Below are 114,435 nucleotides of genomic sequence, written 5' to 3'. Positions count from 1 at the left end.
GCGGCTGCACCAACGTCGCGCTGACCGAGGGCATGATCGACCTCGTCGTCAACCGCGGTGTGGACATCGTCAACATGTCCATCGGCGGTCTGCCGGCGCTGAACGACGGCAACAACGCCCGCGCCGAGCTCTACAAGAACCTCATCGACACCTACGGTGTCCAGCTCGTCATCTCGGCGGGCAACGAGGGCCCCGGTGTCAACACCATCGGCGACCCCGGTCTCGCGGACAAGGTCATCTCCGTGGGTGCCGCGGTCTCCAAGGAGACCTGGGCCGCCAACTACGGCTCCGGCGTGACCAAGGCGTACAACATGTTCCCGTTCTCCTCGCGCGGTCCGCGTGAGGACGGCGGCTTCACGCCGACCATCACCGCCCCCGGCGCGTCCATCAACACCACGCAGACCTGGCTGCCCGGCGGACCGGTGAAGGAGGCCGGCTACAACCTGCCGGCCGGCTACTCGATGCTGCAGGGCACCTCGATGTCCTCGCCGCAGGCGGCGGGCGCCGGCGCCCTGCTGATCTCGGCCGCGAAGCAGCACGGCATCAAGCTGACCCCGGCCGCTCTGCGCGTCGCGGTCACCAGCACCGCGAAGAAGATCGACGACGTCCCGGCGCACGCCCAGGGCGCGGGCCTGATCGACGTCAACGCCGCGTGGGAGTCCATCCAGCGCGACGCCAAGGCGAACGAGTTCACCGTCAAGGCGCCGGTCGACACCGCGATCGACCAGTTCCTGAAGACCCCGGGCTTCGGCACCGGCCTCTACGACCGCGAGGGCGGCCTCAAGGTCGGCCAGAAGAAGGTCTACGACGTCGTCGTCACCCGCACCACGGGCGTCAAGTACGGCACCCGGCACAACCTGAGCTGGCGCAACAACGACGGCACGTTCAAGGTCGTCGGTGGCTACGACTACGTCACGCTGCCGCTGAACAAGCCGGTCACCATCAAGGTCGAGGCCAAGCCCAAGACGGCCGGCGTCCACAGCGGCATCCTGCAGCTGGACGACGAGACCACCGAGGGCATCGACAAGCAGATCCTGACCACGGTCGTCGCCTCCACCCCGCTGGCGAAGCCGTCGTTCACGCTGTCGGACACCTCCTCCGTCCAGCGCAACAGCCACAAGTCGTACTTCGTGACCGTCCCGCAGGGCGCGAAGTCCCTCGAGGTCGCCCTCGGCGGTCTCGCGGAGGGCAGCCAGACGCGCTTCATCTCGATCCACCCGTACGGCGTGGGCGTCGAGGACAGCGCGACCACCCAGTGCTACCCGAACTACGACAACCCGGCCAACAAGTGCCGCCCCGACCTGCGCTCGTACGAGAACCCGCAGCCGGGCGTCTGGGAGATCGAGGTCGAGTCGCGCCGTACGTCGCCGCTGCTCGACAACCCGTTCAAGCTGGACGTCAGCGTCCTCGGCGCGGCCTTCGACCCGGCGGTCAAGGTCCTGCCCGAGGTGAAGCAGGGCACCCCCGCCCCGGTCCAGTGGACGATCAAGAACGACGCCGCCGCGATCTCCGGCGGCAAGCTCCAGGGCGGTCCGCTCGGCTCCGCGAAGGTCGCCAAGCCGACCATCGCGAACGGCGAGACCCAGACGAGCACCGTCACCATCGGTGAGGGCGTCTCCCGTCTGGACGTGGCCATCGGCGGTGTCTCCGACACCGGTGCCGACCTCGACCTCACCGTCCTCAAGGACGGCGTGAAGGTGGGCTCCTCCGCCGACGGCGACTCCGAGGAGGCCGTGACCCTGCTCAACCCGGCCGCCGGCACCTACACCATCCAGGTGGACGGCTACGCCGTTCCGTCCGGCTCCACCACGTACAACTACCGCGACGTGTACTTCTCGTCCGCCCTGGGCTCCGTCCAGGTCGACGAGGGTGCCGCGGTGAACCTGGCCAACGGCGCCTCTGCGACGGTCACGGCGAACGTCCTCGCCGCTGCTCCGGCCCCCGAGGGCCGTCAGTTCTTCGGCGAGGTCAAGCTGCTCAACGCCCGCGGCACCGCCGCCGGCACCGGCAGCGTCCAGATCGAGAAGGTCACCCCGTAGCACCACCGGATCCACGGATCCACACCGAAGGGGCGGCGCCGACCGGGCGCCGCCCCTTCGGGCTTTCCGTACGCCGCAGGCCTGACTACCGGACGGTAACCGGGTTCACACCCCGGACACTGTCCGTTCCTCGGACAATGGATTGGACAAGCCTCGTGGGGTCGAACGCATGATGGCTTCACGCGCCCGCGTCGTACGTACCAAAAGGAGTCACCGTGAGGGTCGGAATCGTCGGAGCCACCGGACAGGTCGGCGGAGTCATGCGCGGCATCCTCGCCGAGCGCAAGTTCCCGGTGGACGAGCTGCGGCTGTTCGCCTCGGCCCGTTCCGCGGGCTCGACCCTCGAGTGGGAGGGCCAGGAGATCACCATCGAGGACGCCTCCACGGCCGACTACTCCGGCCTGGACATCGTGCTCTTCTCCGCGGGCGGCGCGACCTCCAAGGCCCTCGCCGAGAAGGTCGCCTCCCAGGGCGCGGTCGTGATCGACAACTCCTCCGCGTGGCGCCGCGACCCCGACGTTCCGCTCGTCGTCTCCGAGGTGAACCCGCACGCGATCAAGAACCGCCCCAAGGGCATCATCGCGAACCCGAACTGCACCACCATGGCCGCGATGCCGGTGCTGCGCCCGCTGCACGAGGAGGCCGGGCTGACCGCGATGGTCGCCACCACCTACCAGGCCGTCTCCGGCTCGGGCCTGGCCGGTGTCGCCGAGCTCAAGGGCCAGGCCTGCGCGGTCTCCGAGGCCGCCGACCAGCTGACCTTCGACGGCGGCGCCGTGGACTTCCCGGAGCCGGCCGTCTACAAGCGCCCGATCGCGTACAACGTGGTCCCGCTCGCCGGCAACCTGGTCGACGACGGCTCCTTCGAGACCGACGAGGAGCAGAAGCTCCGCAACGAGTCCCGCAAGATCCTGGAGATCCCGGAGCTCAAGGTCTCCGGCACCTGCGTGCGCGTGCCGGTCTTCTCCGGCCACTCCCTCCAGGTCAATGCCCGCTTCGCGAACCCGATCAGCGTGGAGCGCGCGTACGAGCTGCTCAAGGACGCCCCGGGCGTCGAGCTCTCGGAGATCCCGACCCCCCTGCAGGCCGCGGGCAAGGACGCCTCGTACGTGGGCCGCATCCGCGCCGACGAGACGGTCGAGAACGGCCTCGCGCTGTTCCTCTCGAACGACAACCTGCGCAAGGGCGCGGCCCTGAACGCGGTCCAGATCGCCGAGCTCGTCGCCGAGGAACTGCGCGGCTGAGCCTCCGGCCGGGCGGAAAAGGGGCGGCACCGGCCGGTGCCGCCCCTTTTTGCGTTCCCGCCGGCCGTCAGCCGTAAGCCGTCAGGGCCGGCGGGCCTCGAAGAGGAAGCAGCCGAATTCGGTGGCGCGGACGTGCACGAGGGCGACCTCCGGGTCGGCGAAGGCCTCCGACAGCGCCTCCTCCAGCTCCGCGTCCGGCTCCTCGCCGAGGGACAGGGCGCGCCCGCCGAGGATGCGGCCCCCGGCGTCGTAGCGGCGCGCCGTGCGCAGGGCCCCGGCCTGGGCGAACGGGTATCCGGATCCCCCGGCCGGCCCGCCGCAGTCGGCGGCGTGGATGAACACCGGGCCCTGCTCGTCGTACGCGCCCGGGTCGGCGCCGGTCTCGGCGGCCCAGCGGCGCAGCGGTGCGTACGAGACGAGGGCGATCCGCTCCCCGGGGCGGCTGCGGCGCAGGCAGCAGCGCAGCGGGGCGCCGCCCTCGGGGTCCTCGTAGGGCAGGCAGGGCCGGCCGGCGTCGTCACGGACGCGCAGGCCGGCGAGGGCGGCGGGGGCGAGGGGGCGTACGGCGTGGAGCGCCGGTCGGGGCGCGGAATGCGTGGTCATGCCGTCCAGGGTGCGCGCCAGGACGCGGAGAAGCTGGCGGAAATCGGACGCCGCGTTTCGCCCGTGGATTACTCCAGGGCGTCTGGTCTGCGCCACGTGGAAGGATGGCGGGGCAACGTCACCATCGAAGGAGATGAACGCGTGCCTGGCACGAATCTGACCCGTGAAGAGGCTCAGCAGCGGGCGAAGCTGCTCAGCGTCGACTCGTACGAGATCGACCTCGACCTGAGCGGGGCGCAGGAGGGCGGCACGTACCCCTCCGTGACCACCGTGCGCTTCCAGTCCGCCGAGGCGGGCGCGGAGACCTTCATCGACCTGGTCGCTCCGGCCGTGCACGAGGTCGTCCTCAACGGCAAGTCCCTGGACGTGGCCGAGGTCTTCCGGGACTCGCGCATCGCGCTGAAGCACCTCGCGGCAGGGGCCAACGAGCTGAAGGTCGTCGCGGACTGCGCGTACACCAACACGGGCGAGGGCCTGCACCGCTTCGTCGACCCGGTCGACCAGCAGGCGTACCTGTACACCCAGTTCGAGGTGCCGGACGCGCGGCGGGTGTTCGCCAGCTTCGAGCAGCCCGACCTGAAGGCGACGTTCCGGTTCACGGTGACGGCCCCCGAGGGCTGGAAGGTCATCTCGAACTCCCCGACGCCGGACGCCGCGGACGTCAAGGACAACGTCTGGCGCTTCGAGCCGACGCCGCGCATCTCCACGTACATCACGGCGCTGATCGCCGGCCCGTACCACGCGGTGCACAGCTCGTACGAGGGCCCGAACGGCCAGTCGGTGCCGCTCGGCATCTACTGCCGGCCGTCGCTCGCCGAGTTCCTGGACGCCGACGCGATCTTCGCCGTCACGCGCCAGGGCTTCGACTGGTTCCAGGAGAAGTTCGCGTACGACTACCCGTTCGCCAAGTACGACCAGCTCTTCGTCCCCGAGTTCAACGCGGGCGCGATGGAGAACGCGGGCGCGGTCACCATCCGCGACCAGTACGTCTTCCGCTCGAAGGTGACGGACGCGGCGTACGAGGGCCGGGCCGAGACGATCCTCCACGAGCTCGCGCACATGTGGTTCGGCGACCTGGTCACCATGGAGTGGTGGAACGACCTGTGGCTGAACGAGTCGTTCGCGACGTACACCTCGATCGCCTGCCAGGCGTACGCCGAGGGCACGAAGTGGCCGCAGGCGTGGACGACCTTCGCCAACTCGATGAAGACCTGGGCGTACCGGCAGGACCAGCTGCCGTCCACGCACCCGATCATGGCCGACATCCGTGACCTGGACGACGTCCTGGTCAACTTCGACGGCATCACGTACGCCAAGGGCGCCTCGGTGCTCAAGCAGCTCGTCGCCTACGTGGGCACGGACGCCTTCTTCAAGGGCGTGCAGGCGTACTTCAAGGCGCACGCGTTCGGGAACACGCGCCTGTCGGACCTGCTGGGCGCCCTCGAGGAGACCTCGGGCCGTGACCTGACCACCTGGTCGAAGGCATGGCTGGAGACGGCCGGCATCAACATCCTGCGCCCCGGCATCGAGACGGACGCGGCCGGGAACATCACCGCGTTCGCCGTGCGCCAGGAGGCCCCGGCGCTGCCCGCGGGCGCCAAGGGCGAGCCGACGCTGCGGCCGCACCGGATCGCGATCGGCCTGTACGACCTGGACGGCGGCAAGCTCGTCCGTACGGACCGGATCGAGCTGGACATCGACGGCGAGCTGACGGAGGTGCCGGAGCTGGTCGGCCGGGCCCGTCCGGCGGTCGTCCTGCTGAACGACGACGACCTGTCGTACGCCAAGGTCCGCCTGGACGAGGTCTCCCTCGCCAACGTCACCGCGCACCTGGGCGACTTCACCGAGTCGCTGCCGCGGGCGCTGTGCTGGGCCTCGGCGTGGGACATGACCCGCGACGGCGAACTGGCCACGCGCGACTACCTCGCCCTCGTCCTGTCGGGCATCGGCAAGGAGTCGGACATCGGCGTCGTCCAGTCGCTGCACCGTCAGGTGAAGCTGGCCGTCGACCTGTACGCCGACCCGGCGTGGCGGGAGCAGGGCCTGGCGACCTGGACCGACGCGACGCTGGAGCACCTGCGCGGCGCCGAGCCGGGCAGCGACCACCAGCTGGCGTGGGCCCGCGCGTTCGCGGCCACGGCCCGCACCGAGGGGCAGCTGACCTACCTGTCCGCGCTGCTGGACGGTTCGGCGGAGATCGAGGGCCTGGTCGTCGACACCGAGCTGCGGTGGGCGTTCCTGGAGCGCCTGGTCGCCACGGGCGTGCTGGACGAGCCCGCCATCGCGGCGGAGCTGGAGCGCGACCGCACGGCGGCGGGCGAGCGCCACGCGGCCACCGCGCGGGCCGCACGGCCGACGGCGGAGGCCAAGGCCGAGGCGTGGGCCTCGGTGGTGGACTCGGCGGACCTGCCGAACGCGGTGCAGGAGGCCGTGATCGGCGGCTTCGTCCAGACCGACCAGCGCGAGCTGCTGGCCCCGTACACCGAGAAGTACTTCGCGGTGATCAAGGGGATCTGGGAGAACCGCAGCCACGAGATCGCCCAGCAGATCGCGGTGGGCCTGTACCCGTCCCTGCAGGTCTCCCCGCAGACCCTGGCGGCGACGGACGCGTGGCTGGCCTCGGCGCAGCCGAACGCGGCCCTGCGCCGCCTGGTCTCGGAGTCCCGCTCGGGCGTGGAACGCGCCCTGAAGGCCCAGTCCGCAGACGCGGCGGCCTCGGCCTGACCCCACCCCGGTGGGCCCGCCGAGCGCGTTCGGCGGGCCCACCGGGCACGGGCCCGGAGGGCTAGCGGGCCGCAGCGGCTTCGCGGAGGGCGGCCAGTGCGCGGGCCACCGCCGGCGCGGATTCCGAGCCCCGGCGCGTGGCCGCGATGACGTGCCGGGTCGGGCGGTCGTGGGTCAGGACCCGCACCGTCACCCCCGAGGCGCGGCTCGACACCATGCGGGGGACCAGCGCCACCCCCATTCCGGCCTCCACCATCGCCAGGATCGCGGTCCAGCCGGATGCCGAGTGCGCCTGTTCCGGAACGAAGCCTGCCGCCTCGCACGCGTTGCGGGCGATCTCCTGCCACGGCCCGCTGCCCCCGTAGATCCACGGATCGCCGGACAGGTCCGCCAGCCGCAGGGCCGGGGCCTTCGCCAGCAGGTGGTCCGGCGGGAGGGCCACGTCCAGCGGGTCCTCCATCAGCGTCAGCCGGGTGAACCGCGGGTCCCGGGCCGTCGGGGCGTGGGCCGCCAGCGAGAGGGCCAGATCGACCGCCCCGGCCGACAGCAGCTCGTACGACTCCGCCGCCTCGGTCTCCCGTACCCGTACCTCCACCCCCGGGTGGCTCCGCCGCAGCGCCGCCACCGCCGGGACCACCAGCACCGGCACGGCCGTGGAGAACGCCCCGATCCGGACCTCCCCCGCCTCCCCGGCCAGGTACCCGGCCAGCTCGGCGTCCGCGCGCTCCAGCTGCGCGAACACCGCCTCCGCATGCCGCAGTACGAGGTGTGCCGCATCCGTGAGCCGGACCCTGCGCCCCTGCGCCTCCAGCAGGGGCACCCCCAACTGCCGCGCGAGATTGGTCAGCTGCTGCGAAACGGCCGAGGGCGTCATGTGCAGCGCCCCGGCCGTCGCGGTCACGGTCCCCCGGTCGGCCAGGGTCCGCAGGATCCGCAGCTTCTTGATGTCCCACTCGGTCATGGACCGAACCTACCGGCGGGCCCCCAGGCTCACGCCGCCCAGGATGAGCGCCATGCAGAGGAGCTCGGCCGGGCCCGTCCGCTCACCGAGCAGCAGCAGGCCGAGGCCCGCGACGCACACCGGCTGGAGGTAGTAGACGACTCCCGCCCGGGCCGCCCCGATGAGCGAGACGGCCTTGTTCCAGGCGAAGAAGGCGACCGCGGAGGACATGACGCCGACGTACAGCAGCATGCCGCCGGTTTTGGAGGTGACCTCGAAGCCGCCCTGGACGGTGACGGACACGGCGTACGCGGGGGCCAGCATCAGCGCGCCGAGCACGAAGGTGGTGATCAGGAAGGCCGGTCCGCCGAGCTCGGCCGGCTTGCGCCTGAGCAGCGCGCTGTACGTGGCGAACGACAGGGCGGCGGCGAACATCCACAGGTCGCCGGCCCCGAAGTCGAAGCCGAGCGAGCCGTCCCCGACGAGCAGCAGCACACCGAACGCGGCGAGCAGCAGTCCGAAGGTGCGCCGGGCGCCGAGCCGTTCGCCGCCGAGGCGGGCGTACAGCGCCATGACGACCGGCGAGGCGGCCATGATCATGCCCATGTTGGAGGCGGAGGTGGTCAGTCCGGCCTGGTGCACGAGCGTGTTGTACAGGGCGACGCCGAACAGCGAGGCGAGGGCGATGAAGCCGAGGTGCCGGCGGATCAGCTCCCGCTGCTGCCAGGCCTGCCGGGCCGCGAAGGGGGCGACGGCGAGGGTGGCGATGATCCAGCGCCAGAACACGGCCTGGACGGGCGGGACGGAGTCGGCCATCCCCCGGGTGGCGACGAAGCTGCCGGACCAGACGACCGTGGCGACCAGGGCGAGGAGTACGCCGAGTCCGGCGGTCCCCTTCTTCACCTGGATGCCCGGCGTGTGCTGCGCAACGGTACGGACCCGGTCCATGACGGCCACGGTGTGTCTCCCCCTCGGGTGCTGGTCCGACGGTCTGTCCGTCCGACGTGGGTCTACCGTCGCACCGGGCCATCCGTCAGGTCCATCGAAATGTTTCGATCATTCTTTTCAGTAGAACTGAACGATTCCACGGGGGCCGGGGCGGCGGCGAACAGCTGGCCCGCGACGGTGGCGCCGAAGGCGATTCCCATGCCCACCAGTTGCACGGGCGACAGCGTCTGCCCGAGGGCCGCCCAGCCGATCACGGCCGCGCTGAGCGGGGAGAGCGGGCCGAGCAGGGTGACCGAGGTGGCGGTGAGCCTGCCGATGCCGCGGAACCAGAGCCAGTACGCGATACCGGTGTTGATCAGCATCATGTAGCCGTAGCCGAGGAGGGCGTTGCCGTCGAGCGCGGGCGGCGCCCCCTCGACCAGGGCCGCGACGGGGATGATGACCAGCCCGCCCGCGGTGAGCTGCCAGCCGGCCACGGCCAGCGGGCCGGCCCCGTCCGGACGCCCCCAGCGCTTGGTCATGACCGTGCCCGCGGCCATGGAGGCGGAGGAGACGACACCGGCGACGATGCCGACGAGGTCCAGCCGGGCCTCGGCGGTCAGGACGACCATGCTCACGCCGAACGCCCCCGCGACGGCGGCGAGGACGGTCCGCAGCCGCGCCCGCTCCCCCAGGACGAGGGCGGCGAGTCCTACGACGAACAGCGGGCCGGCGGAGCCGAGTACGGCCGCCACTCCGCCGGGCAGCCGGTACGCGGAGAGGAACAGCAGCGGGAAGAAGGCGCCGATGTTGAGCGTGCCGAGGACGGCGGACTTCCACCACCACTGCCCGCTCGGGAGTCTGCGGGACAGGGCCGTGAGCAGCAGCCCGGCGGGCAGGGCCCGCATCACCGCGGTGAACAGGGGCCGGTCGGGCGGGAGCAGTTCGGTGGTCACGGCGTAGGTCGAGCCCCAGGAGACCGGGGCGAGTGCGGTCACGGCGACGGTGGCGAAACGGTTCATGGCGGGTGACTCCTCGGGCGGGTGAGGAACTCGGGACGGAGGGGGCCGGACCACCGGCGGGCGGCTCAGGCAGCCGGGGCCTGCGCCGGGGCGGCCGGGGTCCGCGCGGCCACCACGGCCGGCGGCTCGGCGTACACGGCCTCGATCGGCAGCCGCCTCTCCAGCCGGACCAGCGCCAGGGCGGCGCCGGCCGCGGCGGCGGCGAGGACGGCCCAGGGCAGGCGGCCGTCGACGGAGAGCAGGGCGGTGAAGAGGGAGGGGGCCAGCGCGGTGGCCAGCGAGTAGGACAGCTGGTAGGTGGCGAGGTAGCGACCGCGTACGGCCGCCGGGGCGGCGGAGACGGACAGGGCCCCGCCGGACGGGCTGTGCACGAGCTCGCCCAGGGTGTAGACGACGACGATGGCCAGCAGGGCGACCAGGGTCGCGGTCTGCCCGGGGCGCAGCGTGCCGAGCACGATCTGCCCGACGAAGGCGGCGGCGAAGAGCAGTGCGCCCAGCGCGGCCGAGCGGGTGCGGCGGGCGCCCGAGCGGCGGACCCGGCTCGCGACGAGCACGCCGATCCCGGCGCACAGGGCGGTGTTGACGGTGAACGCGGCCCCGGTGAGGGAGTCGGGCCCGTGCAGCCAGGTGGCGATGTACAGCGGGAAGAGCACGGACAGGGCCGCGTAGCCCAGCGCGGTCAGGAAGTTGGCGGCGGTCAGCGCGAGGAAGGGCCGGTCGCGCAGGACCGTCCCGTATCCGGCGGCGGGCCGGCCGGCGGTGGCGTCCTGCCCGCCCTGCACCGGGCGGACCCGGCTCACGAGCAGTCCGGCGAGCGCGAACGCGAGCGCGTTGCCCCAGGCGGTGTACGTGAAGGCGGCCGTCCCCCACAGCGCCAGCACTCCGGAGACGACCAGGGCCCCGGCTCCCATCCCGGCGTTCTGCAGGGCCCGCAGGGAGGCCTGGAGCCGGTCCCGGGCGGCGCCACGGGCCACCTCCCCGATCAGGGACTGCTGGACGGCGGGGAAGGACCGGTCGGCCAGGGCGGTGACGAGCGCGACGGCGGCGAAGGCGGGCAGCGAGCCGGCGAACGGGTAGAGCGCGAAGCCGAGCGCCCGCAGTGCGTAGAGGACCAGGACGGTCCGCCGGGCGCCGAACCGGTCGACGGCCGAGCCGGCCAGCGGCATGAACGCCAGTCCGGCCAGGCCGGTGACGGTCATGACCACGCCGACGAGGGCGAAGGAGAGGCCGGTGACGTGGTGGAAGAAGACGAGCGAGAACGGGACGTACATGCCGATCCCGACCGCACTGACACCGACGCCGACGAGCAGGGACCGCTCCCCCGCCACCCTTGCTTCCTTGGCCATGGTCACGGCCCCTCCCCCAAGTAGGTTGCTAGGAAGTAGCTTACCTCTAAGCTACTTTCCGTCAAGCAACTTTCTTGCGAACGATCGGAGGAAGGCTGGATACTTCGCGCATGACCGAGGCCAACAAGGACGCCGTCGACGCGATCATCGACCAGTGGGCTGCCGTGCGCCCGGACCTGGAAACCGCACCCATGGCCCTCTTCGGCCGCATCTACCGGATCTCCCGGGCCATGGGTGACGCGATCGAGAAGGCCTACGCCCGCTACGGGATCTCGCGCGGCGAGTTCGACGTCATCGGCACGCTGCGCCGCTCCGGCGCCCCGTACACCCTCTCGCCGCGCCAGCTGTCGGCCACGCTCATGCTCACGACGGGGGGCATGACCGGGCGCCTGGACAAGCTGGAGAAGGCCGGCCTGCTCTGCCGCAAGCCCGATCCGCACGACCGGCGGGGGCTACAGGTGACGATCACCGACCGCGGGCTCGCCCTCGTCGACGAGGCCGTCGCCGCCGGGCTGGAGGTACAGCGCGCCGCGCTCACCGGGCTGGACGACGAGGAGGTCGCCGTCCTGACGGACCTGCTCCGCAAGCTGATGGCCGGCGTCTAGCGGTCATCGACAAGCGGCCGGCGGCGCCCGGAACGCACAACGGGGCGCCGGGGGTCCGCACCGACGCCGATACGGCATCGTCCTGCGGACCCCCGGCGCCCCGGAAGTCTCTGACGGGTACTGCCCCCGCGGGGTCAGCCCTGCGCCTGCGGCCTGTCCGACTTGTCGAGGACCATCACGAGGCCCGCGATGACCAGGAACAGCAGGATCGGCAGGCCGACGTACAGACCCAGGGTCTGGGCAACGCTCAGGCCCGTGCCCGGGTCGTCGCCGTCGTCATGGGTCACCGCGAGCGCGGGAGACGTCATCAGCAGCATCATCAGCGTCGATCCGGCCGTGACGGCGCCGGCGCGCAGAGCGTTCTTCTTGTCCACGGTGCAAACGTAGCGAACACCTAAACGAGGCGCGCGCCCGGGGGTGCCGTACGGGCACGCGCCCCCTCCCGCACCGCGCCCAGCAGGGCGTTCGCCCGGGGCGAGGCGGCCAGCGCCTCCAGGGTCAGCGGCCGTCCCGCGGCGTCCGCGACCGGCAGCCGCCAATTGGGGTACTGGTCCCAGGTTCCCGGCAGGTTCTGCGGCCGCCGGTCCCCGACCGCGTCCGGCAGCCATACGCCGACCAGCCGGGCGGGGGTGCGCAGCAGGAAGCCGTACAGGGCCCGTACGGCGGCCTCCTCCCCCTTGGTGTCCAGGCCGAGCCCCTCCAGCACGTCCAGCCACCGGGCGGTGTCCTCGGCGTCCTGGGCCCGCTCCTCCTCCACCGGCCGGGTCAGCAGGCCGAGCCGGTCGCGCAGTTCCACGTGACCGCCGGCCAGCTTGGCGGCGGTGGGCGGCAGGTCATGGGTGGTGGCGGTGGCCAGGCAGTCGGCCCGCCAGGCCTCGGGGGCGAGCGGCTGCCCGTCGCCCGCCCAGTCCCGTTCGAACCAGAGCACGGAGGTGCCGAGCACCCCGCGCCGGGCCAGCGCCCGGCGGACCCGCGGCTCCACCGTCCCGAGGTCCTCGCCGATGACCAGGGCCCCGGCCCGGTGGGCCTCGAGCACCAGGACCGCGAGCATGGCCTCGCCGTCGTACGAGACGTACGCGCCGTCGGCGGGCGGGGCGCCCTCCGGGATCCACCAGAGCCGGAACAGGCCCATGACGTGGTCGATGCGCAGGGCGCCGGCGTAGCGGAACACCCCGCGCAGCAGGGCCCGGAAGGGCGCGTACCCGGTGGCCTCCAGCCGGTCGGGCCGCCACGGCGGCAGCCCCCAGTCCTGGCCGCGGGCGTTGAAGGCGTCCGGCGGGGCGCCGACGCACACGCCGTTCGCGTACAGGGGCGGGCCGGCGGTGTCCGAGCCCTTCGGGTGCACCCCGACGGCCAGGTCGTGCACGATGCCGACCGCCATCCCGGCCTCGCGGGCCGCGCTCTGGGCCGCGGCGAGCTGGGTGACCGTCAGCCACACCAGCCAGCGGTGGAAGTCGGTCCCGCTTCTCGGATCGTCGCCGGCATGGTCGGCGCACCAGGCCGCGTGCCGGTCCAGCGCCTCGCCCTGCTCGGCACGGAACTCCCGGTAGGCGGCCTCCCGTTCGGGCGTGCGGGGGACCGCGTACAGCAGTTCCAGGGCGGCGCGCTTGAGGGCCCAGACGGCGTCCCGGTCGATCAGCGCCCCCTTCTCCAGTACCGCGCGGCGCAGCTCCCCGCCCCGGGCGGCGAGTTCGGCGAGGGCATCGGCGTCGGGGCAGTCGCCGTACTCGGGGACGTCCTCGATCCGCAGGTGCACCGGGTCGGGGAAGCGGCGTGTGGAGGGCCGGTACGGGGAGGGGTCGGTCGGGATCCCGGGCACGGCCGCGTGCAGCGGGTTGACCTGGATGAACCCGACTCCGTGGGTGCGGCCCGCCCAGCGGGCGAGCGCGGCCAGGTCGCCGAGGTCGCCCATGCCCCAGGAGCGCTCGGAGAGCAGCGAGTACAGCTGGACGAGCAGCCCGTGGGCCCGCTCGGGCGCGGCCGGGGCCCGCTCCGGGGCCACGATCAGGGTGGCGGCGCCGGTGCGGCCGTCGGGGGTCTCGGCGGCGAGCCGGTGGACGCCGAGCGGCAGTCCGGGGCCCCACGCGAGCTCCTCCCCCGTCTCCTCGGCGGCCACCCGTACCCGGGTGCCCGGCGGCAGCCCGGCGGGCTCCGGCGGCACGGGTTCCCCCCGCCAGAGCACCACCGTCCGCGGCAGCAGCCGCCCGGCCGCCTCCCGTACGGCGTCCTCGGCGCTCACCCGGACGTCCTCGGCGTCGTCGGCAACGACCCCCAGCAGCCCGAGGAGCGCCTTGACGGTGGCCTCCGGGACCGGGACGGTGACGTCCTCGGCGGGCTGGTAGGTGGTGGCGATGCCGTGCAGGGAGGCGAGCCGGGCGAGGTCGTCCATGTGAATACCTGTGTCCCTGTGTCTAGTCGCCTGCGGCAGCGGCCGCGGCGGATGGGGTCGGCTCGCTCGTCAGCGGGGCCTCGTCGGTGAGCGGGGGCTCGCTGGTCAGCGGCGCGTGGGCGGCACCGGCGAGCGGGGGCTCGCTGGTGAGGGGTCCTTCGGCGGGCCCGGCCTGCGCGGGCAGGTGGGCGAGCAGCGGGGCGTGCCGCGGTGCGGCGGCGGTGTGCGGGGTGCCGGTTGCGGTGTCCACGGGCGGTGGCTCCTTTGTCCGTACGAGGTGTGAGGGTGGGTCAGGGGCCATGGAACACCGCCGGGAACATCGCAGCCATACCCCGCGGGCACCGCCGCAATTCCTGCGTATCCAGGTCAGAACGCCCGCCCGCATTGACACTCCGGCCGCACGGGTGGTGGGCTCGGGGTCATTCGTACGGGCGGGTGACGACTCGGGACGGGGAGGCTCCGTGCAGCTCAGGGGCAGGAAGCGGGCGACGGCGGCGGCGGTGGCGGTCATCGGGACGCTGCTGGGCGGCGGGGTGTTCGCCGGTCCGCCCGCCGCGTTCGCGGCGCCGAGCGCACCGGCCCTCCCGGGACCGGATCCCGCTGCCGGACCTGCCGCCGGGACTGCGCCCGGACATGCGAACGGACCTGCTGCCGGGCCTGCCGCCGGGCCGGGCGCCGATCCCGCGACGGGGCTCGCACCTGGGCCGGCGTTCGACCCGGGCTCCGACGCTCCGCGAGCGGCCGCCGAGGGGCCGGCCGTGTGGCCGCGGCCGCAGTCGATGACCGCCGACGCGGCGCGCGAGGTCCCGCTGGGCACCGAGGCCGTGCTGGTGGCGGCGCCGGACGCCGATCCGTACGCGGTCGGGCTGGTCCGCACCGCCCTGCGCGCGGCGGGCGTACGGACCCTGCACGAACCGGCCCCCGGGGCCCCGCTGCCCGAACGGGGCACCGTCGTACGGCTGCAGGGCCCCGACGCGCAGGAGGCCCTGCGGGTGCTGGGCGCGGCCGGGGCTGCGGAACTGCCGAACGGGGGCTACCGGCTGGCCGTCGGCAAGGCCGCGGGCCGGGACACGGTCGCGCTGGCCGGCGTGGGTGAGGACGGGCTGTTCCACGCGGCGCAGACGCTGCGCCAGCTGCTGGCCCCGGCCGGAGCGGGCGGCGGGAAGGTGCCCGGGGTGGTGGTGCGGGACTGGCCGACCGCGCCCGTACGCGGTATCACCGAGGGGTTCTACGGGCAGCCGTGGACGCAGGACCAGCGGCTCGCACAGCTGGACTTCATGGGCCGGACCAAGCAGAACCGGCTGCTGCTCGCGCCCGGCGACGACCCGTACCGTACGACCGGCTGGCGCGAGGACTACCCGGCGGCGCAGCAGGCCGAGTTCCGGGCGCTGGCCGATCGGGCCCGCGCCAACCGGGTGGTGCTGGCCTGGGCGGTGGCCCCCGGGCAGTCGATGTGCCTGGCCTCGGCGGCCGACCGGGCGGCGCTGGTGCGCAAGCTGGACGCGATGTGGGACCTGGGCTTCCGGGCGTTCCAGGTGCAGTTCCAGGACGTGAGCTACACCGAGTGGGGCTGCCGGGCGGACCGCGTGCGGTACGGGACGGGCCCGGCGGCGGCCGCGAAGGCGCACGCGGAGGTCGCGGGCGAGCTGGCGGCGCACCTGGCCGCGCGGCATCCGGGCGCTGCGCCGCTGTCGCTGATGCCGACGGAGTACCACCAGAAGGGCGCGACCGCGTACCGGACCGCCCTGGCGAGCCGGCTCGACGGGCGGGTGGAGGTCGCCTGGACGGGCGTGGGCGTGGTGCCGCGCGCGATCACCGGGAAGGAACTCGAGGGGGCGCGCAGCGCCTTCGGGCAGCACCCGCTCGTCACCATGGACAACTACCCGGTCAACGACTGGGACCCGGGCCGGGTCTTCCTCGGCCCGTACACGGGCCGGGAGCCGGCGGTGGCGGGCGGCTCGGCGGCCCTCCTGGCCAATGCGATGCAGCAGGGCACCCTGGCGCGGATCCCGCTGTTCACGGCTGCCGACTTCGCGTGGAACGCGAACGGCTACCGGCCGGGCGAGTCCTGGGCGGCGGCGGTCTCCGACCTGGCCGGGCCGGACCAGGCGGCCCGCCGGTCCCTGGCCGCGCTGGCCGGGAACACGGCCTCCTCGGGCCTCGGCCACCAGGAGTCGGCGTACCTGCGCCCGCTGGTGGACGAGTTCTGGCGCAGCCGCGGCTCGGGCGACCCTGCTGCGGGCGACCGGCTGCGGGCGGCGTTCACGGCCCTGCGGGAGGCGCCTGCGCGGCTGCCGGGGCTGTCGGCCGAGGCCGGGCCGTGGCTGGCGCGGCTGTCGGCGTACGGAACGGCGGGCGAGCTGGCGGTGGATCTCCTGCGGGCCCAGTCCCGCGGGGACGGCGCGGCGGCGTGGAAGGCCTCGCAGGAGCTGTCGGCGGCCCGCAAGGCGCTGGCCGAGCCGGGCACCGCCCGGCTGGACCAGACCGTACTGGACCCCTTCCTCGCACAGGCGGTGGCCGAGGCGGACGCGTGGACGGGAGCGGCCCGCACGCCGGGCACGGTGTCCCGGGAGCCGGACTCGTACACGGTCCGGCTGGACACGGTGCGGCCGGTGTCGGTGGTGACCGTGATGACGGACCCGCTGCCGCCGGGGGTCCGGGGCGCGGCGGTGGAGGCGCACGTGCCGGGCGAGGGCTGGCGCAAGGTCGCGGAGGCCTCGGCGTCGGGCTGGACACAGGCGGACGTCGGCGGCCTGGGCGCGGACGCGGTGCGGCTGTCGTGGGCGGGGCCGGCTCCGGCGGTGCACCAGGTGGTGCCGTGGCTGGCGGACGGGCCGTCGGCCTCGTTCGAGCTGCCGGAGGCCGTGGACGTGGAGATCGGCGGGGCCGCGCAGGTGGTGCCGGCGCAGCTGTCGGCACTGAGCGCCGGCGGGGCCCGGGGCCCGCTCTCGGCGGCGGCGCCGCAGGGCGTCGAGGTGAAACTCCCCGCGGAGGCCGCTGCTCCGCGCGGTACGCGGGTCACGGTCCCGGTGTCGGTGACGGTCCCGGCGGGCACCGCTGCGGGCAGCTACCTCGTGCCGGTCACGTTCGCGGGGCAGACCCGGACGCTGACGGTGCGGGCCGTCCCGCGTACGGGCGGGCCGGACCTGTTCCGTTCGGCGCGGGCCTCGTCGTCGGGGGACGAGACCCCGGCGTTCCCGGCCTCGGCGGCGGTGGACGGCTCCCCGACCACGCGCTGGTCGTCCAAGCCGGTCGACGGCGCGTGGTGGCAGGGGGAGCTCCCGGCGGCGGCCCGGGTCGGCAGGCTGGTCCTGCACTGGCAGGAGGCGTACCCGTCGGCGTACCGGGTGGAGACCTCCCCGGACGGCGTCACGTGGCACCCGGCGGCGACGGTCCCGGCGTCCCGCGGCGGCCTGGAGACGGTCCGCCTGGACGCGCCGGCCCCGGCCCGCTTCGTCCGCGTCACCTGCGAGAAGCGCGCAACCCGCTTCGGCTGCAGCCTCTTCGCGGCGGAGGCCTACGCGGTCACGCCGTAAAGAGGCCCGGCCCGGGGGCCGGGCCCCCGGGCCGGGGCGGTCAGGAGGCTGCGGCGCCGATGCGGTCCAGGGCGTCCTCCGCGCCGTACGGCTGGAGGTACGGCATCCAGCGCGGATCCCGGTGGCCCGTGCCGATGATCCGCCAGGCCAGCCCCGACGGCGGAGCCGGCTGGTGCCGCAGCCGCCAGCCCAGCTCCAGCAGGTGCCGGTCCGCCTTGACGTGGTTGCACCGCCGGCATGCGGCGACCACGTTGTCCCACACGTGCTGCCCACCCCGGCTGCGCGGGATCACGTGATCGACACTGGTGGCGACCCCGCCGCAGTACATGCAGCGGCCGCCGTCGCGGGCGAACAGCGCGCGGCGGGTGAGAGGAACGGGCCCCCGGTAGGGGACCCGCACGAAACGCTTGAGCCGGACCACGCTGGGCGCGGGGACGACTCTGGTCGCGCTGTGCAGAAAGGCGCCGGATTCCTCCAGGGAGACAGCTTTGTTCTCCAGGACGAGGACGAGCGCGCGGCGGAGCGGTACGACGCCGAGCGGCTCGTACGACGCATTGAGGACCAGGACGTGCGGCACGGACTGCCTCCTTGTACGCCGGCGGCGCGTGGCTCGCGCCGGGACGATCTGCTCTCCAGTCTCTCCTTACGGCTGGTCGAAGCGCCACCACGCGCCCGTAACGGGTCCGAGGTGTTTTCAACCACACCCGCTTCATCCCCAGGTGAGTCCGGTCTCTCCCTCGAACACTGCAACGGGGTCACCCGAATGCCCCGTTAGTGTGGATGGCCTGCCCCCTACACCCCTTCCGCGGGCAGACCGCTACACCTGGAGGTTCCCGTCGTGCCCTGGCCTGCCGCCCTGCTGCCCCTGGCAGCCGACACCCCGGATCCGGCCGCTTCGGTCAAGGAAGCCCATGAAAGCGTCACGAACGCCGCCAGCTTCATAGAGGCGAACTGGGCCGGATGGCTGTACCTCGGCCTGAAGATCCTGCTGATCCTGGTGATCGCCGCAGCCCTGCGCTCGCTGGTCCGCAAGTCGCTGACCAAGCTGATAACGCGGATGAACCGGGGAGCCGAGGCCGTTGAGGGCATGGCACTCGGCGGGCTCCTCGTCAACGCGGAGCGCCGGCGCCAGCGCTCCGAGGCGATCGGTTCCGTCCTGCGTTCGGTGGCCTCGTTCCTGATCCTGGGCACGGCCGGGCTGATGGTGCTCGGCGCCCTGGGCATCAACCTCGGCCCGCTGCTCGCGAGTGCCGGTGTGGCCGGTGTGGCGATCGGCTTCGGTGCGCGCAACCTGGTGACGGACTTCCTGTCCGGCGTGTTCATGATCCTGGAGGACCAGTACGGCGTCGGCGACAAGATCGACGCGGGGGTGGCCTCCGGCGAGGTCGTCGAGGTCGGTCTGCGCGTCACCAAGCTGCGCGGGGACAACGGCGAGATCTGGTACGTCCGCAACGGCGAGATCAAGCGGATCGGCAACCTCAGCCAGGGCTGGGCGACCGCGGGCGTGGCCGTCCAGGTCAAGCCGTCGGAGAGCCTGACCCGCGTCCGCGAGGTGGTCAAGCACGTCGCGGACGGCATGGCCAAGGAGTCCCCGTGGGACGAGCGCCTGTGGGGCCCGGTGGAGGTGCTGGGCCTGGACGAGGTGCTGCTGGCGTCGATGACGGTGAAGATCTCCGCGAAGACGATGCCGGGCCAGCAGTTCGCCGTGGAGCGCGAGCTGCGCTGGCGGATCAAGGAGGCCTTCGACGACGCCGGCATCCGGATCATCGGCGGTCTGCCGGCCGGCGACGGCGAGGAGGACGAGGCCCCGGCCGACCCGTCGGCCGCCGTGGCGCCCCCGTCGGCGCTCGCGAACCCGACCTCCCCGCAGTCCCTGGCCACCGCCCCGATCCCGGCACCTGCCTCCGGCACGCCCCGGATCAGCAAGTAGCCCTTCGCCCCTCCTCCCTTCCACCTCCCGCACCACACCGCTGCCCCCGCAGGTTCATTTCTGCGGGGGCAGCGGCATTGACACAGCTCAAACACCGATAGGAAACTTACCTAACAGTTCCTGACCACGGCGTGAGCCGACGACGGAGAGAGTGCTCATGACCGGCACCACCCCCGGAACGCCCAGCCTGCTGCGCGCCATGAACGACCGCGCGGCGCTGGACCTGCTGCTGGAGCACGGGCCCCTGTCCCGGACCCGGATCGGCCGGCTCACCGGCCTCTCCAAGCCCACCGCCTCCCAGCTGCTGGCCCGCCTCGAAGCCGCCGGGCTGGTCGTGGCCACCGGCACCGCCGGCGGCCGCCCCGGACCCAACGCCCAGCTGTACGGGGTCAACCCGCGCGCCGCCCACGTCGCCGGACTGGACGTCACCCCGGGCGGCATCGTCGCGGCCGTCGTCGATCTCACCGGCGAGGTGGTCGGCAGCCACGAGCTCCCGTACGCCGAGGGCACCGGGGCCGTCGACCGGGTCACCCGCGCCCTCGGCGGGGCCGTCAAGGACGCCGGGCTCGTGCGCTCCGACATCCACCGCGTCGTCATCGCCACCCCGGGGTCCTTCGACCCGCGCACCGGGGCGCTGCGCTACGCCGAGCACCTCCCCGGCTGGCACTCCCCCACCCTCCTCGAGGAGCTGGCGGCGGCCCTGCCGATGCCGGTCGGGTACGAGAACGACGTGAACCTCGCCGCGGTCGCCGAGCAGCGCCTCGGCGCGGCCCGCGGCCACGGGGACTTCGTCCTGCTGTGGAACGAGGAGGGTCTCGGCGCCGCCCTGGTGCTCGGCGGCCGACTGCACCGCGGCTGGACCGGCGGCGCGGGCGAGGTCGGGTTCCTGCCCGTCCCGGGCCACCCCCTGGTCCGCCAGGTCACCCGGGTCAACTCCGGCGGCTACCAGGCGCTGGCCGGCGTGGAGGTGCTGCCCGGGATGGCGGCTGCACTGGGCATCGGGATGCCGCCCGGGGCCGAGGCGCAGACGCCGGTCGGCGCGGCGGCCGCGCTGCTGGCGCGGGCCGCCGCGGATCCCGAGGGGGCGAACCTGGGGCTCCTGCAGCAGTACGCCACCGCGCTGGCCACCGGTCTCGCCGCGCTGGTCGCCGTACTGGACCCCGAGATCGTGGTCCTCTCCGGCGCGGTGACCGCCGCCGGCGGGGACGTGCTGCGCGAGCTCGTCGAGGCCGAGCTCGCCGATCTCGCCCCCTCCCGGCCCCGCCTGGTGTCGGGCACGGTGCGCGAGCGGCCCGTACTGCGCGGCGCACTGGAGAGCGCCCTCGCCGCCACCCGCGACGAGGTCTTCGACACCTCGCGCCGCTGACCGGCCCTGCCCGGCGCGCTCCCCCGTACGTACGACCAGCACCTCCGGCCCCATCGGCTCCCCCGGCACCACCCGCGTCACCGAAGCCCGTCGTCGCGTCCCCTGGCACGTCCCCGGAAGTTCCTCCTGCAGAGAGCGAGCACCGCCATGCCCAGAAACAGCCGTCTGACCGCCGTGGCCACCGCCGTCGCCGCGATATCCGTCCTGGCCTCCGCGTGTACGGGCCAGAGCGGCAACGCGGCCGCCGACGACCCGGACAAGGAGGTCACGCTCAACTTCTGGCACGGCTGGTCCGCGCCGAGCGAGGCCAAGGCGATCGAGGAGAACATCGCCCGGTTCGAGAAGGCGCACCCGAACATCAAGGTCAAGGTCACGGGCAACATGACCGACGACAAGATCAACCAGGCGCTCCGGGCCGGCGGGGACAAGGCCCCCGACGTGGTCTCCTCCTTCACCACCGACAGCGTCGGCAAGTTCTGCAACTCCGGCGCCTTCGCCGACCTGAACCCCTTCCTCCGCAAGTCGGGCGTCGACAAGGCGAAGGTCTTCCCCAAGACCCTGCTGGAGTACACCCAGTTCAACGGCAACCAGTGCACGCTGCCGCTGCTGAACGACGCGTACGGCCTCGTCTACAACAAGGACGCCTTCAAGGCCGCGGGCATCACCGAACCCCCGAAGACCTGGAGCCAGTTCACCGAGGTCGCACAGAAGCTCACCAAGTCCAGCGGGGACTCGTACGACCAGCTCGGCATCATGCCGACCTACCACGGTTACGAGACCACCCCCATGCGCCTGGCCGCGCAGTGGAGCCCGCAGTACTTCGGCGCCGACGGGAAGTCCGGCCTGGCCAAGGACCCCGGCTTCGCGAGCATGCTGAACGCGCAGAAGGACCTGGTGGCCAAGCTCGGCGGCTACGAGAAGCTCGAGAAGTTCCGCAGCACCTTCGGCGACGAGTGGAGCGCAGAGCACCCCTTCCACAAGGGCCAGGTCGCCATGCAGATAGACGGCGAGTGGCGGGCCGCGATGGCCAAGGAGGCCGGGGTCACGTTCGAGATCGGGACCGCGCCGCTGCCGGTTCCGGACGACCAGGCCGCCGACTACGGCAAGGGATACCTCTCCGGCACGATCATGGGCATCGCCTCGGGCAGCAGGAAGCAGAACGCCTCCTGGGAGCTGGTGAAGTACATGACCACCGACACCGAGGCGGTCGTGGCGTTCGCCAACGCCATCCACAACGTCCCCTCCACCCTGGCCGCCCTGGAGTCGCCGAACCTCCAGGTCACCCCGGAGTTCAAGACCTTCCTCGACATCGCCCGGCACCCGAGGTCGAACACCACCCCGGCCCAGGCCGACGGCGGCACCTACCAGCTGACCTTCCAGGACCTCGCGTACGCGGTCGAGAAGGGCGACGTCGCCGACATCCCGGCCGGCCTCGCCAAGACCGACCAGCAGATCGACACGGACATCGCGAAGGCGAAGTAGCCCCCGATGACCGCCGCGCTGCCGACCACAGGCACCCTCCCCACCGCACCCGCCCTGCGGGCGAAGCGCCGGCGCTCCGCCCTGCGGACCGCGGCCTTCATGTCGCCCTGGCTGATCGGGTTCGCCGTCTTCTTCGCGTACCCGCTCGTCTCCACCGTGTACTTCTCCTTCACGAAGTACGACGGCTTCCGCCCTCCCGTCTTCAACGGCCTGGACAACTGGACGTACGTCTTCTCGGACTATCCGCTGTTCTGGCCGGCCATGCGCAACACCCTGTGGCTGGTCGTGGTGATGGTCCTCGGCCGGGTCGTATTCGGCCTCGGCATCGGCCTGCTCATCACGAGGATCAAGACGGGGGCAGGGCTCTTCCGGACCCTGTTCTACCTGCCCTACCTGGCCCCGCCGGTGGCGGCGACGCTGGCCTTCGTCTTCCTGCTCAACCCCGGCACCGGCCCGGTCAACACCCTGCTGGAGGGGGCCGGCCTGCCCGCCCCCGGCTGGTTCACCGACGCCGACTGGTCCAAGCCCGCGCTGACCCTCCTCGCCCTGTGGGGGATCGGCGATCTGATGGTCATCTTCATGGCCGCGCTGCTCGACGTACCGAAGGAGCAGTACGAGGCCGCCGAGCTGGACGGGGCCGGCCCCTGGCAGCGGTTCCGGCACATCACCCTGCCGAACATCTCGCCGATCATCCTGTTCGCGGTGGTCACCGGGGTCATCCAGGCCATGCAGTCCTACACGCAGCCCCTGGTGGCGGGGAAGGTCGCCGCGGGCGTCATCGGGGGCTCGGGCCAGCAGTTCGAGCCGGGCTACCCCGACAAGTCCACGCTGACCCTCCCCCAGGTCGTCTACAACGTCGGTTTCCAGCGCTTCGACTACGGCACCGCGTGTGTCGTCGCGCTGGTCCTCTTCGCCCTCTCCATGGCCTTCACCGCACTCCTGATGCGCCGCCGTGGCGGGCTGATCGGAGCGGGTGACTGAGCATGCGCCGAAACCGCAAGGCCGTCCTGCACTGGGTCGGGGTGCACGCCCTCGGCGTCGCGGCCGCCCTGTTCTTCGTCCTCCCCTTCGTCTTCCTCCTCCTGACCTCCCTGATGAGCGACCAGCAGGCGCTGACCCGCGACCTGGTGCCCGACACCTGGGAATGGGGCAACTACGCCAAGGTCTGGGACACCCCCGGCTTCCTGACCTGGTGGCGCAACACCCTGTTGTACGCGGGGCTGGGCACGCTGCTGACCGTGGTCTCCTCGGTGCCCGTCGCGTACGCCCTCGCCAAGTTCCGCTTCCGCGGGCGGCGGCTCTCGCTGCTGCTGGTGATCGCCATGATGATGCTGCCGCCACAGGTGGTGGTCATCCCGATGTACCTCTTCTGGGCGAAACAGCTGGACCTTTCCGGCACGCTGTGGCCGCTGATCATCCCGATGGCGTTCGGCGACGCGTTCTCCATCTTCCTGCTCCGCCAGTTCCTGCTGACGATCCCCGACGAGTACCTGGACGCGGCCAGGGTCGACGGCTGCGGCGAGGTCCGCACCCTGCTGCGCGTCGTCGTACCGATGGCCAGGCCGGGCATCGCCGCCGTAGCGCTGTTCCAGTTCTTCTGCGCCTGGAACGACTACTTCGGCCCGCAGATCTACGCCTCGGACAACCCCGCCGCCTGGACGCTCAGTTACGGACTGGAGTCCTTCAAGGGGGCGCACCACACCAACTGGAACCTCACCATGGCCGCAACCGTGCTGGTCATGGCGCCGGTGATCGTCCTCTTCTTCTTCGCCCAGAAGGCGTTCGTCGAGGGCGTCACCCTGACGGGAGTGAAAGGCTAGTGACCATGAAACTCGCAGTGGTGGGCGGCGGTTCCACCTACACCCCCGAGCTGATCGACGGCTTCGCACGGCTGCGCGACACCCTGCCGATCGGCGAACTGGTGCTGATCGACCCCGCCACCGAGCGGCTGGAGCTGATCGGCGCGCTGGCCCGGCGGATCTTCGCCAGGCAGGGGCACCCGGGGCGGGTCACCACCACCGCCGATCTCGGCGCGGGCGTCGAGGGCGCCGACGCGGTGCTGCTCCAGCTGCGCATCGGCGGGCAGGCGGCCCGGCTGCAGGACGAGACGTGGCCGCTGGAGTGCGGCTGCGTCGGGCAGGAGACCACGGGCGCGGGCGGGCTCGCCAAGGCGCTGCGGACGGTCCCGGTGGTTCTGGACATCGCCGAGCGGGTCCGGCGGGCCAACCCGGACGCCTGGATCATCGACTTCACGAACCCGGTCGGGATCGTCACGCGCGCCCTGCTGCAGGCCGGGCACAAGGCGGTCGGGCTGTGCAACGTCGCCATCGGCTTCCAGCGGAAGTTCGCGGCGCTGCTGGACGTGGCCCCTGCCGACATCCACCTGGACCACGTCGGGCTCAACCACCTCACCTGGGAACTGGGCGTGCGCAAGGGCGGTCCGGACGGCGAGGACCTGCTGCCGCGGCTGCTCGCCGAGCACGGGGAGGCCGTCGCCGCGGACCTGCGACTGCCGCGCGCGGTACTGGACCGCCTCGGCGTCGTGCCCTCGTACTACCTGCGGTACTTCTACGCGCACGACGCGGTGGTGCGCGAGCTGGGCACGAAGCCCTCGCGGGCCGCCGAGGTGGCCGCGATGGAGAAGGAGCTGCTCGCCCTGTACGCCGATCCGGCGCTGGACGAGAAGCCGGAACTGCTGGCCCGGCGGGGCGGGGCCTTCTACTCGGAGGCGGCCGTGGACCTGGCGGCGGCGCTGCTGGGCGACGGCGGCCCGGGCCCGGCGGCACTGCAGGTGGTCAACACGCGCAACGACGGGACGCTGCCGTTCCTCCCGGACGACGCGGTGATCGAGGTGCAGGCCCGGGTGGACCGGTCCGGCCCGGTGCCGCTGGCCACGGCGCGGCTCGACCCGCTGTACGCCGGACTGGTCGCGCACGTCACGGCGTACGAGGACCTGGCGCTGGACGCGGCCGTGCGAGGCGGCCGCGAACGGGTGTTCAAGGCCCTGCTGGCCCACCCGCTGGTCGGCCAGTTCGACCTCGCCGAGGGGCTGACCGACCGGCTCCTCGCGCACAACAAGGAGCACCTGGCATGGGCGTGAACCCTCCCGCCCACCCCACGGGTCCCGCCCGTCCCGCCCGTCCCGCCCGTCCCGCACGGTCCGCGCGGTCCGCACGGTCCGTCGCCGTCCTGGCCGTCGACGCGGGCAACAGCAAGACGGACGCGGCACTGATCGCCGCGGACGGCACGGTCCTCGGCACCGGGCGCTCCGGCGGCTTCCAGCCGCAGCGCACCGGCGTCGAGGCGGCGGTGGACGTACTGGCGCAGGCGGTCGCGGCGGCCGCCGAGGCGGCGGCGCTGCCCCTGCCGGGGCCCGGCACGCCGTGCGCCGACCAGGTCTCGGCCTGTCTGGCCAATGCCGATCTCCCGGTGGAGGAGCAGCAGCTCGCGGACGCGATCGGGGCGCGCGGCTGGGGGGCGGCGACCCGGGTGTTCAACGACACCTTCGCGATCCTGCGGGCCGGGCTCTCCGCGGGCGGGCCGCCGCTCGGGGTCGCGGTGGTGTGCGGGGCCGGCATCAACTGCGTGGGGATGCTGCCCGACGGGCGCACGGCCCGCTTCCCGGCCCTCGGGCAGATCTCCGGGGACTGGGGCGGCGGGGTCGGTCTGGCCGCGGAGGCCCTGTGGTGGGCGGCGCGGGCGGAGGACGGCCGCGGCGGGCCGACGGAGCTGGCGGCGGCGCTGCCGGGGCACTTCGGGCTCGCTTCGATGGCCGAGCTGATCGAGGCGCTGCACCTGGGCGCCCTGGCGCAGCGGCGGACCCACGAGCTGGTGCCGGTGCTGTTCGCGGTGGCCTCGGCGGGCGATCCGGTGGCCTCGGCGATCGTGGAGCGGCAGGCGGACGAGGTGGTGGCGCTGGCGTCGGTGGCGCTGGCCCGGCTGGACCTGCTGGACGAGGAGGCTCCGGTGCTGCTCGGCGGCGGGGTGCTGACGGCCGGTCATCAGCAGTTGGACGAGCTGATCGCGGCCGGGCTGGCGCGGCGGGCCCCGCGGGCCCGGGTCTCGGTGGTCGCGGCCCCGCCGGTGCTGGGCGCCGGTCTGCTGGGGCTGGACGCGCTCGGGGCCCTGCCCGAGGCCCACGGAAAGCTCCGTGCCCATTTCGGGTGAACCCGCCCCGGAAGGCCCCGGTTCTGGAACCGTGGCGGCCGTGGAGTCGTATTCACGGTGAAGGGGTGGGGTCGGCGCGCACAGGGGGTGGATCACCAGGATCCGGCACCGGGTGCTGTGGTTGACCGTCACTACGGCCATACTGCTGCGGAGCAGAGGACCAAGGGGGAGGTCACGGTGGCCATCACATCACGCGCGCCCGCGCCCGGGGGCGGTGCCGCCGTGCCGCCCGCGGGTCCGCCGCAGGCACCTCCCCGGCCCGGTACGGCCTGGGCCGAGGGCGTGGAGCGGCTGCGCGCGGCCGCGACGACCGAGCCCGGCCGGCTGCGGATCATCGGAGCGGTCCTGGCCGCGCTGGTACTGCTGTTCGGCGCGGTGACCGTCCTGGAGATCTCCGGCCGGGTCGGCGCCGCCGAGGACGTGGTGGGCCGCAGCCAGCCGCTGAGCGCGGACGCGGCGAGCATCTACCGCTCGCTCGCGGACGCCGACACGGCCTCCTCCAGCGGCTTCCTGGCCGGCGGCGACGAGCCGCGGGAGGTCCGCCGGCGGTACGAGAAGGACATCTCCAACGCCTCGAAGCTGCTGGTGAGCGCGGCCGCCAACACCAGGGCGGACGAGGACTCCCGCAAGCAGATCGCGCTGCTGAGCGAGCAGCTGCCCCGCTACACGGGCCTGATCGAGCAGGCGCGGGCCACGAACAAGCAGGGCCTGCCGCTGGGCGGCGCCTATCTGCGGTACGCCAACGAGCAGATGAGCACGCAGCTGCTGCCCGCCGCGCAGCGGCTGTACGAGGCGGAGACGGACCGGCTCTACACGGACTACGACGACGCCCGCTCGCTGCCGCTGGCCTCGCTCGCCACGGGCCTGCTCGCGCTCGGCGCGCTGGCGTGGGCACAGCGCCGCAACTACCGGCGGACGAACCGGGTCTTCAACCACGGTCTCGTGGCGGCGACGGCCGCCTCGCTGGTGGTGCTGATGTGGCTGGCCGTGGGGCACACGGTCGCCCGGTCGGAGCTGGCGGAGGCCAGATCGGACGGGCAGGAGTCGCTGAAGGTGCTGAACGATGCGCGGATCGCCTCGCTCCAGGCGCGCGCCAGTGAGAACCTGACGCTGATCGCGCGGGGCGCCGTACTGGCCGCGGACAACAAGTCCGACAAGTACGACGTGGACTTCACGACCGAGATGAAGGAGCTGGACACCGGGCTGGCGACGGCGCTGAAACTGGCCGACGACAGCAGCGGGCGGGACCCGGTCGGTCGCGCCGCGGAAGGCGTCAAGCAGTGGAAGCAGCGGCACGCGGCGGCCCGGGAGACCGACTTGCGCGGGGACTACCAGGATGCTTTGCCCCAGGTCATCGGGGACAAGGACCACAAGGACAGCAGCGGGGCCTCGTTCGACACGGTGGACGAGTCCCTGGAGCAGGCAGTGGCCCATGAGCAGAAGGAGTTCACCCGGGCGGCCCGGGGCGGGCTCGGCGCGCTGGGCGGTTTGGTGACGGGTTCGGCGGCCCTCGCGGTCGTCGGCGCCGCGGCGGCGCTGCTCGGCATCGGGCGCCGGCTTTCGGAGTACAGGTGACAGCGATGCGGATACGCGTGAAGTCCCACGACGAGGGCCACGACGGCGGAGCCGGCCGGCGCCGCCCGGCGGGGCGGCTGCGCGGCTGGGGCGGGGTCAGCGCCATGGCCGCCGCCTGCGCGGTGACGGCCGCGGCCGTCCTGCTGCCGCTGGCCCATGCCGCCCCGGACACCGGCCACCCGGCCCTGGTCCGCGAGCCCGCCTCGATGGCGGCCGCCCCGGCGCCCTGGTCGCTCACCGACACCTGCCAGGACCCGGAGGCCAGCCTGCGCCCGTCCGGCGTGGACGGGCCGGCCATCGAACGGATCCGCAAGGCGGGCAAACTCGTCGCGGGCGTGGACCAGAACAGCTTCAAGTGGGGCTACCGCAACCCGGTCGACGGCCGCCTCGACGGGTTCGACATCGCCCTGGTCAAGGCGATCGCGAAGGACATCCTGGGCGACGAGAACGCGGTCATCTACCGGGCCATCCCCACCAGCCAGCGCGTCCCCGCCCTCCAGGACGGCCGCGTCGACGTCGTCGTGCGGACCATGACGATCAACTGCAAGCGGCTGGAGGACGTCGCGTTCTCGACGGCGTACTTCGAGGCCGGGCAGCAGGTCCTCGCGCCCAAAGGCTCGCCGATCACCGGGTACGACGCCTCGCTGAAGGGCCGCCGGGTCTGCACCGCGGCCGGCTCCACGGCCGAGGCGGCGCTCAAGGCCCAGCCGTACGGCTCGGTCCCGGTCAGCGTGCCCAACCAGCTCGACTGCCTGGTCCGGCTCCAGCTGGGCGAGGTGGACGGCATCATCACGGACAACGCGCTCGCGGCCGGCCAGGCCGCGCAGGACCCGTCGGTGCGCCTCGTCGGCTCCCCGTTCACCAAGGAGTTCTACGGGGTCGCCATGAACAAGGACGCCTCCGACCTGGTGCGCCGGGTCAACAAGGTGCTGGAGGACTACCGCGCCGGCGGTGACAACAGCCCCTGGATGCAGGCCTACGTGACGCACCTCAAGCCCGTCCTGCCCGGAGTGGCCGGACCGCCCGCGCCGAAGTACCGGGACGGCTGAGGCGGGTGGCAGAGTCGGAGCCCTATGTCAGGAAAGCGGAGGCGGGGTCTTTGGAAGCGCAGTCGGCAGTGATGGACCGGGACGACGTCGACCGCGCCCTGGCCCGGCTCGGCGCGGAGCACGAGGCCGTCGAGACCTCGCTGCTCGCCCTCCAGGACCACGCCGGGCGCCGGCTGCTGGAAGGGGCCGGGCTGACCGGCGTCACCAAGGAGCGGTGGGCCGAGGCCGACGCCGCCATCACCCGGCTGTGGACGTACTTCGACGCCTACAGCGGGGCGCTGGGCGCTGCCCGGGAGATCCGCGAGCGGCGCCGCTGGCCGGGCCGCGAGGAGCTGATCGAGCTGACCGAGCGGCTGCGCGGGCCCGGGGTGCTGATCGCCGGGGCCGCGGCGGAGGGCGTGGCGCTGGCGGAGCGGCTCTCGCTGGCCGAGCTGGTGGCCCGGATGAACGAGCTGTACGCGAGCTCGCTGGACGTGGTGGTGGCCGCCGACTCGGTGTGGTCGGCGCTGCCCGCCCGCATCGACCTGCTCGCGGCCGAACTGCACCGCACCCGCTCGCTGGCCCACTCCGTGGGGGTCCGCCCGGGTGAGCACCCCTCGGGCGACGACCTGGAGGCCATCACCGCCGAGCTGACCGGGCTGCGGGCGCAGGTGATCGCGGATCCGCTGGCGTTCTGGCTGCCGGCAGCGGGGAGCTCCGCGCCCGGCGGCGGCCGTCCGGACACCACCCGTTACGACCGGGCCGCGGTCGCGCTGGAGGACGTACGCCGGGAGATCGAGGCGGTCCTGGCCGTACGGCAGGACGCCGAGCAGCGGCTGATCAGCCTGCGGGACGTGCTCTCGCGGGCCGACCGGACGCTGGCGGAGGCGCGGACCGCGCGCGGCGAGGTGCTGGCGAAGATCGCGGCGTCGGAGGTTCCCGTGGTCAGCGGGCCGCCGACGGCGCTGCAGGAGCAGCTGGCGGCGGCGGCCGAGTACCGGCGCCAGGCCCAGTGGCACCGGCTCTCGCCGCTGCTGGAATCGCTGGAGGAGCGGGCCGAGGAGGAACTGCGCCGGGCCCGCGAATCGTTGACGGCAGTGACGGCTCCCCTGGCGGTACGGGCCGAACTGCGCGGGCGGTTGGACGCGTACAAGGCGAAGGTGGCCCGGCACGGGATGGCGGAGGATCCGCTGCTGATCGAGCGGTACGACACGGCGCGGCGGATGCTGTGGAGCGCGCCCTGCGATCTGCGGGCCGCCGAGCAGGCCGTGCTGCGCTACCAACAGGCGACGGCCGAGTCACTGGCACCGCCGCAGCCGCAGTACCGGCCCGAGGGGCCGGGGGAGGAGGACGCATGAGTCTGGTCGGAACCGCGTGCGTTCGCCCCGGCTGCCCGGGGTCGTACGAGGACATGGGCGACGGCGGGCTGTACTGCGACACCTGCGGTCTGGCGCCGGTCGGCGCCGTCGCCGCGGGCGCGGAGGAGCTGGTCTCGCCGCCGACCGGGATGACGAGTGCGGCCCGCCGCGGCGACTCCCGGGGCTCGCAGGGTTCCCAGGGGTCGCACGGTTCGGCCCGGTCGGGCCGGTCGGGGTCGACATCGGCCTCGGCGCGCTCCTCGCGGTCCTCGCGTTCGTCGTCCTCCCGCCGCTCGGTGTCGGGCCGGCTCTCTCGCTCCCTGTCGGGCGCCGCGTCCACCCGCTCGGTGTCGGTGCGCAGTTCGGGTTCGGCGACCGGGCCCTCGGGACGCAGCCGGCTGGGCGCCGGGCTGGTCAACGTCCCGGAGGTGCCGCGTCCGGATCCCTCGGCGGCGGTGCTGGAGAACCCGGAGGTGCCGGAGCGCAAGCGGTTCTGCTCGCGCTCGGACTGCGGGGCTCCGGTGGGCCGGGCCCGCGGGGACCGGCCGGGCCGGACCGAGGGCTTCTGCACCAAGTGCGGTCACCCGTACTCCTTCGTGCCCAAGCTGCGCGCGGGAGAGGTCGTGCACGGCCAGTACGAGGTGGCGGGCTGCCTGGCGCACGGCGGCCTCGGCTGGGTGTACCTGGCGGTGGACCGCGCCGTGTCGGACCGGTGGGTGGTGCTCAAGGGCCTGCTGGACACCGGGGACCAGGACGCGATGGCCGCGGCGATCTCGGAGCGGCGCTTCCTCGCGGAGATCGAGCACTCCAACATCGTGCGGATCTACAACTTCGTGGAGCACCTGGACCAGCGGACCGGCTCGCTGGACGGGTACATCGTCATGGAGTACGTCGGCGGCAAATCGCTGAAGGAGATAGCGAACGAGCGGCGGCGGCCGGACGGGCGCCGCGATCCGCTGCCGGTGGAACAGGCCTGCGCGTACGGCATCGAGGCGCTGGAGGCGCTCGGGCACCTGCACAGCCGCAACCTGCTGTACTGCGACTTCAAGGTCGACAACGCGATCCAGCAGCAGGACCAGCTGAAGCTGATCGACATGGGCGCGGTGCGCCGGATGGACGACGAGGAGTCGGCCATCTACGGCACGGTGGGCTACCAAGCGCCGGAGGTGGCGGAGCTCGGCCCGTCGGTCGCCTCCGACCTGTACACGGTGGCGCGGACGCTGGCCGTCCTGACCTTCGACTTCCAGGGCTACACGAACGTGTTCGTGGATTCGCTGCCGGACCCGGAGCACATCGAGGTGTTCGGGCGGTACGAGTCCTTCTACCGGCTGCTGGTCCGGGCGACCGACCCGGATCCGGGCCGCCGTTTCTCGTCCGCGCAGGAGATGGCGGACCAGCTGACGGGCGTGCTGCGGGAGGTCGTCGCCCTGCAGACCGGCCACCCGCGGCCGCAGGTGTCCACGCTCTTCGGGCCGGAGCTCCGGGTGCCGGACACCCGGCTGTTCGCCGACGTGGCCGGGGCCGAGGTGTCCCGGCTGGGCGCACGGACGCTGCCGCCTCCCTCGGCGGGACGCAGGCTCGGGCGCAGGCCGGGGCCGCCGGCCCTGCCGCCCGCTCCGGCGGGTGCGGTGGCCCACGCCCCTGCGGGGACGCCGGGGGCGGCTGCCCTCGCGGCGCCGCTCGGGACCACGGCGACGCACCGGGTCGGCGGCCCGGCGGCCGCAGCGGTGCCCCCGGGTGCCGTCCCGGCTGCGCGCCAGGCCCCGGTGCCGGCCGGCCGGCACGCGCCGGGGGCGGGTCCCCTGGCGGGCGGGCCGGTGGCGGTCGGACTTGCGGAGGTGCCCGTACCGGCCGTACATCCCGCCGGACTGGCCCCGTTGGACGCGAGGGGCATGGCGCTCGCCCTGCCGGTGCCGCTGGTGGACGCGGGCGACCCGAACGCCGGCTTCCTGGCCGGACTGCTGGCCTCCGCACCGGGCGACCTCCTGGGCGCCCTGCACTCGGCGCCCGCCGACTCGGCGGAACTGCGGCTGCGCGAGCTGCGGGCCCGCCTGGAGCTCGGCGAACTCGCCGCGGCCGGCGGCGCCCTGACCGGCCTTGAGGCCCGGCATCCGGACGACTGGCGGGTGGTCTGGGCCCGCGGGATCGCCTCGCTGGCCACCGGCGAGGACGAGATAGCGGCCCTGTCCTTCGACGCCGTCTACGACGCCTTCCCGGGCGAGCCCGCACCGAAGCTGGCGCTGGGCCTGTGCGCAGAGGTCCTGGGCCAGCTGGACAACGCCGCCGAGTACTACCGGCTGGTCTGGATCACCGACCCGGGATTCGTGAGCGCGGCCTTCGGGCTGGCCCGCGTCCAGCTCGCCGCGGGCGACCGGGCCGGGGCGGTGCGCACGCTGGAGTCCGTGCCCGAGGCGTCGATCCACTACACCGCCGCACGGGTGGCGGCGGTACGGGCACGCCTGCGCGACCGGTCTCCCGAGGAGGCCCTGTTGCCGGATCTGGCGGCCGCTGCCGCGCAGGTGGAGGCCCTGGAGCGGTTCGGCCTGGACGCCGTGCGCCACGAGCGGCTGTCGACGGAGGTTCTGGGCTCGGCCCTGGACTGGGTACTGTCGGGTAGCCGGGGTTCCGACCCCGGTCGGACCTCGCTGCTCGGCAGTCAACTGGACGAGCGGGGCCTGCGCTTCGGCCTTGAGCGCTCGTACCGCGTACTCGCGCGGCTGGCGCAGCGGGGCGAGGACAGGATCGAACTGGTGGAGCGGGCAAACCGTTTCCGTCCCCGGACGTGGGTGTGATTGATGTCGATGCATCGGCCGTCTGGCTGCCCCAACTGCGCGGAGCCCCTCGAGGAGGGTGACCGTTTCTGCGGAGTCTGCGGCTCCCCCGTGTCCGCCGCGCCCCCTCCCGTGTCCCGGGACAACCCGACCCTGCCGATCCCGCCGCTCCCGGCGGGCCCGGCCGGCGGGTACTCCCTCGCGGAGCCCGCGCCCGGGTGGGGCAGTGTCGCGGCCGGTGCGGCGCCCACGCTGGTCGGCGACTCCGCCGGCTGGTCCGCATCGGCGGATCCGGCCGCCGAGCCCGGCGCGGAGGCGGCCGCACGGCCGGCCCCCGACCCGGCCGCCGCCGCGCGCCCGGTCGCGGAGCCCGTCGCCCCGCCGGCCGCCGCGCCCGTGGCCGAGGCCGCGCCCGTACCGCCGCAGGGGCCCTCGTACGGGGCGCCCGTGCCGGCGCACGGCGGCGTGCCCGATCCGGCGGCCGGGGGCGAGATCCGCCACGACCGGCCCGGCAGCAGCCCCACCCCTGCCGAGGGGACCCCCTGGGGCGCGGCCGAGGCCGCGTACGGCGCCGCCGGCCCCGGGCACGAGGACCCGTACGCCTCCGGCAGTCCGCAGGGCAGTGGTCCCGCGGCCGCCGACGGCGGGAAGACCTGCGTGGCCTGCCGGGCAGGGCGGGTCGACACCGACGGGTACTGCGAGCACTGCGGGCACGCGCAGCCCCGGGAGCGGGACCACCTCGAGGAAGAGCTCGGCAGCGTCGCCGCCGTCAGCGACCGGGGGCTGCGCCACCACCGCAACGAGGACTCCTTCGCGGTCGCGGCCACCGCCCTGCCCGACGGCTCGGCCGCCACCGTGGCCATCGTCTGCGACGGCGTCTCCTCCGCCAGCCGCCCCGACGAGGCATCGGCCGCCGCGGCCGGCGCCGCCAACGAGGCCCTGCTCGAAGCCCTCCCGCGCGGCGCCCACCCGCAGGAGGCCATGCACGACGCCATCCTGGCCGCGGCCTCCGCCGTGAACGCCCTGGCCCCGGAGGTCCCCGGCGCGCAGAACGCCCCCGCGTGCACCCTGGTCGGCGCCGTCGTCAGCGGCGGCCTGCTGACCATCGGCTGGGTCGGCGACAGCCGCGCGTACTGGGTCCCCGACGACCGCGACGCCCTGCCGCGCCGCCTCACCGAGGACGACTCCTGGGCGGCACAGATGGTCGCGGCCGGGCTGATGGGCGAGGCCGAGGCCTACGCCGACGTCCGCGCCCACGCCATCACCGGCTGGCTCGGGGCCGACGCGTACGACCTGGAGCCGCACACCGCCACCTTCAAGCCGGACCACGCGGGCGTCGTGGTCGTCTGCACCGACGGGCTGTGGAACTACGCGGAGTCCGCCCAGGACATGGCCCAGGTCCTGCCCGCGGACGCCGCCGCCCGCCCCCTGCACAGTGCACAGGTCCTGGTCGGGCACGCCCTCGACGGGGGCGGCCACGACAACGTCACGGTCGCCGTCGTCCCGTTCGCCGCGCCGGCCGGGCCGGGAGCAGCAGAGCCGGCGGCAGCCGCGTCGAGGCCGCAGCAGCCGCAAGCGGAAGCGGAAGTGCGCCCTCAGGGCTGATCCACGCGCCCCGTCCCCCGTCCCTCTCCTAGGAGTCCAACCGATGGCGAACTTCGCCAAGCCGAGCGCCCCGCGCTTCAGCGTGGAGGTGTACCAGAACGAGTTCCTCCCCGAGGGCGGGCGGGACGTCCACGCCATCGTCACGGTCACGTCCACCGGCGGCGCCACCGCCACCCGGGCGGCGGCCGCCCACGGCTCGGCCGCCGTGGTGATCATGGTGGACTGCTCGGGGTCCATGGAGTACCCGCCGGACAAGATGCGCGGCGCCCGCGAGGCCACCGCCGCAGCCATCGACACCCTGCGCGACGGCACCGCGTTCGCCGTCATCGCCGGGACGCACGTGGCCAAGGAGGTCTACCCCGGCCAGGGCCACCTCGCCGTCGCCGACCCGGCCACCCGTGCCCAGGCCAAGGAGGCCCTGCGGTCGCTGAGTTCCGGCGGCGGCACCGCCATCGGCACCTGGCTGCGCCTGGCCGACGGCCTGCTGCGCCAGTCCTCGGCCGCCATACGGCACGGCATCCTGCTCACCGACGGCCGCAACGAGCACGAGGACCCGGCCGTGCTCCGCGCCACTCTCGACGCCTGCGCGGGCCGCTTCACCTGCGACGCCCGCGGGGTGGGGACCGACTGGGAGGTCAAGGAGGTCACCGGCATCGCGAGCGCCCTGCTCGGCTCGGCCGACATCGTGGCCGATCCGGCGCACCTCACCGAGGACTTCACGCGCATGATGGAGAACGTCATGGGCAAGGAGGTCGCGGACGTCGCACTGCGCCTGTGGACCCCGGTCGGCGTGGAGATCCAGTACGTCAAGCAGGTCGCGCCCACCGTCCAGGACCTCAGCGACCGCCGCACCGACGCGGGACCGCGCGCCGGCGACTACCCGACCGGGTCGTGGGGCGACGAGTCCCGCGAGTACCACGTGTGCGTCCGGGTTCCGGCCGCGTCCGTCGGGCAGGAGATGCTGGCCGCCCGGGCCACGCTCCTCCTCCCCGGCGCGCCGGGCGAACCGCCGGCCACGCTCGCCCAGGGGCTGGTCCGGGCGGTGTGGACGGACGATCTGGCCGCCTCCACCGCCATCAACCCGCAGGTCGCCCACTACACGGGGCAGGCGGAGCTCGCGCAGGCTATCCAACAGGGCCTGAAAGCGCGCAAACTGGGCGATGTCGACGGCGCCACGGCCAAGCTCGGCCGTGCCGTGCAGCTGGCCAGTGCCTCCGGAAACGCAGACACGGCCAAACTGCTCGCGAAGGTGGTGGATGTCGTCGATGCCGCGGCGGGTACTGTGCGGCTGAAGGCGAAGGTCGCGGATGCCGACGAGATGACCCTCGAAACGCGTTCGATCCAGACCGTCCGAGTGAAGAAGACCTGAGAGACCTGAGAAGACCTGACGCGATGACGCAGGCTGAAGGGGGAAGAGCCGCCATGCCGACCTGCCCGAACGGGCACCAGTCCGCCTCCGACGACTGGTGCGAGGTCTGCGGCCACCGCATGGCTGCCGCCACGGGTGCGCCCGCGGCGCCCTCCTACGGCTACGGCTACCCTCCCACCGCCGGTGAGCCGACCGCCCAGGCGGAGCTCTGCCCGCAGTGCCGGACCCCGCGCGAGGCCATGGCCCCGTTCTGCGAGGAGTGCCGGTACAACTTCCTGACCCGCTCGGCGACCTCGTACGCGCCGCTGGGCACGGACGCGGGTGCCGGCGGCGCGACCGGCGCCGGGGCGACCCCGCCGCCTCCGCCGCCCGCGCCGCCGGCCCCTGCCCCGGCGCAGTTCTCCCAGGACCACTTCGAGTACCAGGGCTCCCGGCCGTCCCGGGTCAACCGGCCGGCGGAGCCGCTGCAGCGCGAGGACGACTGGCTGCTGCCGCCCCCGGCACACGAGCAGCACCAGGCCCAGCCCCAGCAGCAGTACCGGCAGCAGCCCCCGCAGCAGGAGTACCGGCAGCCGGAGTACCCCCAGCAGCACGAGTACCAGCAGGCCCACCAGCCTCAGCAGCAGCACCAGCCCCAGCCCCCGCAGGCGTTCCCGCCGCAGAGCACCGGGGCCTGGAGCGCGACGATCGGCCCGGACCGCTCGTACTTCATGGCGATGATGCAGCGCAGCGGCCCCGAGGCCGCCGGGCTCAACCTGCCCGCGTACTCACCGGAGCAGCATCTTCCGCTCTCCGGCGGCCAGATCACCATCGGCCGCCGCCGCGCCTCGACGGGCGAGTCCCCGGACATCGACCTGTCGGTGCCCCCGGAGGACCCGGGCGTCTCCCACCAGCACGCGGTGCTCGTCCAGCAGCCCGACCTCAGCTGGGCGGTGGTGGACCAGAACTCCACCAACGGCACGACCATCAACGGCGGCGAGGAGCCGATCCAGCCCTACGTCCCGGTGCCCCTCACCGACGGCGACCGGGTCCACGTGGGCGCCTGGACCACCATCACCATCCGCCGGGGGTGATCCCCGGCTGACGGGCTACTCCCCCAGGGGCCATACGTACGGGCCCTGGGGGTCGTCGAGCCAGGACCACTGACCCTCCGCGCTGACCGTCACCCCGAACCGCTCACGGCCCGGCCTGCCCTCGCCGCGCCACAGGTCCAGGGCCTCGCGCGGGTGCAGCGCGCCCGCCGTCAGTACGAGCATGAACTGGAACCGGTCGTTCTCCACCAGCTCGTACGGGAGCCCGTACGGCAGCCCGGGCGCGGTCGGCGAGGCCGTGGCCCCGCGCAGCGGGACGAAGTACGCCGGGGTGTGCAGGAAGTGGCCCTCCGCGAAGCCGGCGTCCCGGACCGTGAGCGCGATCAGCCCGGTCGACAGCGGGGCCAGGATCCGCGCCCCGGGCCGGCACTGGCCGAGCCAGGCTTCCGGGATCAGGGGCAGCGTGCAGGTCACCAGGATCCGGTCGAACGGGGCCCGGGAGGGGCAGCCGCGCGCCCCGTCCCCGGTGACCACGGTCGGCCGGTAGCCGAGCAGGGCCAGGTGCGCCCGCGCGGACTCGGTGATCTCCTCGTCCAGGTCCACCGTGGTGACGTGCTCGTCACCGAGCCGGTGGCAGAGCAGCGCGGCGTTGTAGCCGGTGCCGGCGCCGATCTCCAGCACGTCGTCCCCGTCGCGGACGTCCAGCGATTGCAGCATCTTCGCCATCAGGGACGGCTGGCTGCTGGAGGAGACCAGTTCGCCGTCGCGCAGCCGGGTGGCGAGCGGGCCGTCCGTGTAGACCCCGCGCAGCCAGCGGGCGCGGTGGGCCGGGTCCGGGTCCTCGCCCCACAGCCGCTCGTGGCCGGCGCCGCGGCCGGTGAAGAACCACGGGACGAAGACGTGCCGGGGCACCGCCGCGAAGGCCGAGCGCCAGGCGGGATCCTGCAGCACTCCGGCGGCGGTCAGCTCCCGCACCTGCGCGGCGTGGGCGGCGTCCCGCAGGTCCCGGGTCTCGGCCGGCGCGGCCGGCGCGGGATGCGCGGAGCGCGCGGAGTGTGCGGAGTGTGCACCCATGGCTCCACTGTCCTGCGGCCGGGCCCGGGAGGCGAGCGGTGGCCGTGGGAGCCGGGCCGTCGCGGCTGCCGGTGGTCGCGGGTGCCGGTGCCGGTGCCGGTGGTCGCGGGTGCCTGGGCCGGTGGTCGCGGGTGCCTGTGGTCCTAAGTCCTCGGTCCTCCGTCCGGGCGTCTGAGACGATGGTCGGGTGAATGAGATTCCGCGGGGCACGCTTCAGGAGCAGACGTTTTACGAGCAGGTGGGCGGCGAGGAGACGTTCCGCCGCCTGGTGCGGCGCTTCTACCAGGGGGTCGCGGAGGACCCGCTGCTGCGCCCGATGTACCCGGAGGGGGACCTCGGCCCCGCCGAGGAGCGGTTCGCCCTGTTCCTGATGCAGTACTGGGGCGGCCCGAACACGTACAGCGAGAACCGCGGCCACCCGCGCCTGCGGATGCGGCACGCACCGTTCCAGGTGGACGCCGCGGCACACGACGCCTGGCTGGGGCACATGCGCGTGGCGGTGGACGAGCTGGGCCTGGCGCCGGAGCACGAGGCGCAGCTGTGGCGGTACCTGACGTACGCCGCCGCATCGATGATCAACACCGCGGGCTGATCCGCAGGAGGGCCCGTACGGGCGCCCGTACGCGGAACCCCGAGCGGAGGGCGCGACCGGAGGCTAGACCGGCCTGACCTGGAGGGCGCCCAGGCCGCCGTTGCCGCCGGGGCGGCGCATCGCGATCGAGCCGTACGGGGTGCGCAGCCGGAGCCAGCCGCCCGAGGCGAGCAGGGCCACCGGCTCGGGGGCGCCGGGTGCGGGAGCACCGCTGGCCACGGCCGACCGGATCGGCCGCAGGAAGCCCAGGGACTGCGCGGCATGCACGGCGCGCAGCGGGAGCTCGGTGTCACCCAGCGTCCGGGACCAGATCTCACGGCCGATGCGGTCCCGCTCGGACCGGGTCCGGTGCTGCGGGGGCAGGGCCTCGTCACGGGCCCGGAACTCGGCGACCGAGGCCGCCACGGCGGCCCGGATCTCCTCGGGACCGGGCAGCCCGGACAGCTGCCGCCAGCCGCCGCGGGGCGGGAGCACCCCGGTCCACGGCGGGCCGGTGACCGGCCCGGGAGCGGCGGCGCTCGCGGTGGCCTCGTCGACGGATTCCAGCAGCTCGCCGGCGGACACCGTCACGTCCAGCGGCCCGGAGACGGGCACGGCGAGCCGCACCGTGCGGATGGCCAGCACCTCGAAGGAAGCCGGCCGTCCGAAGACGGCGAGCGCGCCGCCGCCCGCCTGCGCCTGCAGGCGGACCGCGGCGGCGCGGTCGTAGTGCACCAGCCGGCCCAGGAAGGCGGCGAGGTCCGCCGCCTCCCCGGAATCGGCGAAGCGCAGCTGCTCGGTCATGCCGCCAGGCGCCCTTCGGCAGCCTTGGCCTTGACCTTGGACTTTCCGGCCGGCGTGGCCGGCTCGTCCAGGTACTTCTCGAGGAAGTGCCTCTCTTCGGCCGTGATGCGGCGCGGCCGCCCCTCGGCGAGGTTGTACGGCACGACCACCGTCTCGGCGCGCACGTACACCGTCTCGGGTGCGTCCTCGGTCGCCTCGTCCTTGACCTCGTAGCCGATGGTCAGGGACGCGGCGCCGATCCGGGTCACCCAGGACTCGATGAGGACCGGCTCGTGACGGTGCACGAGGGGCAGCTTGTAGTCGATCTCGTGGCGGGCCACGACGGAGCCGCCCGTGAAGGAGTCACTGCCCTCCCCGGGCGCCAGCCGGAACATGAAGTCGATCCGCGCCTCCTCCAGATAGCGGATGAAGACGACGTTGTTGACGTGCCCGAAGGCATCCATGTCCGACCAGCGCAAAGGGCACCGGTAGAGATGTCTGGCCATTGCTTCGTCAGCCTCAGCCTCGAGTGAGCTTCTTGTAGGTGGCACGGTGCGGACGGGCCGCGTCCGGGCCGAGGCGCTCGATCTTGTTCTTCTCGTACGACTCGAAGTTGCCCTCGAACCAGTACCACTTGGACTCGCCCTCGTACGCCAGGATGTGGGTGGCGACTCGGTCGAGGAACCAGCGGTCGTGGGAGATGACCACGGCCGCACCGGGGAACTCCAGCAGCGCGTTCTCGAGCGAGGACAGGGTCTCGACGTCGAGGTCGTTGGTGGGCTCGTCGAGGAGCAGCAGGTTGCCGCCCTCCTTGAGGGTCAGCGCCAGGTTGAGGCGGTTGCGCTCACCACCGGACAGGACGCCGGCCGGCTTCTGCTGGTCCGGGCCCTTGAAGCCGAAGGCGCTGACGTACGCGCGGGACGGCATCTCGACCTGGCCGACGTTGATGTAGTCCAGCTCGTCCGACACGACCGCCCAGAGGGTCTTCTTGGGGTCGATGTTGGCGCGGGACTGGTCGACGTAGCTGATCTTGACGGTGTCGCCGACCTTGACGGAGCCGGAGTCCGGCGCCTCCAGGCCCTGGATCATCTTGAAGAGCGTGGTCTTGCCGGCGCCGTTCGGGCCGATGATGCCGACGATGCCGTTGCGCGGCAGCGTGAACGACAGGTCGTCGATGAGGACCTTGTCGCCGAACGCCTTGGAGAGGTTGTTGACCTCGACCACGATCGAGCCCAGACGCGGGCCCGGCGGGATCTGGATCTCCTCGAAGTCCAGCTTCCGCATCTTGTCCGCCTCGGCCGCCATCTCCTCGTAGCGGGCGAGACGGGCCTTGGACTTGGTCTGGCGGCCCTTGGCGTTGGAGCGGACCCACTCCAGCTCTTCCTTGAGGCGCTTCTGGCGCTTCTCGTCCTTGCGGCCCTCGACCTTGAGGCGGGCGGCCTTCTTCTCCAGGTAGGTGGAGTAGTTGCCCTCGTAGGGGTGCGCGCGGCCGCGGTCGAGTTCGAGGATCCACTCGGCGACGTTGTTCAGGAAGTAGCGGTCGTGGGTGACGGCGACGACGGCACCCGCGTACTTGGAGAGGTGCTGCTCCAGCCAGTTCACCGACTCGGCGTCGAGGTGGTTGGTGGGCTCGTCGAGGAGGAGCAGGTCCGGGGCCTCGATCAGCAGCTTGCAGAGCGCCACGCGGCGCTTCTCGCCACCGGAGAGGGTGGTGACCGGCCAGTCGCCGGGCGGGCAGCCCAGGGCGTCCATGGCCTGCTCGAGCTGGGCGTCCAGGTCCCACGCGTTGGCGTGGTCCAGGTCCTCCTGGAGCTTGCCCATCTCGTCCATGAGGGCGTCGGTGTAGTCGGTCGCCATGAGCTCGGCGACCTCGTTGAAGCGCTTGAGCTTCTTCATGATGTCGGCGGCGCCGTCCTGGACGTTCTCCAGGACCGTCTTCGACTCGTCGAGCTTGGGCTCCTGCATGAGGATGCCGACGGAGAAGCCGGGCGACAGGAACGCGTCACCGTTGGACGGCTGCTCCAGGCCAGCCATGATCTTCAGAACGGTGGACTTACCGGCACCGTTCGGGCCGACCACACCGATCTTCGCGCCGGGCAGGAAGTTCAAGGAGACGTCATCAAGAATCACCTTGTCGCCGTGCGCCTTGCGCGTCTTGCGCATGGTGTAGATGAACTCAGCCAAGAGAAACCGTCCGGCAGATCGATGGGTGGGCAGATACACCCCATCTTGCCAGGCGTCCATACCTCGGGGGAAACGCGTATGGTCCGGGGGCCCTGACCTGGGGTCCAGAGTCAGGGCCCCGCACGATCCTGGTCGTCGTTGGCCGTCGGCGGCTGTCCTTGGACCACCTCTGACGGCCCAGGGACGGCCCAGCCTCGGACCGCACGGTCCGCCTTTGTGCAGGTGGGGGCTATGCCCGCCGCTGCACGACGCCCGCCGAAGCGAGCGCGTCCGCAACGGAATCCATGCCGACCACGACGACGTCCGCGCCGGCATCGGCAGGGGTGGCCAGCTTCCGAGGCTTGTCTCGCGAAGCCGATGCTTCGGACGCCTGCGGCCCGGGCCGCCTCGACGTCCGTGGTCGAGTCGCCGATGAGCACCAGGGCGGCAGGCTCGATGCCCAAAGTCCCGGCGACGGCGAGCAACGGGTACGGAACGGGCTTCATGAGGTCGGGCCGAAGGACCGGACGCCCGACCACTGCATCGACCGTTCCTCCGATGCCTTGATCGCGAGGTACTCACGCACGCGCGCTCAGCGCTGCCTCCACTTCGGCTAGCAGGGCCGCGCCGCCCTCCTGCGAGAGTCGATGGATCTCCATCGGGTCGTCGGTCGCGCGGGCACGGTCCGCGAGTGCCGGTGCACGGCTCGCAAGGTCCTCACGGTCCTCAAGGGACCCGGTACCGCGTCTGACGGCCCAGAGACGACCCAAGCGGCATGAGACGCCCCCTGCTCGCGGTTCCGCCGCGGGTGGGAGGCGGTTTTACGCGTACGGTCAGCGCCCCCGACCTGGGACCCTGGGGCGGGTCTCACCCTTTGGTCACCGTTGGGCGTTCGTCGGTAGCTGCTGGAGGCCCTTCGAGGGCCCACGGACGGCCCGGAACGGATCCTGTTCCCGTCGCTCCCCGTCGGCCGGGGATGCCTGCGTGGGGCGGAAAGCGCGGGCGGTAGCGGGACTCCGGAAACCCGACCAATATGGGAAGGAAGGTCCTTCAAGCGTGCTTCCGCGCGATTCCTCCCGCTTAGGCGAGACGCTGACCGCGTGGGCAGGAGGCACCGAGATGATCACTCAGGTACAGATTGCCACCGTGTTGGACCACTCGGTCCATGACGCCGATGGAAACAAGATCGGCGATGCCAAACATGTCTTCCTCGATGCTGTCACCGGCCAGCCCGAATGGGTCAGCGTCAAGACGGGTCTGTTCGGCGCCAGGGAATCTTTCGTTCCCCTCCGCGAGGCCACCATGGTCGAGGAGCACCTCGAGGTTCCCTACGCCAAGGACACGGTCAAAGAGGCCCCCAACGCCGACGTCGACGCCGGGGGCGCCCTCTCAGCCGACGAGGAACACCGCCTCTACGAGCACTACGGCATCAAATGGGAGGACGGCGGGCAGCAGGCCAGCCAGCCCGGCCAGGGCGGACGGACCCGCGCTGCTGACTCCCGGGCCGTCACGGACGCCTCCACTGCAGAGGCCTCGCTCCGCTACGACGACACGACCGCCTCGGGCATCGCCCGCAGTGGCAAAGAGGACGTCGACACCAGCGCGCCCCAGTCCGGTTACGACAACACCACCGCCTCAGGCATCGCCCGCGGCGGCAAAGAGGACGTCGACACCAGCGCGCCCCAGTCCGGTTACGACGACACCACCGCCTCAGGCATCGCCCGCAGTGGCAAAGAAGACGTCGACACCAGCGCGCCCCAGTCCGGTTACGACGACACCACCGCCTCAGGCATCGCCCGCGGCGGAACAGCGCCTGCCCGATCTGACAGCTCCGAACGGAGTGAGGCGACGGCAGACTCCGAGGAACAGGGGCGCGCCGGCACGGAACAACCTGGTACAGGGCGAGCACGGCTCCGTATGTACGTGGCTCCCTAAGAGCGGTGAACGTAACTGGACGGACCGAGCGGCGAGAGGCGGACCCGGAAGGCGGTCAACAGCGTGCCGAAGCGGCCCGGTGAGGCGCTCGACGGCCCACAGACGGCCCAGGCGGCATGAGACGGCCCCCGGCTCGCGGTTCCGTCGCAGGTGGGGGGCGGTTTTCGTCGTCCGATGGCCAGTAACGCCCCACCTTGCCGTACGTCCATCCCCCCTGGGGGAAACCCGTATGGCTCCGGGCACCCCGGCGGGGGCGGCCCTGCGGAGGGCCTTCGGGCAGGTCAGCGGAGGCGGAGGGCGCCCGGACCTGCCCCTCGAAGATCTCCGTCAGGAAGTCGAAACAGCGTGGGGCCGCGGCCCGCGCGCGCCCGTGCCAGCTCGTCTGCGACGCGCTCGCGGTTCGTCGGGTGACAGCGCGTGAGCACCCCTTCGAGGTAGCGCACGGTCTCGGGGTGGCCGAGCGCCCGCCGGGCCGCCTCGTGGTCGCGCCACTCGATCGCGAAGTCACCGTCGTCGGGGGTTCCGAAGCCGCCCCGGAGGCAGTCGTGGAGGGAGTCGAGGTTCCGCCCGAAATAGCCCCCGGTCCCGTGGACGGCTTCGCCGACCACCGTCCAGAAGTCCTCGAGCCCCCCGACCCGGCGGCCGTCGAGCCCGTAGATCGTCGTCACGCTCCTAAGGGGCGTGAGCGCGGTCAAGGGAGGGCACGGGGACCGTTCACCGGGGGCGGTAGACCGTCAGGGCGTTCGGGAGGGTGTCGAGGACGAGCGCGGCGGGGGCGTGCGCGTACTCGCCGTCGTACGCCAGCGGGGTACCGGCGGGGATCTCCGCGACGCGCAGGCTGCGCAGGCGGGTGGCCGTGTGGACGGGGGACCGGCTCAGCGGGCCCGTGAGCGCGGCGGCGAACAGGCGCGGGCCGGGGCGGCCGCCGCCGTGCACGAGGCGGACGTCGAGCAGGCCCTCGCCGAGGCCGTCGCGGCGGCGGGGGGCCGGGCCGGTGCCGTGGTAAGTGCCGTTGCCCGCGAAGAGCAGCCAGACGCTCCGGGGCCGGCCGGCCAGCCGGAGCCGTACGGGGCGCTCCGCACGCAGCACCTTCCAGGCGGCCAGGAGGGCGGCCGGGCCGCCGCCGATCCGGGGCCCCCAGCGCAGGCGGTGGCGCAGCAGCTCCGGGTAGGCGCCGATGCTGAAGGTGTTCAGGAAGTACCCGGAGCGGCCGTCCTCGGGGTCGGGGCCCGGGGTGAAGCGGCCCACCGCGGCGTGGACCGCCTGGCCGGCGGCGACGGCGCGGCAGGTGTCCTCGGCTCCGGCGAGGCCGAGGTCCAGGGCGAAGTGGTTGAGCGTGCCGCCGGGGAACACGGCGAGCGGCACTCCGGCCCGCAGCGCGGCGGTGGCGGCCGCGTTGATCGTGCCGTCGCCGCCGCAGACCCCGAGCACGGTGGCGCGGGCGGCTGCCGCCGCCAGTTCCGCGGGCAGCTCAGGGCCCTGGCACTCGACCACCTCGGCCTTGGGCAGCCGGGTGCGCAGGATGTCGAGGCCCGCGGCGGCGGCCGTGCCCGAACCGGTGTTGACCACCACCGTGAGCCCGGCCCCGTCCGGCAGCGCGGGCGCCTCGGCGGCCGTCCGCTCGTCGCCCGGCACGACCCGCGCCTCCTCGACGCCGCGCGCGATGCGGCGTACGGCCAGGCCCGCGGCCACGCCCAGCGCTGCCCCCGCGACCACGTCGGACGGGTAGTGGACCCCCGTGTACACGCGGGAGAACGCCACCGACACGGCCAGGGGGGCCAGCAGGGCGCCCCAGCCGGGCGCCTCCAGAGCCAGCCCTGTGGTGAAGGCGAACGCGGACGCCGAGTGCCCGGACGGGAACGAGGTCGTCGTCGGCTGCGTCAACAGCCGCCGCACCTCGGGTACCCCCTCCAGCAGCGGCCGCGGCCGGCGTACGGACCATTTGCCGATGGTGTTGACGGTCGCCGAAGCCAGCGCCAGCGAGGCGGCTCCGCGCAGCGCCGCCTTACGGGCCCCGGTCGAGCCGAGGACCGCGATCGCCGCGGCGGCCCCGCCCCACAGCACCCCGTGGTTCGCGGCCCGCCCGAGTCTCGGCAGCACCCGGTCGCCCGCGGGCCAGTGTCTGCGGGCCACCCCGTCGAACAGCATCCGGTCCCACCGCGCGGCGGCGCCCCGCCAGGTCAGCTCCTGATCAGCCATTGCCTGCGCTTACCCGAACCGCCGCTCCTGCAACCAGCGCCTGCGCCAACCGGCCCTCCCCGGGCACCCCCTGCGCGCGCCGGACCGCCTCCGGCGGCCGGCATGCCGCTCCCCGGGACCCCCTCGCCACGCATCCCGCCGCCATGCCAACCGGAGCCCACCTCGGGCGCGACATGCCGCCACCTGGGGCACCCCGCCGCCGGGACGCGGGCGCGACCTCATGGTCCGACGCCACTGCCCCCGGGCCCGCGCCGCCGTCCCAGGGCCTCTCCCCACGGCCCTCCGAGCGCCGGAGCCATCTCGCGGCCGACCGGCCGCGCCCCCAGGACCCGATCCCACCGTCGTCGGGATGCCCTACGCCTGGTCCTCCTCGTCCAGCGGGCGCTTGCGAAGCAGGAGGACCACCAGGCCGCCCAGGACCACCAGGCCCACCGCCAGCGAGGCGATGACCGGGGTGGCGGCCGAGCTGCCGCTGGTGGCGAGCCGTTCCTCGTCCGGGGTGGACTCCGACGAAACCGCCGCCGCAGCCGCGGCCGAGGCCTGCGTCACGGCCGTCCCGTCGCCGGTCGTGCCGGCCTCGGCCACGACGGGCTGCGGCCAGACCGCGTTCGCCGTGGCCGCCGCCGCGGACTCGCTGGAGCCCGCAACGATCTGCGCCTGGGCCGGCACCCCGCTGGTGAAGACCCGCCCGACCGGCACCTTCGTGGAGCCCTGGACGGTGACCGAGGCCGCGCCGTCCGGGGTGCCCGCCGGCACCTCGAAGTACAGCCGGCTCCCGTTGGCCGCGGTGGTGAGCGGTCGCCCCTCGGCGTCCACCACCCGCACCCCCATGGCCACGGCGGCCGCGTCCGGGGTGACCGTCACGCTCTCGGCCCCGGTCCGCACGGTCACCGGCCCGAGGCGGGTGCCCACGGGACCCGACACGTGCTCCGGGTCCAGCCCCAGCGAGGCCGGCGGCTCCGGGAGCTTGCCCGCAGACCGCTGGAGGTAGTCGGCCAGCTTCTCCGCCGCCGGGTCGGCGGCCTCCACCTGCGCCCCGTCCGCGAGCCGCCAGATCGCGACCTGGGTCCCGGCGGCCGCGCTCTCCGCGGTCAGGGCCCCGGCCCCGGCCGCCTTGGCCAGTCCGGCGAGATCGTTCAGCTGCGGGTAGGAGTGCTCGAGGACCCAGCGGATCCGGCCCGCCTCCCCGTTCCCGGCGAGCAGGGTGCCGTTCCAGCCGCTCTCCGTGTACCGGGCCTGCGGCTGGGCGTTGCCCGCCACGCCGACTCCGTACGTCTGGAGCATCCCGCCGCCGTCGACCCGCATCTCGTACAGCCCGGCCGGGATCTGCCGGACCGAACCGTCCTTCCCGCGCAGGACTGCCTGCCCGTACGTCTTCAGCCCGTCCAGCACGGCGCTCGCGCCCTCCGGTGTCCGGGGGGCGGGTGTCCCGGAGTCCGCGGCCGCCCGCGCCGCCGGGGCGGCGGCCAGGGCCGCGGCCAGCAGCGCCGCGGCCAACGGCCGCCGCGCGGAAGCCCGTACAGCCGCCATCGCCGCAACAGGCGTGGCAGGTCTGGCGGAAGCGACAGCAGGAGCGGCAGCAGGCAGCGGAGAAGGAACGGAATCAGGAGCGGAGGATGCGGGAACGGCAATCGACACAGTCTTCCCCTTCGGGCCAATGACCCAGGTGCCCGTGAGTACCGGGGAATCCTAACCGCCTCGAACACTCAGACCACCGCCGCCTTCTGAGTGGCCATCAGTGGCGGATCCGCCTTGACGACCCGGCGGAATGCCGCCGTCCCCCGGTTCAGGTCGTGGCCGACGGCGGTCGCGTCGATCTCCGCCGAGAACCACCGGTTGCCCTCCCCGTCGGGCGGATCCTCCCGGACGCGCAGCCGCCCGTGCACCACCAGCGGCTCGCCCACCGCGACGGAACCGGCCAGGTTCACGGCGAGCGTGCGCCGCGCCCACACGGTATAGAAGCTGGTGGTCCCGTCCGTCCAGGCGTCCTTGCGCCGGTCGAAGTACCGTGGCGTCACGGCGAACCTGAACCGCGCCGACGGCCCGTTCACCGTCTCCTTGTAGTCGATCTGCGTGGCCACATGACCGATCAGCGTCACCGTGGTGTCGTTCATCCCGGCAGCCCTCCCCCGCATCCGTACCCGCACGGACCGTCCGCACGATCTGCACGGACCGGCCGCACGACCTGCACGGATCATCCGCACAACCCGCACGGACCATCCGCACGAGGTACGACCCATGCTGGCGCGGCCCCCCGACTCCCGCTCCGGCCTGTGGACTACTGGCGGGTTGTGGACAACTTCGTCCCCCCTGCGGCCACCGTCGCGTACTGCTCGCGCACCTCCCGGTAGCGCAGAAGCTCCGCCGCCACCGGCTCCAGCACCCTGGCCCGCCCGCAGCCGGCCGCCGCCTGCCGCAGCCGCCGCTCCGCGTCCTGCCCGTACCGCCGCGCCGGGCCCCGGGCGGCGATCGAGCAGGTCCACTCCACCAGCGGTCCACCGACGATGCCCGCCACCATCAGCAGCACCGGCGGCATCAGGCGCGGCTCCAGGACCCCGGCGATCTGCCCGACCAGCCACAGTCCGCCGTAGATCTGCAGCAGCGTCATCGCCGCCTGCGCCAGCACCGCCGCAGGCCACCACGCCGGCCGCGGAGGCTTGGCGCTCGGCACCGTCACCGCAGACCCGAGCGTGACCGCGATCTCGTCCAGCGACTCCGGGAGCTGTTCGGCGCCGCGCACCGCGGTCTCCCGTACCGCCTGCGCCCAGGCGTCGGGCAGCCCGTCGGCCGCCGCGTCGGCGACCGTCCGTACGGCCTGTTCCACCCGCTGGCGCGCGGTGACCTCCTCCTCGACCGGCGTCTGCGCGGTCGCGGGCCCGCGACCGCCGATGACCGCCAGGGCGGCCAGCCCGGCCAGCGTGCGCGGGGCGCGCCGGCTCTCGTACCACCGCCACAGCCGCAGCCACGGGGTGCCGCACGCCTTGCCGGCATTGCGCCGCCAGGCCCGTTCGGCGGCCAGCCCGGCCGCGTACGCCCCGACCGCCTCCGCGAGCCGGTCCTCGAACTCGGCGCGCGCCGCCTCCCCGATCTCCGGCCCCGGATGGCCGTCGGCCACGTACAGCGGGCGCAGGCGCATGGCGGCCCGGTCGACATCGGCGGAGATCCGCCGGGTCGCGGCGCCCTTCTCCTGGGTGAACTGCGCGAGGAGGTCGCGCAGTTCCCCGACGCCCTCGCCGGTCAGCGCCGACAGCCCGAGGACGGTGGCGCCGGGCTCGTCGTGCTCGCCGAGGGCGATGCCGTCGTCGTCCAGCAGCCGCCGCAGGTCGTCCAGTACGAGGTCCGCCGACTCGCCGGGCAGCCGGTCCACCTGGTTCAGCACGACGAACGTCACCTCGGCGTGCCCGGCCAGCGGCCGCAGGTACCGCTCGTGCAGCACCGCGTCGGCGTACTTCTCCGGGTCGACCACCCACACCACGGCGTCGACGAGGGCGAGCACCCGGTCCACGTGGTCGCGGTGGGCGCCGACCGCGGAGTCCAGGTCCGGCAGGTCCACGAGGACCATCCCGCGCAGCGCCCCGTTCTCCGAGGTCTCGCGCGGCCGGCGGCGCAGCCTGCCCGGGATCTCCAGGCGGTCGAGCAGCCCGGCCGCGCCGTCCGACCAGCTGCACGCGATGGGCGCGGCGGTCGTCGGCCTGCGCAGCCCCGTCTCGGAAATCTGCACTCCGGCGAGTGAATTGAAGAGCGTGGACTTGCCGCTTCCGGTGGCTCCGGCGATCGCGACGACCGTGTGCTGCGGCGACAGCCCGCGCCGTGCGGCCGCCTCGTCGAGCACCCGGCCGGCCTCGGCGAGGGTCTTTCCGTCGAGCCGGGTCCGTGAGAGCCCGACCAGCTGGCGCAGCGCCTCGAGGCGCGTGCGCAGCGCCTGTCCCTCGGGGCTGAGCGGCGGCGAGGGCGCCTTGCCCCCGTCGCTGCCGGCGCCGGAGACGGCACGGACGAGCGCGTCGTCGCCCTCGTCCCCTTCGTCGATGTCGAGGTCCACGTCGATCCCGCCGGGGCGGCGCGAGCGTGCGATGAATCCGTCGTCCCAGCGGTCGTCGGTGCGGTCGGTCAAGGCGGTCACCGCGTCACCTCTCCTTCTGCAGTAGGGACAGCGCGGCGATCAGCTCGGCCTGCGGTTCCGGCGTCACTTCGAGCGCCTCCAGCGGGGCCAGCCGGCGGTCCCGTTCGGCGCGCAGCACCTGCTCCAGGTGCTGCGCGACCAGTTCGCCGCCCCGGTCGCGCAGCCGTACGGCGGCCTGTACGCCGATCCGCTCGGCGAGCTTCTCCCCGGCGGGCCGGGCCCGCTTGCCGCCGAGGAGGGCCGCGACGAGCAGGGCGGCGACCCCGTCGGGATCGGGCGCGGGCTGCTTGTTGAGCCGGGCGACCTCGTCCTCGGCGAGTTCCTCCAGTACGCGCCGCCAACGCCGTACGGCCAAGCCGATACGTTCCGCCGCCTCCCGGTCGGGTCCGGGCAGCTGCACCGCCCCGGCGGCCGGCTCGCGCCGCCAGGCCTGGGCGATCCGCTCGTCGGCGGCGGCAACCGCGCACTGGAGCAGCGCGGCGAGCGACTCGGCGAGCGAGTCGAGCAGTTCGTCGGCGGTGGTGTCGAGGGGGTAGCCGCGCCACCGGGTCAGCGCGTCCCCGGCCAGTACGGCGCCCTGGTCGAGCCGGTTGCGGACCCGCTTGCCCTCCCTGCGGTACGCGTCCTCCACGGCCGAGGTCAGCCGTACGGAGGCGGCGTACTGGGCGGCGACGGCGGATGCCAGCTCCGGCATCCGGCGCCCGAGGGAGTCCAGCGCGCCGAGCGCGGTGCGTCCGACGGCGTACTGCCGGGCGGCGGGGTCCTGGGCGTGGTGGGCGAGCCATGCGAAGAGCGGGGCGACGGCGCTGGCCGGCAGCAGCCCGCCCCCGCCGGCCGATTCGGGCAGCTCGGGCACCGTGAACCGCGGTACGTCGCCCAGCCCGGCCCGGGTGAGCAGGGCCCCGTACTGCCGCGAGACCTCGGTGAGCACCTGGTGCGGGACCCGGTCGAGGACGATGATCAGGGTGGCCTTGTACTGCTTGGCGGTGCGCAGCAGGTGCCAGGGCACGGCGTCGGCGTACCGCGAGGCGGTGGTGACCATGACCCAGACGTCGGCGGCGCAGATGAGCTCGGCGGCGAGTGTCCGGTTCTCGACGACGAGGGAGTCGATGTCGGGGGCGTCGAGGAGGGCGAGCCCGCGCGGCAGACCGGCGACGGTCTCGATCCGCAGCTCGCGGGTGGCGGCTGTGTTCCCGAATCCGCGGGGGGAGCCGCGGTGGGGGGCGGGGAGTGGGTCGTCCTCGCCGGGCGGGGCCCAGACCCGCATCAGGTCGGGCAGGACCCGCATTCCGGCGAACCAGTGATGGTCATCCGGATGGCAGACGAGTACGGGGGTGCGTGTCGTGGGCCGGAGCACGCCGGCTTCACTCACTTGGCGCCCCACGAGGGAGTTGACGAGAGTGGACTTACCGGCCCCGGTTGACCCGCCGACGACGGCGAGCAGCGGCGCCTCGGGCGCCTTCAGCCGGGGTACGAGGTAGTCGTCGAGCTGCGCGAGCAGCTCGGCTCTGGTCTGACGGGCGCGCGGGGCGCCGGGCAGGGGCAGCGGCAGACGCACGGACGCGACCCGGTCGCGCAGGGCGGACAGGGCATCGAGCAGCTGAGGCCGAACATCCAAGGTCACCACATGCGAAGAATGCCCAATTTGGGGCCATTTTTGAAGCTTATACGCCCTCTGCGCGCCGACCGCGACTCCAGTGGACCTTTTGGACACAGCGGACGAGTGGGGCGCAGGCATAACGAGTGCACAACACCAGGCCCGCCGCGGCGCAAAAGCGGTGCGAGAATCGCACCTGCCTGCGATTATCGGGACCGCTTCACCGAACCTCCACATCGTGGCACGCGGGTGAAGCAACCGGGACAAGGCGGCCGGAGCCCTATCCTTGACCCGGTCCGGACGGCAGTCCCACCCCCACCCCGGGGCTCCAGGCCACCACGGCCACCTTCCGGCCCCCGTAGCTCAGTGGATAGAGCAGGTGCCTTCTAAGCACTTGGCCGCAGGTTCGAGTCCTGCCGGGGGCACTCTCCACGTCCCACCTCCACCCCTCCCTCCGGGAGGGCTTTCGTACAGGTCAGAGCACCTTTCTCTATCTTGCGTAGCAACACGGCGAAGGCCGGACTCCCTCGGATCGCCTCCGAGGGAGTCCGGCCTTGTCCGGCTGATTCCGGGTTTCTACGGGTGGCCACGGCGGATACGCGGTGGCGTTGCCGGAGCACGGGTCAGACCCCCGGGAAGGTCTCCCCCGGCCTCGATGCGGCGCTTGAGGTCGCTCATCTGACCCGCGATGCAGCGGGCATAGGTGGCCAGCAGTACCGCCACGCTGTTGCCCGCCCGCTCCGCCACCTGCGCGGGCGGCAGTCCGTCATTGAGCCAATTTGTCAGACACGTGTTCCTGAGGTCGTAGACCCCTCCCCAGCGGGGAGTCGAACTCATGCGGGGTGAGCGTCGCTTGGCGCGCCGAGCGCCAGGCTCGCCGGATGACGGACCTGGCCAAGCACCTCCGTTCCTTCCCCTGTCGGCTAGCAGAGACCGGTTCACTTGGCCACGGAGCGGATCGGTCCGCCCACGTCCGCCGGAATCGCAGGGGCGAACCTGCACGACAGCCAGGCCCTCGAGGCCCTCGTCCGCGGCATACCATCCATCCGATCACGCCACGGCCGCCGTCGGCGCAAGCCGGGAAGACTCCACACGGACAAAGGCTACGACGACGCCCACCTGCGGAGACGGTTACGCGGACGCGGTATCGAGCACCGCATCGCCCGCAAGGACATCGCGCCCTCGCAGCGGCTGGGCCGCCACCGCTGGACCATCGAGTGCACGGTGGCCTCGCTCGCCTACTGCCACCGTCTCCACCGCCGAACTGGGCTGTTCCCGTGGCCAGGTGGCCCGCCTGTGTGAGGGTCCAGTCAGTAGCGTTGCCAGGCCATTCAGCTGACCGAAATACCATCGGGCGAGAGTCGGCGAGTAAGACGCCGGCCCGCGGCGCTTACGGGAGTCGACCAGGACACTTCCGCGACCTCGCATCCAAAGACGGTGGCGAGTGCCCGTATGAGCGTGGCACCAACGCCACGGTGCCGATAGGCGTCTGCTACCAAAATCAAGATGATGCGGGGGCGCAGTCGTAGTTGCCTTCCCTTCGGCACACGCGCCACTCGGTGGGCTAACCTCCGCCACGAAATGGGTGAATGCGTCGTGACAACTGCCAGGTCACCCACCCCACCCGTCAAACCCCTTCGGTACGCGAACACCTAAGGCCCAAGCCGCATGATGAACACGGGGGACGGTGTCATCGTCACCTATACCCCGAAGGCGCATGCCGCAGGAACACCCGCCACTACTCGGCGTCCCCAACTGCTGGAACTGGACTTGGATCGCAGCACGACTTAGATCCTCGCCTCTGCCGCCCCAAGGGCTAAGGGGTGCATCATCCGACTCGACGTAACCGGTCCAGCGGTCAACCCAACCCGGATGCTGCTCGGGGAACATCTCCCGATTCTGCTTCTGAGTCGCTGACAGTGTGGGGCGAACCCAAATACTGCCAGCCGTTGCCCGATCGTTGAGGCGCAGACCGCTGTTCGCCGCCTTGGCTCGCAGGAATCGGAGGAACACCCCGAGGGGCGGATCGAAGTCGACTCCGCGGATCAACTCTCGCTCACTGGGCTGTCCGGTTTTGACTTCGCGTCTTGGATGCCAACCACAGTTCCGGTTCCTCTTAGGGCGTCCTGCCTGCCCCCTTCGCCTGACCGGCGAAATTGGTACCAGGCGGGCGACATCGATGGACTCCGTAGATTCCTGCCAGTCAGCGGCGGATAGCGATGTGGTGCACCCTACGAGTCCCGCGATGGGAGCGGCGGCACTCCGATGAGCCGCTTACCCACCGAATCTCCCCGAACGTGACCGTAGAGTCGGAAACTCATCCCTTGGAAGCACTCGAACTTGCTTTTCCGCCAATTAGTCCCACTATCGCCCCGAAGCCGATCTTGAACCCTGACATCAGACTGTCCTCAAACGACCGAAGGGATTCATTGGGCGTCGGGCCGAAGAGCACAAGCGCGAAATCCATAGCCAAGCAGAGCATGGTTATGGACAAAACAGAGAGGAAGATCATTTTGAATTTCGACGCAATATATATCTCTTCGACCTCCCTAGCGGCGCCCACATGGGTGGCACCGCCAACCGAAGGCTTACCGCTGCGATTCTGCCGGCTGACAGATTTCTGCGGCGGAAGTTTCTTTTTCCTCCGCTGTTGCGCCGAACTCAAGCTCCCCCTCCGTCCGACTCGTCACTCGATCGTCAAAATAGTGTCTTTTCGAGGCTCTTTGAAAATGCTCGCGAGAATTCCTCGCACCACATCCGATGCAAAAACGAAGTAGAGACACATCAGGACGACCAGGGAGATGAGCAGCCAAGTGATGATCTTGAGATCCATAGAAGGCGACTCGTACGGGGGTGCCATAACAGCGAGAGCCATCAGGGCCAGGATCGCCCGACGATAATTCTTCTGCGCCGAGCTCCGCTTACGGCGTGTCACGGTCAGCCTAGCGACCTTTTGATCGTTACCCATGATCGTTAAGCACCTTCCGCTCCCCTCCACTTGCCACCTAACTACCATGATGCACGTGAGCGCATGCCTACAGAGGCAACTTTCATGCGATACGCGTGTTTCGGCTCCAGGGACGAGCCCCTTTTCCTGGAGAGCTCAGCGGCACGGGAAGGCGCCGGCAGACGCCTCTGAGCCGTGAGCCGAAGCGGATCTTTACCCTCCTGGTGGGTTGCCCAACCGGCATCCTTGACGCACCCACACTGAGGAAGGCTCCGAAGAATCGGAGCACGGCGCGTGAGCCTTACGGCGGCCTTCACGGAACCGACCGCCCACGCGGTTCACCTCCGACTCCCGCATCGGCGCCTCCGGCTAACTCCCGCACAGGTCAAGCGATGTGTCGGGCCAGCGCTCGGGCCGTCCAGTGATGACGTCGACACGGTCTACGACGGGCACGGGGGCGAACTGCCCGTTGCTCAGCTCCTCCACGTGGACTGGAGGGGTGGTTGGCCCCGAACGTCGCCAGCGCTGCGCGTCAAAGTCCACTGCTGCGATGGTTTCGAACGCCGCGCGGGGTCCGCCCCCTCCCGCGGCGTGGGTGCGGAAGACTGGCTCGGACGCCACCTGACTCAGAGGCCTTCAGGGCGAGGTGGTCGGGGCGGTCGTCGTCCACTGCCGAGGTGCGGGGGCCTTGTGCATCGTCAGGGTGCGGGGCATGCCTTCCGGGTCGGGGCCGAAGGCGCAGCGGACCGTCCCCGGGTCCTCGGAGACCTTGCGGAAGTAGACGGGACCGGCCATGGCTGCAGTGCGCCCTGGTGCGGGAGGGCGGTGGTGCGGGAGGGTGGGCGGATGGCGGACGGATCTGTGGAGCGGGCGCGGTCGTTCGGGGTGGCTGCCCGGCGGTACGGGGATCACCGGCCCTCGTATCCGGACGGGCTGTTCGATGCCCTGGAGGAGCTTTCCGGGGTTGCGCTGGGCGGGGCGCGGGTTGCCGATGTCGGGGCTGGGACCGGGATCGCGACTGAGGTGTTGTACGGCCGCGGGGCTCGGGTGGTCGGCGTCGAGCCGGGGGCGGGGATGGCCGCGGAGTTTCGGCGACGTCACCCGCACATTCCGCTCGTACGGGGGGATGGGGATCGGCTGCCGTTCGTGTCCGGGTCCCTGGACCTCCTTACGTACGCACAGTCCTGGCACTGGACCGACCCGGCCCGGTCCGGGCCCGAAGCCCTGCGCGTGCTGCGGCCCGGCGGGGCGCTGGCCGTCTGGTCGAACGACCCGGACGTCGGCGTCGGGTGGATCGCCGACCAGCAGGCGCGGATCGAAGAGAGCTTCGGTCCCGGTTGGTACATCAACGAACGTCCGCGGTCACAGGGCGGCTTGGAGTTCACCACCCGGATGCTGCGCTGGTCCCGCCGGGTCCCCATCGATGTCCACCTCGCCAAGCTGGGGACACATTCCCTCTTTCTGATCGGACGGCCCGGGACCGATGAGTTCCTGGGCGGGGAGAGGGAGCATCTGTTCCGGCTGTTCCCGGAGGGGACGGTTCGAGAGCACTACGTCGTCGACCTGCGGGTTGCGCGGGTGGGTCAGCCGTAGCGGCCCTGGACGCAGTCCGGCGTGCGCGGTTCCGTCGGGTGGGGAACACCGCTTTGGTGGGGCCGTGTTCGACGATGACGATCACGGTGGTGACTTCCTCGGCCGGTCCCGCCCGACGGGGGTGCGGGCGGGACCGGAGATCAAGGGAGAGCCGGGTCGATCACGGGACGGCTCAGGCGGCGGGCACGTCCTGCGGTACGTCCTGCGGGGACACGCCGAAGGCCTTGACGGCCTGGTAGTAGGTCCACGCGGTGCTGTCGCAGGATCCCTTCTTCACACCCGAGTACGCCGAGCAGACCCGCTTCAGGTCCGCGTAGAGGGCATCGTCCAGGCGGGACTTGTTGGCCGGAAATGCACCTGCGGCCTTGTAGTTGCGGTAGCCGAAGTCGTGGCGGGCGCACGACATCTGGAAGGGGAACCCGAACGGGTTGTCGGGCGAGGTCGTGCAGTAGTCCGTCGACCAGTCGAAGCCGTACGCCGTCCACTGGCCCTGGTTGCCGCGCGCCGCGGCCCAGGCGTTGTAGCTGGTGGCGCTGGTCTGCGTCCACGTACCGAGGACCTGCGGCTTGTCGGCCGGGGCGGCCGACGCGGGGGTCGCGACGACGAGTACGGCGGCCATGGCCACCGATGCGAGGAGAGGAGCGGGACGACGGCGCATGGCATTCCTCCGGGACGGGGGTGGGGCCGCCCGGGGTAACCCCCGGTACGGCGTCGGGTCCCACCTTCGGGGCACGTCCTATCGCCGCCCCTTAACGCCGCTATAACGCCGCTCGCCGGGCCGTGGTGTCGGGATGCCGGTGTCGATGACGAGGGGTCAGTGAAGGCTCCCGGGCTGACCGGGGCAGCTCTCAGGTAGGACGCGGTATCAGACTTCCGGCAGACATCGGGTTCGTCCTGGGGAGGGACGCGCACGGGAGCGCCAGGGCCGAGACTGGATCACATGAACCGCCGTCCCCTCGTCATCGCCGCCGCCACCGTGGGAGTCGTCGCCACCGCCGCCTTCGCGCTGCCCAACCTCCCGCCCAACCCGTTGACCGACTCCATCAACGACCAGGTCTTCAAGGAGAAGAGCAAGCACTTCGCGACCGCCGCCGATGCGCCCACCCGCGACGGGAAGGCCTTCGCGCTGCCGTCCTGGGTGCCCAAGGACGCCACCGACATACGCATACGCGTGCACAGCACCGGCGAGGCCAGGCTGATCCGCTTCACGCTCGGAGCGACCCCGCTGGACGGCCCGCAGTGCGCCGCGGGCACGCCGAACGACCAGGGCGGGCGGAAGCTGAGCGCCAAGTGGTGGCCGCACGGCACCCGGTCCGAGGAGCGGCCCGAGTGCCGGGACTTCTACCAGTACCAGGTAGCGGTGCGCGGCAAGCGGGTCTACGCCTGGACCGACGGGACCCCTTCGCCGGGGGCGAAGACGCAGGACGGCTCCCCGGCGGCGCCCCACGCACGCAGCCGCGGCTAGTTCTCGCGTTCGAGTGCGGCGGCGGTGGCCCGGGCGAACGCCTCCGGGTTGTCGAGCATGATGTTGTGCCCGCAGTCCGGAACGGGGACCACGGACACCCCGGCGGCCTCCAGGGCCTCGGCCCCGGCGAGGGCCCCGTCGGCCGCGGGCAGCAGGTAGGTGCGCGGGATCTTCAGCTCGAGCAGCAGCTCGCGCATGGTCGGCGTCGTGCCGGCCGCCAGGTGTACGGCGGTGCGGTGCAGGGCCGTACGGTCCGCCAGGCGCATGGTGGACCACCAGTGCGCGCCGACCCGGTCGCGCACCTCGGCCCAGCCGCCGGCCAGGAACTCCTCCTCGGTGTAGGAGGCGATCCCGCTGCTGCCGGCGGTGCGCGGGACGACCGGCACCGGGTCCAGGTTGGCGTCGACCAGCACCAGCCGGGAGACCAGGCGGGGGTGCCGGTGGGCGAGCACGATGGCCACAGCGCCGCCCATGCTGTGGGCGATCAGCTCCACGCCGGTCGCACCGGCCGCATCCAGAGCGGCCGCCAGGGTGTCGGCGTGCGCCTCGAGGGTGTACGGGAAACCCTCGGGCCGGTCGCTGTGCCCGTGCCCCAGCAGGTCGACCAGCAGCGAGCGGCGGCCCGCGAGGAGCGGGTGCACGGCGCTCGCGGCGAAGTAGGCGGGCGAGGTCGATCCCAGCCCGTGCACGTACACACGGGCGGGTTCCTCGCCCGGCAGCTCGACCCAGCGGATCCGGTCATCTTCCGGCGTGACGGCGGCACTTCGCATCTGAAGCTCCCTTGAACGACTGATCAACTGATCGGCGAGACGAAGAGGTTAACCAGGGCCGCCTCGAACGCCTGGTCTACCCTCGTCGGGTGAGTACGTACGTGAACCGACTCGGCGAGGACCCGCAGCGGACCGGCGAGGTCCCGACGGGGACGGCCGTGACGGTGTGGTCCCTGGACACGACCCTCGACGTGGTCGGCGGCCACCGCATCGACGGGGCCACGGCGATCCTGGACGCGAGCGAGCGGGACCGGGCCGGGCGGCTGCTGCGGGCCGAGGACCGCCGCCGCTACCTCGCCTCCCACGTCGGGCTGCGGGTGCTGCTCGGCGGCTACCTCGGGCTGGCCCCGCAGGACGTCGTCCTGGTCCGGGAGGACTGCCCGTGCTGCGACGGCCCGCACGGGCGGCCGGCGGTGGCGGGAGGCGCGGTGCAGTTCTCGCTCTCGCACAGTGACGACCTGGCGTACCTCGCGTTCGCGGGGGTGCCCGTCGGGATCGACGTGGAGGCGACCCCGAGTGCGGAGGCGGTGGTGGACGTCCTGCCCAGCCTGCATCCGGCGGAGACCGCGGAGCTCTCCGCACTGCCCGTGGCGGAGCGGCCGGAGGCACTGGCCCGCCTGTGGGCGCGCAAGGAGGCCTACTTCAAGGGCACGGGAACCGGCCTGGCCCTGGGCCTGGCCGACCCGTACGTCGGCTCGGGCCCCGACCCGGCGCCCGTCCCCGGCTGGCAGGTGACGGACCTCCCGTCCCCGCCGGCCTACGCGGCAGCCCTCGCCCTCCGCACCTGACCCACCGCCCGGCCCCGGCAGCCCGCCCGCCGGCGGCCGGCGCCTCGTACACCCGCCCGCCGGCGGCCGGCGCCTCGTACGACGGCCCGAGCGCCCTGCGCACCGCCTCCGGGGCGGTGCGCCACGCCGTGGGGAAATCAAGGTCTCCGCTCGTCGCGCGGCCATTATCGTGACCGCCATGGACATCCGCCCCGCCCGTACCGTCGCCGAACTCCAGGCCGCGGAGGGGCTCTTCGACGGCCCCGCCCGACTCGACTGGTCCGAGCGCTTCCTCTCCGCGCCGGGACACCTGATGCTCATCGCCTACGTCGACGACATCCCCGCCGGCATGGTCTCCGGGGTCGAGATGAGCCACCCCGACAAGGGCACCGAGATGTGCCTGTACGAGCTGTCCGTCGACGAGGGCTACCGGCGCCGCGGCATCGGCCGCGCCCTGACCGAGGCCCTAGCCGACGAGGCCAAGGCGCGCGGCTGCTACGGCATGTGGGTGGGAGTCGACACCGACAACGAGGCCGCCCTCGCCACCTACGCCTCCGCCGGCTCCCGCGACGAGGGCGTCTTCGCCATGCGCGGCTGGCCCCTCGCCGGCTAGGGGTTCCGGTTCCGCAGCCGCCCCGGCCGGCTGCGCCCGAAGGAGGCGACCGAGGTCGTCGCCGTCGGGGTGTCCGGCCGCTCGGCGCGGCCGTGATCCGCCGGGTACCGCCTCATCCGTCCGGCGGCGTGTCGTGCGCCCAGTCGGCGCACCCTCCGCGCGCCCGGCCCGCACCTCGCCGAGCATCGGCCGCATGACCGCACTCACCGCGCTGCTCCCGGCCGCCGCCCTGCTGGCGGCGGTCACCGCCCTGCCGCCGCACCCCGCAACCGCCGCCGACCGCGCCGCAAGCGCCACCGCCCCCTACGTCGTGGTCCTCAAGGACACCGCCTCCCGCGCCCCGACCCGCGCCCTGGCCGCCGAGGCCGCCGGCGCCGGGGACCGGGTGGGGGCGGTCTACGACACCGTCCTGAACGGCTTCGCCGTCCGCACCACCGCCGCCCGCGCCGCCGCGCTCGCCGCCGACCCCCGGGTGGCGTCGGTGGAGCCGGACACCGAGTTCCGGATCAGCGACGCGCAGAACCCGGCGCCCTGGCCCCTGGACCGGATCGACCAGCGCGATCTCCCGCTCGACGGCTCGTACTCGTACGCGACCACCGCGCAGGGCGTCACCGCGTACGTCGTGGACACCGGGATCAACACCGGCCACCAGGAGTTCGGGGGCCGGGCCCGGGTCGGCTACAACGGGGTGTTCCTGGAGAGCGCCAGCGACTGCAACGGCCACGGCACGCACGTCGCCGGCACCCTGGGCGGGGCGACGTACGGGGTCGCGAAGGGGGTCTCCCTCGTCGGCGTCAAGGTCGCCAACTGCAAGGGGTCCGCGGCCCTGACCTCGATCCTGGGCGGCCTGGAGTGGATGGTGAAGGACGCCGCCAAGGCCCCCGGCACCCCCGCCGTGGCCAACATGAGCATGGGCGGCACCCGGAGCTACTCCCTGGACGCGGCGGTGACGCGGGCCGTCGCCGCCGGGATCACCTTCACCGTCGCCGCCGGCAATTCCGCCGACGACGCCTGCACCGGATCCCCCGCCGCCGTCCCCGCGGCGGTCACGGTCGGCGCGGCCGACGCCGCGGACCAGTGGGCCCCGTTCTCCAGTTACGGCCGCTGCGTGGACCTCGTCGCGCCGGGCGTGTCCGTGACCTCGGCCTGGAAGGGCTCGACCACCGCCCTCGCCCGCGCCACCGGCACCTCCATGGCGGCCCCGCACGCGGCCGGCGTCGCCGCGCTGATCCTCGCGGACGGCCTCGCCGCGGGCGGTACGGCCAAGACCCCCGCCGAGGTGTCCGCCGCGCTGGTGCGGGGCGCCGTACCGGACCACCTCACCGGGGTCCCGGCCGGCACCGCCAACCTGCTGCTGCGCGCCCCGGCGGCCGCGGGCTGACGGGCTGGGGCCGCGGCGACGTGCCGCAGCGCCCCCGCACGGGCGGCCCCGGGCCCGCGGCCGCGGGAGCCCGTACGCCCAGGTCGGCCCCCGCCCGCCCCCCCACCCACCCCACCCGCACCGCACCCCCGAAGCCCCGGCCTGATGGGACATCAATTTCTGTGTGCTTCGGGCGAAAGCAAGTCATTGACTTCTCATCACCGCGACGCGTCAATGTCGGCCACCGCACCGGCTCGGCCTCCCCCACACAGCGGGTGGGGGGAGGGGTTCGTCTGACGAAGGAGTCGCGACCCAGTGAGTACAACGTTCCGACGAAGAATTCTGGCCGGGGCGGGCGCCCTGTCCCTCGCGCTGACGGGCGGCGTGGTGGGCCTGACCGGCACCGCCCAGGCGGCGACCGTGACCACCCCCGTCTTCGAGAACTGCGACGCCCCGGCTCCGCAGCCGGACGGTTCGGGCAACCAGAACTACACGGTCACGGTGCCCGGCACGGCCAAGGCCGGCGACGTCGTACCGATCACGATAGACCCGGGTGCGAGCCCGCTGATCCCCGGCTTCTCCGTCACGACGGTGAACACCACCAAGATCACCCTCAAGGTGGGCACGACCACCCAGGTGGTCACCAGCCCGCCCGAGACCGTCAGCGTCGTCGCCGGCACACCGCTCGACCCGAAGGCCTTCTCCGGAACGATCAAGATCCCGGACGGTACCGAGGGCACCGCGGTCGACGTCAAGCTCGACCTGGCGGTCACGGACGCCGACCTCAGCGGTTCGGTGTTCACCACGACCTGCACCCCGGCGCCCCGGCCGAGCGCCACGCTCGGCTCGGTCGCCGTCGAGGCCCTGCCCAAGGACCCGGTCACCACCAAGCTGACGCCCAACAGCGGCAAGGCCGGCACGGCCGTCGTCGTCAGCGGCGCCAACTTCGCGGCCGGGCCCGTCACCTGCTCCGCCCTCCTGGCGGGCGCGGCCACCGGTGACACCGGCACCGGTACGGCGGACGCGAGCGGCGCCGCCACCTGCAACATCACCGTCACCAAGAAGGCCGACGCCCTCAAGATCGACGGCTCGGTCACCCCGTACAAGTCCTTCGTGTACCTCGAGGACCAGGCGGGCGTGAAGAACCCGGTCGACATCGAGGTCCTCCCCGGCCCGCTGGCGCTCGGCCCGAAGGACGGCCAGCCGGCCGTGGCCTTCCCCTCGGTCACCATCAACGGCAAGGCCCAGTCGGTGGTCGGCGTGTTCAACGCCGCGACCGTCCAGGACTTCCGCGGCGGCACGCTCGGATGGGACGTGACGGCGACCCGTACGCCGTTCCTGAACCAGACGACCGGCCACTCGATGGCGAAGGCGCAGATCGGCATCCAGCCGTCCTGCACCGTGACCAACCCGGACAGCCCGAGCACCTGCACCGCGGGCACGCCCGGCGCGATCTCCGAGACCCCGATGAAGGTGGCCTCGCAGGCCGCCGGCGGGGACGAGCTGACCGGCGGTGAGTTCGCCGTCGGCGGCGCCGGGATGATCCAGCTCCCGCCGTTCATGTTCGCCGACACCTACCAGACGGTCGTCACCTTCTCGATCGCCTGACCCGGCAGGAGCAGTGCACCCAGGGTGGTGCGGCGCCACGGCGCCGCACCACCCCTTCGCCTTCCGCCCCCGCCCCGCCTCCCCGCGCCGACTGGAGAACCGCCCATGCGCACCCGCGTCCCTGCTTCGTACCGTCCGCTCCTCGCGCTGCTGCTGCTGGTCGCGGGCCTGCTCCTGCCCGCCGCGACGGCGAGGGCCGCGGACAACGGCACCTGGGGGGTGTTCCCGACTCCCCCGGCGGGCGCCGCGATGACGGACCGCGCGTACTTCTTCCACCAGGGCGCGGCCGGGACCACGGTCCACGACAGCGTGACGATCCTGAACTCCTCCGACAAGGAACTGACCTTCCAGGTCTTCGCCACCGACGCGGTGAACACCCCGGCCGGGGGCGCCTTCGCGCTGCTGCCGGTGGACCGGAAGCCCAAGGACGTGGGCACGTGGATGGCGCTGCCGCCCGAGACGGCGACCACGGTGACCGTGCCGCCCAAGGGCCGCAAGGACATCCCGTTCACGGTGAAGGTGCCCGAGGATGCGACGCCCGGCGACCACGTCGGCGGGATCGTCGCCCTCAACACCGCCGTGGAGGGCATCCGGCAGGAGGGCAAGGTCCAGGTCGGGGTGAAGCGGCAGGTCGGCTCGCGGCTGTACTTCCGGGTGCCGGGGCCGGTGACGCCGGGGCTGAGCGTGGAGAACGTGAAGGTCAGCCGGTCCGCGCCACTGCTGCCGTGGGTCAAGGAGGCCCGCGCCACGGTCTCGTACACGCTGGTCAACCGGGGCAACGTGGTCGTCGAGCCCAAGGTGGCGGTGTCCGCCGAAGGGCTGTTCGGCCGCACGGTGCTGGACCGGCCGGCCCGCGAGCTGAAGCTGGTGCTGCTGCCCGGCCAGCGGATCGAGCTGACCGAACCGTGGGCGGACGCACCGCAGTCGGACTGGGTCACCGTACGGATCTCGGCCGGGGCGAGCGCCTATCCGGACCTCACCTCGGCCTCCGAGGCGGAGTTCGTCGCCGTGCCGTGGCCCGCCGTCGGCGCACTGCTGGTCCTGGCGGGGGCCGCACTCACCGCCTGGGCACTTCGGCCCCGCCGCCGGTCCCCTGCGGAACAGGCCGATCCCGCACCGGACTTGGCCGCAACGCACTGACGGGCGAGGGTGTCCCCCGGTGACGGCATCCGGCCGTCACCGGGGGCTCGCCCCCCGCGTGAGGGCGCGGAAGGCGAGCCGGTCCTACCGTGCCACGCGGTCAGTGGTTGCGGGGGAAGCCCAGGTCCACGCCCGCCGGGGCCTCGGACGGGTCCGGCCAGCGGGTCGTGACGACCTTGCCGCGCGTGTAGAAGTGGATGCCGTCGTTCCCGTAGATGTGGTGGTCGCCGAAGAGCGAGTCCTTCCAGCCGCCGAAGGAGTGGTAGCCCACCGGCACCGGGATCGGCACGTTGACGCCGACCATGCCCGCCTCGATCTCCAGCTGGAAGCGCCGGGCCGCCCCGCCGTCGCGCGTGAAGATCGCGGTGCCGTTGCCGAACGGCGAGGCGTTGATGAGCGCCACACCCTCCTCGTAGGTCTCGGCACGCAGCACGCACAGCACCGGCCCGAAGATCTCGTCGCGGTAGGCGTCGGAGTCGGTCTTGACGTTGTCCAGCAGCGAGAGGCCGATCCAGTGGCCGTTCTCGAAGCCGCCGACCGTGTAGCCCGTACCGTCCAGGACCACGTCGGCGCCCTGGTCGGCCGCGCCCTTCACGTACGAGGCGACCTTGTCGCGGTGGGCGGCGGTGATCAGCGGGCCCATCTCGGAGGTCGGGTCGTTGCCCGGGCCGATCTTGATCTTCTCGGCGCGCTCGCGGATCTTCTCGACCAGCTCGTCGCCGATGGAGCCGACCGCGACGACCGCCGAGATCGCCATGCAGCGCTCGCCCGCCGAGCCGTAGGCGGCCGAGACCGCCGCGTCGGCGGCCGCGTCCAGGTCGGCGTCCGGCAGCACCAGCATGTGGTTCTTCGCGCCGCCCAGCGCCTGGACCCGCTTGCCGTTGGCGGAGGCGGTGGTGTGGATGTGGCGGGCGATCGGCGTGGAGCCGACGAAGGAGACGGCCGCGATGCCCGGGTGGGCGAGCAGCGCGTCGACGGCGACCTTGTCACCGTGGACGACGTTGAGCACACCGGCCGGCAGGCCGGCCTCGGCCGCCAGCTCGGCCAGCTTGTTGGAGGCCGACGGGTCCTTCTCGCTCGGCTTGAGGATGAAGGTGTTTCCGCAGGCCACGGCCAGCGGGAACATCCACATCGGCACCATCGCCGGGAAGTTGAACGGGGTGATGCCCGCGACCACGCCGAGCGGCTGGCGGATCGAGGAGACGTCGACCCGGTTGGAGACGGACGTCGACAGCTCACCCTTGAGCTGGGTGGTGATCCCGCAGGCCAGCTCGACGATCTCCAGGCCGCGCGCGACCTCGCCCAGCGCGTCCGAGTGGACCTTGCCGTGCTCGGCGGTGATCAGCTCGGCGATGGCGTCGCGGTTGGCGTCCAGCAGGGCGCGGTAGGCGAACAGCACCTTGGTGCGGGCGGCCAGCGAGGACTGGCCCCAGGTCTGGAAGGCCTCCTGGGCGACCCGTACGGCCGCGTCGACCTCCTCGGCGGACGCAAGCGCGACCTGCGTGGTGACCTCGCCGGTGGCCGGGTCGGTGACCGGGCCGTAGTTGCCCGACGCGCCCTCGACGGTCTTGCCACCGATCCAGTGGTTGACGGTCTTCATTGCCTTGCTCCTTCACAGATGGCGACGTCGCTGCGCGGCTTGCCGGTCGTACTCTTCGCGGGCCGCGTTCGCGGACGCACGGGTCGCGGTCTCGGCCACAGGAACATCCCACCACGCCTGCGCCGGAGGCGGGCCCGACACAGTGTCGGGTGTTCGGGTCTGTGCGTAGACACATGTGGGACGGTCCGCCTCACGCGCTTCGGCGAGGGCTTTCCGCAGGTCACCGATGGTGCGGGTGCGGATCACGGCCATCCCGAGGGAGGCTGCGTTGGCCGCGAGGTCCACCGGCAGGGGCGCGCCGGTGTACGAGCCGTCGTCCGCCCGGAAGCGGTACGCCGTCCCGAAGCCCTCCCCGCCCACGGCCCCGGAGAGGCCGCCGATGGAGGCGTAGCCGTGGTTGTCGAGGATGACCACCCTGATCGGGATGCCCTCCTGCACGGCCGTGACGATCTCGGTCGGGTTCATCAGGTACGTCCCGTCGCCGACCAGCGCCCACACCGGGCGGCCGGGGGCGGCGAGCGCGGTGCCGATCGCGGCGGGGATCTCGTAGCCCATGCAGGAGTATCCGTACTCCACGTGGTACTGGTCGGCCGAGCGGGCCCGCCACAGCTTGTGCAGGTCCCCGGGCAGCGAGCCGGCGGCGTTGATCAGGATGTCGGAGGCATCGACGACCGAGTCGAGCAGCCCGAGCACCTGGGCCTGCGTCGGGGCGGCGTCCTCGTCGGGGGCCGCGTAGGCCCGGTCGACCAGCTGCTCCCAGCTGCGTTTCCCTTCTTTGTACGCCGTCTCGTACGCGGGGTCCACGCGGTACCCGGCAGCCGCGTCCCGGAGGTCTTCCAGGCCCACCCGCGCATCGCAGACCAGCGGCCGGGCGGCGAGCTTGTGGGCGTCGTACGGGTCGAGGTTGAGCCCGAGGAAGCGGACGGCGGGGTTCTGGAACAGGGTCGCCGAGGCGGTGGTGAAGTCGGTGAGCCGGGTCCCGGCGGCGATGACCAGGTCGGCGCCGCGGGCCAGCTCGTCCGCGGTGGCCGTCCCGGTGTGCCCGATGCCGCCGACATCGGCGGGGTGGTCGTAGGGGAGCACCCCCTTGCCCGCCTGCGTGGAGGCGACCGGGATCCCGGTGGCCCCGGCGAACTCCGCCAGTGCGGCCTGGGCCGCGCTGTGCCGGATTCCGCCGCCGGCGACGATCAGCGGGCGCGCGGAGCTCCGTACGGCCGCGGCGGCCCGGGCGAGCTCGTCACGGTCGGGCCGGGGCCGGCGTACGCCCCACACGCGCTCGGCGAAGAGCTCGGGCGGCCATTCGTACGCCTCGGCCTGGACGTCCTGCGGCAGCGCCAGGGTGACCGCGCCGGTCTGGACGGGGTCGGTGAGCACCCGCATGGCCTGGAGGGCGGCCGGGATCAGGGCCTCGGGGCGGGTGATCCGGTCGAAGTGGCGCGAGACGGGCCGCAGGGTGTCGTTGACGGACACGTCGCCGGCGTACGGCACCTCGAGCTGCTGCAGCACGGGATCGGCGGGCCGGGTGGCGAAGGTGTCGCCGGGCAGGAGGAGGACGGGGATCCGGTTGATGGTGGCGAGGGCGGCCCCGGTGACGAGGTTGGTGGCGCCGGGCCCGATCGAGGTGGTCACGGCGTGGGCCGACAGCCGCCCGCGCTGGCGGGCGTACCCGACGGCGGCGTGCACCATGGCCTGCTCGTTGCGCCCCTGCAGGAAGGGCATCTCCTGCGGCCCGCTCTCGAGGAGGGCCTGCCCGAGGCCGGCGACGTTCCCGTGCCCGAAGATCCCCCAGGTGGCGGCGATCAGCCGCTCGCGGCGGCCGTCGCGCTCGGTGTACTGGGCGGCCAGGAACCGTACGAGGGCCTGGGCGACGGTGAGCCTCATGGGGTCTCGTCCTCCGCTCGGTGTCGGTAGAAGGGCAGCCGGGGGTCGGTGTCCTGGCCGGGCCAGGTGTCCCGGATCCAGCCGTGGTCGGGGTGGTCCCGGATCAGCCACTCCCGGGGCGGGCCCGGGGGCCCGGCCATGACGTTGAGGTAGTACATGTCGTGCCCGGGCGCGGCGATGGACGGCCCGTGCCAGCCGTCCGGGATGAGCACCGCGTCGCCGGTCCTCACCTCCGTGAGGATGTCGGTCTTCCCCGCCGGGGAGGGGGTGACACGCTGGTAGCCGAGGCCGGGGGTGTCCCCGTGCGGGGCGATCTCGAAGTAGTAGATCTCCTCGAGGCGGGACTCCTGGCCGGGGTGGAACTCGTCGTGCTTGTGGGGCGGGTACGAGGACCAGTTCCCGCCCGGGGTGAGGACCTCGACGGCGATGAGGCGGTCGCAGTCGAAGACGCCGGCGGCGGCGAAGTTGTTGACCTGGCGCGTGCAGTGGGCTGCGCCGCGGATCTCCACCGGAACGTCCCGGGCGGGCCCGTACCGGGCGGGCAGGACCTGCTCGCACCGCGCCCCGACGAGCGCGAACCGCCCTCCGGCGCAGGACCCGATCTCGGCCTGCCCGTCCCGGGGCAGATACGCGAAGTCGCTCAGCCCGCCGAACACACTTTCCCGCCCCCGGAGTTCGAACACCTGCGGCAGATCCGGCCCCGCCGGCGTCGGAGGCGCCGGGTCCGGGGCGGAGTCCCGGTTCCGGGAAGGGGCGGGCCGGGGAACCGGCTCCGCGCAGCGGATCGTGCAGCTGCCGGCCAGCGGGAGGACGATCCACTCGTGGTCCCCGCACGCGTGCGCGTACCGCTCGCCCGGGCCCAGCTCCAGCACCCTCAGCGCGGTGAACGCCATCTCGTGCGACGCAGTCACCGTCACGGCTCCAGCACCTCCTCCACTTCCTTCGCGTACGGCATCGCCGCCGAGCACGCCAGCCGTGACGCCACGATCGCCCCCGCCGCATTGGCGTAGCGGATCACCCGTGCCAAGTCCCAGCCCGCCAGCAGCCCGTGGCACAGCGCCCCGCCGAACGCGTCCCCCGCGCCCAGCCCGTTCACCACCTCCACCGGCACCGGCGCCGCCTCCACCGCCGTTCCGTCCCGCCGCATCGCCAGTACCCCGTCCGGTCCCCGCTTCACCACGGCCAGTTCCACCCCGGCCGCCAGCAGCGCCCGCGCCGCGGCCCGCGGTTCGGACTCGCCCGTCGCGATCGCGCACTCCTGCGCGTTGCCCACCGCCACCGTGGCGAGGCCCAGTGCCCGCGCGTACGCGTCCCCCGGCTCGTCCTCCCACAGCATCGGCCTCCAGTCGAGGTCGAAGACCGTGGTCCCGGACTTCGCGCGGGCTTCCAGCGCGGCCAGGGTGGCGGACCGGCTCGGCTGCGCGCTCAGGCCGGTCCCCGTCATCCAGAACACCCGTGCGGCCCGTACCGCTGCCAGATCCAGCTCCGCCGGTTCGATCTCCAGGTCGGGGGCCTTCGGCAGCCGGTAGAAGTAGAGGGGGAAGTGGTCCGGCGGGAAGATCTCGCAGAACGTGAGGGGAGTCGGATGGCTCGCATCCTCCCCCACCCACCGGTCGTCCACCCCGAACCCGCGCAGCTCGGCCCGCAGGTACGCCCCGAAGGGATCCGCTCCCGTCTTGGTGATCACCGCCACCCGGCGGCCGAGCCGGGCCGCCGCGACGGCGACGTTGGTGGGCGAGCCGCCCAGGAACTTCCCGAAGGTGTCCACTTCCGCCAGCGGTACGCCCGTGGTCAGCGGGTAGAGATCCACCCCGATGCGCCCCATCGTGATCAGGTCGAACGCGACATCGTCCGCGGTGGTCACAGGCAGTCCTCCCAGTCGTCTCGCACCCTAAGGTGGCCGTCATGACGTCCTCCCCGCCCGCGTTGACCCGTATCCGCATCGGTTCGGCTCCGGACTCGTGGGGTGTCTGGTTTCCCGACGATCCGCTGCAGACCCCGTGGGACCGGTTCCTCGACGAGGTCGCCGATTCCGGGTACGAGTGGATCGAGCTCGGCCCGTACGGCTATCTCCCCACCGACCCCGCCCGCCTCACCGAGGAGACCGCCGGACGGGGCCTGCGCGTCAGCGCCGGCACCGTCTTCACGGGACTCCATCACGGGCCCGCCGTCTGGGCGGACACCTGGGAGCACGTGTCGCGGATCGCGGCGCTCACGCAGGCCATGGGCGCGGGACACCTCGTCGTCATTCCCTCGTTCTGGCGGGACGACAAGACCGGCGAGGTGCTGGAGGACCGGACCCTCACGCCCGCGCAATGGCGTGAACTGACCACGCAGACCGAGCGCCTGGGCCGGGAGGTCCGGGACCGGTACGGGCTGCGGATCGTGGTCCATCCGCATGCGGACACGCACATCGACACCCCGGCGAACGTGGCCCGCTTCCTGGACGCCACCGACCCGGACCTGGTCTCCCTGTGCCTGGACACCGGGCACTACGCCTACTGCGGCGGCGACAGCGTCCAGGCCGTCGAGACCTTCGCGGAGCGGATCGGCTACCTCCACCTCAAGCAGGTGGACCCGCGTATCCTCGCCGAAGTCGTCGCGGAGCAGCTGCCCTTCGGGCCGGCCGTGGCCCGCGGGGTGATGTGCGAACCGCCGTCGGGGGTGCCCGCACTGGAACCCGTACTCGCGGCCGCCCAGCGGCTCGGCGTGGACCTCTTCGCGATCGTGGAGCAGGACATGTACCCGTGCCCGCCCGACCGGCCGCTGCCGATCGCCCGCCGCACGCGCGCCTACCTGCGCTCCTGCGGCGCCCGCTGACCCTCTGGAGGGATACGAACATGAGCACGCTGGGCATCGCCGTCATCGGTACGGGGAAGATGGGCGCCGACCACGTCCGCCGGATCGGGCGGACGGTGGGCGGTGCCCGGGTGGTGGCCGTGGCCGACCCGGACGGCGACCGGGTCAAGGCCGTCGCGGCGGAGCTGGACGGCGCGAGCGCGCACACGGATCCGGCGGCCGCGATAGCCGCACCCGGGGTGCAGGCCGTACTGATCGCCTCCCCGGGGCCCGCCCACGAGGAGGCGATCCTGCAGGCCCTGGAGCGGGAGCTGCCGGTGCTGTGCGAGAAGCCGCTGACCCCGGATCCGGCGGGGGCGCTGCGGGTGATGGAGGCGGAGCAGCGGCTGGGCCGGCGGCTGGTGCAGGTGGGGTTCATGCGGCGGTTCGACTCCGAGTACGAGTGGCTCAAGGAGCTGCTGGACGCGGGCGGGATCGGCCGGCCGCTGTTCCTGCACTGCCGGCACCGCAATGCCTCCTCGCCGTCGTTCTTCACCAGCGACATGCTGATCACCGACTCCGTCGTGCACGAGGTCGACGCGGCGCGCTGGCTGCTCGGGCAGGAGATCACGGCGGTGTCGGTACTCTCCCCGGCGCCCACCTCGGCGGCCCCCGAGGGGCTGCGCGATCCCCGGCTGGTCCTGCTGGAGACTTCGGGCGGGGCCCTCGTGGACGTGGAGATCTTCGTCAACTGCGGTGTCGGCTACGAGGTCCGCTGCGAGGCGGTCGGCGAGTCCGGGAGCGCCCAGGTCGGCGAGCAGCGGGCGCCGGTCGTCCGGTCCGCGGGGCGCAGCTACGGGGAGATCCCCCAGGACTTCACCGTGCGCTTCGCCGACGCGTACGACCGCCAGCTGCGACGCTGGGTGGCCGCGGCCGCGCAGGGCCGGGTGGCCGGGCCCGACGCCTGGGACGGCTACGCGGCGGCCGCGGTCTCCGCAGCAGGGCTCGCTGCCGCGCACAGCGGCGTACGGACCCCGGTGGAGCTGGTGGAACGGCCGGCCCTGTACCGCTGAGCCGTCCTCCCACCCCGCTCACCGCTCTCTGTGCACCCTCCTATCCGTTCGTTGTGCCGCATCTGTCACAGGCGTCGCCCTCGTGTCACGCATATCCGCATTACGCGGGGTTTCCGTCACAGCAACCCAACAGCCCCTCCCGCGCCTTCACCCTCCATCGTTCTCCGGGCACAACCTGACTGATCGTCTGTGTCCACGCGTCGGCTCCCCCGACGGCCTCCAGGCCGACCCCGCGGCGTGGACAAGGAGGTGTCGTGGATGAGCGACCGACAGCTGTGGTCGTACAAGGAGATCGCCGCCCACATCCGGGTCCAGCCGGACACCGTGCGCTCGTACCGCAAGCACGGGCTGCTGCCCGCTCCCGACCACGTGGAAGGCGGCAGGCCTTACTGGTACGCCGACACGATCCGCACCTGGGTGGCCCGCCGCCCCGGCAACCGGGGGCGCCGCCAGGACTGACCCCCGCACTCGGGGCCCCTGCGGAGGGGACCGCCGGGCCCCCGCCCGCAGGGGGGAGCCGCCCCCAGCCGCGGCGGCTCCCCCCCCTCCCCCCCTTACGCACCCCCTAGCGGCTTCCCGCGGGTATCCGGTCCGGCTCCGGTGCCTCCCCCGGCACCTGCGGCAGCGCTCCCGGCTCGGACTCCCCCTCGCTCAGCCCGAACCGCTCGTGCAGTCGCCGCAGCGGGCCCGGCGCCCACCAGGTGGCCTTCCCCGTCAGCTTCATGACCGCCGGAACCAGGAGGCTCCGTACGACCAGCGCGTCCATCAGCACGGCCAGCGCGATCCCGAGCCCCAGCATCTTGGTGTTGGTCACCCGGGAGCTGCCGATCGCCACCATCACCACCGCCAGGATCACGGCCGCCGCGGTGATCAGCCCGCCGGTGCGGACCAGTCCGGTGCGCACCGCCCCCTCGTGGTCCCCCGTCCGCTCGTACTCCTCCTTGATGCGGGATATGAGGAACACCCCGTAGTCCATGGAGAGTCCGAAGGCGATGCAGAACATCAGGACGGGCAGGGTGGTCTCGATGTCCCCGGTGGAGGTGAAGGAGAGCAGTCCGGACAGGTTGCCCTCCTGGAAGACCCACACCACCGCCCCGAACATCGCCGTCAGGCTCAGCGCGTTGAGCAGTACCGCCTGGACGGGTATCAGCACGCTCCCGGTGAGCAGGAAGACCAGCAGCAGCGTGGCCAGGACCACCAGGGCCAGTGCGGCCGGGAGCTTCTGCGCTATCGCCTTCTGGGCGTCGACGAGCACCGCCGCCTGCCCCGTCACCGCGGTGTCGAACGGGGCTTGCACCCTGCGCACCTCGCCGACGAGGTCCTGGGCCTGCTGCCCCACCGCCTCGCCCTCGGTGGCCACCGAGAAGTACGCGTACCCCGGCCGGGCCTCGGAGCTCACCGGCCCGGCCACCCGCACCCCGGGCAGGGCGGCGAGCCGGTCCCGGTAGGAGGCCAGGTCTGCGGGGCCGGCCGCGCCCTCGGCCAGTACGGTCAGCCCGGCGCCGGGGCTACCCGGGAAGCCGTCGCGGATCTGCTGCTGGACCAGGTGGGACGAGGCGGTCTTCGGCAGCTGCCGGTCGTCCACGGTGCCGAACTTCACCCCGAGGAACGGCAGTCCGAGGAGGAGCAGCCCGGCCGTGGTGGCGATGGCGAACACCGGGGCACGGCGCATCACCAGCGCGGTCGCCCGCGCCCAGCCCCGCCCTGCCTCCCGCCCGGCCTCGGCATCCGCACCCGGCGCCCCTGCGGCCGCCCCGGCGCGCCTGCGCCGCCACAGCCGCCGCAGGTCGAGGGAGTTGACCCGCTCCCCGAGCAGCACCAGCGCCGCCGGCAGCAGGATCAGGGCGGCGCCGGCCGCGAGCAGGACCACCGCGACCCCGGAGTAGGCGAAGGACCGCAGGAAGTACATCGGGAAGAACAGCATCGCCGAGAGCGAGACGGCCACGGTCAGCGCCGAGAACAGCACCGTGCGCCCGGCGGTCCGCAGCGTGGCCCCCACGGCTGCCACCGGATCCCGCCCGGCGGCCAGCTCCTCGCGGAACCTCCGCACGATGAACAGGGCGTAGTCGATGGCGAGTCCGAGGCCGAGCGCGGTGGTCAGGTTCTGGGCGAAGACGGAGACGTCGGTGAACTCGGTGAGGCCGCGCAGCACGGCATTGGTGCCGAGGATGGCGACGATGCCCACGCCCAGCGGCAGCAGCGCAGCGACGGCACTGCCGAAGACGATGACGAGAAGGACCAGGGTCACCGGCAGGGCGATCACCTCGGCCCGCAGCAGGTCCTCCTGGATGGTGGTGGTGACCTCGCGCTGGACGGCGACCGGCCCCCCGAGGGAGACGCGCACCGGCCCGTGCTCGCCCCGGTAGCGCGGGGCGATCCGCTCCAGCACCGCGGCGCGGGTCTTCTCGTCGCCGAGCACCCGGGCGGCGATCAGGGCCTGCCTGCCGTCCTCGGACCGCAGCGCGGGCAGGTGCGTGCGCCAGTACGAGCCGACCCCGGCCACCCCCTGCTCGGAGGCGAGCTGCGCGGTCAGCCGCTCGGCCTCGGCGGCAACGGCGGGATCATCCACCCCGGCCGCCCCCGGCCCCGCGCCCGCCGCGGCCCCGGTGGCGGCGTCCACCAGCAGGAGCAGATTGGGCTGGGAGCCGGGGAACTCGCACTCCAGGACCTTGGCGGCGTAGGTGGACCGGGCGTCCGGGTCCTCCCAGCCGCCGCTGCCCATCCGGTCGGCGACGCCGCCGCCCGCCAGGACGGCCAGCGCGGTGACCACGAGGGCGAGCAGCAGCGAGAGCCGCGGCCGGGCCGTGACGATCCGGGTCCACCGTCCGCTCTCCCCTGGAGACGGCGGTTTTTTGACTTCGGACATGACTCGGTGTCCCCTTCACCGTGATTGCCAGGAAACTTAGACTGGCAAACACGAGCAGTCGCTCGCGTTTTCCAAGAATGCGAGCGCCCTCTCGCGTTTGTCAATCACCCACGGGAAGCAAGGGACGTGACATGCCGGAGAGGCCGCAGGTCGAAACCACCACAAAGGCCGCGAAGGCGACGAAGGCCACTAAGAAGGCTGCCGCGCCCCGGCGCCAGGCCCGCGGGGAGCGCCGCATCGCCCAGCTCCTCGCGGCCGCCGCGAGCGTGTTCTGCCGCACCGGCTACGCCGCGGCCAGCACCAACGCCATCGCCCGCGAGGCCGAGGTCTCCCCGGGCACGCTCTACCAGTTCTTCCCGAACAAGGAGGCCATCGCCATCGAGCTGGGCGGCCAGCTGCTGCGGCGCGCCCACGAGATGCACGGCCAGGCCTTCCTCCCCGAGAACCTGGACCGGCCCCTGCCCGAGCTGCTCGACGCCGTCCTGGACCCTGTCATCGCCTTCAACTGCGAGAACCCGGCGTTCTGGGCCCTCATGCACGGCTCCGGCATCCCCGGCATCACCCAGGAGCACGAGGAGCTGCACTCCGGGCTGCTGACCCGGGTCCAGGGGATCCTGCGCAGCTTCCGGCCGGACGGGGCGCCCGACGAGCTCACCCACGTCTCCAACATGATCCTGGGCATCTTCAAGGCGTCGCTCGACCTGATCCTGGCGAGCGAGGGCGCCGAGCGGGCCGCGTACGTCGCCGAGCTGAAGACCGTACTGCTGCGCTACCTGGAGCCGATGGTCACCGCGCCCCGCGCGCACTGACATCCGTACGTCCGCGCACCCCGCCCGCACTGACGTACGCACGCCCGCGCACCCCGCGCGCACTGACGTACGCACGTCCGGAACCGGCCGGAAGTGGCGGCGAACACTCGCATTGATACCCCCTAGGGGTATAGTCTCCAAGAGTCGGGAGGACGGTGGGGCGAAACCGCCGGCCCCGGCGACCGGACACGCCCTTGAAGAGGAGAACGACATGACCGCCGAGACGGACACCCAGACCACCACCGTCTACCGGGTGACCGGCATGACCTGCGGGCACTGCGAGGGCGCGGTGACCACCGAGATCTCCGCCCTGCCGGGCGTCACCTCGGTCAAGGCCGTCGCCGCGACCGGCGAGGTCACCGTGGTCTCCGCCGCAGCGCTCGCCGACGAGGACGTCCGCGCCGCCGTGGACGAGGCCGGGTACGAGTTCGCCGGCCGGGCCGCCTGAGCACCCCCTCCTCCGCAGTACCCCGCCGGGTCGTGCCGGCCAGCTCATACTGGTTCCGTACGACCCGGCCCTCCCCCAGGAGCCGGACATGAGCAGCAGCACAGTGCACGACGGGCCCATAGCGGCGGACGCAGCCGCCGAGGTCGAGCTGAGCATCGGCGGGATGACCTGCGCCTCCTGCGCAGCCCGCATCGAGAAGAAGCTGAACCGGATGGATGGGGTCACCGCCACGGTGAACTACGCCACCGAGAAGGCCCGCGTCTCGTACGGCGACGGGGTCCGGGTCGCCGACCTGATCGCGACCGTCGTCAAGACCGGGTACACCGCCGAGGAACCCCCGCCGCCGGAACCGGAACCGGAAGCAGAGGCCCCGGAGGCCGCGCAGGCGCAGGCCCGGGCCCCCCGCGACCCCGAACTGGCCGCACTGCGCCAGCGGCTGCTGGTCTCCGCCGTGCTGGCCCTGCCCGTGGTACTGCTCTCGATGGTCCCGGCCCTCCAGTTCGACAACTGGCAGTGGCTCTCGCTGACCCTGGCCGCGCCCGTCGTCGTCTGGGGCGCCCTGCCCTTCCACAAGGCCGCCTGGACCAACGCCCGGCACGGCGCCGCCACCATGGACACCCTGGTCTCCGTCGGCACGCTCGCCGCCTTCGCCTGGTCGCTGTGGGCCCTGTTCTTCGGCCACGCCGGGATGCCGGGCATGCGGCACAGCTTCGACTTCACGATCTCGCGTACGAACGGGTCCTCCTCCATCTACCTCGAGGTGGCCGCCGGAGTCGTCACCTTCATCCTGCTCGGCCGGTATCTGGAGGCCCGCTCCAAGCGGAAGGCGGGCGCCGCCCTGAAGGCCCTGCTGGAGCTGGGCGCCAAGGACGTCGCCGTCCTGCGCGGCGGCGCCGAGGTACGGATCCCCGTGGCGCAGCTCGCGGTCGGCGACCGGTTCGTCGTCCGCCCCGGCGAGAAGATCGCCACCGACGGCACGGTCGTCGAGGGTGCTTCCGCCGTGGACGCCTCGATGCTGACCGGCGAGTCCGTCCCGGTCGAGGTCGCCGTGGGCGACTGCGTCACCGGGGCCACCGTCAACACCTCGGGCCGCCTCGTCGTCCAGGCCACCCGGATCGGCGCCGACACGCAGCTCGCCCGGATGGCCAGGCTCGTCGAGGAGGCGCAGAACGGCAAGGCCGAGGTGCAGCGCCTCGCCGACCGGATCTCCGGGGTCTTCGTGCCGGTCGTCCTGCTGCTCGCACTCGGCACCTGGGTCACCTGGCTGCTGATCACCGACGACCCGACGGCGGCCTTCACCGCCGCCGTGGCCGTCCTGATCATCGCCTGCCCCTGCGCCCTGGGCCTGGCCACCCCGACCGCGCTGATGGTCGGCACCGGGCGGGGCGCGCAGCTCGGCATCCTGATCAAGGGCCCCGAGGTGCTGGAGTCCACCCGCCGCGTCGACACCGTCGTCCTCGACAAGACCGGAACGGTCACCACCGGCCGGATGACCCTGTCCGGCGTGCACACCGCCGCCGGTACGGACGAGCGCGAACTGCTGCGCCTCGCGGGCTCGCTGGAGCACTCCTCCGAACACCCGATCGCCCGGGCCATCGCCACCGGCGCCGCCGAAAGGGCCGGCTCCCTGCCGGTCCCGGAGTCCTTCGAGGCCCTCGCCGGGCTCGGCGTCCAGGGCGTGGTCGACGGGCACGCCGTCCTGGTGGGCCGCGAGCAGCTGCTGGCCGACTGGTCGATCACCCTGCCCGCCGCCCTCGCCGGGGCCAAGGCGGCCGCCGAGGCCGCGGGCAGCACCGCCGTCCTGGTGGCCTGGGACGGGGCGGCGCGCGGGGTCCTGACCGTGGCCGACGCCGTCAAGGAGACCAGCGCCGAGGCGGTGTCCCGGCTGCGGGCGCTGGGCCTGACCCCGGTGCTGCTGACGGGCGACAACAAGGCCGTGGCCGAGACGGTGGCCCGTGCGGTGGGCATCGACGAGGTGATCGCCGAGGTGCTCCCGCAGGACAAGGTGGACGTCGTACGCCGGCTCCAGGCGGAGGGCCGAACGGTCGCCATGGTGGGCGACGGGGTCAACGACGCGGCCGCGCTGGCGCAGGCGGACCTCGGCCTGGCCATGGGCACGGGCACCGACGCCGCGATCGAGGCGGGCGACCTGACCCTCGTACGGGGGGACCTGCGGGTGGCGGCTGACGCGATCCGGCTCTCCCGGCGGACCCTGGCCACCATCAAGGGCAACCTGTTCTGGGCCTTCGGCTACAACGTGGCAGCCTTGCCTCTCGCGGCCGCCGGCCTGCTCAACCCGATGATTGCGGGGGCAGCGATGGCGTTCTCCTCCGTTTTCGTGGTGACCAACAGCCTCCGGCTGCGATCCTTCCGCTAGTGGATCTTCTCCTCACCGTGCGCACACTTCCTTCACGGGAGACGCAGATCACAGTGATTGCAACGTAACCATCCGGCACTGGAGTGGGTCTAATGGGGCGATGCCAGGAACGTCTTGGGGGACGTTCACGGGGGTCTTGGGGGACGTCCGGGGCATCAGCCGGCCGGGACGCGTGCTCAACGGGGTGCTTTGAGCGGCCCTCCCGACCCGTACGGGTCCCGGCAGACACCCACTGGGGCGCACCGCGCGTGCGTTCCTCGCCGACACCCCGGCTCGGGTCCCGTGGGGGGAATCCGTTCCGGGGAAAGGAAAGCGCCCCGACCGTCGACCCGTGGGGGGATCGACGGCGGGGCGCTTTTCGCTTGCTCGAGGTACCTCGGGTCAGCGGGCCTCGACCGGGACGAAGTCGCGCAGGACCTCGCCGGTGTAGATCTGGCGCGGACGGCCGATGCGGGAACCCGGCTCCTTGATCATCTCGTGCCACTGGGCGATCCAGCCGGGAAGGCGGCCGAGCGCGAAGAGCACGGTGAACATCTCGGTCGGGAAGCCCATGGCCCGGTAGATCAGGCCGGTGTAGAAGTCCACGTTCGGGTAGAGGTTGCGCGAGACGAAGTACTCGTCGGCCAGCGCGTGCTCTTCCAGCTTGAGCGCGATGTCGAGCAGCTCGTCGCTCTTGCCGAGCGCCGAGAGGACGTCGTGCGCCGCCGCCTTGATGATCTTCGCCCGGGGGTCGAAGCTCTTGTAGACGCGGTGTCCGAAGCCCATGAGGCGGACGCCGTCTTCCTTGTTCTTCACCTTGCGGATGAAGGCGTCGACGTCGCCGCCGTCGTTCTTGATGCCCTCGAGCATCTCCAGGACGGACTGGTTGGCGCCACCGTGCAGCGGACCCCACAGGGCCGAGATGCCGGCGGAGATCGAGGCGAACATGTTCGCCTGCGAGGAGCCGACCAGGCGCACGGTGGAGGTCGAGCAGTTCTGCTCGTGGTCCGCGTGCAGGATCAGCAGCTTGTCGAGCGCCGAGACCACGACCGGGTCCAGGTCGTACTCCTGGGCCGGCACGGAGAAGGTCATGCGCAGGAAGTTCTCGACGTAGCCGAGGTCGTTGCGCGGGTAGACCACCGGGTGGCCGACCGACTTCTTGTACGCGTACGCCGCGATCGTCGGAAGCTTGGCCAGCAGCCGGATCGTCGAGAGGTTGCGCTGCTTCTCGTCGAACGGGTTGTGGCTGTCCTGGTAGAACGTCGACAGCGCGCTGACCACGGAGGACAGCATCGCCATCGGGTGCGCGTCGCGCGGGAAGCCGTCGTAGAACCGCTTGACGTCCTCGTGCAGCAGCGTGTGCTGGGTGATCTCGTTGCGGAACGACGCGAGCTGGTCGACGGTCGGCAGCTCACCGTTGATCAGCAGGTACGCGACCTCGATGAAGGTCGAACGCTCGGCCAGCTGCTCGATCGGGTAACCGCGGTAGCGCAGGATTCCCTGCTCACCGTCGAGGTAGGTGATCGCGGACTTGTAGGCGGCGGTGTTGCCGTATCCGCTGTCCAAGGTGACGAGCCCGGTCTGGGCCCTCAGCTTCGAGATGTCGAAGCCCTGGTCACCGACGGTGCTTTCGACCACCGGGTAGGTGTATTCACCGTCCGCGTACCGGAGTACTACAGAGTTGTCGCTCACGTCATCCCTCACCGACGTAGTGCCTCTTCTTCGAGGTGCCCTGACTGCCTCTACCTTCCCCCATTTGGCGCAGGAGAGTGCACTCGGGGTCGGCCTTTGGTCTTTTTGACGGCACTGAGTGCCTTCAACCTGCTCATCCTGCCCCCTCCGCGGCGGTGCCGGAACCCCAAATGATCGATCATTTAGGTGATGTTTCCCACCGGTATCCGTCCGGACAGCCTGGGCGCGACCGCCGTGTACCTCCTGCCTGCAGAAACGGTACGCACAGCCTGGCCGAGGGCCTTGCGGGACCCGACCAGCACGACGAGTTTCTTCGCCCTGGTCACCGCCGTGTAGAGCAAGTTGCGCTGGAGCATCATCCAAGCGCCGGTCGTGACCGGGATCACCACGGCCGGATATTCACTCCCCTGGGAGCGGTGGATGGTGACGGCGTACGCGTGGGCCAGCTCGTCCAGTTCGGCGAACTCGTAGCCGACCTCCTCGTCCTCCTCCGTCCGCACCGTCAGCCGCTGCTCGTCCACGTCGAGGGCGGTGACCACGCCGACCGTGCCGTTGAAGACGCCGTTGGCACCCTTCTCGTAGTTGTTGCGGATCTGGGTGACCTTGTCGCCGACCCGGAAGACCCGGCCGCCGAACCGCTTCTCGGGCAGGTCGGGCCGGGCCGGCGTGATGGCCTGCTGGAGCAGGCCGTTGAGGTTCCCGGCGCCGGCGGGGCCGCGGTGCATGGGCGCGAGCACCTGGACGTCGCGGCGCGGGTCCAGCCCGAACCGGGCCGGAATCCTGCGGGCCGCCACGTCGACGGCGAGCCGTCCGGCCTGCTCTGTGTCCTCCTCCGGGAACAGGAAGAAGTCCGGCAGCCCGTCGGTGAGCGGCGGCAGGCCCGTGTTGATCCGGTGGGCGTTGGTGACCACGCCCGACTCCTGGGCCTGCCGGAAGATCCTGGTCAGCCGGACCGCGGGCACCGGCCCGCCCTCGGCGAGCAGGTCCCGCAGCACCTCCCCGGCGCCGACCGAGGGCAGCTGGTCCACATCCCCGACCAGCAACAGGTGCGCACCCGGTGCCACTGCCTTGACCAGCTTGTTCGCCAGCAGCAGGTCCAGCATCGAGGCCTCGTCGACCACCACCAGGTCCGCGTCCAGCGGGCGTTCCCGGTCGTACGCCGCGTCCCCGCCCGGCTTGAGCTCCAGCAGCCGGTGCACGGTGGACGCCTCGGCGCCGGTGAGCTCCGCGAGCCGTTTCGCGGCCCGGCCGGTGGGCGCGGCGAGCACGACCTTGGCCTTCTTGGCCCGGGCCAGCTCCACGATCGAGCGCACGGTGAACGACTTCCCGCAGCCCGGCCCGCCGGTGAGGACGGCCACTCTGCGGGTCAGCGCCAGTCGGACGGCATCCCGCTGCTCGGGGGCCAGCTTGGCCCCGGTGCGCCCGGCCAGCCAGCCCAGGGCCTTGTCCCAGTCCACGTCCTGGAAGCCCGGCATCCGGTCCTCGTCGGCGTTCAGCAGCCGCCGCACCTGCCCGACCAGGGAGAGTTCGGCGCGGTGGAAGGGCACCAGGTACACGGCGGTGAGCGGGTCCGGGCCGCCTTGCGGATCCGGCACGGATTCCCTGACGACGCCCTCCGGGTCGGCGGCGAGCTCGGCCAGGCATTCGATGACGAGTCCGGTGTCCACCTGGAGCAGCTTGACCCCGTCGGCGATGAGCCGCTCCTCGGGCAGGAAGCAGTGCCCCTGGTCGGTGGACTGGGACAGGGCGTACTGGAGCCCGGCCTTGACCCGTTCGGGGCTGTCGTGCGGTATGCCGACGGCCTGGGCGATCCGGTCGGCGGTGAGGAAGCCGATGCCCCACACGTCGGCTGCGAGCCGGTACGGCTGGTTCTTGACCACCGAGATGGAGGCGTCGGCGTACTTCTTGTAGATCCGGACCGCGATGGAGGTGGAGACGCCGACGCCCTGGAGGAAGACCATGACCTCCTTGATCGCCTTCTGCTCCTCCCACGCGGCGCCGATCAGCTTGGTCCGCTTGGGGCCGAGCCCGGGCACCTCGATCAGCCGCTTCGGCTCGGCCTCGATGACGTCGAGGGTGTCGGTGCCGAAGTGCTCCACGATCCGGTCGGCGATCTTCGGGCCGATGCCCTTGATCAGGCCCGAGCCGAGGTAGCGGCGTATGCCCTGGATGGTCGCGGGGAGCACGGTGCGGTAGTTCTCCACCGTGAACTGCTTGCCGTACTGGGGGTGGGAGCCCCAGCGGCCCTCCATGCGCAGCGATTCGCCGGGCTGGGCCCCGAGCAGGGAGCCGACGACCGTGAGCAGGTCCCCGCTGCCGCGGCCGGTGTCGACCCGGGCGACCGTGTAGCCGCTCTCCTCGTTGGCGTAGGTGATGCGCTCGAGCACCCCCTCGACCACTGCCAGTTGCACCGCCCCGTTGATTGCCATGGCAATGAAAGTACCGCCCGCCACCGACAGCCCGTCAGGCCTGTGGACAACCCGGCAAGACCCAGAAGGGGGTCCGGCCTCGCGGCCGGACCCCCTCACGGTTACCCCTCCCGTGTCGCACTTCCCGATCCCCCCAGATCCCTCCCCGGAAGTGCCGACGCACCATACGACCCGCTGCCCCGTCCGGGGGTTGCACACGGAATCGGAACTTTACGTTTCCATTACTTACAGGCCCTCCGGGGCCGGTCCGAAGTGCCCTTGAACCGCCGCAGAAGGAACGTTCCCGGCATGAGCGAACCTTCGCTCCAGGACGACGTGCTCGACGCCACCGCGGAGGGCGGCGGACTCGGCGACCTGCCGGACCGGATCCCGGGCGGCGGCAGGAAGCAGCCCGCTACCCTGGGACGCCATGGAGCCCCCTGCTGACAACTCCGCCGCAGCGGTACGGCTGCGGGACCCCGAGCCCGGGGAGCTGGGCTGGATCGTGCAGCGGCACGGCGCGCTGTACGCCGCCGAGTACGGCTGGAACGCGGACTTCGAGGGCCTGGTGGCCCGGATCGTCGCGGACTTCGCCGAGGACCACGACCCGTATCTGGAGCGGGTCTGGATCGCCGAGCTGGGCGGCCGGCCGGTCGGCTCGGTGATGTGCGTCCGCGAGGACGGCTCGCCCGGTACGGCGCGGCTGAGACTGCTCCTCGTCGAGCCCGAGGGCCGCGGCCACGGCATCGGGTCCCTCCTCGTCGACACCGTCGTCGCGTTCGCCCGCTCGGTCGGCTACCGCGAGCTGGTGCTGTGGACCAACGACGTGCTGGCCTCGGCCCGTTCCCTCTACGAGCGCGCCGGGTTCACCCTGGTCGCCGAGCGCCCGCACCGCTCGTACGGCGTCACGCTCACGGGGCAGGACTGGCGGCTGCCGCTGCAGGAGGGCTCCCCGCACTGACCGCCGCGGTACCGCCCTGCGCCGCGCCGCCGCCCTTCGTACGGGCTCCCGCGCGGGCGGGGGCCAGCGAGGTCATGCCCACCCCGCCGACCAGCAGCAGCGCAGCCACCCAGCGCAGCCCCGAGACGCCCTCGCCGAGGACCAGCGCCGCCGAGGACATCCCGAACACCGGCACCAGCAGCGAGAACGGCGCGACCGAGGAGGCCGGGTAGCGCTTGAGCAGGTGGTTCCAGGCGCCGAAGCCGAACACGGTGGACACCCAGGCCACGTACCCGATGACCCCGACCCCGGACCAGTCCAGCCCGCGCAGCGCGGCCAGGTCCCGCTCGGGCCCCTCCAGCAGGAGCGAGAGCCCGAACAGCGGCAGCACCGGGACGGTGCACACCCAGACCATGAAGTTCAGCGCGTCGGGCGGGGAAGCCTTCCGCGTCAGCAGGTTGGACACGCCCCAGCAGGCGGCGGCCGCGACGACCAGGGTGAAGCCGAGCACCGGCCCGGAGGTGCCCCCGTCCACGGCGGCGACGGCGATCCCGGCGAGCGCCACGGCCATGCCGGCGATGCGGACCCGTCCGGGCCGCTCGCGCAGGACGAGGGAGGCGAGGACGGCGGTGAAGACGGACTGGACCTGGAGCACGAGGGAGGACAGCCCGGCCGGCATCCCCGCGGCCATGCCGGTGAACAGGAGGCCGAACTTGGCGACGCCGAGGGCCACTCCGACCGCAATGATCCACTTCCAGGCGGTCTTGGGCCGGCCGACGAAGAACACGGCGGGCAGCGCGGCGACGAAGAAGCGCAGGGCGGACAGGAGCAGCGGCGGGAAGTGGCCGAGGCCGATCTCGATGACGACGAAGTTGAAGCCCCAGACGGCGGCGACGAGTACGGCGAGTGCAGTGTGAACGGGACGCATGCTTCGAGCATCGGCGGCGCAACCATGTAGCACCAGCACGGATCTCTTCCGGGATGGATGAAGCATTGCTTACGGGTGCCCGGCGGTCCGGCGATGCCTACGATGGGCCGCATGCTCGACCTCTCCCGGCTGCGCGCCCTGCACGCCATCTCCGTCCACGGCTCCGTCGCAGGCGCGGCGGCCGCCCTCGGCTACACCCCCTCCGCCGTGTCCCAGCAGATCGCCAAACTGGAGCGGGAGACCCGGACCACGCTGCTTGAGCGGCGCGGGCGCGGGGTCGCGCTCACCGAGGAGGCCCGGCATCTCGCCGAGACCGCCCGGGAGTTGCTGGCGATCGTGGAGCGCGCCGAGACCACCCTGGAGGAGCGGCGCGGGCAGCCGAGCGGGCTGCTGACGGTGGCCGCCTTCGCCTCGGCGGCGCGCGGCCTCCTGCCGGGGGTGCTCGCCGATCTCGCGCGTCGGCATCCCGCGCTGGACGTGCGCCTCACGGAGGTCGACCCCCATCTGTCGGTGGACCTGGTGGCCCGGGGGGTCACCGATCTGGCGGTGGCCCACGACTGGGACATCGCCCCGCTGCCGGCCCCGGAGGGCGTCGAGCAGGCGGTCATCGGGGACGACCCCTGCGACCTGGTGGTGCCGCACGACCACCCGTTCACCGCGCGGGCGGTCATCCGCAGGGCCGACCTCGGCGGCCAGCGCTGGGTCTGCCAGCCGCCCGGCCGGGTCTGCCACGACTGGCTGATGCGGACGCTGCGCACGGCCGGGTTCGAGCCCGACATCGCGCACGTGGCCGAGGAGAACCACACCATCGTCGCGCTGGTCGCGGCCGGGCTGGGGGTGGCCGTCGTACCCCGGCTGGGCACCGGGGCGCTGCCGCCGGGCGCGGTGGCCGTACCGCTGGAGCCCGGCCCCGTACGCAGGTTGTACGCCCTGTGGCGGACGGGGGCGGCCCGCCGGCCGGCGATCACGGAGGCCGTGCGGACCCTGCAGGAGCACTGGGCCCGAGCAGCCTCGGGCCGCTTGGCGGCACCCCTTCCGGGGGACCTCCCGAGTGTCCGCGGAGCCGGGGGCACGGCCCGGCAGTAGGGTCCGGCGCGTGTCGTACCACGCGTCCCGCAGGTCCCTGCTCACCGCGGCCGCCATGGCCGCCGCCACGGCCGCCGGGGTGGCCTCGTACGCCGTGGGCGGTGGCCCGGGCGGCGAGGGCGGCGAACCGCACGCCGACGACCCGCGCCCGGGCGACCGCCCGCCCGGCCGGGCGCCCGACCGGGCGGCGCTGCGCCGTCTGGTGGCCGGGATGAGCCCGGCCGAGAAGGTCGGGCAGCTCTTCGTGTCCCGCGCGTACGGCCATTCGGCGACCGACCCCGACCCGACGGACGCCGAGCAGAACCTGAAACTGTTCGGGGTGCGCACGGCCGCGGAGCTGGTCGCCCGCTACCACCTCGGCGGAATCATCTACTTCTCCTGGGCCCACAACACCCGTGGCCCGCAGCAGATCGCCGAGTTGTCGGCCGCCCTCCAGCGGGCGGCCGCCGGCACCGGTTCCGGCATCCCGCTGATGCTCTCCACCGACCAGGAGCACGGCGCCGTGGCGCGCATCGGCAAGCCGGCGACGCTGCTGCCGGGGGCGATGGCGCTGGGGGCGCGGCACGGCGCGGGCGGGACGGGCGGTACGGGCGGTACGGGCGGTACGGGCGGTACGGGTAGCAGTACGGGTGGTACCGGCACCGGCTCCGACTCCGCGGCCACCGCCGAGGCCCGCCGCGCCGCGCGCATCGCGGGCGCCGAGCTGGCCGCGATGGGCATCCGGCAGGACTACGCACCGGTGGCCGACGTGAACGTCAACCCGGCCAACCCGGTGATCGGCGTACGCTCCTTCGGCGCCGACCCTCAGGCGGTGGCGGCCCTGGTCGCGGCGCAGGTCCGCGGCTACCAGGGCGCCGGGGTCGCCGCCACCGCCAAGCACTTCCCCGGCCACGGGGACACCGAGACCGACAGCCACGTCGGGCTGCCGGTGATGCGGCACACCCGGGCCCAGTGGGAGGAGCTCGACGAGCCGCCGTTCCGGGCTGCGGTGGAGGCGGGCGTGGACGCCGTCATGACGGCGCACATCGTCTTCCCCGCGCTCGACCCGTCGGGGGACCCGGCGACCCTCTCCGGACCGATCGTGACCGGCATCCTGCGCGAACGCCTCGGCTTCCGCGGGGTGGTGGTCACCGACGCCCTCGACATGGCCGGGGTCCGCCAGAAGTACGGGGACGACCGGGTCCCGGTACTGGCCCTGAAGGCGGGCTGCGACCAGCTGCTGAACCCACCGGACCTGGGCCTCGCGCACCGCAGCGTGCTCGCGGCCGTGGAGGCGGGCGAGCTGACGCAGGACCGGATCGATGAGTCGGTGCTGCGGATCCTCGAACTGAAGGCGCGCCGGGGCCTGTTCGACGCGGCGCACACCGCCGCCGGGCAGATGGACGCGATGGTGGGGATCCCGGCGCATCTGAGCGCCGCCGACGAGATCACGGCGGGCACGACGACCCTGCTGGCCAATCCCGTGAAACTGCTGCCCCTGGATGCGACGACCGGGCCCCGGGTGCTGGTCACCGGAACCGACCCGGCCTCCCCCAGCGGTACGACAGGGCCCCCTACGGCGGTACTGGCCCGGGAGCTGACCGCCCTGGGCTGCCGGGCGACGGCCGTACCGCCCGCCCGGGCGGTGGCCGCGGCTCCCGGCAACGCGGCGGTGCTGGTGTGCACGTACAACGTCCCGGAGGGGGACGATCCGCAGCGCACGCTGGTCACGGAGCTGCTGGCCACCGGGGTGCCGGTCGTCGTGGTGGCGATCCGCAATCCGTACGACCCGGCCAGGCTGCCCACCTGCGCGGCGGAGCTGGCGACGTACACCTGGACGGACGTGGAGATGCGGGCGGCGGCCCGGGTGATCACCGGGGCGGGCCGGCCCTCTGGCCGCCTCCCGGTCCCGGTGCCGGGCCGCTACCCGCTGGGCCACGGGCTGTCGTACGACTGAGTACGCCTGGGAAACAGGACCAGGACCAGCCGTACCACCTCTCCCGTGGCCCCTCGGGCCCTGCGCGGGAGCTACGGCCGCAGCTGCGGCTCGCGCTCCATCTCCTTCTGGTCCAGCACCGCGTCGGGCTTCGCCAGCGGCGTGGCCCGGCCCGCGTCGGCGAGCGCGGCGGCCGGGGCGACCCCGGCCCACTGCAGGATCTTCTGCGTGGCCAGCGCCTTCTCACCCTCCTGGAGCTTGGCGACGTTGGCCCCGTGGTTGGCGCCGGGCGCGATCATCACGTAGCTGTCGCGGACGGTGTAGCCGAGGTGGAACGGTTCGGCACCCCACGGGTCGTTCTGCCCGTACACGAACAGCATCTGGTTGGCGTTGTTCTTCACCCAGTTGTCCACCTCCGCCATGACCCCCGGCTGGAAGGTCATCGGGATCTCGCGCGGCACGAAGTTCCGCGGCGGCTGGTAGCCGTAGCGGCTCAGGTTCCCCAGGTGCGGCTGCTTGATGTCGGGCGAACCGAGCTGCGTACCCGCCTGGTAGTAGTACGGCGTGTACGTCTCGAGTCCCTGGTCGGCGTAGGCCGAGAAGCCGGAGATCGTGTCGATCGAGTCCCAGATCTCCTGGTCGCTCGCGGTCGCGGCGGCCGGGATGGAGGCGCAGTCGGCGAGCAGGCTGTACTGCCAGAAGGCCCACACGTAGTCGAGCACGACGGCCTCGTAGGCCTTGTCGAGGCTGCCGACGGTGGTGAAGGTCCAGCCGTTCTCGGCTGCGGCGGCCGCGTACTTGGCCTCGAGCGGCTCACGGCGGACGAGCGCCTCGCGCTGCACCGCGTTCAGCTTGTCGCGGCACTCCTTGGTGCCGACCTTGGCGAAGAACCGGTCGTACGCCGAGTCCTCCTTGTTGACCACGTCGTTGGGCGCGACGTACGCGACGACACCGTCCATGTCACGCGGGTAGTAGCGCTCGTAGTACGTCGCCGTCATACCGCCCTTGCTGCCGCCCGTGGCGAGCCAGTTCTTCTTGTAGACCTTCTTCAGGGCGGTGAAGATGCGGTGCTGGTCGCTGGCGGCCTGCCAGATGTCCAGGTTGGCCCAGTTGGCCGGGTCGGGCCGGGAAGGCGTGAAGAATCGGTACTCCAGCGACACCTGGTTGCCGTCGACGATGGTCGTCGGCTCGCTGCGGCGCGGGTTGGTGTTGACGTTGTAGCCGGAGGTGAAGAACACCGTGGGCCGGGAGACGTCCTTGTGCAGCAGGGTGAGGCGCTGCTTGAAGGTGCCCTTCGACGGGTTCCGGTGGTCGACCGGCTGTTCGTAGTTCAGTACGAAGAAGCGGTACCCGGGGTACTCCTTCTCCTCGATCAGGCTCATCCCCGCAATGGCGAGGATCTCGTCCTTGATGTCCGTCGCGGCGGACGGCCCTGCGGCGGTGGCCGCCTGAGCCGTGAAGCCGGCTGCGCCCATGGTGCCGATCAGCACCACGAGCGACAGCAGCCAGCCGAGCGTCTTGCGCATTCACCCTCCCCTGAGTTCACTTCGGTCGCCCGTGAACCTAGCGGGGTCAACGCGCCGCTGACCAGACCTAGTTGGGCCGCTCGTTCAGCACAGGATCCAGCCGGATTCGACCGATCCGGCCTCGATGCTCCCCTTTACATACACGCAGCGGCTGATCGCGCCGACGGTGACGGGACCGGCATATCGGGTGAATCGCCCCGCATCGCCGACGGGGACCCCGCCGCGCGGCTGGATGCTCACCGCCATCGCGCGGCGCCGGCCCGGGTCCTGGGCCACCGTCACCGCGCAGGCCTGCGTGCGGCTCTTGTAGATGCGCACCTCACCCGTCGGCAGAGGCAGCGTCCGGACCAGGCCGCCCCCGCAGCCGCCGGTCGCCGCGTGCGCCGGAGGCGCGGCGAGCAGCCCGCCGACGCACAGCATCAGCCCCGCCGTGAACACCCTCACCGACGCGGCCCCCCGGCCGCGCCCCTTCCACCCGTGCTCCACCCTGGCCCCCGATCGGTCGTACGTAACACGTACGCACGTACGACGCACGGATCCCCCGGAAGGTTGCATACAGCAAGATCCGGCCGCGGGGCGCTGCGTGGCGCGTTCCGGCGTGTTGCCGCGGATCCGTACGGACCACAATGGGATGACCCATCCAAGTCCGGTGTACGGCAGGACAGTTGGTGAACCAGATCTTGCTGTCGGCCGTCATCGGCCCGATCTGAAGGGTGAGTCGTTGAGAAGTCGTCATCGGTTCCGCCTCCGGTTAACGGGTGCATCCCACGTCGCCCAGTTAGCCGAACGAGTCGGGACCGGTCTCGCCTGATCCTGCGATTGCCGAGGCAGATCGTGGGAGCTGAGCCGGAAGCGGGCCCCGACAACCACCACCTTTCCCGTGAGTGCGTTGAAGGAGAACCGTGAGGGCAAAGCCGAAGACCCTGCATTTCCCGCCGTCGTGGCCGACGGTCGTCGTCGTGGTCGTGATCGTTCTCTTCCTGGTCCGTCCGGACCTCGGAACCGATCAGATCAGGGCCGTCGAGACCATCGTCTGTCTACTCGCGGGAGGCGGCCTTGCCGCCGCCTCAGGCGGCAGGCAAACCAAGCCGGTGCCTGAGCAGGGTTAGTGGTCAACGGCCCCGGATCCGTCACGTGACGGATCCGGGGCCGTCGTCACCCGAAGGCCCCGGGCCAGGCCCCGGGCCAACCCGGGCTGAGCCCCGGACTAGAGCGCCGCGGCCGGCTCGTCCTCGCCGACGAAGGTGCGCCACAGTTCGGCGTAGTGGCCGCCGCGGGCGACGAGTTCGGCGTGGGTGCCGTCCTCCACGACGCGGCCGCGGTCCATGACGACGACCCGGTCGGCGCGCGCAGCCGTGGTCAGCCGGTGTGCCACCACGAGTGTGGTGCGCTTGCCGGCGAGCCGGTCGGTGGCCTGGTTGACCTGGGCCTCGGTGGCCAGGTCGAGCGCGGCGGTGGCCTCGTCGAGCAGCAGCACGTCCGGGTCGACGAGTTCGGCGCGGGCCAGGGCGATCAGCTGGCGCTGGCCGGCCGAGAGGTTGCGCCCGCGTTCGGCGACGGTGTGCAGGTAGCCGCCGTCGAGGGTGGCGATCATGTCGTGGGCGCCGACCGCGCGGGCGGCCGCCTCCACCTCGGCGTCGGCCGCCTCGGGCCGCCCGTAGGCGATGGCGTCGCGGACCGTCCCCGGGAAGAGGTACGGCTCCTGGGGGACGACCCCCAGCCGGTGGCGGTACGCCGTCAGGTCGAGCTCCCGCAGATCGGCGCCGTCGGCGGTGACCCGGCCCGAGGTCGGGTCGTAGAACCGGGCCACGAGCTTGACCAGCGTGGACTTGCCGGCGCCGGTCTCGCCGACGAACGCGACGGTCTGGCCGGCGGGTATCCGCAGGCTGATCCCGGCCAGCGCGTCGCCCTTCTCGCCGCGCTCCTCGGCGGTGCCGTACGCGAAGCGCACGTCCTCGAAGGCGATCTCGCCGCGCAGCTCCCGCACGGGGGCGGGGTCGGCGGGCCGCGGGGTGCTGGTGGGCTCGCGCAGCAGCCCCTGGATCCGGCCGAGGGAGACGGTGGCCTGCTGGTAGCCGTCGAAGACCTGGGAGAGCTGCTGGACGGGGGCGAAGAACAGGTCGATGTACAGGAGGTACGCCACCAGCGCGCCGGTGGTGAGGGTGCCGGCCTCGACGCGGCCCGCGCCGACGATCAGCACGGCGGCCGCCGCCCCGGAGGACAGCAGCTGCACGAAGGGGAAGTAGACGGATATCAGCCACTGGCCCCGCACCCGGGCTTCGCGGTACGAGTCGCTCCGCTCGGCGAACCGGGCGGCGCCGGCGCGCTGGCGGCGGAACGCCTGGACGATGCGCAGTCCGGAGACGGACTCCTGGAGGTCGGCGTTGACCAGGCTGACCCGGTCGCGGGCGAGCTCGTACGCGGCGACCGACTTGCGGCGGAACACGATCGTGCCGAGGACCAGCACGGGGAGCGTCGCGAACACGATCAGCGCGAGCTCGACGTCGAGGACGAGCAGGGCGATCAGGATGCCGAAGAAGGTGAAGACGGAGACGACGGCGGTGACGAGCCCGGTCTGCAGGAAGGTCGACAGGGCGTCCACGTCGGTGGTCATCCGGGTCATGATCTTGCCGGTCAGCTCGCGCTCGTAGTAGTCGAGGCCGAGGCGCTGGAGCTGGGCGAAGATCTTGACGCGCAGGGCGTACAGGACGCGCTCGCCGGTGCGCCCGGTCATCCGGGTCTCGGCGAACTGGGCGGCCCACTGCGCGACGACGACGCCGAGCGCGAGCAGGGCGGCCACCCAGACGGCGCCGAGGGCGGCCTGCTCGACGCCCTTGTCGATGCCGTGCCGGATCAGGATCGGGAGCAGCAGCCCGGAGCCGGCGTCGACGGCGACGAGGCCGAGGCTGACGGCGAGGGGCGCCCAGAAGCCGCTGAGCAGCCGGCGCAGGTTGTAGCTCTTCTCGGCGGACGCGGCCTGGTCCTCGTCCACGGCGGGCTCGTCGTCGGCGGGCGGCAGCGCGGCCACCTGCGCGAGCAGCTCGGGGGTGGCCGGCATGCCGGCGACGGCGCCCGCCATGGAGGGCGCGGCGCCGGGGGCGGGGGCTGCGGCGGTCCCGGCCGCCGCGGCGGACTCGGATTCCTCCTGGCGGCGCCAGAGCTCGGGGGTCACCCCGTCGGCGACGCGCCGCTTGGCGTTGACCGGCTCGGAGTCGATCTCGGCCTCGAGCTCGATGTCCCGTGCGAGGTCCCCTTCGATGTCCCGCTCGAACTCGGACATCGCGGGCGCCTCGGGGGTGCGCGGCGAGCCGGCGCCGAGCGCGTCCGGGTCGGTGAGCAGCCGCCGGTAGAGGGGCGAGCGGCGCTCCAGCTCCTCGTGCGTGCCGATGTCGGAGAGCCGCCCGCGGTCGAGTACGGCGATCCTGTCGGCCAGCGCGAGCGTGGAGCGGCGGTGGGCGATGAGGAGGGTGGTGCGGCCGGCCATGACGGCGCGCAGCGCCTCGTGGATCTCGTGCTCGACGCGGGCGTCCACGGCGGAGGTGGCGTCGTCGAGGAGCAGCAGGCGCGGGTCGGTGAGGATGGCGCGGGCGAGCGCGATGCGCTGGCGCTGGCCGCCGGAGAGGGTGAGCCCCTGCTCGCCGACCTTGGTGTCGTACCCGGCGGGCAGGGCCTTGATGAACCCTTCGGCCTGGGCGGCGCGGGCTGCGGCCTCGATCTGCGCGTCGGTGGCCTCGGGGTGGCCGTAGGCGATGTTGGCGCGGATGGTGTCGGAGAAGAGGAAGGAGTCCTCCGGCACGAGCCCGATGGCGGCGCGCAGGGAGTCGAAGGTCAGCCCGCGGACGTCGTGGCCCCCGACGCGTACGGCGCCGCGGTCGGCGTCGTAGAAGCGGGGCAGGAGGAGGGAGACGGTGGACTTGCCGGAACCGGAGGCTCCGACGACGGCGACGGTCTCGCCCTCGGTGATGGAGAGCGAGAAGCCGTCCAGGACCGGCCGCTCGGGGTCGTACCCGAAGACGACCCCGTCGAACTCGACGGTGGCGGGGGCGTCGGCGGGCAGCTCGTGCGTGCCGTCCTCGATGACGGGCTCGGTGTCGATGAGCTCGAAGACGCGCTCGACGCCGGCGCGGGCCTGCTGGCCGACGGTGAGGACCATGGCGAGCATGCGGACGGGGCCGACGAGCTGGGCGAGGTAGGTGGAGAAGGCCACGAAGGTGCCGAGGGTGACCTGGCCGTTGGTGGCCATCCAGCCGCCGAGGGCCAGCATGGCGACCTGCGCGAGGGCGGGCACGGCCTGCAGGGCGGGGGTGTAGCGGGAGTTGAGCCGGATGGTCCGCATCCGCCCGGCGAACAGCCGCCGCCCCGCGGCGCGCAGCTTGCCGGTCTCCTGCTCCTCCTGGCCGAAGCCCTTGACGACGCGGACGCCGGTGACGGCTCCGTCGACGACGGTGGCGACGGCGGCGGCCTGGCCCTGGGCCCACCAGGTGGCGGGGAAGAGCTTCTTGCGGCTGCGCTTGGCGATGAACCAGAGCGCGGGGGCCATGAGCAGTGCGACCAGCGTCAGCAGCGGGGACAGCCACAGCATGACGCCGAGGGATATCCCGAACAGCAGGAAGTTCCCGATGGTCATGGGCAGCATGAAGAGCAGCCCTTGGATCAGCTGGAGGTCGCTCGTGGCACGCCCGACGACCTGTCCGGTGGACAGCTCGTCCTGGCGGCGCCCGTCGAGGCGGGCGATGGTGTCGTACATGTCGGTGCGCAGGTCGTGCTGGACGTCGAGCGCGAGGCGGCCGCCGTAGTACCTGCGGATGTACGTCATCACGTACACGAGGACCGCGGCGCCTATGAGCAGGCCGGCCCATATCCCCATGGGCTTGGTGTGGTCGCCGATGACGTCGTCGATGATGACCTTGGTGACCAGCGGCACGAGCGCCATGACCGCCATGCCGCCCAGGGAGGACCCGAGCGCCAGCAGCACGTTGAGCCGGTACCGCCAGGTGTAGGCGGCGAGCCGCCGGGCCCAGCCCTGTTTCCCGCCCGCTGTCATCTCTGCCGCCGCCACGTGGAGCCTCCCCGTTGATCCTGTCCTGCCGCCTCCCCCAACGCCCCGACCGGCGGATTTCATCCCCCTGCAACAATCGCACCGCCGTACGGAAGCCCGCGCGCAGAGTTCACCCCTTCGAGGACCCCTCGCTCGTCGGCCGGTCCGTGCGCCGAGGCGACAGGGCCGCTACGGTGCGTCGAACTCGTACTCCAGTACGTAGGCGGAGGCGTCGAGGACCATTTCGTTGACCTCGACAGCCCGTCCGCCGGCGGCGAAGGCGGTACGGCGGACCAGCACCACCGGGGTCCCGGCCGCCAGGCGGAGCCGGTCGGTCTCCTCCGGGGACGGCATCCGCGAGCGGACCTCCTCCCGGAACCGGACCGGCTCCTGGCCGAGCTCGGCGAGCCGGGCGTAGATCCCGCCGGGGCCGGAGTCCGGCTCGGCGATGGGCGTACCGGCGACGAGCGCGGCGTCGAGGTACGAGGTGGCCAGCATGACGGGCTTCCCGTCGAGCAGGAACCTGCGGCGCCGTACGCAGGCGGGCGCTCCGCCCTCCAGCCCGAGCACGCCCCCGACGGCGTCGGGCACCGGCTCGTCGGCGACCTCGGTGTCGACCTCGGTGTCGGCCTCCGGGTCGTGGCCCTGGCCGTCCGCCGCCCAGATGGAACCCCCGGTGCCCCACACCTCGGCCGAGAGCCGCCGGATCCCGCGCCGCCGGATCCCGGCCTGGCGCCCCGCGACGTCCTTCGTCATACGGTCCTCCCAGGGTCCTCCTCGATCATGTCCCGACAGCGTAGGGGCGGGATCACGACGGCAAGCCCCGCTCGCCCGCCGACACGCGCCGGCAGCGAACGCGTCCGGCCCTCAGACGTGCGTCGGGGCGAACATGCGGAGCCTGGCCGGGAGGACCACCACCGAGGGGCCCGGGGTGTCGAGGGACTTGGCCAGGTCTTCGCGGAGGGTTTCCGGGGTCGTCGTCGACGCCGGGACGCCGAAGGACCGGGCCAGGGCGACGAAGTCCGGGCGGGTGAGTTCCGTGCCCGTCGTGCGGCCCTCGAAGGAGTCCGCCATGTACTCGCGCAGGATCCCGTAGCCGCCGTCGTCCACGATCAGCCAGGTCACGTCCAGGTCGTGCTGCTTCGCCGTCGCCAGGTCCGCGATCGAGTACATCGCGCCGCCGTCGCCCGAGACGGCCAGGACCGGGGTGCCCGGTTCCGCGATGCAGGCGCCGAGGGCCGCCGGGAAGGCGTAGCCGAGGCCGCCCGCGCCCTGGGCCGAGTGCATCGTGTTGGGGTGCTTCGCGTCGAACGCCGACCAGGCCCAGTAGGACAGGATCGTCATGTCCCAGAAGGACGGGGAGCGGGCGGGGAGCGCCGCGCGGATCGACGTGAGGAGCTCGCGCTCCAGCGTCACGTCCTGCGTCGACAGGCGGGCCTCGATCTCCGACAGGACCATGCGGACGCGCTCGGGCGCCTGCACGTCCTCGCGTTCCGGGACCGTTTCCAGGAGGGCCTGGAGGGCCAGGCGGGCGTCCGCGTGGATGCCGAGGGCCGCGTGGTTGGACTCCAGCTTGCCGAGGTCCGCCTCGATCTGGACGACCCGGCCCGTCGGGAAGAACGTGTGGTAGTTCGAGGACAGTTCGCCCAGGCCGGAGCCCACGACCAGGAGGACGTCCGCGTCCTCCAGGAAGTCCGTCATGTGGCGGTCCTCCAGCCAGGACTGGAGGGACAGCGGGTGCGTCCACGGGAAGGCGCCCTTGCCGCCGAAGGTGGTGACCACCGGGGCGTTCAGCCGCTCCGCGAGCTGCCGCAGCTTGCCGGCCGCGTCCGAGCGGATCACCCCGCCGCCCGCGATGATCACCGGGCGGGAGGCCCGCCCCAGCCAGTGCGCCGCCAGAGCGGTGAGCTCGGGCCGCGGGGCGAGCTCGTGCGGGGTCGCGTCCACCCCCGTGACCTGGGGGATCACCGTCTCTGCGCGCAGGACGTCCTCCGGGATCTCCACCCAGACCGGGCCGTGGGGAGCCGTCAGCGCCGATTCCCAGGCCTCCGCGATCACGGACGGGATCTGCGACGGGGTGCGGGCCGTGTGGACCGACTTCACCACGTCCCGGAACGACGCCGACTGGTCCCGCAGCTCGTGCAGGTGCCCGCGGCGGCCGCCGCCGAGGCCGGCGACCGGGACCTGCGAGGCGATGGCGAGGACCGGCGCCGAGGCGGCGGCCGCCTCCGCCAGGGCCGGCAGGGCCATCAGCGCGCCCGGGCCGGTCGAGAGCAGCAGGGGAACCGCCTCGCCCGTGATGCGGCCGTACGCGTCGGCGGCGAACCCCGCGTTGTTCTCCGTACGCAGCCCGATCAGCCGCAGGTCGGAACGGCCCACCGCGTCGAAGGTGCCGAGGGCGTGCTGCCCCGGCAGGCCGAACACGGTGGTGGCGCCGAGCGAGCGCAGCGTCTCCACGACCAGGTCCCCGCCCGTCCGCCCCGGCGGCGGCGCGAGGGCGGCCGCCGTCTGGGCCTCGGTGGGACGGAGTACCAGGTCGTGGTCGTGCGTCACGTGCGCTTACTCGCCCTTCGTCACGGTTGCTCCGCCGCTCACTTCGTCCGCGACGCAGCGATCTGGCGGCTCATGATCGTCGTCAGCTCGTACGCGGTGTGCGAGGCCGCGACCGAGGTGATCTCGGCGTGATCGTACGCCGGGGCGACCTCGACGACGTCGGCCGAGACCAGGTTGCAGGAGGACAGGCCGCGGATGATCTCCAGCAGCTCGCGGGAGGTCATGCCGCCCGCCTCGGGGGTGCCGGTGCCGGGCGCGTGCGCCGGGTCGAGCACGTCGATGTCGATCGAGATGTACAGCGGGCGGTCGCCGATGCGCTGGCGCAGCTGGTCCGCGACCTCGTCCGCACCGCGGCGGTAGACGTCGGCCGAGGTCACGATGCCGAAGCCCATCTTGGCGTCGTCGTCGAGGTCCTGCTTGCCGTAGAGCGGGCCGCGGGTGCCGACGTGGGAGAGCGCCTCGGTGTCGAGGATGCCCTCCTCCACGGCGCGGCGGAACGGCGTGCCGTGCGTGTACTCGGCGCCGAAGTACGTGTCCCAGGTGTCCAGGTGCGCGTCGAAGTGCAGCAGCGCCACCGGGCCGTGCTTCTTGGCGACGGAGCGGAGCAGCGGGAGTGCGATGGTGTGGTCGCCGCCGAGGGTCATCAGGCGGGAGCCGGCACCGAGGAGCTCGTCCGCGGCCGCCTCGACCGTCTCGACGGCCTCGTTGATGTTGAAGGGGTTCACCGCGATGTCACCGGCGTCCGCCACCTGGGCGAGCGCGAACGGGGACGCGTCCTGCGCCGGGTTGTACGGACGCAGCAGGCGGGAGGCCTCGCGGATGGCGTTGCCGCCGAAGCGGGCACCGGGGCGGTACGAGACACCGGAGTCGAAGGGGACACCGACCACGGCGACGTCGGCCGAGCCGACCTCGTCCAGGCGGGGCAGCCGGGCGAAGGTCGCGGGGCCCGCGTAGCGCGGGATGCGGGAGGAGTCGACGGGGCCGCGCGGCTGCGTGCTCATGGGGGGGTGCCCTTCTGGAGGTCCTACGGTGCGGTCCTTCGAGCGTAAGCGGATGCGTCCGGGCCGCGAAGTGTACGTTTTATCCACCACTCGCCCGCACTGTGTACGGAGTATCCATGGAGGCCTCGCCCCCGACCCCGCCGGTTTTGCTGGACCGGCTGCTGGCCGACGCCGAACTGGGACTGCGGCTGCTGGCCGGACCCGCAGAGGCCGAGGTGCACGGGGTGCACGCCTCCGAGATGGCGGATCCGTCGCCGTACCTGCTCGGCGGCGAGTTGCTGCTGACGGCGGGGGCGGAGCCGGGTGCGGGCGGGGGCGCGGACGCCGGGGAGTACGTGGCCCGGCTCGTACGGGCCGGGGCGGCCGGGGTCGGCTTCGGGGTGACCCCGGTGCACGCGTCGGTGCCGCGGGCCCTGGCCGACGCCTGCGAGCGGCAGGGGCTGCCGCTGGTCGAGGTACCGCCGGGGACCCCTTTCACGGCGGTGGCCCGGGCGGTCTGGCGCCTGATGGCCGAGGCGCGGACCCGCGAGCTGCGCCGGGTCGCCGCAGCGCAGCAGGCCCTCGCCGCAGCGGCCGCCCGCCCCGACCCGGTGCCTGCGGTGCTGTCCCGCCTGGCGGCGAGCCTGGGCGGCTGGGCCGCCCTCCTGGCCCCGGCCGGTGCCGCAGCGGCGGGGTCGGGCCTGGCTGACGGCCCGGCCCCGGCGGAATCCGCAACCGCCGGGATCCCGACGGGCGGGCCGCCCGGGGCCGGCGCCGCGGACGCCCCTGCCGCAACCGCCGGCGCCGGATCCGCTCCCGTCGGGGTCGTGCGGGCCGCGGGGGCCGGGGTCGGGGAGGAGGTGCTCGGGGCTCTCGGAGTGCTCGCCCGGCGGGTGGGCGGCGGGACGGCGGCCACCGCCACCGATGCCGTCGGCGCAATCCACCTCGCCGTCTACGCCGTCGGCGGCGGCCGGGTGCTGGCACTCGCCACCCCGGCCCGGGCCGCGGGCGACCACACCATCGCCTCCATCGCCGCCGTCCTGCTGACCCTGCTCACCGCCGAACGGCCCGCCGGGACCGAGGCCGCCGCGCTCACCCGCCTGCTGTTCGGCGGTTCTCCCGCCGAGGCCCTCGGGCCCGGACCCTGGTACGCCGTCCAGGCCGCCGGCGGCGGGGATCCGCAGGCCCTCGCCGCCGCGCTGGGCACCGTACTGCTCGAGCCGCACGAGGGCGGCGTACGCCTGCTCACCGACCGGGAGCCCGCCGCGCAGCCCGGATGGCGCCTCGGGGTGAGCGCCCCCTCCGGACCCGAAGCCCTGGCCAGGGCCGACGCGCAGGCCCGCCGGGCGCTGGAGCGTGCCGAGGCGGCCCGCACCTCGCTGGTCCGGCACACCGGCGCGGGGCTCGGCGCCCTGGTGGACCCCGCCGAGGCCCGCGCCCACGCCGAGGCCCTGCTCGCCCCGCTGTCCCCGGCCCACCGGGAGACCCTGCGCACCTGGCTGGCGCACCACGGCAGCTGGGACCGGACGGCCGCGGCCCTCGGCGTCCACCGCAACACCGTCCGCCAGCGCATCGCCCGTGTCGCGGCCCTGCTGCGCAGCGACCTCGACGACCCGGACACCCGGATGGAGCTGTGGTTCGCGCTGACCCGGGACACCGGGGTCTGAGGGCGAACCCCGGGGCGGCTGCGCCGTACGGATGGACTCGGGGCGTACGGCGGCGGGCGCAGTGCCTCCCGGTGCGCGGCCGCCTACGTTCGCACTGTTCCCCCCACCCACTCGTCGAAAGGCACTATTCGTGCGATCGATCCGCCTCGCCCTGACCGCTCTCGCCGCCGGCGGCATCATCCTGGCCGGTGCGTCCGCCGCCTCCGCCGACGACAACTTCGTCGTGTACGCGCCGATCGACAACACGTACTCGATCGTCTTCGGCGACGTGTCGCAGGTGGCCGGCGACGACGTGTTCAACGCCGGGCGCGACAACACGGTCGGCTCCCACAACAGCGCGGCACCGACCGGCGACATCGGCATGGCCTCCCTGCCCGGGACCCAGGTCCTGAGCAACGAGTCCCTGATGCAGGGTGCCGCCGGCCAGTGGACCGGCAGCATCCTGGGCAAGTAGGCCGACGCCGGGTGTCCGGCGGCCCGTGCCACAAGGCCGCCGGACATCACACCCGGTACCCCTCCCCGACTCTGGACAGCCCGCCCAACCCACGGGTAACTTAATAGTCTGAGCAAGCGCTTAGACACGGCGCGACAGCGCGACGGGCGACAGGATCGAGGAGGCGGCTGTGCGCCGTACCGTTTTCAACGAGGACCACGAGGCGTTCCGCGAGACCATCCGCGCCTTCATAGAGGCCGAGGTCGTCCCCGTCTACGACGAGTGGTTCGCGGCCGGTCAGGCCCCGCGCGACTTCTACTACAAGCTCGGCGAGCTGGGCGTCTTCGGCATCAACGTCCCCGAGGAGTTCGGCGGCGCGGGCCTGGACACCCACAAGTTCGAGGCCGTCCTCTACGAAGAGACCTCCCGCGCGGGCGTGAACTTCGGCGGCTCCGGCGTCCACGTGCTGCTCGCCCTCCCCTACATCAAGATGCTGGCCGACGACGAGCAGAAGAAGCGCTACCTGCCGAAGTTCGTCTCCGGCGAGGAGATGTGGGCGCTCGCCATGACCGAGCCGGGCACCGGCTCCGACGTCGCGGGCATGAAGACCACCGCCAAGCTCTCCGAGGACGGCACGCACTACGTCCTCAACGGCTCCAAGACCTTCATCACCGGCGGCGTGCACGCCGACCGTGTGATCGTCTGCGCCCGCACCGCCGCCCCGCGCGAGGACGACCGCCGCTTCGGCATCTCCCTGTTCGCCGTGGACACCAAGTCCGAGGGCTACTCGATCGGCCGCAAGCTCGACAAGCTGGGCCTGCGCACCTCCGACACCGCCGAGCTGGCGTTCGTCGACGTCAAGGTCCCGGTCGAGGACCTGCTCGGCGAGGAGGGCAAGGGCTTCTACTACCTCGGCCACAACCTGGCCTCCGAGCGCTGGGGCATCGCGTTCGGCGCGTACGCCCAGGCCGCCGCGGCCGTCCGGTTCGCCCAGCAGTACGTCACCGACCGCACCGTCTTCGGCAAGCCGGTCGCGCACTTCCAGAACACCAAGTTCGAACTGGCCGCCTGCCAGGCCGAGGTGGACGCCGCCCAGGCCGTCGCGGACCGCGCCCTGGAGGCCCTGGACGCCGGCGAGCTGACCCCCGCCGAGGCCGCTTCCGCGAAGCTGTTCTGCACCGAGGTCGCGCACCGCGTGATCGACCGCTGCCTCCAGCTGCACGGCGGCTACGGCTACATGAACGAGTACCCGATCGCCCGCCTGTACGCCGACAACCGCGTCAACCGCATCTACGGCGGCACCAGCGAGATCATGAAGTCCATCATCGCGAAGTCGATGGGCCTGTAAGGGCCCTTCGGGACAAGGGACTTACCCTTCCCCTCATGAACGAGGCACTGGCGACGCTCCTCGATCTGCTCGACCTGGAGCAGATCGAGGAGAACATCTTCCGCGGTACCAGCCGTTCGGCGCTGGTACCGCGCGTCTTCGGCGGCCAGGTCGCGGCCCAGGCCCTGGTCGCGGCCGGCCGGACCGTGCCCGAGGACCGCACCGCGCACTCGCTGCACTCGTACTTCCTGCGCGCGGGGGACCCGGGCGCGCCGATCGTGTACGCGGTCGACCGGATCCGCGACGGGCGTTCCTTCACCACCCGCCGGGTCGTCGCCGTCCAGCACGGCCAGCCGATCTTCCACCTCTCCGCGTCCTTCCAGACGTACGAGGAGGGCCTCGACCACCAGGTCGCGATGCCGGACGCGCCCGATCCGGAGACCCTGCCGACGGCCGCCGAGTCCCTGCCCGCGTACCGGGAGATCTTCCGCGACCCGGGCACGGTGGAGCGGCTGATCGAGGCGCGCGGCGCGGTGGACCTGCGGTACGCGACGATCCCGCCCTGGGGCAGCGTCGGCGTGCCGGTCGAACCGCGCTCGCAGGTGTGGTTCCGTACGGCCGGCAAGCTGGAGAGCGACGACGCGCTCCTGCACACGTGCCTGGCCACGTACGTCTCGGACATGACCCTGCTCGACTCGGTGCTGCTCGCGCACGGCCGGGGCGGCTGGGCGGTCGGCGACGTGGTGGGCGCCTCGCTGGACCACGCGATGTGGTTCCACCGGCCGTTCCGCGCCGATGAGTGGCTGCTGTACGACCAGGAGTCCCCGTCGGCGGCCGCCGGGCGCGGCCTCGGTCAGGCCCGGATCTGGACGCAGGACGGGCGGCTCGCCGTGACCGTCATCCAGGAGGGCGTGGTGCGCGTCCCGCGCGCCTGACCCCGGAGCTCCGCGGGCCGGGCACCGCGTGGGCTCGGCCACAGTGCGGAACTGACCGGACGGGCAGGGCGTCGACTGCAAACATGATCGTTCTCCTGTTCGCCCTCACCCTGATCTCCCCGTTCGCGGGTGTCCTGGTCCTCGGCCGGCTCGCCGTCCACGTGGTGGTCACGGTCCGGCGGCGCTCCGCCCCGGAGCTGCTCGGGGCGGGCACCCTCCTGCTGGCCGCCCTCCTCGCGCTGTGCGCCGCGGGTTCGGTCTACATCTGGGGCGTGTCGTACGGCGTCTACGTCCTCGACCCCGACGAGGTGTGCGGGTACGCCCAGTGGGGCGAGCACGAGAAGACGGTCGTCTGGGAATCCTCGTTCCCGCTCTCCGTCCACTGCGCCGACCACCCCGGGGATCCGGGTGGTCGGCAGCTGATCCCGGACTGGGTGAACCCGGCCTTCGTGGCCGCCGCCGTAACCGCCGTGGCCTGCGCGCTCACGGCGCCGTTCGCGGCCCTGCTGCGGCGCAGGGTGCGCGGGGGCCGGACGGCGGTCCCGCCGGGTGTCGCCTAGGGGGTGTCGGCCGGCTGTTCGTTCTCCGGGCGGGCCTTGAGCTTGGCCCAGATCGCCTCCAGTGCGGCTATGTCCGCATCGTCGAGGCGGTCGTCGAAGACCTCGGCGAGGGCCTCGCGGCGGGTGGCGTCGGCCTCCGCGAAGGCGCGGCGGCCCGCCTCGGTCAGGGCGATCCCCACGGACCGCGCGTCCGTCGGGGACGGGACCCGTTCGACCAGGCCGCGCGCCCGGAGGGAATCGGCGACGCGGGAGACCTGGCTGCGGCTGAGCAGGGTCCTGGCGCCCAGCTCGGAGGGCGCGACCGGCTCCTGCTGGACGCTCAGCCAGAGCATGACCTCGAACCACGACAACGGCAGGTCGTGGCGGCGCGTGAGCACCTGGTCGACCCGGGCGGTGAGGGTGGTTCCGGCCCAGACCAGCCCGTAGAAGGCGTGGTCGCGGGGGGTGAGGCCGTCCAAGTTGAGATGCGTGTGCGCCATGGGGAAAGGATACGGGTTGCGTGCACACGCACACAAAGTTTAATGTGTGTGTGCACGCACAAATCTAAGGAGCCTCCCGTGAGCACCCAGACCACCGCCAAGACCGTCCTCATCACCGGCACCTCCTCCGGCATCGGCCTGGCCGCCGCGGTCGCCGCCGCCCGGGCGGGCTGGCACGCCGTCGCCACCATGCGGGACACCACCCGCGCCGACGCCCTGCAGAAGGCCGCCGCCGAAGCCGGCGTCTCGGACCTGGTCCAGGTCAAGCGGCTCGACGTGACCGACGCGGACTCCGTGGCGGCGTGCGTGGCCGAGGTCGTCGCCGAGCACGGCCACCTCGACGCGGTCGTGAACAACGCGGGCGCCGGCTTCGTCGGCACCATCGAGCAGCACGGCATGGAGCAGCTGCGCTCCGTCATGGAGGTCAACTTCTTCGGCGTCGCCGAGCTCACCCGCACCGCGCTGCCCCACCTGCGCGCCTCGGGGGGCCGGGTCATCACCGTGACGAGCGTCGGCGGCGTCGTCGGCCAGCCGTTCAACGAGTCCTACTGCGCGGCCAAGTTCGCGGTCGAGGGCTTCATGGAGTCCCTGGCCCCGGTCGCCGCGTCCGCGGGCGTCCAGGTGGCCGTCGTCGAACCGGGCGCCGTCGCCAGCGAGTTCGTGAACAACGTCGGGCTCGACATCCCGGCGCTGCTCGCGCAGGCGGGTCCGTACGCCCCGGCGCTCGAGGGCTACATCAACCACGCCCTGCAGTCCTTCGGCAGCGACACCGCGCAGACCTCCGAGCAGGCGGCGGCGCCGGTCATCGAGGCGCTGACCGCCGAGAAGATGCCGTTCCGGATCCAGACCTCCGACTGGGCCCGCGACTTCGTGGGCATGAAGCTCGCCGACCTCGACGGCTCGGCCGTCCAGTCCGAGATGACCGACTGGCTCGGCTAGTCCGTCCCTTCCGGGCCGCAAACTCCGGCGGGGCCGGCACGAGGCCCCGCCGGGCCGCGGCTAGAGCAGGCCGGCCGCCGACAGCAGGTACGCCACCATCGGGTCGTAGAAGCGCGGGTCGCGCACGTGGTCGTCGAGCGGCACCGCCACCTGGAGGGTGCCCTCCGCCTCACCGATGAACAGCGCGGGGTCGTTGCAGTCCGCGTAGCCCACCGCGTCCAGCCCGCGCTGCGCCGCGCACCCGGCCCAGCCGTGGTCGGCGACGACCAGGTCCGGCTGGGGGCGGCCCGCCGCCGTCAGGCCGTCCAGGATCGCGGCCATCGGCTCCGGGGAGTGGGTGTGCCACAGCGTGGCGCCCCGCTCCAGCACGGCGACGTCCGCGAACTGCCACACCGAGCCCTCGTCCGCGACCAGGCCGGGCGGGATCACCACGATCTCGCAGCCCGCGGCGCGCAGCGCGGCCGCCGTCGCCCGGTGGACGTCCAGCAGGCCGCCCGGGTGCCCCGTGGCCAGCAGTACGCCCTGCCGGTCCAGCGCCGCCTTCCGCAGCCGCGCCGCCATCCGGTCCAGGCCGGACACCGTCAGCTCCGGGTCGATCGTGTCCTGGCCGTAGCGGTACGCGGCGTCGTCGACGACCCCGACCCGCTCCGCCATCACGGCGAGCACGTCCTGCTCGTCCGCCCAGCGGTCGCCCAGCTCCAGGCCCAGCCAGTAGTGCCGGTCGCCGTTGGCGAGCTTGCGGTAGTGCGACAGGTTGTTCTCGCGGGGCGTGGCGACCTGGCCCGCGATCCGGGTGCGGACCAGGTGGTCGACGAGTTCGGCGCGGCTCGGCGGTTCAACTGACAGGGCGGGCGTCTCTATCGGCTTCGGCATGCGGCCCATTCTGCCGCCGCCGGGCCCGAGTCGCCGGTGCCATTCCGACCAGCGGGCGCGTCGCTTCACCCCGACAGCGCCCCGAACGCCCCGTGCGCCAGGCGCCGCAGCAGCGATTCCGTCGCCTCCCGGCCGAGCGCGGCCAGGTGCGGGGTGGAGTTGAGCAGGCCGAAGACGGCGTGGACGGACACCCGGACCTCCGCCTCGCCGACCTCCGGGTGCAGCTCCCGTACGACCTCCACCCACAGCTCGACGTACTTGCGCTGCAGCTGCCGTACGAGCTTGCGGTCGGTCTCCCGCAGCCGGTCCAGCTCCCGGTCGTGCAGGGTGATCAGCGCCCGGTCGTCGAGTGCGAAGTCGATGTGGCCGTCGATGAGGGAGGCCAGCACGCCGTCCGGGTCGCCCGCGGCCTCGGCCACGCGGTGGCGTCCGCCGGTCAGCAGCCGCTCGCTGATCCCGACGAGCAGCTCGGCGAGCATGGCGTCCTTGCCCGCGAAATGGCGGTACAGGCCGGGGCCGCTGATACCGACCGCGGCCCCTATCTCGTCCACGCCGACGCCGTGGAACCCGCGCTCGGCGAAGAGGCGGGCGGCCTCACTGAGGATCTGCTCGCGACGGGTCGGGGCGGCCGCTCTGGTGCTCATGGGAGTCCATTCTAGACAGGGCCGTTAGCGCTCGTTAACCTAGGCGCTACATGCGTTAACGCTCATTAACAGCGTGCACCGAGCAAGGGAGCTCGACCGATGCAGCAGGCACCAGTGCTGACGAGCGCCGCGGACCCGGCGTCCGAGGCCTGGCGGACCAACGAGGCCGCCCACCGCGAGCTCGCCGAGGGATTGCGGGCCCGGCTCGACGCGGCCCGGCTCGGCGGCGGTGAGAAGGCCCGCGCCCGCCACACCGCCCGCGGGAAACTGCTCCCCCGCGACCGCGTGGACACCCTCCTGGACCCCGGATCCCCCTTCCTGGAGCTGGCCCCGCTGGCCGCCGAGGGTATGTACGGGGGCGCCGCCCCGGCCGCCGGGGTCATCGCGGGCATCGGCCGGGTCAGCGGCCGCGAGTGCGTGATCGTCGCGAACGACGCCACCGTCAAGGGCGGCACGTACTACCCCATGACCGTGAAGAAGCACCTCCGCGCCCAGGAGGTGGCCCTGGAGAATCGTCTCCCCTGCCTCTACCTGGTCGACTCGGGCGGCGCCTTCCTCCCCATGCAGGACGAGGTCTTCCCCGACCGGGAGCACTTCGGCCGCATCTTCTACAACCAGGCGCGCATGTCCGGCGCCGGCATCCCGCAGATCGCCGCCGTCCTCGGCTCCTGCACGGCGGGCGGCGCGTACGTCCCGGCGATGAGCGACGAGGCCGTCATCGTCCGCGGCCAGGGCACGATCTTCCTCGGCGGCCCGCCGCTGGTGAAGGCCGCCACCGGCGAGGTCGTCACGGCCGAGGAGCTCGGCGGCGGCGAGGTCCACTCCCGGATCTCGGGCGTCACCGACCACCTCGCGGAGGACGACGCGCACGCGCTGCGGATCGTACGGAACATCGTGGCGACCCTGCCCGAGCGCGGCGCCCTGCCCTGGTCGGTCGAGGCCCCGGAAGAGCCGAAGGTGGACCCGTACGGGCTGTACGGCGCGGTCCCGGTCGACTCGCGCACCCCGTACGACGCCCGCGAGATCATCGCCCGGATCGTGGACGGCTCCCGCTTCCAGGAGTTCAAGTCCGAGTTCGGGCAGACGCTGGTCACCGGCTTCGCCCGGATCCACGGCCACCCGGTCGGGATCGTCGCCAACAACGGCATCCTCTTCTCCGAGTCGGCCCAGAAGGGCGCGCACTTCATCGAGCTGTGCGACCAGCGCGGGATCCCGCTCCTCTTCCTCCAGAACATCTCGGGCTTCATGGTCGGCCGCGACTACGAGGCCGGCGGCATCGCCAAGCACGGCGCCAAGATGGTCACGGCCGTGGCCTGCACGCGGGTCCCGAAGCTGACCGTGGTCGTCGGCGGCTCGTACGGCGCGGGCAACTACTCGATGTGCGGGCGGGCGTACTCGCCGCGGTTCCTGTGGATGTGGCCCAACGCCAAGATCTCCGTGATGGGCGGCGAACAGGCCGCGTCCGTGCTCGCCACGGTCAAGCGGGACCAGATCGAGGGCGCCGGCCAGGAATGGCCGCTCGAGGACGAGGAGGCCTTCAAGGCCCCGGTCCGCGCGCAGTACGAGGAACAGGGCAACGCCTACTACGCCACCGCGCGGCTGTGGGACGACGGGGTCATCGACCCGATGGAGACCCGGCAGGTGCTGGGACTGGCCCTGACCGCGTGCGCGAACGCCCCCCTGGGCGACTCGGGCTTCGGCATCTTCCGTATGTGACGTGAGGACCTCACTGATGTTCAGCACTGTTCTGGTCGCGAACCGGGGCGAGATCGCCGTACGGGTCATCCGCACGCTGCGGGAGCTCGGCGTGCGGTCCGTGGCCGTCTTCAGCGACGCGGACGCGGACGCCCGGCACGTACGGGAGGCCGACACGGCCGTCCGGATCGGCCCGGCGGCGGCCGCCGAGAGCTACCTGTCGGTGGAGCGGCTGCTCGACGCGGCGCGCCGCACGGGAGCCGAGGCCGTCCACCCGGGCTACGGCTTCCTCGCCGAGAACGCGGCCTTCGCGGCCGCCTGCGCGGAGGCGGGCCTGGCCTTCATCGGGCCGCCGGCCTCGGCGATCTCCCTGATGGGCGACAAGATCCGCGCCAAGGAGACCGTGAAGGCGGCCGGGGTCCCGGTCGTGCCCGGCTCCTCGGGGAGCGGCCTGTCGGACGCCGAACTGGTGGCGGCCGCCGAGGAGATCGGCATGCCGGTGCTGCTGAAGCCCTCGGCGGGCGGCGGCGGCAAGGGCATGCGGCTGGTTCGCGACGCGAGCGCGCTGGCCGAGGAGATCGCGGCGGCCCGCCGCGAGGCGCGGTCGTCCTTCGGCGACGACACGCTGCTCGTGGAGCGGTGGGTGGACCGGCCGCGGCACATCGAGATCCAGGTGCTGGCGGACGCGCACGGGAACGTGGTGCACCTGGGCGAGCGCGAGTGCTCGCTGCAGCGGCGCCACCAGAAGGTGATCGAGGAGGCCCCGTCGGTCCTGCTCACGCCGGAGCTCCGGGCCTCGATGGGCGCGGCGGCGGTGGAGGCGGCGCGCTCGTGCGGGTACGTCGGCGCGGGCACGGTGGAGTTCATCGTCCCGGGCGGGGACCCGTCCTCGTACTACTTCATGGAGATGAACACCCGGCTGCAGGTCGAGCACCCGGTGACGGAGCTGATCACCGGGCTGGACCTGGTGGAACAGCAGCTGAGGGTTGCGGCGGGCGCTTCGCTGGCCTTCTCGCAGTCCGATGTCACCCTGACCGGGCACGCGATCGAGGCGCGCGTCTGCGCGGAGGATCCGGCGCGGGGGTTCCTGCCGTCGGGTGGGATGGTGCTGGCCCTGTCGGAGCCGTCGGGCGGTTCCGTACGGACGGACTCCGGCCTGGTGGCGGGGGTCGACACGGGGTCGACGTACGACCCGATGCTGTCGAAGGTGATCGCGTACGGTCCCGACCGGGCCGCTGCCCTCCGGGTGCTGCGCGGCGCCCTGGCGGACACGGTGATCCTGGGTGTCCAGACCAACGCAGGGTTCCTGCGGAGGCTGTTGGCGCATCCGGATGTCGTCTCCGGCGACCTGGACACCGGGCTGGTGGAGCGCGACCTGGGCTCGTTGCTCCCTGAGGGCGTCCCGCCGGAGGTGTTCGTGGCTGCGGCGCTGTTGGCTCTCCCCCACCCCGCGCCTCGAACGCAGGCGGGGCCGGACGGGTGGGTCGACCCCTTCGGGGCCGCCGACGGCTGGCGCCTCGGCGGCACCCCCGCCTGGACGGTCCACCACTTCCGCCTCCCCGGCCAGGACCCGATCACGGTCCGCACCCGCCCGTCGGGCACGGAGACGGAACTGCTGCTCACCGACACCGGGGACGACTCAGCCCTGCCGGTGATCGAGGCACGGGGCCTGGGGCAGAGCCCCGGCACACCGGCCCGGGGCCGGATCGTCAGCCGGAGCGGCGACCGCGTCACCGTCGAGCTGGACGGGGTCACCCACACCTTCAGCCATGCCCGCTCCCCCGAAGGGACCTGGCTCGGGCGCGACGGCGACTCCTGGCACGTCCAGACCCACGACCCCGTCACCGCGAAGGGCACGGCCGGCGCAGGCGCCGATACGCTCGCCGCCCCCATGCCCGGCACCGTCACGGTCGTCAAGGTCGCCGTCGGCGACCACGTCGCCGCCGGGCAGAGCCTGCTCGTCGTCGAGGCGATGAAGATGGAGCACGTCATCTCCGCCCCCCACTCCGGCACGGTCACCGAGCTGGACGTCTCCCCCGGCACGACCGTGGCCATGGACCAGGTCCTGGCCGTCGTCACCCCGGACGACGAAGAGAAGGAGGAGGCGTCGTGAACGGGCTGCCCATGACCGTCCCGGCCCCCGAGCTGCCGGCCCGCGTCCGCATCCACGAGGTCGGCGCCCGCGACGGGCTGCAGAACGAGAAGTCGGCCGTAGCCACCGGCGTCAAGGCCGAGTTCATCCACCGGCTGGCCGCGGCCGGGCTGACCACCGTCGAGGCGACCAGCTTCGTGCACCCCAAGTGGGTGCCCCAACTGGCGGACGCCGAGGAGCTGTTCCCGCAGCTCCAGGACCTGGCCGGGGTCCACCTCCCCGTCCTCGTCCCCAACGAGCGCGGGCTCGACCGTGCCCTGGCCCTCGGCGCCACCCGCATCGCGGTCTTCGGCTCGGCCACCGAGACCTTCGCCTCCCGCAACCTCAACCGGACCGTCGCCGAGTCCCTCGCCATGTTCGAGCCCGTCGTGGCCCGCGCCAAGGAGGGCGGGGCGCACGTCCGCGGCTATCTCTCCATGTGCTTCGGCGACCCCTGGGAGGGCCCCGTCCCGGTCCACCAGGTGGTGAGCGTGGCCAAGGCCCTGCTCGACCTCGGCTGCGACGAGCTCAGCCTCGGCGACACCATCGGCGTCGCCACCCCGGGCCATGTCCGGACCCTCCTCGGCGAGCTGGGCGAGGAGGGCGTCACGACCGACCGGATCGGCGTGCACTTCCACGACACCTACGGCCAGGCCCTGTCCAACACCCTGGCCGCGCTCCAGCACGGGGTGACCACCGTCGACGCCTCCGCGGGCGGCCTCGGCGGGTGCCCGTACGCGAAGAGCGCCACCGGCAACCTCGCCACCGAGGACCTCGTGTGGATGCTCGACGGCCTCGGCATCGAGACCGGCGTCGACCTGGCCGCCCTCACCGCCACGAGCGTGTGGATGGCCGAACAGCTGGGACGCCCCAGCCCCTCCCGTACCGTCCGCGCCCTCTCCCACAAGGAGTAACGAAGACATGCCCCTCGACCACCGGCTCACCCCCGAGCACGAGGAACTCCGCCGTACCGTCGAGGCGTTCGCGCACGACGTCATCGCGCCCAAGATCGGCGACCTGTACGAGCGGCACGAGTTCCCTTACGAGATCGTCCGCGAGATGGGCCGCATGGGCCTGTTCGGCCTGCCCTTCCCGGAGGAGTACGGCGGCATGGGCGGCGACTACCTCGCCCTCGGCATCGCCCTGGAGGAGCTGGCCCGCGTCGACTCCTCGGTCGCCATCACCCTGGAGGCGGGCGTCTCGCTGGGCGCCATGCCCCTCTACCTCTTCGGCACCGAGGAGCAGAAGCAGCAGTGGCTGCCGAAGATGTGCGCCGGCGAGGTGCTCGGCGCCTTCGGCCTGACCGAGCCGGACGGCGGCTCCGACGCCGGCGGCACCCGCACCACGGCCGTCAAGGACGGTGACGAGTGGGTGATCAACGGCTCGAAGTGCTTCATCACCAACTCCGGTACGGACATCACCGGTCTGGTCACCGTCACCGCCGTGACGGGCCGCAAGGCCGACGGCCGCCCGGAGATCTCCTCGATCATCGTCCCGTCCGGCACCCCGGGCTTCACGGTGGCCGCCCCGTACTCGAAGGTCGGCTGGAACTCGTCGGACACCCGCGAGCTGGCCTTCGACAACGTACGGGTGCCGCTGGCCAACCTGGTGGGCCAGGAGGGCCGCGGCTACGCCCAGTTCCTGCGGATCCTCGACGAGGGCCGCATCGCGATCTCGGCGCTCGCCACGGGCCTCGCGCAGGGCTGCGTGGACGAGTCGGTCAAGTACGCGAAGGAGCGCAAGGCCTTCGGCCGGCCCATCGGCGACAACCAGGCCATCCAGTTCAAGCTGGCGGACATGGAGATGCGCGCCCACATGGCGCGGATCGGCTGGCGTGACGCGGCCTCCCGCCTCGTGGCCGGAGAACCGTTCAAGAAGGAGGCGGCGATCGCGAAGCTGTACTCCTCGACGGTCGCCGTCGACAACGCGCGCGAGGCCACCCAGATCCACGGCGGTTACGGGTTCATGAACGAGTACCCCGTGGCGCGCATGTGGCGGGATTCCAAGATCCTGGAGATCGGCGAGGGCACCAGCGAGGTGCAGCGCATGCTCATCGCCCGTGAGCTGGGCTTCGCCGGCTAGGCACCGCAACGTCGCAGTACCCCGAGGGGGCCCTGAAGAACTTAGGGCCCCCTTACCGCTTTCAGCCAAGGTTAGGCTAACCTTCCCCCCGAACGGCCCAGTGGCCGCCCGGCACGCACGAAAGCGGACATAGACATGCCCAAGTCCCGTACCTCCTACCTCTCCCGTCGCGGCCTCATCGCCGCCGGCGGCGCCCTCGGCCTCGTCGCGGCCCTCACCGCATGCGGCGGCTCCGACTCGGCGAAGAGCGGGGCGGGCGACAAGGACAAGGGCGCTGCGACCTCGGGCACCTGGACCTTCAAGGACGACCTCGGCAAGGACGTCAGCCTCAAGGCCAAGCCGAAGAACATCGTGGCCTACACCGGCACCGCCGCCGCGCTCTACGACTACGGCGTCCAGGTCAAGGGCGTCTTCGGCCCGACCAAGACCGCCGACGGCAAGGCCGACGCGATGGCCGGCTCGATGGACATCTCCAAGGTCGAGATCCTCGGCAACGTCTACGACGAGTTCAACGTCGAGAAGTACGCGGCCCTCCAGCCGGAGCTGCTCGTCACCAACACCTGGGACGGCAGCTACTGGTTCGTCCCGGAGGCCTCCAAGGACAAGATCCTGAAGCTGGCCCCGCCCGTCGCGATCGGCGTGGGCGGCGACGCCTCCCTCGACAAGGCGCTGGAGCGCACGGCCGACCTCGCCAAGTCCCTGGGCGCCGACCTGAACACCAAGCAGACCGCCGACGCCAAGGCCCGCTTCGAGTCGGCCGCCACCAAGGTCCGCGAGGCCACCAAGGCCAACCCGGGCGTCAAGGTGCTCGTCGGCTCCGGCTCCGCCGACCTGTTCTACGTCTCCACCCCGAAGACCTCGGCCGACCTGAAGTACTTCGAGACCCTCGGCGTCGAGTTCGTCACCCCGGAGCAGGGCAAGCTGGACGCGGGCGGCTTCTTCGAGAGCCTCAGCTGGGAGAACGCCGGCAAGTACAAGGCCGATCTGGTCCTGCTCGACAACCGCACCGGCACCCTGCAGCCGGAGGAGCTGAAGGCCAAGCCCACCTGGACCGAGCTGCCCGCCGTCAAGGCCGGCCAGGTCGCCCCGCGCGTGACCGAGCCGATCTACTCGTACGACAAGTGCGCCAAGATCCTCGAGGACCTCGCGAAGTCCATCCAGAACGCCAAGAAGGTCAGCTGACCCCCGGCGCCCCGACCAGGCGCCGTTTCCACTGACGAGGGGGGACTCTCCGCATGACCGCCACCGCATCCGACGCCGTCCCGGCCGCCGCCCACTTCCGGTTCTTCGAACTCGAAGTGCTCCGCACGCGCCGGCTCGGGCACTCGTTCCTGCGGGTCACGTTCGGCGGGGAGTCCCTCGCGGGCTTCCGCTCGGGCGGCTACGACCAGAGCCTCTCGCTCTTCCTGCCGCCCGCCCACCGGGAGCACACCGTGCTCCCGTCCACGGACGAGGACACCTGGTTCGCGGCCTGGCGCGGAATGCCGGACGAGGAGCGGCCGGTGATGCGCTCGTACACCGTGCGCGAGCAGCGCCGTACGCCCGAGGGCGCCGACGAGGTCGACATCGACTTCGTCCTCCACGGGACTGCGACAACAGCCGCTGACGCGGCGGGCTCCCCGGCGGCGTACTGGGCCGGGCGGGCCGTGACCGGCCGCCGGATCATGGCGATCGGCCCGGCCGTCGCGGAGAACAAGTCCGTACGGTTCCAGCCGCCGGCCGGCACCGACGCACTGCTCATGTACGCGGACGAGACCGCGCTCCCCGCGGCCGCCGCGATCCTGGACCGGCTCCCCGCCGGGACCCGGGTCGCCGCGTGGTTCGAGGTCCCGCACGCCGACGACCGGCTCGCCCTGCCGACGCCCGCCGACGCGGACATCACCTGGATCGTGCGGGAGAGCGGCGCGGGCAAGGAGCGCACCGAGCGCGTGCTGGAGGCGCTCCGGGCGGCCGAACTCCCCGTCGCCGAAGCTCCGTACGCCTGGCTCGCGGGCGAGGCCGGAACCGTTCGGGCGGTCCGCAGGCACGTCGTGCAGGAACGTTCCATCGACCGGCGTTCGGTGCGCTTCACCGGCTACTGGCGTCTCGGTGCGAGCGAGGAGGAACTCCTCGCCGAGGCGTACGCGGGCCAGGCGGCCAGCGAGGAACCCACCTCCGAGCTGTAACAACTCCCCCTCCCCACAACCCTTTTCAGCGATGGGCCCCGGCTTCCGGCCGGGGCCCATCGCCATTTGGCCGGAAAGTTAGGTTAGGCTAACCTAAGAAACACCTTCCCCATCCGCCTCTTTTCCTGCCCGGAGGAACGTTGATGCGCTCGCATCTGCTGAATGAGACGACCGCGGACCTGTACCGCCGTTCCGTCACCGAAGGCGTCGAGCGCGTCGCTGCCAAACTCGCGACCACCGAGCGGCCCCACACCGGCATATCCGTCGACGAACTCGCCCCGGTCATCAACGGGATCGACCTGGACCGGCCGCTCGAGGACCCGGCCGCCGTCCTCGACGAGCTGGAAGAGGTCTACCTGCGCGACGCGGTGTACTTCCACCACCCGCGCTACCTGGGCCACCTCAACTGCCCGGTCGTCATCCCCGCCGTCCTCGGCGAGGCCGTCCTCTCGGCAGTCAACTCCTCCCTGGACACCTGGGACCAGTCCATCGGCGGCACGCTCATCGAGCGCCGCCTGATCGACTGGACCGCGCAGCGCATCGGCCTCGGCCCGGACGCGGACGGCATCTTCACCTCCGGCGGCAGCCAGTCCAACTTCCACGCGCTGCTGCTGGCCCGTGACGAGGCCTGCCGCAAGGTCATGCAGAGCAGCGAGCGGGCCCTCCCGAAGTCCGAGGTCCTGCCCAAGCTGCGCATCTTCACCTCCGAGGCGAGCCACTTCAGCGTCAAGAAGTCGGCCGCGATGCTCGGGCTCGGCTACGAGGCCGTCATCGCCGTCCCGGTCGACCGGGGCCGCCGCATGGACACCTCCGTGCTCGCCCTCGAGCTGGAGAACTGCGCCGCCGAGGGCCTGTTCCCGATGGCCGTCGTCGCCACCGCCGGCACCACCGACTTCGGGTCCATCGACCCGCTCCCCGAGATCGCCCGCCTGGCCGCCGAGCACTCCGCGTGGATGCACGTGGACGCCGCGTACGGCTGTGGACTGCTGGTCTCCCCCACCCGCCGGCACCTGCTCGACGGCATCGAACGGGCCGACTCGGTCACGGTCGACTACCACAAGTCGTTCTTCCAGCCGGTCAGCTCCAGCGCGATGCTGGTCCGCGACCGCGACACCCTCAAGCACGCCACGTACCACGCGGACTACCTCAACCCCCGCCGCATGGCGCAGGAGAGGATCCCGAACCAGGTCGACAAGTCCATCCAGACCACGCGCCGCTTCGACGCGCTCAAGCTCTGGATGACGCTGCGCACCATGGGCGCCGACGGCCTCGGCTCGCTCTTCGACGAGGTCATCGAACTGGCCGCGGCCGGCTGGGACATCATCGACGCCGATCCGCGCTTCGAGGTCGTCGTCAAGCCGCAGATCTCCACCCTGGTCTTCCGCTACGTGCCCGGAGGCGATGTCCGCAGGGACCTCGTCGACGAGGCCAACCTGCAGGCCCGCAAGGCGCTGTTCGCCTCCGGCGAGGCAGTCGTCGCCGGCACCAAGGTGGACGGGGACCAGTACCTGAAGTTCACCCTCCTCAACCCGCAGACCACGACGGCCGACATCGCGGCCGTCCTCGACCTCCTCGCGTCCCACGCCGAGCAGTACCTGGGAGAATCCCTTGTCCACGCCTCGTGAGCCCCGCCAGCCGTTCGATTTCATCGGTATCGGCCTCGGTCCCTTCAACCTGGGACTCGCCTGCCTGACCGCTCCGATCGACGAGCTCGACGGCCTCTTCATCGAGACGAAGCCGCACTTCGAGTGGCACGCCGGGATGTTCCTGGACGGCGCACACCTGCAGACGCCGTTCATGTCGGACCTGGTCACGCTGGCCGACCCGACCTCGCCCTTCTCCTTCCTGAACTACCTGAAGGACCAG

General features: G+C 72.6%; 93 protein-coding genes, 1 tRNA gene and 3 pseudogenes (2 of these 97 running past the window's edge). 55 read left to right on the top strand and 42 right to left on the bottom strand.

Going from position 1 to position 114,435, the window contains the following annotated elements:
* Positions 1–2,039, top strand: partial view of a S8 family serine peptidase gene (locus AB5J51_RS25780; RefSeq protein ID WP_136224881.1) — the 3' portion only. The gene continues 1,291 nt to the left of window position 1, outside the view; 2,039 of the gene's 3,330 nt are visible here — the last part of the coding sequence; its start codon lies off the left edge, out of view; the stop codon is at positions 2,037–2,039.
* Between the two features lie 215 nt (positions 2,040–2,254).
* Positions 2,255–3,283, top strand: coding sequence for an aspartate-semialdehyde dehydrogenase (locus AB5J51_RS25775; protein ID WP_053786863.1), 1,029 nt, complete (start codon positions 2,255–2,257; stop codon positions 3,281–3,283).
* An 81-nt stretch (positions 3,284–3,364) separates the two neighbouring features.
* Here AB5J51_RS25775 and AB5J51_RS25770 read toward each other — a convergent pair whose 3' ends face one another.
* A complete protein-coding gene (locus AB5J51_RS25770) occupies positions 3,365–3,886 on the bottom strand; it encodes a DUF1203 domain-containing protein (protein ID WP_133898030.1) in 522 nt (173 codons plus the stop codon).
* Between the two features lie 141 nt (positions 3,887–4,027).
* On the opposite strand from AB5J51_RS25770, the gene pepN reads away from it, so the two are divergent.
* Entirely contained in the window at positions 4,028–6,610 is a 2,583-nt protein-coding gene (gene pepN, locus AB5J51_RS25765) for an aminopeptidase N (RefSeq protein ID WP_053786865.1), read from the top strand.
* A gap of 61 nt (positions 6,611–6,671) precedes the next feature.
* Here pepN and AB5J51_RS25760 read toward each other — a convergent pair whose 3' ends face one another.
* The 4 genes from AB5J51_RS25760 to AB5J51_RS25745 all read right to left on the bottom strand — a co-directional run bounded on the left by AB5J51_RS25760 (position 6,672) and on the right by AB5J51_RS25745 (position 10,845).
* A complete protein-coding gene (locus AB5J51_RS25760) occupies positions 6,672–7,571 on the bottom strand; it encodes a LysR family transcriptional regulator (RefSeq protein WP_369778747.1) in 900 nt (299 codons plus the stop codon).
* A 9-nt stretch (positions 7,572–7,580) separates the two neighbouring features.
* Positions 7,581–8,498 (bottom strand): DMT family transporter, encoded by a 918-nt coding sequence (locus tag AB5J51_RS25755; protein WP_369780317.1) that lies wholly within the window; start codon positions 8,496–8,498, stop codon positions 7,581–7,583.
* A gap of 62 nt (positions 8,499–8,560) precedes the next feature.
* Complete coding sequence (locus AB5J51_RS25750) at positions 8,561–9,499, bottom strand: EamA family transporter (RefSeq protein WP_053786867.1); 939 nt, start codon at positions 9,497–9,499, stop codon at positions 8,561–8,563.
* Between the two features lie 65 nt (positions 9,500–9,564).
* Entirely contained in the window at positions 9,565–10,845 is a 1,281-nt protein-coding gene (locus AB5J51_RS25745; RefSeq protein WP_136224884.1) for an MFS transporter, read from the bottom strand.
* 110 nt (positions 10,846–10,955) lie between these two features.
* Here AB5J51_RS25745 and AB5J51_RS25740 point away from each other — a divergent pair, with 110 nt between their 5' ends.
* Positions 10,956–11,450 (top strand): MarR family winged helix-turn-helix transcriptional regulator, encoded by a 495-nt coding sequence (locus AB5J51_RS25740; RefSeq protein ID WP_369778746.1) that lies wholly within the window; start codon positions 10,956–10,958, stop codon positions 11,448–11,450.
* A gap of 134 nt (positions 11,451–11,584) precedes the next feature.
* Here AB5J51_RS25740 and AB5J51_RS25735 read toward each other — a convergent pair whose 3' ends face one another.
* Genes AB5J51_RS25735 through AB5J51_RS25725 form a run of 3 tightly spaced genes read right to left on the bottom strand, consistent with a single transcriptional unit; the run spans position 11,585 to position 14,089 of the window.
* Positions 11,585–11,824: a hypothetical protein gene (locus AB5J51_RS25735; protein ID WP_053785610.1), complete on the bottom strand. Its 240-nt coding sequence runs from the start codon at positions 11,822–11,824 to the stop codon at positions 11,585–11,587.
* A 20-nt stretch (positions 11,825–11,844) separates the two neighbouring features.
* On the bottom strand, positions 11,845–13,839 hold the full coding sequence (locus AB5J51_RS25730; RefSeq protein WP_369778745.1) for a 4-alpha-glucanotransferase: 1,995 nt from the start codon (positions 13,837–13,839) through the stop codon (positions 11,845–11,847).
* Between the two features lie 22 nt (positions 13,840–13,861).
* Positions 13,862–14,089, bottom strand: coding sequence for a hypothetical protein (locus AB5J51_RS25725; RefSeq protein ID WP_053785608.1), 228 nt, complete (start codon positions 14,087–14,089; stop codon positions 13,862–13,864).
* A 211-nt stretch (positions 14,090–14,300) separates the two neighbouring features.
* Between AB5J51_RS25725 and AB5J51_RS25720 the strand changes: the two genes are divergently transcribed.
* Positions 14,301–17,375 (top strand): beta-N-acetylglucosaminidase domain-containing protein, encoded by a 3,075-nt coding sequence (locus tag AB5J51_RS25720; protein WP_369778744.1) that lies wholly within the window; start codon positions 14,301–14,303, stop codon positions 17,373–17,375.
* A 40-nt stretch (positions 17,376–17,415) separates the two neighbouring features.
* Here AB5J51_RS25720 and AB5J51_RS25715 read toward each other — a convergent pair whose 3' ends face one another.
* Entirely contained in the window at positions 17,416–17,952 is a 537-nt protein-coding gene (locus AB5J51_RS25715) for an HNH endonuclease (RefSeq protein WP_030297339.1), read from the bottom strand.
* 261 nt (positions 17,953–18,213) lie between these two features.
* On the opposite strand from AB5J51_RS25715, the gene AB5J51_RS25710 reads away from it, so the two are divergent.
* From AB5J51_RS25710 to AB5J51_RS25645, 14 genes are all read left to right on the top strand, one after another.
* The gene (locus AB5J51_RS25710; protein WP_199827989.1) at positions 18,214–19,305 is read left to right on the top strand and encodes a mechanosensitive ion channel family protein; all 1,092 of its coding nucleotides are present in this window, start codon (positions 18,214–18,216) and stop codon (positions 19,303–19,305) included.
* 157 nt (positions 19,306–19,462) lie between these two features.
* Positions 19,463–20,671: an ROK family transcriptional regulator gene (locus tag AB5J51_RS25705; RefSeq protein ID WP_369778743.1), complete on the top strand. Its 1,209-nt coding sequence runs from the start codon at positions 19,463–19,465 to the stop codon at positions 20,669–20,671.
* 147 nt (positions 20,672–20,818) lie between these two features.
* Positions 20,819–22,153: an ABC transporter substrate-binding protein gene (locus AB5J51_RS25700; RefSeq protein ID WP_053785605.1), complete on the top strand. Its 1,335-nt coding sequence runs from the start codon at positions 20,819–20,821 to the stop codon at positions 22,151–22,153.
* A gap of 6 nt (positions 22,154–22,159) precedes the next feature.
* On the top strand, positions 22,160–23,134 hold the full coding sequence (locus AB5J51_RS25695; protein ID WP_136227227.1) for a carbohydrate ABC transporter permease: 975 nt from the start codon (positions 22,160–22,162) through the stop codon (positions 23,132–23,134).
* Positions 23,135–23,136: 2 nt separating this feature from the next.
* Positions 23,137–23,973, top strand: a complete 837-nt coding sequence (locus AB5J51_RS25690; RefSeq protein ID WP_107093443.1) for a carbohydrate ABC transporter permease — start codon at positions 23,137–23,139, stop codon at positions 23,971–23,973.
* 5 nt (positions 23,974–23,978) lie between these two features.
* Positions 23,979–25,253 (top strand): 6-phospho-beta-glucosidase, encoded by a 1,275-nt coding sequence (locus tag AB5J51_RS25685; protein ID WP_369778742.1) that lies wholly within the window; start codon positions 23,979–23,981, stop codon positions 25,251–25,253.
* Positions 25,244–26,320 carry an N-acetylglucosamine kinase gene (locus AB5J51_RS25680; protein ID WP_369778741.1) on the top strand — a complete coding sequence of 359 codons (1,077 nt, stop codon included), beginning with the start codon at positions 25,244–25,246 and terminating at the stop codon, positions 26,318–26,320. Before AB5J51_RS25685 ends, AB5J51_RS25680 begins: the two co-directional genes overlap by 10 nt.
* A gap of 222 nt (positions 26,321–26,542) precedes the next feature.
* Positions 26,543–27,895: a hypothetical protein gene (locus AB5J51_RS25675; RefSeq protein ID WP_053785602.1), complete on the top strand. Its 1,353-nt coding sequence runs from the start codon at positions 26,543–26,545 to the stop codon at positions 27,893–27,895.
* 5 nt (positions 27,896–27,900) lie between these two features.
* Positions 27,901–28,944 carry a glutamate ABC transporter substrate-binding protein gene (locus tag AB5J51_RS25670; protein WP_133898017.1) on the top strand — a complete coding sequence of 348 codons (1,044 nt, stop codon included), beginning with the start codon at positions 27,901–27,903 and terminating at the stop codon, positions 28,942–28,944.
* A 71-nt stretch (positions 28,945–29,015) separates the two neighbouring features.
* Positions 29,016–30,281: a hypothetical protein gene (locus tag AB5J51_RS25665; protein ID WP_136227224.1), complete on the top strand. Its 1,266-nt coding sequence runs from the start codon at positions 29,016–29,018 to the stop codon at positions 30,279–30,281.
* Positions 30,278–33,073, top strand: a complete 2,796-nt coding sequence (locus AB5J51_RS25660; protein ID WP_053785601.1) for a serine/threonine-protein kinase — start codon at positions 30,278–30,280, stop codon at positions 33,071–33,073. Before AB5J51_RS25665 ends, AB5J51_RS25660 begins: the two co-directional genes overlap by 4 nt.
* Before the next feature lie 3 nt (positions 33,074–33,076).
* A complete protein-coding gene (locus tag AB5J51_RS25655; protein ID WP_369778740.1) occupies positions 33,077–34,657 on the top strand; it encodes a protein phosphatase 2C domain-containing protein in 1,581 nt (526 codons plus the stop codon).
* A gap of 43 nt (positions 34,658–34,700) precedes the next feature.
* Positions 34,701–36,026, top strand: a complete 1,326-nt coding sequence (locus AB5J51_RS25650; RefSeq protein ID WP_369778739.1) for a VWA domain-containing protein — start codon at positions 34,701–34,703, stop codon at positions 36,024–36,026.
* 53 nt (positions 36,027–36,079) lie between these two features.
* Positions 36,080–37,099, top strand: a complete 1,020-nt coding sequence (locus AB5J51_RS25645; RefSeq protein WP_369778738.1) for an FHA domain-containing protein — start codon at positions 36,080–36,082, stop codon at positions 37,097–37,099.
* Between the two features lie 15 nt (positions 37,100–37,114).
* On the opposite strand, the gene AB5J51_RS25640 is transcribed toward AB5J51_RS25645, so the two are convergent.
* Positions 37,115–38,131: a methyltransferase domain-containing protein gene (locus AB5J51_RS25640; RefSeq protein ID WP_369778737.1), complete on the bottom strand. Its 1,017-nt coding sequence runs from the start codon at positions 38,129–38,131 to the stop codon at positions 37,115–37,117.
* 187 nt (positions 38,132–38,318) lie between these two features.
* Between AB5J51_RS25640 and AB5J51_RS25635 the strand changes: the two genes are divergently transcribed.
* On the top strand, positions 38,319–38,723 hold the full coding sequence (locus tag AB5J51_RS25635; RefSeq protein WP_053785598.1) for a globin: 405 nt from the start codon (positions 38,319–38,321) through the stop codon (positions 38,721–38,723).
* A gap of 63 nt (positions 38,724–38,786) precedes the next feature.
* Here AB5J51_RS25635 and AB5J51_RS25630 read toward each other — a convergent pair whose 3' ends face one another.
* The 4 genes from AB5J51_RS25630 to AB5J51_RS25615 all read right to left on the bottom strand — a co-directional run bounded on the left by AB5J51_RS25630 (position 38,787) and on the right by AB5J51_RS25615 (position 42,208).
* Complete coding sequence (locus AB5J51_RS25630) at positions 38,787–39,506, bottom strand: hypothetical protein (RefSeq protein WP_053785597.1); 720 nt, start codon at positions 39,504–39,506, stop codon at positions 38,787–38,789.
* Positions 39,503–39,991: a thioesterase family protein gene (locus tag AB5J51_RS25625; RefSeq protein ID WP_053785596.1), complete on the bottom strand. Its 489-nt coding sequence runs from the start codon at positions 39,989–39,991 to the stop codon at positions 39,503–39,505. The genes AB5J51_RS25630 and AB5J51_RS25625 overlap by 4 nt, the downstream gene beginning before the upstream one ends.
* A gap of 13 nt (positions 39,992–40,004) precedes the next feature.
* Positions 40,005–41,669, bottom strand: a complete 1,665-nt coding sequence (gene ettA, locus AB5J51_RS25620; RefSeq protein ID WP_053785595.1) for an energy-dependent translational throttle protein EttA — start codon at positions 41,667–41,669, stop codon at positions 40,005–40,007.
* A gap of 110 nt (positions 41,670–41,779) precedes the next feature.
* Complete coding sequence (locus tag AB5J51_RS25615; RefSeq protein ID WP_369780316.1) at positions 41,780–42,208, bottom strand: HAD hydrolase-like protein; 429 nt, start codon at positions 42,206–42,208, stop codon at positions 41,780–41,782.
* A gap of 559 nt (positions 42,209–42,767) precedes the next feature.
* On the opposite strand from AB5J51_RS25615, the gene AB5J51_RS25610 reads away from it, so the two are divergent.
* Positions 42,768–43,583 (top strand): PRC-barrel domain-containing protein, encoded by an 816-nt coding sequence (locus AB5J51_RS25610; RefSeq protein WP_369778736.1) that lies wholly within the window; start codon positions 42,768–42,770, stop codon positions 43,581–43,583.
* 281 nt (positions 43,584–43,864) lie between these two features.
* Here AB5J51_RS25610 and AB5J51_RS25605 read toward each other — a convergent pair whose 3' ends face one another.
* The 6 genes from AB5J51_RS25605 to AB5J51_RS25580 form a co-directional block, all read right to left on the bottom strand.
* Positions 43,865–44,251 carry a barstar family protein gene (locus tag AB5J51_RS25605; RefSeq protein WP_369778735.1) on the bottom strand — a complete coding sequence of 129 codons (387 nt, stop codon included), beginning with the start codon at positions 44,249–44,251 and terminating at the stop codon, positions 43,865–43,867.
* A gap of 46 nt (positions 44,252–44,297) precedes the next feature.
* On the bottom strand, positions 44,298–45,782 hold the full coding sequence (locus tag AB5J51_RS25600; protein WP_136227215.1) for a bifunctional phosphatase PAP2/diacylglycerol kinase family protein: 1,485 nt from the start codon (positions 45,780–45,782) through the stop codon (positions 44,298–44,300).
* A gap of 354 nt (positions 45,783–46,136) precedes the next feature.
* Positions 46,137–47,312, bottom strand: coding sequence for a thioester domain-containing protein (locus AB5J51_RS25595; RefSeq protein WP_369778734.1), 1,176 nt, complete (start codon positions 47,310–47,312; stop codon positions 46,137–46,139).
* A gap of 176 nt (positions 47,313–47,488) precedes the next feature.
* A complete protein-coding gene (locus AB5J51_RS25590) occupies positions 47,489–47,896 on the bottom strand; it encodes a single-stranded DNA-binding protein (RefSeq protein ID WP_053785592.1) in 408 nt (135 codons plus the stop codon).
* 164 nt (positions 47,897–48,060) lie between these two features.
* The gene (locus tag AB5J51_RS25585; RefSeq protein ID WP_133898005.1) at positions 48,061–49,902 is read right to left on the bottom strand and encodes a GTPase; all 1,842 of its coding nucleotides are present in this window, start codon (positions 49,900–49,902) and stop codon (positions 48,061–48,063) included.
* A 4-nt stretch (positions 49,903–49,906) separates the two neighbouring features.
* Positions 49,907–51,520 (bottom strand): ATP-binding protein, encoded by a 1,614-nt coding sequence (locus tag AB5J51_RS25580; protein WP_369778733.1) that lies wholly within the window; start codon positions 51,518–51,520, stop codon positions 49,907–49,909.
* 331 nt (positions 51,521–51,851) lie between these two features.
* On the opposite strand from AB5J51_RS25580, the gene AB5J51_RS25575 reads away from it, so the two are divergent.
* Positions 51,852–51,924, top strand: a tRNA-Arg gene (locus tag AB5J51_RS25575).
* A 511-nt stretch (positions 51,925–52,435) separates the two neighbouring features.
* Positions 52,436–52,762 (top strand): annotated as a pseudogene (locus AB5J51_RS25570) (transposase); the annotation flags it as partial.
* Positions 52,763–53,816: 1,054 nt separating this feature from the next.
* Here the strand turns inward: AB5J51_RS25570 and AB5J51_RS25565 are convergent.
* From AB5J51_RS25565 to AB5J51_RS25555, 3 genes are all read right to left on the bottom strand, one after another.
* Entirely contained in the window at positions 53,817–54,164 is a 348-nt protein-coding gene (locus AB5J51_RS25565; protein ID WP_369778732.1) for a hypothetical protein, read from the bottom strand.
* 21 nt (positions 54,165–54,185) lie between these two features.
* Positions 54,186–54,467 carry a hypothetical protein gene (locus AB5J51_RS25560; RefSeq protein ID WP_369778731.1) on the bottom strand — a complete coding sequence of 94 codons (282 nt, stop codon included), beginning with the start codon at positions 54,465–54,467 and terminating at the stop codon, positions 54,186–54,188.
* A 615-nt stretch (positions 54,468–55,082) separates the two neighbouring features.
* Complete coding sequence (locus AB5J51_RS25555) at positions 55,083–55,241, bottom strand: hypothetical protein (RefSeq protein ID WP_369778730.1); 159 nt, start codon at positions 55,239–55,241, stop codon at positions 55,083–55,085.
* Between the two features lie 51 nt (positions 55,242–55,292).
* Here AB5J51_RS25555 and AB5J51_RS25550 point away from each other — a divergent pair, with 51 nt between their 5' ends.
* Complete coding sequence (locus AB5J51_RS25550; RefSeq protein ID WP_369778729.1) at positions 55,293–56,039, top strand: class I SAM-dependent methyltransferase; 747 nt, start codon at positions 55,293–55,295, stop codon at positions 56,037–56,039.
* A gap of 172 nt (positions 56,040–56,211) precedes the next feature.
* Here the strand turns inward: AB5J51_RS25550 and AB5J51_RS25545 are convergent, their stop codons facing one another.
* Positions 56,212–56,697 (bottom strand): phospholipase, encoded by a 486-nt coding sequence (locus tag AB5J51_RS25545; protein ID WP_369778728.1) that lies wholly within the window; start codon positions 56,695–56,697, stop codon positions 56,212–56,214.
* 282 nt (positions 56,698–56,979) lie between these two features.
* On the opposite strand from AB5J51_RS25545, the gene AB5J51_RS25540 reads away from it, so the two are divergent.
* Positions 56,980–57,504, top strand: a complete 525-nt coding sequence (locus AB5J51_RS25540) for a hypothetical protein (RefSeq protein ID WP_369778727.1) — start codon at positions 56,980–56,982, stop codon at positions 57,502–57,504.
* Here the strand turns inward: AB5J51_RS25540 and AB5J51_RS25535 are convergent.
* Positions 57,501–58,274 carry an alpha/beta fold hydrolase gene (locus AB5J51_RS25535; RefSeq protein WP_053785586.1) on the bottom strand — a complete coding sequence of 258 codons (774 nt, stop codon included), beginning with the start codon at positions 58,272–58,274 and terminating at the stop codon, positions 57,501–57,503. The two genes, AB5J51_RS25540 and AB5J51_RS25535, sit on opposite strands and share 4 nt — an antisense overlap.
* 89 nt (positions 58,275–58,363) lie before the next feature.
* Here AB5J51_RS25535 and AB5J51_RS25530 point away from each other — a divergent pair, with 89 nt between their 5' ends.
* The 5 genes from AB5J51_RS25530 to AB5J51_RS25510 all read left to right on the top strand — a co-directional run bounded on the left by AB5J51_RS25530 (position 58,364) and on the right by AB5J51_RS25510 (position 63,762).
* A complete protein-coding gene (locus AB5J51_RS25530; protein ID WP_053785585.1) occupies positions 58,364–59,062 on the top strand; it encodes a 4'-phosphopantetheinyl transferase superfamily protein in 699 nt (232 codons plus the stop codon).
* A 178-nt stretch (positions 59,063–59,240) separates the two neighbouring features.
* Positions 59,241–59,654, top strand: coding sequence for a GNAT family N-acetyltransferase (locus tag AB5J51_RS25525; protein WP_030297381.1), 414 nt, complete (start codon positions 59,241–59,243; stop codon positions 59,652–59,654).
* Between the two features lie 193 nt (positions 59,655–59,847).
* Positions 59,848–61,035, top strand: coding sequence for a S8 family peptidase (locus tag AB5J51_RS25520; RefSeq protein ID WP_369778726.1), 1,188 nt, complete (start codon positions 59,848–59,850; stop codon positions 61,033–61,035).
* 294 nt (positions 61,036–61,329) lie between these two features.
* Positions 61,330–62,622: a hypothetical protein gene (locus AB5J51_RS25515; protein ID WP_053785583.1), complete on the top strand. Its 1,293-nt coding sequence runs from the start codon at positions 61,330–61,332 to the stop codon at positions 62,620–62,622.
* 105 nt (positions 62,623–62,727) lie between these two features.
* Positions 62,728–63,762 carry a WxL protein peptidoglycan domain-containing protein gene (locus tag AB5J51_RS25510; protein WP_369778725.1) on the top strand — a complete coding sequence of 345 codons (1,035 nt, stop codon included), beginning with the start codon at positions 62,728–62,730 and terminating at the stop codon, positions 63,760–63,762.
* A gap of 100 nt (positions 63,763–63,862) precedes the next feature.
* Here AB5J51_RS25510 and AB5J51_RS25505 read toward each other — a convergent pair whose 3' ends face one another.
* The 4 genes from AB5J51_RS25505 to iolC are packed head-to-tail and all read right to left on the bottom strand — an operon-like array spanning position 63,863 to position 69,068.
* Positions 63,863–65,362 carry a CoA-acylating methylmalonate-semialdehyde dehydrogenase gene (locus AB5J51_RS25505; protein WP_053785581.1) on the bottom strand — a complete coding sequence of 500 codons (1,500 nt, stop codon included), beginning with the start codon at positions 65,360–65,362 and terminating at the stop codon, positions 63,863–63,865.
* Positions 65,363–65,374: 12 nt separating this feature from the next.
* On the bottom strand, positions 65,375–67,243 hold the full coding sequence (gene iolD, locus AB5J51_RS25500) for a 3D-(3,5/4)-trihydroxycyclohexane-1,2-dione acylhydrolase (decyclizing) (RefSeq protein WP_053785580.1): 1,869 nt from the start codon (positions 67,241–67,243) through the stop codon (positions 65,375–65,377).
* Positions 67,240–68,136, bottom strand: coding sequence for a 5-deoxy-glucuronate isomerase (gene iolB / locus AB5J51_RS25495; protein WP_369780315.1), 897 nt, complete (start codon positions 68,134–68,136; stop codon positions 67,240–67,242). The genes iolD and iolB overlap by 4 nt, the downstream gene beginning before the upstream one ends.
* A gap of 20 nt (positions 68,137–68,156) precedes the next feature.
* Positions 68,157–69,068 carry a 5-dehydro-2-deoxygluconokinase gene (gene iolC / locus AB5J51_RS25490; protein ID WP_369780314.1) on the bottom strand — a complete coding sequence of 304 codons (912 nt, stop codon included), beginning with the start codon at positions 69,066–69,068 and terminating at the stop codon, positions 68,157–68,159.
* An 80-nt stretch (positions 69,069–69,148) separates the two neighbouring features.
* Between iolC and AB5J51_RS25485 the strand changes: the two genes are divergently transcribed.
* From AB5J51_RS25485 to AB5J51_RS25475, 3 genes are all read left to right on the top strand, one after another.
* The gene (locus AB5J51_RS25485; RefSeq protein WP_053785578.1) at positions 69,149–70,063 is read left to right on the top strand and encodes a sugar phosphate isomerase/epimerase; all 915 of its coding nucleotides are present in this window, start codon (positions 69,149–69,151) and stop codon (positions 70,061–70,063) included.
* A 20-nt stretch (positions 70,064–70,083) separates the two neighbouring features.
* On the top strand, positions 70,084–71,094 hold the full coding sequence (locus AB5J51_RS25480; RefSeq protein ID WP_053785577.1) for a Gfo/Idh/MocA family protein: 1,011 nt from the start codon (positions 70,084–70,086) through the stop codon (positions 71,092–71,094).
* A gap of 258 nt (positions 71,095–71,352) precedes the next feature.
* Entirely contained in the window at positions 71,353–71,553 is a 201-nt protein-coding gene (locus AB5J51_RS25475) for a helix-turn-helix transcriptional regulator (protein WP_369778724.1), read from the top strand.
* 106 nt (positions 71,554–71,659) lie between these two features.
* Here AB5J51_RS25475 and AB5J51_RS25470 read toward each other — a convergent pair whose 3' ends face one another.
* Complete coding sequence (locus AB5J51_RS25470) at positions 71,660–73,960, bottom strand: MMPL family transporter (protein WP_369778723.1); 2,301 nt, start codon at positions 73,958–73,960, stop codon at positions 71,660–71,662.
* Between the two features lie 131 nt (positions 73,961–74,091).
* Between AB5J51_RS25470 and AB5J51_RS25465 the strand changes: the two genes are divergently transcribed.
* From AB5J51_RS25465 to AB5J51_RS25455, 3 genes are all read left to right on the top strand, one after another.
* Positions 74,092–74,769, top strand: coding sequence for a TetR family transcriptional regulator (locus tag AB5J51_RS25465; protein ID WP_369778722.1), 678 nt, complete (start codon positions 74,092–74,094; stop codon positions 74,767–74,769).
* 211 nt (positions 74,770–74,980) lie between these two features.
* A complete protein-coding gene (locus AB5J51_RS25460) occupies positions 74,981–75,217 on the top strand; it encodes a heavy-metal-associated domain-containing protein (protein ID WP_369778721.1) in 237 nt (78 codons plus the stop codon).
* A gap of 88 nt (positions 75,218–75,305) precedes the next feature.
* A complete protein-coding gene (locus AB5J51_RS25455) occupies positions 75,306–77,594 on the top strand; it encodes a heavy metal translocating P-type ATPase (RefSeq protein ID WP_369778720.1) in 2,289 nt (762 codons plus the stop codon).
* A 381-nt stretch (positions 77,595–77,975) separates the two neighbouring features.
* Here AB5J51_RS25455 and AB5J51_RS25450 read toward each other — a convergent pair whose 3' ends face one another.
* Positions 77,976–79,265 carry a citrate synthase gene (locus AB5J51_RS25450; protein WP_031145430.1) on the bottom strand — a complete coding sequence of 430 codons (1,290 nt, stop codon included), beginning with the start codon at positions 79,263–79,265 and terminating at the stop codon, positions 77,976–77,978.
* 182 nt (positions 79,266–79,447) lie between these two features.
* Entirely contained in the window at positions 79,448–81,694 is a 2,247-nt protein-coding gene (locus AB5J51_RS25445) for an ATP-dependent RecD-like DNA helicase (protein WP_053785571.1), read from the bottom strand.
* 288 nt (positions 81,695–81,982) lie between these two features.
* On the opposite strand from AB5J51_RS25445, the gene AB5J51_RS25440 reads away from it, so the two are divergent.
* Together AB5J51_RS25440 and AB5J51_RS25435 are read left to right on the top strand one after the other, a co-directional pair.
* Entirely contained in the window at positions 81,983–82,120 is a 138-nt protein-coding gene (locus tag AB5J51_RS25440; RefSeq protein WP_168724446.1) for a hypothetical protein, read from the top strand.
* Between the two features lie 16 nt (positions 82,121–82,136).
* Positions 82,137–82,634: pseudogene (locus AB5J51_RS25435) on the top strand (GNAT family N-acetyltransferase); the annotation flags it as partial.
* Here AB5J51_RS25435 and AB5J51_RS25430 read toward each other — a convergent pair.
* Positions 82,585–83,541 (bottom strand): EamA family transporter, encoded by a 957-nt coding sequence (locus AB5J51_RS25430; RefSeq protein ID WP_369778719.1) that lies wholly within the window; start codon positions 83,539–83,541, stop codon positions 82,585–82,587. The pseudogene AB5J51_RS25435 and the gene AB5J51_RS25430 overlap by 50 nt on opposite strands.
* Positions 83,542–83,652: 111 nt before the next feature.
* Here AB5J51_RS25430 and AB5J51_RS25425 point away from each other — a divergent pair, with 111 nt between their 5' ends.
* Both AB5J51_RS25425 and AB5J51_RS25420 read left to right on the top strand, forming a co-directional pair.
* Complete coding sequence (locus AB5J51_RS25425; protein ID WP_243879002.1) at positions 83,653–84,627, top strand: LysR family transcriptional regulator; 975 nt, start codon at positions 83,653–83,655, stop codon at positions 84,625–84,627.
* 55 nt (positions 84,628–84,682) lie between these two features.
* A complete protein-coding gene (locus tag AB5J51_RS25420) occupies positions 84,683–86,563 on the top strand; it encodes a glycoside hydrolase family 3 protein (protein ID WP_369780313.1) in 1,881 nt (626 codons plus the stop codon).
* 71 nt (positions 86,564–86,634) lie between these two features.
* Here the strand turns inward: AB5J51_RS25420 and AB5J51_RS25415 are convergent, their stop codons facing one another.
* Together AB5J51_RS25415 and AB5J51_RS25410 are read right to left on the bottom strand one after the other, a co-directional pair.
* On the bottom strand, positions 86,635–88,068 hold the full coding sequence (locus AB5J51_RS25415) for a S28 family serine protease (protein ID WP_053785568.1): 1,434 nt from the start codon (positions 88,066–88,068) through the stop codon (positions 86,635–86,637).
* A gap of 84 nt (positions 88,069–88,152) precedes the next feature.
* Positions 88,153–88,512, bottom strand: a complete 360-nt coding sequence (locus AB5J51_RS25410; RefSeq protein ID WP_369778718.1) for a hypothetical protein — start codon at positions 88,510–88,512, stop codon at positions 88,153–88,155.
* A 458-nt stretch (positions 88,513–88,970) separates the two neighbouring features.
* Here AB5J51_RS25410 and AB5J51_RS25405 point away from each other — a divergent pair, with 458 nt between their 5' ends.
* A complete protein-coding gene (locus AB5J51_RS25405; protein WP_133897983.1) occupies positions 88,971–89,177 on the top strand; it encodes a hypothetical protein in 207 nt (68 codons plus the stop codon).
* A gap of 98 nt (positions 89,178–89,275) precedes the next feature.
* Here the strand turns inward: AB5J51_RS25405 and AB5J51_RS25400 are convergent, their stop codons facing one another.
* The 4 genes and pseudogenes from AB5J51_RS25400 to speB form a co-directional block, all read right to left on the bottom strand.
* Positions 89,276–93,112: an ABC transporter ATP-binding protein gene (locus tag AB5J51_RS25400; protein ID WP_369780312.1), complete on the bottom strand. Its 3,837-nt coding sequence runs from the start codon at positions 93,110–93,112 to the stop codon at positions 89,276–89,278.
* 183 nt (positions 93,113–93,295) lie between these two features.
* Positions 93,296–93,829, bottom strand: a pseudogene (locus tag AB5J51_RS25395) (UTRA domain-containing protein); the annotation flags it as partial.
* Positions 93,830–93,973: 144 nt separating this feature from the next.
* A complete protein-coding gene (locus AB5J51_RS25390) occupies positions 93,974–95,659 on the bottom strand; it encodes a thiamine pyrophosphate-binding protein (RefSeq protein WP_133897981.1) in 1,686 nt (561 codons plus the stop codon).
* Between the two features lie 38 nt (positions 95,660–95,697).
* Positions 95,698–96,660 carry an agmatinase gene (gene speB, locus AB5J51_RS25385; protein ID WP_030297817.1) on the bottom strand — a complete coding sequence of 321 codons (963 nt, stop codon included), beginning with the start codon at positions 96,658–96,660 and terminating at the stop codon, positions 95,698–95,700.
* Between the two features lie 116 nt (positions 96,661–96,776).
* On the opposite strand from speB, the gene AB5J51_RS25380 reads away from it, so the two are divergent.
* The 5 genes from AB5J51_RS25380 to AB5J51_RS25360 all read left to right on the top strand — a co-directional run bounded on the left by AB5J51_RS25380 (position 96,777) and on the right by AB5J51_RS25360 (position 101,561).
* Positions 96,777–98,306 carry a PucR family transcriptional regulator gene (locus tag AB5J51_RS25380; RefSeq protein ID WP_369778717.1) on the top strand — a complete coding sequence of 510 codons (1,530 nt, stop codon included), beginning with the start codon at positions 96,777–96,779 and terminating at the stop codon, positions 98,304–98,306.
* Between the two features lie 130 nt (positions 98,307–98,436).
* Complete coding sequence (locus AB5J51_RS25375; protein ID WP_369778716.1) at positions 98,437–98,760, top strand: hypothetical protein; 324 nt, start codon at positions 98,437–98,439, stop codon at positions 98,758–98,760.
* 169 nt (positions 98,761–98,929) lie between these two features.
* Entirely contained in the window at positions 98,930–100,087 is a 1,158-nt protein-coding gene (locus AB5J51_RS25370; protein WP_030297823.1) for an acyl-CoA dehydrogenase family protein, read from the top strand.
* A gap of 35 nt (positions 100,088–100,122) precedes the next feature.
* Complete coding sequence (locus AB5J51_RS25365) at positions 100,123–101,001, top strand: acyl-CoA thioesterase II (RefSeq protein ID WP_053785561.1); 879 nt, start codon at positions 100,123–100,125, stop codon at positions 100,999–101,001.
* An 83-nt stretch (positions 101,002–101,084) separates the two neighbouring features.
* Positions 101,085–101,561 (top strand): hypothetical protein, encoded by a 477-nt coding sequence (locus AB5J51_RS25360; protein WP_053785560.1) that lies wholly within the window; start codon positions 101,085–101,087, stop codon positions 101,559–101,561.
* On the opposite strand, the gene AB5J51_RS25355 is transcribed toward AB5J51_RS25360, so the two are convergent.
* Positions 101,558–102,040, bottom strand: coding sequence for a MarR family winged helix-turn-helix transcriptional regulator (locus AB5J51_RS25355; RefSeq protein ID WP_136227233.1), 483 nt, complete (start codon positions 102,038–102,040; stop codon positions 101,558–101,560). The genes AB5J51_RS25360 and AB5J51_RS25355 overlap by 4 nt on opposite strands.
* 78 nt (positions 102,041–102,118) lie before the next feature.
* Here AB5J51_RS25355 and AB5J51_RS25350 point away from each other — a divergent pair, with 78 nt between their 5' ends.
* Positions 102,119–102,979, top strand: a complete 861-nt coding sequence (locus tag AB5J51_RS25350) for an SDR family NAD(P)-dependent oxidoreductase (RefSeq protein WP_369778715.1) — start codon at positions 102,119–102,121, stop codon at positions 102,977–102,979.
* 60 nt (positions 102,980–103,039) lie between these two features.
* On the opposite strand, the gene AB5J51_RS25345 is transcribed toward AB5J51_RS25350, so the two are convergent.
* Together AB5J51_RS25345 and AB5J51_RS25340 are read right to left on the bottom strand one after the other, a co-directional pair.
* Positions 103,040–103,861, bottom strand: coding sequence for a phosphatase (locus AB5J51_RS25345; RefSeq protein WP_369778714.1), 822 nt, complete (start codon positions 103,859–103,861; stop codon positions 103,040–103,042).
* Between the two features lie 56 nt (positions 103,862–103,917).
* Positions 103,918–104,496, bottom strand: coding sequence for a TetR/AcrR family transcriptional regulator (locus AB5J51_RS25340; RefSeq protein ID WP_030297834.1), 579 nt, complete (start codon positions 104,494–104,496; stop codon positions 103,918–103,920).
* Between the two features lie 99 nt (positions 104,497–104,595).
* On the opposite strand from AB5J51_RS25340, the gene AB5J51_RS25335 reads away from it, so the two are divergent.
* The 8 genes from AB5J51_RS25335 to AB5J51_RS25300 form a co-directional block, all read left to right on the top strand.
* The gene (locus tag AB5J51_RS25335) at positions 104,596–106,212 is read left to right on the top strand and encodes a carboxyl transferase domain-containing protein (RefSeq protein ID WP_053785554.1); all 1,617 of its coding nucleotides are present in this window, start codon (positions 104,596–104,598) and stop codon (positions 106,210–106,212) included.
* Between the two features lie 16 nt (positions 106,213–106,228).
* Positions 106,229–108,304: a biotin carboxylase N-terminal domain-containing protein gene (locus AB5J51_RS25330; protein WP_369778713.1), complete on the top strand. Its 2,076-nt coding sequence runs from the start codon at positions 106,229–106,231 to the stop codon at positions 108,302–108,304.
* An 11-nt stretch (positions 108,305–108,315) separates the two neighbouring features.
* Positions 108,316–109,236 carry a hydroxymethylglutaryl-CoA lyase gene (locus AB5J51_RS25325; protein ID WP_369780311.1) on the top strand — a complete coding sequence of 307 codons (921 nt, stop codon included), beginning with the start codon at positions 108,316–108,318 and terminating at the stop codon, positions 109,234–109,236.
* Between the two features lie 7 nt (positions 109,237–109,243).
* Positions 109,244–110,404 carry an acyl-CoA dehydrogenase family protein gene (locus AB5J51_RS25320; protein ID WP_053785552.1) on the top strand — a complete coding sequence of 387 codons (1,161 nt, stop codon included), beginning with the start codon at positions 109,244–109,246 and terminating at the stop codon, positions 110,402–110,404.
* Between the two features lie 135 nt (positions 110,405–110,539).
* Positions 110,540–111,586 carry an ABC transporter substrate-binding protein gene (locus AB5J51_RS25315; RefSeq protein WP_369778712.1) on the top strand — a complete coding sequence of 349 codons (1,047 nt, stop codon included), beginning with the start codon at positions 110,540–110,542 and terminating at the stop codon, positions 111,584–111,586.
* Between the two features lie 53 nt (positions 111,587–111,639).
* The gene (locus AB5J51_RS25310) at positions 111,640–112,569 is read left to right on the top strand and encodes a siderophore-interacting protein (RefSeq protein WP_369778711.1); all 930 of its coding nucleotides are present in this window, start codon (positions 111,640–111,642) and stop codon (positions 112,567–112,569) included.
* 143 nt (positions 112,570–112,712) lie between these two features.
* A complete protein-coding gene (locus tag AB5J51_RS25305; RefSeq protein ID WP_136225522.1) occupies positions 112,713–114,194 on the top strand; it encodes an aspartate aminotransferase family protein in 1,482 nt (493 codons plus the stop codon).
* A protein-coding gene (locus AB5J51_RS25300; RefSeq protein WP_369778710.1) for a lysine N(6)-hydroxylase/L-ornithine N(5)-oxygenase family protein crosses the window boundary here: on the top strand, positions 114,178–114,435 show its 5' portion. The gene runs 1,053 nt beyond the window's last position; only the first 258 of its 1,311 coding nucleotides appear in the window; it begins with the start codon at positions 114,178–114,180; the stop codon falls past the right edge of the window. The genes AB5J51_RS25305 and AB5J51_RS25300 overlap by 17 nt, the downstream gene beginning before the upstream one ends.

Source organism: Streptomyces sp. R33 (genome assembly GCF_041200175.1).
GTDB classification, from domain to species: domain Bacteria; phylum Actinomycetota; class Actinomycetes; order Streptomycetales; family Streptomycetaceae; genus Streptomyces; species Streptomyces katrae_B.
The sequence above is the reverse complement of the archived record's forward strand: the minus strand, read 5'-3'. Positions and strand labels throughout refer to the sequence as shown.

Bases quoted from the DNA above. Each gene is read 5' to 3' on its own strand.
- AB5J51_RS25420 (WP_369780313.1), top strand. From the start codon at position 84,683: ATGGCCGCCGCCACGGCCGCCGGGGTGGCCTCGTACGCCGTGGGCGGT.
- AB5J51_RS25485 (WP_053785578.1), top strand. From the start codon at position 69,149: ATGACGTCCTCCCCGCCCGCGTTGACCCGTATCCGCATCGGTTCGGCT.
- AB5J51_RS25325 (WP_369780311.1), top strand. From the start codon at position 108,316: ATGACCGTCCCGGCCCCCGAGCTGCCGGCCCGCGTCCGCATCCACGAG.
- AB5J51_RS25320 (WP_053785552.1), top strand. From the start codon at position 109,244: ATGCCCCTCGACCACCGGCTCACCCCCGAGCACGAGGAACTCCGCCGT.
- AB5J51_RS25730 (WP_369778745.1), bottom strand. From the start codon at position 13,839: ATGGACGACCTCGCCCGGCTCGCCTCCCTGCACGGCATCGCCACCACC.
- AB5J51_RS25415 (WP_053785568.1), bottom strand. From the start codon at position 88,068: ATGCGCAAGACGCTCGGCTGGCTGCTGTCGCTCGTGGTGCTGATCGGC.
- AB5J51_RS25770 (WP_133898030.1), bottom strand. From the start codon at position 3,886: ATGACCACGCATTCCGCGCCCCGACCGGCGCTCCACGCCGTACGCCCC.
- AB5J51_RS25745 (WP_136224884.1), bottom strand. From the start codon at position 10,845: ATGGCCAAGGAAGCAAGGGTGGCGGGGGAGCGGTCCCTGCTCGTCGGC.
- speB (WP_030297817.1), bottom strand. From the start codon at position 96,660: ATGAGCACGCAGCCGCGCGGCCCCGTCGACTCCTCCCGCATCCCGCGC.
- AB5J51_RS25345 (WP_369778714.1), bottom strand. From the start codon at position 103,861: ATGGGCCGCATGCCGAAGCCGATAGAGACGCCCGCCCTGTCAGTTGAA.
- AB5J51_RS25645 (WP_369778738.1), top strand. From the start codon at position 36,080: ATGCCGACCTGCCCGAACGGGCACCAGTCCGCCTCCGACGACTGGTGC.
- AB5J51_RS25520 (WP_369778726.1), top strand. From the start codon at position 59,848: ATGACCGCACTCACCGCGCTGCTCCCGGCCGCCGCCCTGCTGGCGGCG.
- AB5J51_RS25315 (WP_369778712.1), top strand. From the start codon at position 110,540: ATGCCCAAGTCCCGTACCTCCTACCTCTCCCGTCGCGGCCTCATCGCC.
- iolD (WP_053785580.1), bottom strand. From the start codon at position 67,243: ATGAGGCTCACCGTCGCCCAGGCCCTCGTACGGTTCCTGGCCGCCCAG.
- AB5J51_RS25535 (WP_053785586.1), bottom strand. From the start codon at position 58,274: ATGCGAAGTGCCGCCGTCACGCCGGAAGATGACCGGATCCGCTGGGTC.
- AB5J51_RS25695 (WP_136227227.1), top strand. From the start codon at position 22,160: ATGACCGCCGCGCTGCCGACCACAGGCACCCTCCCCACCGCACCCGCC.
- AB5J51_RS25305 (WP_136225522.1), top strand. From the start codon at position 112,713: ATGCGCTCGCATCTGCTGAATGAGACGACCGCGGACCTGTACCGCCGT.
- AB5J51_RS25625 (WP_053785596.1), bottom strand. From the start codon at position 39,991: ATGGCCAGACATCTCTACCGGTGCCCTTTGCGCTGGTCGGACATGGAT.
- AB5J51_RS25400 (WP_369780312.1), bottom strand. From the start codon at position 93,112: ATGACAGCGGGCGGGAAACAGGGCTGGGCCCGGCGGCTCGCCGCCTAC.
- AB5J51_RS25365 (WP_053785561.1), top strand. From the start codon at position 100,123: ATGAACGAGGCACTGGCGACGCTCCTCGATCTGCTCGACCTGGAGCAG.
- AB5J51_RS25335 (WP_053785554.1), top strand. From the start codon at position 104,596: ATGCAGCAGGCACCAGTGCTGACGAGCGCCGCGGACCCGGCGTCCGAG.
- AB5J51_RS25340 (WP_030297834.1), bottom strand. From the start codon at position 104,496: ATGAGCACCAGAGCGGCCGCCCCGACCCGTCGCGAGCAGATCCTCAGT.
- AB5J51_RS25685 (WP_369778742.1), top strand. From the start codon at position 23,979: ATGAAACTCGCAGTGGTGGGCGGCGGTTCCACCTACACCCCCGAGCTG.
- AB5J51_RS25510 (WP_369778725.1), top strand. From the start codon at position 62,728: ATGCGCACCCGCGTCCCTGCTTCGTACCGTCCGCTCCTCGCGCTGCTG.
- AB5J51_RS25700 (WP_053785605.1), top strand. From the start codon at position 20,819: ATGCCCAGAAACAGCCGTCTGACCGCCGTGGCCACCGCCGTCGCCGCG.
- AB5J51_RS25505 (WP_053785581.1), bottom strand. From the start codon at position 65,362: ATGAAGACCGTCAACCACTGGATCGGTGGCAAGACCGTCGAGGGCGCG.
- AB5J51_RS25360 (WP_053785560.1), top strand. From the start codon at position 101,085: ATGATCGTTCTCCTGTTCGCCCTCACCCTGATCTCCCCGTTCGCGGGT.
- AB5J51_RS25460 (WP_369778721.1), top strand. From the start codon at position 74,981: ATGACCGCCGAGACGGACACCCAGACCACCACCGTCTACCGGGTGACC.
- AB5J51_RS25525 (WP_030297381.1), top strand. From the start codon at position 59,241: ATGGACATCCGCCCCGCCCGTACCGTCGCCGAACTCCAGGCCGCGGAG.
- AB5J51_RS25750 (WP_053786867.1), bottom strand. From the start codon at position 9,499: ATGAACCGTTTCGCCACCGTCGCCGTGACCGCACTCGCCCCGGTCTCC.
- AB5J51_RS25550 (WP_369778729.1), top strand. From the start codon at position 55,293: ATGGCGGACGGATCTGTGGAGCGGGCGCGGTCGTTCGGGGTGGCTGCC.
- AB5J51_RS25540 (WP_369778727.1), top strand. From the start codon at position 56,980: ATGAACCGCCGTCCCCTCGTCATCGCCGCCGCCACCGTGGGAGTCGTC.
- AB5J51_RS25310 (WP_369778711.1), top strand. From the start codon at position 111,640: ATGACCGCCACCGCATCCGACGCCGTCCCGGCCGCCGCCCACTTCCGG.
- AB5J51_RS25445 (WP_053785571.1), bottom strand. From the start codon at position 81,694: ATGGCAATCAACGGGGCGGTGCAACTGGCAGTGGTCGAGGGGGTGCTC.
- AB5J51_RS25355 (WP_136227233.1), bottom strand. From the start codon at position 102,040: ATGGCGCACACGCATCTCAACTTGGACGGCCTCACCCCCCGCGACCAC.
- AB5J51_RS25740 (WP_369778746.1), top strand. From the start codon at position 10,956: ATGACCGAGGCCAACAAGGACGCCGTCGACGCGATCATCGACCAGTGG.
- AB5J51_RS25475 (WP_369778724.1), top strand. From the start codon at position 71,353: ATGAGCGACCGACAGCTGTGGTCGTACAAGGAGATCGCCGCCCACATC.
- AB5J51_RS25755 (WP_369780317.1), bottom strand. From the start codon at position 8,498: ATGGACCGGGTCCGTACCGTTGCGCAGCACACGCCGGGCATCCAGGTG.
- AB5J51_RS25630 (WP_053785597.1), bottom strand. From the start codon at position 39,506: ATGACCGAGCAGCTGCGCTTCGCCGATTCCGGGGAGGCGGCGGACCTC.
- AB5J51_RS25670 (WP_133898017.1), top strand. From the start codon at position 27,901: ATGCGGATACGCGTGAAGTCCCACGACGAGGGCCACGACGGCGGAGCC.
- AB5J51_RS25480 (WP_053785577.1), top strand. From the start codon at position 70,084: ATGAGCACGCTGGGCATCGCCGTCATCGGTACGGGGAAGATGGGCGCC.
- AB5J51_RS25545 (WP_369778728.1), bottom strand. From the start codon at position 56,697: ATGCGCCGTCGTCCCGCTCCTCTCCTCGCATCGGTGGCCATGGCCGCC.
- AB5J51_RS25465 (WP_369778722.1), top strand. From the start codon at position 74,092: ATGCCGGAGAGGCCGCAGGTCGAAACCACCACAAAGGCCGCGAAGGCG.
- AB5J51_RS25560 (WP_369778731.1), bottom strand. From the start codon at position 54,467: ATGGGTAACGATCAAAAGGTCGCTAGGCTGACCGTGACACGCCGTAAG.
- AB5J51_RS25655 (WP_369778740.1), top strand. From the start codon at position 33,077: ATGTCGATGCATCGGCCGTCTGGCTGCCCCAACTGCGCGGAGCCCCTC.
- AB5J51_RS25330 (WP_369778713.1), top strand. From the start codon at position 106,229: ATGTTCAGCACTGTTCTGGTCGCGAACCGGGGCGAGATCGCCGTACGG.
- AB5J51_RS25610 (WP_369778736.1), top strand. From the start codon at position 42,768: ATGATCACTCAGGTACAGATTGCCACCGTGTTGGACCACTCGGTCCAT.
- AB5J51_RS25590 (WP_053785592.1), bottom strand. From the start codon at position 47,896: ATGAACGACACCACGGTGACGCTGATCGGTCATGTGGCCACGCAGATC.
- AB5J51_RS25760 (WP_369778747.1), bottom strand. From the start codon at position 7,571: ATGACCGAGTGGGACATCAAGAAGCTGCGGATCCTGCGGACCCTGGCC.
- AB5J51_RS25705 (WP_369778743.1), top strand. From the start codon at position 19,463: ATGACCGGCACCACCCCCGGAACGCCCAGCCTGCTGCGCGCCATGAAC.
- iolC (WP_369780314.1), bottom strand. From the start codon at position 69,068: ATGGGGCGCATCGGGGTGGATCTCTACCCGCTGACCACGGGCGTACCG.
- AB5J51_RS25595 (WP_369778734.1), bottom strand. From the start codon at position 47,312: ATGGCGGCTGTACGGGCTTCCGCGCGGCGGCCGTTGGCCGCGGCGCTG.
- AB5J51_RS25690 (WP_107093443.1), top strand. From the start codon at position 23,137: ATGCGCCGAAACCGCAAGGCCGTCCTGCACTGGGTCGGGGTGCACGCC.
- AB5J51_RS25470 (WP_369778723.1), bottom strand. From the start codon at position 73,960: ATGTCCGAAGTCAAAAAACCGCCGTCTCCAGGGGAGAGCGGACGGTGG.
- AB5J51_RS25555 (WP_369778730.1), bottom strand. From the start codon at position 55,241: ATGGCCGGTCCCGTCTACTTCCGCAAGGTCTCCGAGGACCCGGGGACG.
- iolB (WP_369780315.1), bottom strand. From the start codon at position 68,136: ATGGCGTTCACCGCGCTGAGGGTGCTGGAGCTGGGCCCGGGCGAGCGG.
- AB5J51_RS25680 (WP_369778741.1), top strand. From the start codon at position 25,244: ATGGGCGTGAACCCTCCCGCCCACCCCACGGGTCCCGCCCGTCCCGCC.
- AB5J51_RS25440 (WP_168724446.1), top strand. From the start codon at position 81,983: ATGAGCGAACCTTCGCTCCAGGACGACGTGCTCGACGCCACCGCGGAG.
- AB5J51_RS25425 (WP_243879002.1), top strand. From the start codon at position 83,653: ATGCTCGACCTCTCCCGGCTGCGCGCCCTGCACGCCATCTCCGTCCAC.
- AB5J51_RS25455 (WP_369778720.1), top strand. From the start codon at position 75,306: ATGAGCAGCAGCACAGTGCACGACGGGCCCATAGCGGCGGACGCAGCC.
- AB5J51_RS25660 (WP_053785601.1), top strand. From the start codon at position 30,278: ATGAGTCTGGTCGGAACCGCGTGCGTTCGCCCCGGCTGCCCGGGGTCG.
- AB5J51_RS25665 (WP_136227224.1), top strand. From the start codon at position 29,016: ATGGACCGGGACGACGTCGACCGCGCCCTGGCCCGGCTCGGCGCGGAG.
- AB5J51_RS25600 (WP_136227215.1), bottom strand. From the start codon at position 45,782: ATGGCTGATCAGGAGCTGACCTGGCGGGGCGCCGCCGCGCGGTGGGAC.
- AB5J51_RS25650 (WP_369778739.1), top strand. From the start codon at position 34,701: ATGGCGAACTTCGCCAAGCCGAGCGCCCCGCGCTTCAGCGTGGAGGTG.
- AB5J51_RS25430 (WP_369778719.1), bottom strand. From the start codon at position 83,541: ATGCGTCCCGTTCACACTGCACTCGCCGTACTCGTCGCCGCCGTCTGG.
- AB5J51_RS25380 (WP_369778717.1), top strand. From the start codon at position 96,777: ATGGAGGCCTCGCCCCCGACCCCGCCGGTTTTGCTGGACCGGCTGCTG.
- AB5J51_RS25640 (WP_369778737.1), bottom strand. From the start codon at position 38,131: ATGGGTGCACACTCCGCACACTCCGCGCGCTCCGCGCATCCCGCGCCG.